We start from the raw sequence: 113,019 nt of genomic DNA, 5'->3' as shown, positions 1-113,019 counted from the left end.
CTGGCGTTCTTCCTCGGCGTATACCCACAGCCGCTGCTGACCCTGGTCCAGCATTCGGGCCTGGCAGGTTGACCGCTTAAGCTTCAGCGCAACAAACAGAACGGCACCTTCGGGTGCCGTTTTGCATTTCAGGGCCCTGCCCTCCCCTCTTCCCAGCGAAACTCGGAATCGCCCTTCCTGTCACGTCGACCCGGTCCGACATTCAGCCCACTGCCGCAGACATAGACTGTTGCCAGATCAAACGCGGCGCTCAGCGGGCCTTGACCAAAGCTGCAGCGTCATCCAGTCTATACGCAGGAAGCGTATGAAATGAATGCTCTGTTTATTGAACTACCGGCATTTGCGCGATACCGAAAGGGCTTCCTTGACGACGAATTGTTCTGCGAACTGCAGATCGAGTTGCTGCGCCACCCGCACGCGGGTGTTCTGATTCAGGGCACTGGCGGCTTGCGCAAGATGCGTTTCATCGATGAGCGACGCAACAAGGGCAAACGTGGCGGGCTGAGGGTGATTTATTACTGGTGGTCCGGAGGAGCACAGTTCTGGCTCTTCACCCTGTTCGACAAGGAGCAGATGGACGACCTGCTACCGCAGCAGCGACAACAGCTCAAACAACTGCTGGAACGTGAAATCGAGGCCAGAAGACATGACCAAACGTGACATCTTTTCCGAACTGGTTGAAGGCATCGACGCCCTCACCCAGGAACGCCAGGGCAAGATCACCCTGCGCAGCCATAAAGTGAAACTCGACAAGCTGCCCCCCATCACCGCCGCCGAGGTGATGAACATCCGCCAGCAACTCAACCTCTCGCGCTCGGTATTCGCCATGTACCTGCGCACCAACACCCGCACCCTGGAGAACTGGGAACAGGGCCGCGCCATACCCAACGCCCAGGCCACGACCTTGATACGCCTGGTGGAACGCTACCCCGATACAGTGGAGCGCCTCGCCTCGCTGGCCTGATCCGGCCCTGTTCGAAGGGCAACAAAAAACCCGCACCAGGCGGGTTTCTTGTTGCAGCGAACGCAGGCTCAGTCAGCCAGGCGCCAGGTCGTACCGCCCTTGCCGTCTTCCAGGATCACGCCCATGGCGGTGATCTGGTCGCGGATCCGATCGGACTCTGCCCAATCCTTGTTGGCACGGGCCGCCAGGCGGGCCTGGATCAGCGCCTCGACCTGTGCCGCATCGACCCGACCTTCGGCACCGGCCTGCAGGAAGTCGTCGGCCTCCAGTTGCAGCACGCCCAGCACACTGGCCAGTTCCTTCAAGCGGGCTGCCAGACCGGCCGCCGCATCGATATCGCTCTCACGCAGGCGGTTGATCTCGCGTACCATCTCGAACAGCACGGCACAGGCTTCCGGAGTACCGAAGTCGTCGTTCATCACCTGGGTGAAACGCTCGACGAAGGCTTCGCCACCGGCCGGTGCCACCTTCGGCAGGCCCTTGAGCGCATGGTAGAAACGCTCCAGCGCGCCCTTGGCGTCCTTGAGGTTGTCTTCCGAGTAGTTGATGGCGCTGCGGTAGTGGCTGGCCACCAGCAGGTAACGCACCACTTCCGGATGGTACTTGTCGAGCACGTCGCGAATGGTGAAGAAGTTGTTCAAGGACTTGGACATCTTCTCGCCATTGATGCGGATCATGCCGCAGTGCATCCAGGCGTTGGCGTAGGTTTTGCCGGTAGCCGCCTCGCTCTGGGCGATCTCGTTCTCGTGGTGCGGGAACTCCAGGTCGCTGCCGCCGCCATGAATGTCGAAGGTCTCGCCCAGGCAGCAGGTGGACATCACCGAGCACTCGATGTGCCAGCCCGGACGACCGTCACCCCAAGGCGATGGCCAGCTCGGCTCACCCGGCTTGGCGGCTTTCCACAGGACGAAGTCCAGCGGGTCCTGTTTCGACTCGTCGACTTCGATCCGCGCGCCGATGCGCAGGTCTTCGATCTTCTTGCGCGACAACTTGCCGTAGCCCATGAACTTGCCGACGCGGTAGTACACGTCGCCATTGCCCGGAGCGTAGGCGTAGCCCTTGTCGATCAGGGTCTGGATCATCGCGTGCATGCCGGGGATATGGTCGGTGGCGCGCGGTTCCATGTCCGGCTTCTTGATGTTCAGCCGCGCCTCGTCCTCGTGCATCGCCGCGATCATGCGCTCGGTCAGGGCCTCGAAGGCCTCGCCGTTCTCATTGGCACGATTGATGATCTTGTCGTCGATATCGGTGATGTTGCGCACATAGGTCAAGTCATACCCGCTGAAACGCAGCCAGCGGGTAATCAGGTCGAAGGCCACCATGCTGCGGCCGTGCCCCAGGTGGCAGTAGTCGTACACGGTCATGCCGCACACGTACATGCGCACCTTGTTGCCATCCAGCGGCTTGAAGACTTCTTTGCTCTTGGTGAGCGTGTTGTAGATCGTTAGCACGTTAGTTCCTTGACTGAATCACTGACCCCAGGAGTCGCGCAGGGTCACAGTACGGTTGAATACCGGAGCGCCTGGTTTCGAGTCCTTGATATCCGCGCAGAAGTAGCCTTCGCGCTCGAACTGGAAACGGTCTTCCGGCTGTGCGTTGCCCAGCGAGGGTTCGGCACGACAACCAGTGAGCACTTGCAGGGAGTCAGGGTTGATGTTGTCCAGGAAACTCGCGCTGTCCTCGGCCTTCTCCGGGTTCGGAGAACGGAACAGACGATCGTACAGACGCACTTCGCACTCGACGCTGGCGGCAGCCGGCACCCAGTGGATCACGCCCTTGACCTTGCGGCCTTCAGGGTTCTTGCCCAGGGTGTCCGGATCGTAGGAGCAACGCAGCTCGACGATATTGCCCTCGGCGTCCTTGATCGCTTCATCGGCACGGATCACGTAGCTGCCACGCAGGCGCACTTCGCCGTTAGGCTCCAGACGCTTGTAGCCTTTGGGCGGCTCTTCCATGAAGTCGTCACGGTCGATGTAGATTTCACGGGCGAACGGCAGCTGGCGCACGCCCAGCTCTTCTTTCTGCGGATGACGCGGCAGTTCGAGGTTCTCGACCTGGCCTTCCGGGTAGTTGGTGATCACGACTTTCAACGGACGCAGCACGCACATGGCACGCGGGGCATTCGCGTCGAGGTCCTGACGGATGCTGAATTCCAGCATGCCGTAGTCGACCACGCCGTCGGAGCGGTTGGTGCCAACCATCTCGCAGAAGTTGCGGATCGAAGCCGGGGTGTAGCCACGACGACGAAAGCCCGACAGGGTCGACATGCGCGGGTCGTCCCAGCCATTGACGTGCTTCTCCTCCACCAGTTGCTTGAGCTTGCGCTTGCTGGTGATGGTGTAGTTCAGGTTCAGGCGGCTGAACTCATACTGGCGCGGGTGCGCGGGCACCGGCAGGTGCTCAAGGAACCACTCGTACAGCGGACGGTGGCTTTCGAACTCCAGGGTGCAGATCGAGTGGGTGATACCTTCGATGGCGTCCGACTGGCCGTGGGTGAAGTCGTAGTTGGGGTAGATGCACCACTTATCACCAGTCTGATGGTGATGGGCGTGGCGAATGCGATACATGATCGGGTCGCGCAGGTTCATGTTCGGCGAGGCCATGTCGATCTTGGCCCGCAGCACGCGGGCGCCGTCCGGGAACTCGCCGGCGCGCATGCGGGCGAACCAGTCCAGGTTCTCTTCCACCGAGCGATCGCGGAACGGGCTGTTCTTGCCTGGCTCGGTGAGGCTGCCGCGGTATTCCTTGGCCTGCTCAGGGGTCAGGTCGCAGACATAGGCCTTGCCCGCCTTGATCAGTTCCACGGCCCAGTCGTGCAACTGGTCGAAGTACTGCGAGGCATAACGCACTTCGCCGGACCACTCAAAACCCAGCCACTTGACGTCGCTTTCAATGGCGTCGATGTATTCCTGATCTTCCTTGGCCGGGTTGGTGTCGTCGAAACGCAGGTGCGTGACGCCACCGAATTCCTGGGCCAGACCGAAGTTCACGCAGATCGACTTGGCGTGACCGATGTGCAGGTAACCATTGGGCTCCGGAGGGAAGCGGGTCACGATCTGTGTGTGCTTACCCGAGTCCAGGTCCGCCTGGATGATCGGGCGCAGGAAGTTGACCGGTACGGCCGGTCCAGTCTTGGAATTCGAGGTAGGGTCGACAGTGGGCTTGCTCATAGGATCCTTGAACGTACAAGTGCGTGGCCGGGTGCGGCCTGACAAATCAAAACGGATATCATAGCCGATGCTGTCAAGTGCCTGACAGAGCGCAGCTTTAAAACTGCGGCTATTAATGGCAGGCCGGTGAAAAAACAGCCTCGAAATTCGTGGCTGTCACGCTAAACTGCGCTCCTTGGCTGCAAGATGGCCAAACCGGTCCGGGCTGCCCACGCGTCCCGATACCCAGGATTTTCTTGAAAACGCTTCTCCTTATAAAGAGTACCGACCATGACCCAAGTCAAACTGACCACCAACCACGGCGAGATCGTGCTGGAACTGAACGCCGAGAAAGCCCCGTTGACCGTGGCCAACTTCGTCGAATACGTGAAAGCCGGTCACTATGAAAACACCGTTTTTCACCGCGTCATCGGTAACTTCATGATCCAGGGCGGCGGCTTCGAACCTGGCATGAAAGAAAAGAAAGACAAGCGTCCAAGCATCCAGAACGAAGCTGACAACGGCCTTTCCAACGACAAGTACACCGTTGCCATGGCCCGCACCATGGAGCCGCATTCGGCTTCCGCGCAGTTCTTCATCAACGTTGCCGACAACAGCTTCCTCAACCACAGCGGCAAGACCGTGCAGGGCTGGGGCTACGCCGTATTCGGCAAAGTGATCGCCGGCACCGAGGTGGTCGACAAGATCAAGGGCGTGGCCACCACCATGAAGTCCGGCCACCAGGACGTACCCGCAGACGACGTGATCATCGAGAAAGCCGAGATCATTGAGTGATACTGCTGATTTCAGATCTGCATCTGGAAGAGGAGCGCCCGGACATCACCCGGGCGTTTCTGGAATTACTCGGTGGGCGCGCCCGCGCCGCCGAGGCGCTGTACATCCTCGGGGACTTTTTCGAGGTATGGATCGGCGACGATGCCATGACCCCCTACCAGCTTTCCATTTGCCAGGCATTGCGCGAGCTCAGCGACAGTGGCACGCAGATCTTCCTGATGCATGGCAATCGCGACTTCATGCTCGGCAAGGCCTTCTGCAAGGCGGCCGGTGCCACCCTGCTCAAGGATCCCAGCGTCGTCGACTTCTACGGCGAGCCGGTATTGCTGATGCACGGTGACAGCCTGTGCACCCGTGACGAAGCCTACATGCGTATGCGCCGCTACCTGCGCAACCCGCTGAGCCTGTGGATTCTGCGCCACCTGCCCCTGGGCACCCGGCGCAAGCTGGCGCGCAAACTGCGCAACGAAAGCCGGGCCCAGACCCGCATGAAGGCCAACGACATTGTCGATGTGACCCCGGACCAGGTACCGCAGGTCATGCAGGAACACGGGGTGCGCACCCTGGTTCACGGCCACACCCATCGCCCGGCGATCCACAAGCTGCAGATCGGCGAACAAGCCGCCAAGCGCATTGTGCTGGGGGACTGGGACCGTCAGGGCTGGGCGCTGCAGGTGGATGAACAGGGTTTCCAACTGACGGCGTTCGATTTCGTACCGACGCAACTGGCGCTGCCCGGTTCGCCCTGAACGGACGCCCTCGCTACCGTAGGAGCCGGCTTGTCGGCGAAGGGGCCAGCAAGCCTTGCATGGCCCTTTCGGACGCCAGAGCCTGCGACGAAAGGCATCAATGCCCCGCCGCGGCTGGGCCGGCCTTGGCAGCGAACGGCGGCTTGGCCAGCCAGACCAGCAGAATCAGGCCCATGAAGCCCCAGCCCAGCAAGGTGAAATAGTCCACGGTCGAGAGCATGTATGCCTGGCTGGTCAGGACTTGATCCAGTTGCGCGTAAGCCTTGGTGCTCGCGCCTCCGAGATTGTTCAGCGCATCCCGGGTGACCGGGTCGAAGATGCTCATGCTTTCGCTCATGTAAGCGTGATGCTGGTCTGCCCGGCGAATCCAGATCCAGGTAGTCAGCGACGCCGCAAAACTGCCCCCCAGAGTCCGCAGGAAGGTCGCCAGGCCAGCGCCGTCGGCGATCTGGTGCGGTGGCAGGTCGGACATCAGGATGCTCAGGGTCGGCATGAAGAACAGCGCCACGCCGATGCCCATGAACAGTTGCACCAGAGCGATGTGCTGGAAGTCCACCTCATTGGTGAAACCGGCACGCATGAAGCAGCTCAGGCCAATGGCCAGGAATGCCAGCCCGGCCAGCAGGCGCAGGTCGAACTTGTTCGCGTACTTGCCGACAAAGGGTGACAACAGCACCGGCAGGATGCCGATCGGTGCCACCGCCAGCCCTGCCCATGTCGCGGTGTAGCCCATCTGGGTCTGCAACCATTGCGGCAGGATCAGGTTAATACCGAAGAACCCGGCGTAGCCCAGCACCAGCACTATCGTGCCAATGCGGAAGTTGCGGTGCGCGAACAGCCGCAGGTTGACCACCGGATGTTGGTCGGTCATTTCCCAGATGATGAACACCGCCAGCGCGATCACCGAAATCGCCGCACCAATGATGATGAAGTTCGACTCGAACCAGTCCAGGTCATTGCCCTTGTCGAGGATCACCTGCAACGCGCCGACGCCAATGACCAGTGAAATCAGCCCGACGTAGTCCATCGGCTGACGGCTGGTGACCACCGGGCGCTTGGACAGCTGCGAACGCACCACCATCACCGCAAAAATGCCGATCGGAACGTTGATGAAGAAAATCCACGGCCAGCTGTAACTGTCGGTGATCCAGCCACCAAGAATGGGACCAGCAATCGGCGCCACCACCGTGACCATTGCCAGCAATGCCAGAGCCATGCCGCGCCTGGCGGGTGGATAAACGGCGATCAACAGGGTTTGCGTCATCGGGTACAACGGCCCGGCCACCAGGCCTTGCAGCACACGAAAGCCGATCAGCTCAGGCATCGAGGTCGAGATGCCGCAGAGAAACGAGGCCAGCACAAACAGCATCGTCGCCCAGAGAAACAGTTTTACCTCGCCAAAGCGCCGGCTGAGCCAGCCGGTCAGCGGCAACGCAATCGCATTGCTCACGGCGAACGAGGTAATCACCCACGTGCCCTGCTCCGAACTCACACCAAGGTTGCCGGAAATGGTCGGCAACGCCACGTTGGCGATGGTGGTGTCGAGCACCTGCATGAAGGTCGCCAGCGACAGGCCGATGGTGCTGAGCAACAGGCTGGGCGGCGTGAAAGAAGCGTTATTGCTCATCGCGAATCCTTTGAAACCGGGGTGGCGCTGCGCCCCTGTGGGGCGAGCATGCTCGCACCCACAGGGTCAGTGGCGAATCAGCGTTGCGCGGTTTTGCTGACCACAGCGCTGTTGTCATGGATCAGCTGAGCGATCATCGCATCGGCTTCGGCCAACTGCCGGTCGTAGACGTTGGTGCTGAACGAGGCCTTTTGCTGCGGTTGCTGCGCCAGTACCGGGCCGCTCTGGTCATGCAGGTTCACTTCAACATTGGTCGACAGCCCAACCCGCAGTGGGTGCTTGGCCAGCTCTTCGGCATTGATGTGAATCCGCACCGGCACACGCTGCACGATCTTGATCCAGTTGCCGGTGGCGTTCTGCGCGGGCAACAGAGCAAACGCGCTGCCGGTGCCGGCGCCGAGGCTGTCGACGGTGCCACTGTATTTCACGCTGCTGCCGTAGATGTCGGACTCGATGTCCACGGGCTGGCCGATGCGCATGTCACGCAGTTGGGTTTCCTTGAAGTTGGCATCGATCCACAGTTGATCCAGCGGGATCACCGCCATCAACGCCGTACCCGGTTGCACTCGCTGGCCGAGCTGCACGGTGCGTTTGGCAACGTAACCGGTGACCGGCGCGATCAGGGTGCTGCGCGCATTGGTCAGGTAGGCCTGGCGCAGATCCGCAGCCGCCGACATCACGTCCGGGTGCGACGAGACCACGGTGTCATCGACCAGCGCACTGGTGGTTTTCAACTGCTGCTTGGCGTTGGCCAGGGCGTTTTGCGCCGAGGTCAGGTCGTCGCGGGCGTGGGACAGTTCTTCCTGGGAAATCGCGCCGCCAGCGGCAAGGTTTTTCCGGCGGTTGAAGTTGTCCTGAGCCTTCTGCACTTCAGCCTGTTGCGCGTTGACCTGGGCTTTCATGCCGTCGACATTGCTGTACAGGCCGCGAACCTGACGCACGGTACGCGCCAGTTTCGCCTGGGCACTTTGCAGACCGACTTCGGCATCGTTAGGGTCGAAGTTGATCAGCACCTGACCTTCGTGGACCAGGTCACCATCGTCGGCGCCGATGCTGACCACGGTACCGGTCACCAGCGGAGTGATTTCAACGACGTTGCCGTTGACGTAGGCGTCATCGGTACTCTCATTCCAGCGCCCGATGAATTCGTGATAAGCCCAGACACCGGCACCGGTGAGGGCTACAACGATGGCCAGCACCAGCAGCATCACTTTGCGCTTGCGCGGATTGCCGGTGTCTTGCGAGTTGTCTTGAGCTTGGGTGTTTTCGGCAGTGGCCATGACAAATACCTGAATTAGTTGTGCGGCGTGGCTGGGATGGCGTTGGCTGCGCTCAGGGTCTCGCCCTGAAAGCCCCCGCCCAGCGCTTGCATCAGTTGAATCGACAGATCGATCTGCTCGGCATTGAGGTTGGCCAACTGACGTTGGGCCTGCAGCAGTTGCTGCTCGATGCTGAGTACGTCCAGGTAGTTGCCGATGCCGGAACCGTAACGCTGGACCACGGTGTTATAGGAATCCTGAGCAATGTCGGTGGCGTGCTGTTGCGCGCCGATTTGCCGGCCGATGTCACGCAACTGGTTGATCGTGTCGCTGACATCACCCAGCGCTTTCACCAGGCTTTTGTTGTACTGCGCCACCGCCAGATCGTAATCGGCGTCACGCGAATCGAGGTTGGCGCGCAGGCGCCCGCCATCGAAGATGGGTAGCGAAATGGTCGGGGCGATGCTGAAGAAACGACTGGCCGAACCAAACATTGCGTCACCCAACAAGGATTCGGCACCGGCGGACGCCGTAAGGTTCAGGTTGGGATAGAAGCGGGTTTTCGCCGAATCGATGTCTTTGCTCGCGGCCTCTACACGCCAGCGGGCGGCGACCAGGTCCGGGCGACGGCCAAGCAGCTCTGCCGGAAGAACCGAGGGTACTGCCACGGCGCTGGCTTGCAATACTTTGGGCCGGGCGATTTCACTGCCGCGATCCGGGCCTTTGCCGAGCAGCACGGCCAGGGCGATTTTCGCACTGCTCAGACGTTTTTCGGCGTCGATCAGGCTGGCTTCGGAACTGGCTTCCAGACTCTGGGTTTGCTGGAACTGGTACTGGCTGTCGATCCCGGCGCTCAAGCGACGCTGGCTCAGATCGAGCATTTGCCTGGTGCGCTTGAGGTCGTCGCTGGCCAGGTCATAGACGATGTGCGCCTGCCCCAGATCGCTGTAGGCCCGGGCCACATCGGCGGCGAGGGTCAATTGCGCGGCCTGACGGTCGACTTCAGCAGCACGGGCCTGGCCGAGTGCGGCTTCCCAGGCATCACGCTGGCCGCCCCACAGGTCGAAGTTGTAATTGAAGCCGGCGCTGATGTTACGCACGGTGGCGTAGGCATCGCCCTGCCCCAGCGGATCCTGATCCTTGGCCAGGCGCGAACGGCTGATGCCGGCGCTGGCGTCGAGGGTCGGATAGCGTTCGGCATCGGCGGCATACGCGGCGGCGCTGGCCTGATGGGCACGGGCGGCGGCGATCTGCATGTCCGGGCTGTCGCGCAGGGCTTCGCGGATCAGACCGTCGAGCTGTGGATCGCCAAGGCTGGTCCACCAGTCGCTTTTCGGCCATGCCGCAGGCGACAGGGTCACACCGTTGAGGGATTGGCCGGCCTTCAGGCTTTTCGCGTCGAGATTTTTGCCTTGGGTATCGAGGCCGCTGTAATTGGCGCATCCGGCAAGGATCATCGCCGACAGCACCAGCGTCAGGCTGCTGCGCAAGGTTTTACTGCTCATTGTGTTCACCTAAGCGCTGGATGGTGATCGGGTCACCGGCGGCCAGCAGGATTTTCTTGAGGATGTATTCCAGGGTCTTCAACTCGTCCGGGGAGATCGCGCCAGCCAGTTCATTCATCGCGTCGGCGCCGATCTGCGGCAGCCGATCGGTCAACTGCTGGCCCTGTTCGGTCAGGGTCAGTTGCACTTGGCGGCGATCACCTTCGCTGCGTTGGCGAGCCAGGAAGCCCTTCTGCTCCAGACGATCGAGCATGCGTGTCATCGAACCGCTGTCCAGCGACAGGTGCCGGCACAGCTCGGCCGGGGTATCGACGCCGAACTGGGCCATGATGATCAACACTTTGAACTGCGCGGCAGTGATGCCGTGGGGTTCCATGTGGGTGTCGATGATCCGGTCCTTGAGCAATGCGGCGCGGCCCAGCAACAGGCCGAGATGGCAGGTTTTGAATTCGTCCGGGGTGAAATGCTTCATGTGCTCACCTAATAACTGCCTAGGCAGTGAATATATGTCGAGATGTTACTGCCTAGGCAGCGAATGTCAACGCAATAGTTAGGTTGCTTTGTAATTAGTTGACCAATGGACTGGGTCTTTATGTTGAACAGGCGAGCGTCATCGCCAACCTGCTGGCGACGGGTCGTTTCCATCCCTCTGCCTGCTGCCTGTGAATCATCGGGGTTGGCCTATTCCACGATGACTTCGACAAAGGCTATGGCTCGCACGTGCCCCCGGTATCACCCTCCTTCAGCGAATTGAAGATGGAGCGCATACAGGTGCACGACTGCAACGCCAACGAGGACTGGCGTAGGCGCCGACCTGCATTGCTCGGCTCGGTCACCCGTCGGGTCTAACGGTGATGGCGGGAAGCTTGGAGACCGCGCAAGAACTTGATCTGTTGCATAAAATCGACTGCACTCAGACTCAGGGTTTCCTGATCTTTCACGCCATGTCTTCGGATCAATTCCGGCAGTTGCTGTCCCATGACGGGCCGGCAAACGCGTACGGATTGGCAAGCGGGTGTTGATACCCGTCACTTGCCATCGAGATCACTGCGTCCAACGGCTCTCCCATCACTGCTGCCCAGGTCCTCTAATGCCACATCCCAATGCCTTTCTGGAGAAACTCGCCAGCAGTTCCTCGCGCCTGAACAAGAGCCTGCTGGTGCTCGGTGCCCTGGTGCTGCTGTTGCTGGGCATCAGCTATGTAGGGGTGACGCGCATGATCGAAGAGCGGCGCGAAACCTTGCAATTTCACTTCGCCCGGCTGATGGAGAATGTCCACGAACAGGAAGTGTTCCTGCAGGATATCGCCCGGGAAAGCGTCAAAGGCGAACGGCTGCCCAATGCCATGTTGCCGCCCTACTCACAAAAAAACCTACCCGATGAAGGGCCGAACATTTACGAGGGCCGCGGCCTGCCGTTTTCGCTGCCCTATAGCTTGAAGATCAATACGGACAGGATTGCCCCCAGCCAATACCCGAAAATCTTTGCGCTGGGTACCCATCTGGCGGCCTATTACAGCGCGTTCTGGTCGGCCTCACACTATCAGTCGCCCCAAGTCGTCCTGATCAATGGCCCCGACAATTTTGATCTGGCCGTACCCTCCGCCGGGCGTTTGCGCGGTACCGGGCAGCTACCGATGCAGATGGGCGACCTGATTGATGCGATGACCCGCTTGAACAAGCGCCTGCGCGGGCAGGACTTGCCATTGCCAGATCTGCAGGTGCACTGGGAACCCTATGTCTCTTTCAATGACGACAAGAGCGCCCCCACCCTGCTGGCTTACGTGAGTATCAACCTGGCTAAAACCGCATTGACCGTCGAGGGTGCCGATACCTGGGTGGTACTGGGCTCACTGATGAACCTGTCCCAGGTCAACAACATCGAGCGGTTGATGCAGTGGTCGATCTACGATGACTTCACCTTGATCACCCCCCGTGGCGTGGTATTGACCGGTGCTCTGAAACCCGGCCAGGTGCTGGATGAAGGGGTGAACTTCAACCGCGACGGCCTGGTATTCAAACTGAGCAGCCCCGGGGAGCAACACTGGACGGCGATCTACGTCATCAGCCTGCGCAGTTTCCTCGATTACGCGCTGTGGCCATTGCTGTGCCTGGTTGCTCTGGTGCTTGCGCTGCTCGGTTGCAGTCGGGCGGTCAATCGCTGGTACCAGGCCCGGGTCATCCTGCCCGCGCAGAGGGCGCACGCCAGCATCGCCGAAAGCGAGGCGTTCAGCCGCACGGTGATCGACACGGCGCCGACCGGCCTGTGCGTGATCCGCCGCAGAGATCACCACGTCCTGCTGGAAAACCAGCGCGCCCAGCAATGGCACGACAACGGCCAACTGATGAGCTTGCTCACGCCCCTCACGGGCCCCGGTCATGCCGATCTTGAAATCAATGGACGCCACCTGCACGTCGCCTTTGTGCCCACCCGCTATCAGGGCCAGGACGCCTGGTTATGTGCGTTGCATGACGTGACCCGGCATGTCGAAGATGCGGCGGCGCTGGAAGAGGCGCGCCAGGCCGCCGACTCGGCAAACCAGGCCAAGAGCCGTTTCCTCGCCACCATGAGCCACGAGATCCGTACTCCCTTGTACGGCGTCCTGGGAACTCTGGAGCTGCTTGGCCTGACCTCGCTCGCCCCGCGCCAGCAGGATTACCTGCACACCATCCAGCGCTCCTCCGCCACGTTGTTCCAACTGATCAGCGATGTACTGGATGTGTCGAAAATCGAAGGTGGACAGATGACCCTCGAATTTCAGGATTTCTGTCCGCTGCAACTGACCGAAGACACCGTGCGCACCTACAGTGCCTTCGCCCGATCCAAGGGCCTGCTGCTCTATGCCTGCATCGACCCGGCGCTGCCGGATCGGTTGCGCGGCGACCCGATACGGATTCGCCAGATCCTCAACAACCTGCTGAGCAACGCCATCAAGTTCACCGATAGCGGTCGCATCGTATTGCGGGCTCAACTATTGGCAAGCGACAACGATCGCGCCCATGTCCAGTGGCAGGTCAGCGATTCTGGAAGGGGGATTGCCCAGACGCAACAACAGCAACTGTTCGACCCTTTCTATCAGGTCAACGATGCCACTGAACAGGCCGGTGCCGGATTGGGGCTGGCCATTTGCAAATGGCTGTGCGAATTGATGGCGGGCCAGTTGAACGTGGTCAGCGAGCCTGGGCTCGGCAGCAGTTTCATCCTTCAACTCTCGCTGGACCACGCACTCGGTGACCTGGCCGCTTGCCCTGTGTTCGGCCCCGGCAGCGCCACCGTCTATGTACGCGCGCAGGTCACTGAACAGGCACAACACCTGATGGCCTGGCTCAAGCGTTTCGGCCTCGACTGCCGCCCACTGACGGCCGGTACACCGGTGTCATCGGCACTGCTGGTAGAGCTTTGCTCGCCGGCCAATACCGCGGCCTGGCCCGGTCCGAGGGTCGTCGCCAGGGCGGATGGCCCCAACCCTTCGCAATTGCGCGGTACCGACCGAGAAGTCGACGCCCATGATGTCCGCGCGATCGCCTGGGCGATATATCAGGTCCAGCATGGCGCCAGCACCGACAGCCAACCTTCGTCGCCGGAAAAGCCTCGGCAGTTGAATCTGCAAGTGCTGGTGGCGGAAGACAATGTAATCAACTCGGCGATCATCAAGGAGCAACTGGAAGTGCTGGGCTGCTCGGTGGTCGTCGCGGCCAATGGCGAGCTGGCCCTGGCGCAGTGGTCGCCCGGACGCTTCGACCTGCTGCTGACCGACGTCAACATGCCGGTCATGAACGGCTACCAATTGACCACGGCGTTACGACAACTGGATCAGGCCTTGCCGATTATCGGCGTCACCGCCAACGCCTTGCGCGAAGAAGGCGAGCGCTGCGCTGGCGTCGGCATGAACGCCTGGATGGTCAAGCCACTGAACCTTGCCACCCTGCGCGCGCACCTGGAAAGACATTGCAAAATCACCCTGCCGGCGACCAGCGTAGCGCCTCTAAAGCTGTCACCGGACATGCGCGAACTCTTTGTCACGACGCTGCGCCAGGACATGCAGACCACGCTGACGGCACTGGACAACGCCGATGCCCATCGCGTGGCGCAACAGCTGCATAGCATGGCCGGTGCATTGGGTGCGGTACAGCTCGAGGCACTGGCCACAACCTTCGTCGAGCTGGAGTGCCGCTTGAACGGCATGAGCGTGACCCGCACCCTGGACCTGGAAGTGCGCCAGAATCTGGCTCGATTGAAAGACCTGCTGGACACCCTTGAATAATTTCAATGCGGATGATCAGCAATGAAACCCTCAGGGTTGCCATTGCCGATGACCACCCCATCGTCCCGGTGGGGTACGAGAGCGGGTTGAGCGTGGCCAATGCTTTCGCACTGATGGCATACCTGACGCGGCAATTCCCCAACGTGCTGGTGCTGACGATAATTTCCAATCAACTGAGCCTGACGCGTCTGCAAGAGCTCGGACAAGCCGGTGCGCACCAGCGCCGAGCGCTTTACTCACCTATTGCTAAAGGAAAATAAAATAGTGCATTTATTTGTTCCGGGAGTGGGAGTTAGCGACGACTGACTTAAGAGCGCAAAGATAACAAGCATTCAAAAGATGTTCGCCACGAGAAAACTTGAGATCAACAGCAACTATAAAAATTTGAATTGCCATACATAACAAGAACCAATTCAAACTAACAGACAACTACATTCCAGCTGCAATCAACTTCTAGGAATCGTCTGATGTACCACCAAAAATTCGCGTTATATCGTGTTGTTGTTTTAAACCTAACCATTGGGAAACAACATGAAAAAGCTAACTCGCGCACTTCTCGCCCTTTCAATCATTGCCGCCACTGGCAACGCCCTGGCAGACGACCCCGTCAAGGCTGGCAGCGGCACTATCAACTTCACCGGTACCATCAACAACGATGCCTGTTCGGTCGAAGGCGCCGGAAACAACAAGACCATTTCAGTCGCCATGGGCGAAGTTTCGATCAAGGACATGGGCACCGCCACTGCACCTAAAGGCAACGGCACCCTGAGCGCCGAGAACTTCGACATGAAGATCAACTGCAACGCTGGAACCAAGGTCGCGATGATCTTCGAACCAACCAAGGGCGCAGGTTCGGGCATTGAACCCGGCACCAAGGTGCTGCGCCTGATCGATGGCCTGGGGGCTGCGAAAGGTATCGGCATTGCGCTGCTTGACTCCAATGGCGCCGTGATCGACCTCAGCTCGCCGAGCGCCGCAAAAATCGAAAACACTCTGCAAGACAGCAACGCAACCCTCAAATTCTCCGCAGCCTACGTAACCACCGTCGATCCGAAACTGGCTGTTGCCGGTCGTGGCGACGCCACCCTACCGTTCACGCTGCAATACGAATAATCCGCGCGAACATACAAGCCTGGTGCGGGGCCTTTCGGCCCTGCATCCTCATTCACTTGCGCGGTAGCCCTCATGTTTTATCGTCACTCACTGTCCTTTTGTGCAGGCCTGCTGGGCCTGTTCGCGGTCAATCAGGCCGTGGCCGGAATTTCCTTGAGCAGCACCCGTCTGATTTTCGACGGCCAGCACAAGGAGGCCGGAATCACCGTGCGTAACAGCGGTGAAGATGTGTTGATCCAGTCGTGGATCGACACCGACTCCAGCGAAACCGCAGCCGTACCCTTTGCTGTGACGCCGCCCCTGGTGCGCGTCAGCGGCGACGAACAGCAAATATTGCGGGTGATCTACGAAGGCGCGGGCATGCCGACCGACCGCGAGTCGGTGGTGTGGCTCAATGTGCAAGAGATCCCTAAAGCGGCGAAATCCGAGAACACGTTGCAACTGGCCGTGCGCCAGCGCATCAAGGTGTTCTTCCGCCCGGCAGGCCTGAAAAACAACGCCTATCTGGCACCGAGCGAACTGACCTGGCGCCTGACAGAACAAGCCGGCAAGAGCTTGTTGGTGGTGAATAACCCAGGCCGGTATCACGTGTCGATTGCAGATATCACACTTCAATCCGGCACCATCAGTGAACACCCCTTCGATTCGATGATGATTGCCCCCGGCGAACAAAAAAGCTTCCCTCTTAAACAACTTCACACCCCCAATACAGCTCGCCTTTCATTCAGCAGTATTAATGACTATGGCGCACAAGATCGTTATGGCGCGCAACTTTCCAACAGTGCTGACACCCAAGCCAGTTTAAATAAACAAACCCCATAACTTACGTGCCGCTATGACGGCTGCACTTCCACTGTATTTCTCTTCGCTCCGTTAGTTGGTATCGGAGGTGATATAGGGTTCCTGAATGTTTTTACTCAAGCGCGACGGATGGGCGCCGTTTTCGATTGCCCTGGTTTTCAGCTGCACCTGCCTTGCCGATGACGAAGAACAGTTCAATACCTCGTTCCTGCAAGGCGCAACATCTTCTGTCGATCTGCAATCACTGTTTGCCAGCAGTCGCGTGCTGCCCGGTATCTATCGGGTGGACCTGTACGGCAACGAGACGCTGGTCGGGCGCCGCGACATCGATTTTCGTCGTTCTCCCGGCACGAACAAGATCGAGGCCTGCCTGACTCTGGAGATGGTGCAGCAATTAGGGGTCGACATCGACAAACTGCAGGCCAGCGGCAAACTGGGCAGCGATGATCCCGAAACCTGCCTGGACCTGCCCGCCTTGATCGATCACGCCAGCGTGCGTTACGACGTGCCCCGCCTGCGCTTGATGGTCAGTGTCCCGCAAAGCGCCATGGCGCGTGGCCGACGTGGTTATGTCGACCCGGCCCTGTGGGACGAAGGCGTTCCCGCCGCGTTCATCAACTATCAATTGAGCAGCAGCCGCAACGGCACTCGGGGTGAAAATACCCTGTCCAACAACGTCGGCCTGCGCAACGGCATCAACCTCGGCGCCTGGCGCTTGCGTAACGAATCGAACTTCAGCAGCAGCACCGGCCGCCCCAGCACATTCAAAAGTAACCGCAGCTATCTGCAACACGACGTGACAGCCCTGAAGGGTCAGTTCAGCGCCGGGGATATCTTTTCAGATGCCGACCTGTTCGACAGCGTGCGCTATCGCGGCCTGAAACTGGCGTCCGACGACGGCATGCGTGCCGACAGCGAGCGCGGTTATGCGCCAATCATTCGCGGCATTGCGCAGTCCAGCGCCACCGTGGAGATCCGCCAGGACAGCTACCTTCTCTACACCGCCAACGTGCCGCCGGGGCCATTCGAGATCAGCGATATCTACCCCAGCGGCTCCAACGGCGACCTGGAAGTGACGATTATCGAAGCCGATGGCCGCCGCCGGGTGACGGTGCAGGCATTTTCCAGCCTGCCGATCATGGTCCGTGAGGGCCAGTTGAAGTACAGCGTCTCGGCCGGCCAGTACAACAGCAACAGCGATGACCAGAAGTCACCGCAATTTGTCAGCAGCACCCTGGCGTACGGCATCAGCAGTAACTTGTCCGGGATCATCGGGGTGCAGGCCTCGGAAAACTTCAAGGCGCTGTCCGTCGGAGCTGGCCGCAATACAACTATCGGTGCCGTCTCACTGGACTTGACCCACTCCATGAGCAGCACTTTCGGCGCAACCATCACCGGCAACAGCCTGCGCGCCCTGTATGCGAAGACGTTCACCGGCACCGACACCAACTTTACCCTCGCCGCCTATCGCTACTCGACCGAGGGCTATCGCACCCTCACCGAGCACGTCGAGGAACTGAGCAACGACGGTCACAAGCGTATCGGCAACTCGAAAACCCGTACCGACCTGACCGTCAACCAGAGCCTGGGCCGAAACCAGCGATACGGCAGCATCTACATCAACGCCAGCGACCAGCGTTACTGGGGACGCGGTGGTTCGCAAAGCCTGTCGGCGGGTTACAGCAACTATTGGGGCGATGTGAGCTACAACCTCGGCGCCACCTACTCCAAGGATGTCGGCAACTACGGGCCGGCGAACAATGACACGCTGGTGAACCTGTCCGTATCGTTCCCGCTGGGCTCCAAGCCTCGTGCACCCCGCGCCTTCGTCTCGGCCAGCACGCAGAAGTCCGGCGATACCACGCAAATGGGCATCAACGGCTATCTGTCGCAAGACAGCGACACCTATTACTCGGTGCAAGCCGGCAACAGCAGCACTGGCGGCAGCTCCGGCTCGGTCAACCTCAGCACCCGCACCTCGGTAATGGATATCAGTGCCGGCTACAGCCAGGGGCGCGGCTACAACTCGCAAAACCTTAACCTGTCAGGCTCGATCGTCGGCCATGCCGGCGGGATCAACCTGGGACAGACCGTGGGCGAAACGTTCGCGCTGGCGCAGGTCGAAGGCGTGGAAGGGGTGAAAATCGGCAGCTTCTCCGGAGCCAGGACCGGCAGCAACGGCTTCGCCGTGGTCCCCAATGCGCAGCCCTATCGCGTGAACTGGATCAACCTCGACACTCGAGACCTGGGCGCCGATATCGAGATCGACAGTGCGACCCGGCAAGTGGTGCCACGTCGTGGTGCCGTGGTGCTGGCGCGTTACACCAGCAAGACCGGACGGCGAGTGCAGTTTGCGCTGTTCGACGCTCGACACCAGCCGATTCCGTTTGGCGCGTCGCTCGAGGACAGCACCGGCAAACAGCTGGCGATTTCTGACCCTGGTGGCAAGGCCCTGGCGCTGGTTGAAGCCGACGCCGGTACCCTGACCATCAACTGGCAGGGCCAGCGCTGTGAAGCGCCTTATGCGTTGCCCGAACGCAACGCCGCGCTGAACTACGAGCGGGCGACACTGGTGTGCCGCCCCTGACTCCTCAGAAATCGCGCTTGTAAAAGATATCCAGGGAGCTGGCGAAACCGCTTGCTGCTTCCAGATAGACCTTCTTGCTCAGCTTGTAACGCAGAGCGATGGTACTGGCCGGCTCAAAGACCCCGACGCCATAGCGCAGGCTGAGCCTTTCGGAAATGGCGCCGCTGGCCACCACGCTGGTGTTGTTGCCGCTGCCCTGGGTATCGAGTTGGAAGTCCTGAATGCCCAGGTTCTTGGCAATGCCGCCGGTCAGTTCCGAGCTGCCCATCAGCCCCAGCCCGAGAGCCGCCTGGGCCAGCATGTTGTTGTCTTCACCGGTGGACGTCAGCGGGCGCCCCAGAACCAGATAGGACAGCGCCTGTTCCTGGCTCATGGCCGGCTCCGAGAAGATCTGCGTCGCCGGTTGCTCGGCGCTGCCACTCAGGCGGATGCCGGCAATCACGTCGTCAGTCTGGCGCACGGCCTCGATGTCCAGGTAAGGCTGGTCGATGGGGCCGGCAAACAGCAGCCGCGCACGACGCACGGTCAAGCGCTGGCCGTAGGCCCGATAGCGGCCGTCGTTGAGCCACAGCTCACCGCGGGTATCCATGTTGTCACCAATGTGCACGTGCCCCTGCAGGTTGGCAGTCAGGCCGAAACCGCTGAAGGCCAGCTTGTCCTGGCCCACCTCCACATCGATATTCATGGCCATGGCCATGGCCTTTTTGCCGTCGTCGGTCTGCTGGCCGACGATCACCGTGTCGTCGGAGACCTTGACTGTCGAGGGCGGCAATTCGCGCACGGTGATCTGGCCCTTGGGGATCAGCACCTTGCCGGCAATCGCCAGCTTTTCCTCCTGCAGCGAGATCTTCAGGTCCGGCGCCACCTCCAGCGCTGCATAGGGCTCCACCGTCACCGGCAGTTGGGTGCCCTTGAGGCTCAGGTCCACCAATAGCGCCCGGCCCCAAGCGATGTTGCCATTGAGGCTGCCCTGCCCGGCCTTGCCGCTTTTCCAGCCGCCGTTGAGCTGCACGCTCTCGCCAGCGATCTGCGCGCTCAGTTGCAGGTCTTCAAGGCTGATGGGCAACTCGGAGCCGGACACCTCGCCCCCGGACAACTGCACGTTGCCGTTGACCTGAGGCGCCAGCAGGCCGCCAGACAAACGACCGCTGCCATTGAGGCTGCCGCTGAGCTTTTCCACCATGGGCACGAACGGCCGCGCCACGGACAGATCCAGGCCACTGAGGCGGAAATCACCGGACAGCGGTTTGCTTTTCGGCAACGGATTGATCTGCGCCTGGAGCATCAGCTCACCCAGTTTGCCGCCGTCGAACTGCAACTGCGTGTCGATGCGCCGCGGGGTGAGGCGGGTATTGAGCTTCAACGCCTGATAGGGGAAATCCAGCCACTGGTCCTTTTCCTTGACCCGCAGGGTGCCACCGCTGGCGTCCAGCATGATCTGGCCCTGGGGCCCGCTGGCCGGCAAGTCCAGCTGCACATCGGCATTGAGCATGCCCTTCCAGGCGAAATCCTTGGGCAGCCACTGCGCCAGGCTGTCTAGGGGGAAACGCTTGAGGTGATAACGCAGTTTCGGGTCCGGCATCAGCCGCTGGTCTTCACCGCACAGGCTGGCATCGCCGCTGGCCCAGCAGTGGGCACCGAAGTTCAGCGTGCCGTTGGCCAGCCGCTCAAGCCGGGCCGGATTTTGCAGCTTCCAATCCTGGCCGCCAGTCTGTACATCACCGCTGGCCAGGCGCCCGCGCCAGTTGCCCTGGTCCAGGACGCCATCCAGGCCCAGGGCCAGTTTCAACAGCGGTCCTTGCAGGTCCAGTTGCAGTTTCTGTTTCTTGATGTCGCCCTGGCCGGCCAGGGTCAGGGTCCCCAACTGCGTGTCGCCCAGTTGAATCCCGCTGCCCTTGAGGTCCACCTGGGCCTTTTGCGCACCATCCAGAGTGGCGTCCAACTTGAGGTTCTGCAGGCGGTTTTCGGCAAAGGCCAGTTGCTGCCCGGCCAGGTCCAGCTTGCCCTGTGGCGCCTTGAGGGTGCCGGCCAGGTCCAGCCGACCGTTGAGCTGCCCACGCAACTCGGGCCAGAGCTGACCCAGGCGCGGCATCTTGATCTCCAGCTGGCCGGCGATCTTCTGTTGCAGGCTGCCGGAGCCGTTGATCCGGTTGTCTCCCAGGCGGATGTCCAGCGCGCCCAGGGTCCATTGCTCGCCCGCTCCGTCGGCCTTGGCCTGGAGAACCGCCGGCTGTCCGCGCAAGCGTCCCTTGAGGTCGAGGTTGGCATTGAGCTTGAGTTGCTGGTTCTTCATTTCGCCTTGGCTGCGCAGGGGGCCGGCCAGGGTTCCGGGCAGCTCCGCCACCCAGTACGCGGGGTTGATGGCCGACAGATCCAGGGCGGTATCCCAGGCAATGCCGTCGGCGAACTGCAGGTTCAGGTGGCCCTCGGCCTTGCCCTGGCCCGCCGCCAGCTTGAACTGCGGCAGATAGATTTTCGTCAGGTCGCCGCTGAACGGGCTGCTCAGGCTGAACGCGCCTGCCGGGCCGTCCAGGTCGCCCTTGAAGTTGCCCAGGTAGTTACCGTCACGGTAAGCCACTTCGGCATCAAAACTGCGGACCCGCACCGCCGGCTCGTCAATCAGCGGATACAGGCGGTGCCAGGGGAAGTCCAGCCAGGCCAGCTTGGCCTCGGCGGCGAAACCTTCGCTCCAGTCCAGTTGCCCACTGAGCTTGAGGTGTTGCTTGTCGTTGGCGCTCAGGTCCAGGGCGGCAATCTGTGCGCCCTTGGCGTCGACCTTGCCTTGCAGCAACAGGGCCACCGGGCCCTGCTCCGCCGGCAGGCTGGCCTTGCCGGCGAGCTGGTAGCCGCTTTTCAGGTCGCCCTGGCCAGTCAGCTCCAGCTGATCCAGTTGCAGGGTGTCCGGCAGATCGGCGCTGGCCTTGAACCCATCGGCAGTGATGCGCACCTGGGCCGGCAGGTTCTCCACCAGGGGCTGCACCTGGCCGCTCAATTGCCCTTGCAGGTAGCCACTGCTGTCGGCATTGAGCCGCAGAGTCTTGAGCAGGTCGCCTTCAACCTTCAACGCCAGGGACCAGGGGCCACCGCCGGGAGCGGGCAAGCCGAGGTTGCCCTGGGCGGTCAGGGGCCAGTCGCCACTGGGTTGCAGCAGCCCGGAAAGGTCCAGACTCAGTTCATCGCGCTTTAGGTGCAAAGAGTCGATCTGCAGGCCTTGGGCAGTCCAGTGCGCCGCCAGTTGCAGAGTCTTGAGTTCTTCACTGCCATTGAACAGCAGGCTGCCCACACGCACTTGCCCCAACTCGATGGCCAACGGCAGCTTCAATTCCGGCAGGCTGATGGGCTCCGAACTGGTTTCGGTTTCGCCGCTCGGAGGGAACAGCAGGCTGACCTGATCGGCTTCCAACTGCTCGATGCACAGGGTCATGCGCAGCAGGCAGCCGGGCGACCAGGTGAACTGCACGGCGTTGAGCTCGACCCGGTTGCCCTCCTGTTGCCAGAGCAAATGATCGGCGCTCCAGTGCCCGCCAAGGCGGCCCTCGAAATTGTCCAGGGTCAGCCCCGGCACTCGCGCCAGGGCCCAGCGGCTGCCAGCCTGGGTTCCGAGTACGCTGGCCACGGCCAGAATGATCAGGATCACCAGCGCAACAATCGCCAGCAGCGTTATCTTCAAACCACGCTTCAAAGCTCTGGCCCCATGGAAAAGTGCAAGCGGATGCCGCCGTCGTCATTCATCGCGTGGGCCAGGTCGACCCGGATCGGTCCCACTGGCGAAACCCAGCGTACGCCGACGCCCACCCCGGTCTTGAGGTTAGGCAGCTCCAGCTTGTTGAAAGAGTTGCCCTGGTCGACAAAGGTCGCGATCCGCCATTTCTCGGCGATCGAATACTGGTACTCGACGCTACCGGCCACCATGTAGCGGCCGCCAATGCGATCACCTTCGGAGTTTTCCGGTGACAGGGTCTGATAGTCGTAGCCCCGAACGCTCTGGTCGCCACCGGCAAAGAAGCGCAAGGATGGCGGAATCGACTTGTAGCCATTGGTGGCACTGCCACCGAACTGCACTCGCCCGAGAAAGCGGTGGTTGTCCCAGACCGTGGTCAGTCCCTTCAGCAGCACCGTGCCATACAGCAGGTTGGTGTCGGAACCGACCCCTTCCTTGGCCAGCTTGGTGTCGAACTGAATGCGATAGCCGTTATGCGGGTCGATGCGATTGTCGCTGCGCAGGTAGGAATACGTCAGGCCAGGCATCAGCAGATTACTCAGGCCCGAGTCGTCCCCGAGGCGATATTCCTCTCGCTGATACTTCAGCGACAGCACCCGCTGCCAGCCGCTGGGCAACTTGCTGTGCCACTCGGGACCGATGGTGAGCAACTTACTCAGGGTATCGGTGCCGGCAATCTCTTCATTCTGGTAACCACCGGCGAACCGCAGCTTGTCGGTCAGAGGCGGGTCCAGGGGAATGTCGTACCACAGGCCGACGTTCTGCCGCGGAGCAGAAACTTCTGCCTCCCAGCCGTAACTGTGGCCCTGGGGGTTGACCCAGTGCCGGGTCCAGTTGGCCTTGACCCGCGGCCCCACGTCGGTGGAATAGCCGAGGCCGAGGCCCATGGTCCGGGGCTTGCGGGTTTCCAGCTGGACCGCCACCGGAATCACCTCGTGCTCGGCGGCAGTAGGCGCGGCGTCCACCCGCACGCCCTCGAAGTAGCCGCTCGACTGCAGGGCCTGGTTGAGTTCGGCAATCAGTTCGGAGTCGTAGGGCGCACCGGCCTTGAACGGCACCATGCGCCGCAACAGGTCTTCATCGAACAGGGAGTCACCGCTAAAGCTGACCTTGCCCAGCGCGTAGCGCGGGCCGCTGTCATAGACCAGGTCGATGTCCGCGACACCTGCCTGGGGGTCCACCGACAGTTTCTGCTGGGTAAAGCGCCCGCTGAAAAAGCCATAGCGCGAAGCCTGGTTCTGGATCAGGCGCTTGGCGTCTTCGTAATGGCCATGATTGAGCACGGCACCAGGCTTGAGCTGGTCGCCGTCGGGAAGGCGAAACGACTTGAGGGAGGCCGCCGGGCCTTCGACCCGGACTGTCACGTTGCGCAGGTGCACCGGTTCGCCGGGGTCGATCCGCAACGTCAGGCGCGGTTTGTCACCGCCACGCACCTCACTCTGGATATGCGGTTGGTAGTAGCCCAGGGCCTGGGCGGCTTTCTTCGCCTGCTCCTCGGCGCCCCGGCTGAACCGCAGCAAGGCTTCTTCATCGCGATCGCCGACACTGCCAATGTAACCCTCCACATTGGCCTTCAACTCGTCATTGGCGGGCTTGACCCTGACATCCAATTCGCTCTGCGCCAGCGCCGCACAGCTTGTGAACAACAGCAAAAAGCCGCTGGTAAATCTTCCTGGAAACTTCATAGGCGCGGATGCTATCACGAGCTTGGGAGGGCGATAGAGCGCTCAGGTGCACGGAAAGTTCTATATCAGGCTGTTGCTCTTTGTAAGTGCTGCGGGTTGGGGTGAAAAAATACATGCTCACGCACCGGCCCCACCGCAATCTCACCGACCTCTTCATAGCCCTGACGCTTGTAGAACTCCAGGTAACGCGGATTGCCGGTGTCCAGCACCACACCCTGGGAATGTTCGTCCACGGCGCACCAGTTGTGCACCGCCGCCAGCAATTGCTCACCGAAATGCTGGCCCTGAAACTGCGGATGTACCCCCAGCAGCGGCAGCACATGCACCGCATCATTGGGCAGGCAGGCCTGCACCGCCTGGTGATACTCCAGATAGCGCTGGGTGCAGCGAAACCCGGTGCTGAGCACCATGCGCAGGCGCCATGCCCAACTTTCGGTGATGCCCAGGCGCCGTTGCGGCGGCGCGATCAGGGCGATACCGATCAGCCGGTCATTGACCAGCAGGCCGATGGCCGGCAGGTCCTGAAGAAAATGCTGCTTCACCAATTCGCGCACTGTGGCTCGTACCCGCTGTTCGTAGCCGGGGCGATCGGCTTCGAAAATGAAGCCGAAGGTCGGCTCATGGCGGTAGGCCTGGTACAGCAGCGACCGCGCTTCGCGGGAATAGCCGCTGTCGAGCTGGTGAATATCGGCGATGACATTGGAGGAATCAGGCATGACGGTCACTCTCCCCTGGACCCGGCTCAAATGGCCGCGTTCTTGTTAGTACGAGCCCTGCGCGCCGCTGATCGTTCCCGCGCCCCTGGGACATTAGCAGCGCATCCGCCACGCCGCCACGCTGGCCGGCCCGGGCGTTGTCAGCTAGCATCGCTGTTTTGCCAGGACCGCCGACCATGAAAATCGTCTCGTTCAATATCAACGGGCTACGTGCCCGCCCCCATCAGCTGGCGGCGCTGATCGACAAACACCAGCCGGACGTGATCGGCCTGCAGGAAACCAAGGTCGCCGACGAACAGTTCCCCCTTGCCGACATCCAGGCCCTGGGCTACCACGTGCATTACCACGGCCAGAAAGGCCATTACGGCGTAGCCCTGCTCTCGCGCCAGGCACCATTGGCCCTGCATAAAGGCTTTGAAGGTGACGACGAGGGCGCCCAGCGGCGCTTTATCTGGGGCACCTTCGCCGATGCCAACGGCACCCCGGTGACCATCATGAACGGCTACTTCCCCCAGGGCGAAAGCCGCGACCATCCCACCAAATTCCCGGCCAAAGAGCGCTTCTACCAGGATCTGCAGCACCTGCTGGAAAGCCGTTTCAGCAATGACCAGCCCCTGGTGGTGATGGGCGATGTGAACATTTCCCCGGAAGATTGCGACATTGGCATCGGCGCCGAGAACGCCAAGCGCTGGCTGAAGACCGGCAAGTGCAGCTTCCTGCCGGAAGAGCGCGAGTGGATGGCCCGCCTGAAGAACTGGGGCCTGGTGGACAGCTTTCGTCACCTGAACCCCGAGGTGAACGACCGCTTCAGCTGGTTCGACTACCGCAGCCGCGGCTTCGAGGATGAACCCAAACGCGGCCTGCGCATCGACCTGATCATGGCTTCCCAGGGGTTGTTGCCACGGGTCAAGGACGCTGGGGTCGACTATGAACTGCGGGGCATGGAAAAACCTTCGGACCATGCGCCGATCTGGCTCGAACTGGGCTGATCGACAGGCACAAAAAAGCCCATCTGCCGATGGGCTTTTTTTTGCGGTTACAGCTGTATGTGCTCGACCCGCTCCGTGGTACCGGCACTGGCGATAGCGCTGATGGCGCTCTCGAGGGTGGCTTCCGAATCGTACAAGTGGCTGACCAGAATCACTTCCTTACCGGACTTGAGCTTGAAAAAAGGTTTGCCGCCCGACGAAATTTTCTTGACGTAGCGTTCCGGGGAAGCGCAGTGTGCGCGGAACAGGCCGAGAGCCGCCTCGGCACTGTCCCGGCAAGGGTAGCGGTCGCTTTGAAGCATGGTCTGCGCCTCCTTTGTCTTCAGCAAGAATCTGCATGCACCACTGCCATACTGCTTCAGCTCGAACCAGGCACTCATTTGTAACTCCTTTGCATACTACGAAATAGCAGCTCAACACTGCCGAGGCATCCGCGGGGGATGACGCGTTGGCAGTCGCCCCAATCCCCGCCAGACAAAGTTGCCCACTCTACGCGCCGTTCCGAGGCTGGTCTTTAGGACAAATCTCAAAAAATCTAGAGAAAACAGCTATTTATGATGTAGGACTTTCGCCATTTCTCTGCAAACAGCCCCGTCCGTCACATCCCTGTCACCTCCCTGACTTAATGTCCCCAGCACTTACCTCCTCCCTCTATATAGAAGGCCAGTGCCGCCATGCCCCGCGCTTCCACCGTCAGCGAACGAGATATCTGGTGCCGGACCATCAGCCTGTTTCTGATCGGTTTCGTTTGCTACGCCCTGCCCTGGTCGGTATTCGCCGCCCTGCCCTCAGCCCCGGACAATGCGCCCGTCCTGCGCATCCAAGGCTCCAATACCATCGGCGCCCGGCTCGGGCCGGCCCTGGTCAGGGGCCTGATGGAAGAACAGGGCCTGCGCGATATCAGGATCACCGCCAATGCCAAAGACAATGAACAACAGGTGGTGGGGCAAACCGCCCAGGGCCGAGCGGTGCGGGTGGAAGTGGCCGCCCACGGTTCGAGTACCGGCTTTGCCGCTCTGAAAACCGCCCGGGCCGACCTGGCCGCCGCTTCACGGCCTATCAAGGACAGCGAGCTGGTGGACCTTGAAAGTCTGGGGGACCTGAAAAGCCCCAGCGCCGAACAGGTGATCGCCATCGACGGGCTGGCAATCATCCTGCATCCGCACAACCCGCTGAACCAACTGGACACCGAGCAACTGGCCCGGCTGTTCAGCGGCGAAGCCAGGACCTGGGAAGAACTGGGTGGCATTGGCGGCGCGGTACATCTCTACGCCCGGGATGACCAGTCCGGCACCTACGACACCTTCAAGGAACTGGTACTCAGCCGTCGCGGCAAGGCCCTGGGCCCCGGCGCAAAACGTTTTGAATCCAGCGAGCAGTTGTCCGACGCAGTCAGCCATGACCCCCAGGGCATAGGCTTCATCGGCCTGCCCTATGTACGCCAGGCCAAGGCGGTGGCCATTGTCGACGGCGACTCACAGCCGATGCTGCCGCTCAACAGCCTGATCGCCACCGAGGATTACCCGCTGTCACGGCGCCTGTATCTGTACCTGCCGCCCAATGGGCAGAACCCCTGGGCCGATGCCCTGGTGAGATTTGCCCAGGGCAGCAAGGGCCAGGCCATCGTCGCCGCCAACGGCTTTATCGCCCAGACCGTGCAGGCCATGCGTGTCGCTCCCAGCCCGCAGATGCCGGAGGCTTATCAGGCGCTCACCCGCCAGGCGCAGCGCCTGACGGTCAACTTTCGTTTTGAGGAGGGCAGCGCCAGCCTGGACAACAAGGCCCGCCAGGACCTCAATCGGGTACTGGATTACCTGCGCCAGCACGGCAAGATGAACCGCCAGGTAACCCTGGCCGGCTTCGGTGACGCCAAGAACGATCCGGCCCGCGCGGCCCTGCTGTCCAAGCTGCGGGCCATGGCGGTACGCCGGGAACTGGTGAAGAGCGGCGTGGTGTTTCGCGAGATTCGCGGCTTTGGCGGCGAGCTGCCGGTAGCGGCCAACAGTGCCGACGAAGGGCGGATCAAGAACCGCCGCGTGGAGGTCTGGGTGTACTGAACTCACAGCGGCCGGCCTTGCGACAGGCCGGCCGCATCGCCCTCAATGCCCGCTGCGCATCAGCTCCTTGGGTACATACTTGCCGATTTCATACTTGCCGATCGCCGCGCGGTGCACCTCATCCGGGCCGTCGGCCAGGCGCAAGGTGCGCTGCATCGCATACATATAGGCCAGCGGGAAGTCGTTGGAGACCCCGGCCCCGCCGTGAATCTGGATCGCCCGGTCGATCACCCGCAGGGCCACGTTCGGCGCCACGACCTTGATCTGGGCAATCTCGCTCTTGGCCACCTTGTTGCCCACGGTGTCCATCATGTACGCGGCCTTCAGCGTCAGCAGCCGGGCCATGTCGATCTCCATCCGCGAATCGGCGATCTTGTCGATGTTGCCCCCCAGGCGCGCCAGCGGCTTGCCAAAGGCAGTGCGGTTCACCGAACGCTTGCACATCAGTTCCAGCGCCCGCTCCGCCATGCCGATGGAACGCATGCAGTGGTGGATCCGGCCCGGGCCAAGGCGGCCCTGGGCAATCTCGAAACCACGGCCCTCACCCAGCAGCACGTTCTCGTAGGGCACCCGGACGTTGTCGAACAGCACTTCGGCGTGGCCATGGGGTGCGTCGTCGTAGCCGAACACCGGCAACGGGCGAACAATCTTCACCCCGGGGGTATCCACCGGCACCAGGATCATCGAGTGCTGTTGATGGCGCGGCGCATCCGGGTTGCTCAGGCCCATGAAGATCAGGATCTTGCAGCGTGGGTCGCAGGCGCCCGAGGTCCACCATTTCTTGCCGTTGATCAGCCACTGGTCGCCGTCGCGTACCGCACGGGCCGCCATGTTGGTGGCATCGGAGGACGCCACGTCCGGCTCGGTCATGGCGAACGCGGAGCGGATCTCGCCACGCAGCAATGGCTCCAGCCAGCGCTGTTTCTGCTCTTCGTTGGCGTAGCGCACCAGCACTTCCATGTTTCCGGTATCCGGTGCCGAGCAGTTGAAGGGTTCCGGGCCCAACAACGACCGCCCCATGATTTCCGCCAGCGGCGCGTACTCAAGGTTGGTCAGGCCTGCCCCCAACTCCGACTCAGGCAGAAACAAATTCCATAGCCCGGCCTCCTTGGCCTTGAGTTTCAGCTCTTCCATGATGGCGGTCGGCTGCCAGCGATCGCCTTCGGCAACCTGACGCTCGAAGACCGCTTCAGCCGGATAAACATAGGCATCCATGAACGCGGTGACACGCTCACGCAGTTCCTGAACCTTGGGGGAATAGGCGAATTCCATGGGCAGCTCTACCTTTGTGACGATCGGGTGTTGGAGGACTGAAATCGATGCTAGATCAGCTACGAAAATTTACCTAGCCTATTCTCGGCATGTATTAACATTCATCACCGATATATGATCGGCTGATCCGACAGGCTTCCGAGCCCTCCCACAGGCCCTAACAATAAGAGTGCAGCGCAATGAATCTGAGCAAGGTCGATCTCAACCTCTTCATCGTTTTCGATGCGATCTACACCGAAGCCAACCTGACCCGCGCAGGGCAGATCGTCGGCATCACCCAACCGGCGGTATCCAACGCCCTGGCACGCCTGCGCGAGACCTTCAACGACCCGCTCTTCGTGCGTACCGCCCAGGGCATGGTGCCCACGCCCATGGCGCAGAACATCATCGGGCCGGTGCGCAATGCCCTGTCGCTGCTGCGGGTTTCGGTCCAGGAAAGTCGCATTTTCAACCCCCTGCAAGCGGTCAAGACCTACCGCATCAGCATGACCGACCTCACTGAAGCGGTGATCCTGCCACCGCTGTTCCAGCGCCTGCGGCGCCTGGCGCCGACGGTGATCATCGAAAGTTTTCTCTCCAAGCGCCGGGAAACCACCAAGGAGCTGGCAGCCGGGCGCCTGGACTTTGCCGTCGACGCACCGCTCAATACCGACCCCCAGGTGCGTCACGTCAAGCTGATGGAAGACCGCTATGTGTGCGCCATGCGCAAGGGGCACCCGCTGGCGGGCAAGGAAAAATTCAGCCTGGACGATTACCTGTCCCTGACCCACATCCATATCTCCAGCCGCCGCAGCGGCCTCGGGCATGTCGACCTGGCCCTGGGCAAGATGGGTATCCAGCGCAAGATCGCCCTGCGCTCCCAGCATTACCTGATGGCTTCCCAGGTGCTGCAGCAGACCGACATGGTGATGACCGTACCGGAGCGCTTTGCCCGTCGCCATGAACTGCACGCGTTCAACCTGCCAGTCAATGATGTCCCGCCGGTGGAAACCCACCTGTACTGGCACGAGAGCACCGACCAGGATCCGGCCAACCGCTGGATGCGCGAGCAGATGATCGAACTCTGCCAGCAGGTCACGGCCTACGAAAAGAAGCTCGACCAGCAGACCGCCTGAGCCCTTTCGCCGGCAAGCCCTCACTGCAGGAGCCGGCTTGCCGGCGAACGGGATCGGCTCGGACTGCTTGACGTATACGTCAACCTGCCTTTAGCTTAGCGCCAAGCCCCCTCTTGAGCGCCTCCATGAGCAGCCAGACCTACAGCATTTCCGACCTCGCCCGCGAGCTCGACATCACCACCCGGGCCATCCGCTTCTATGAAGAGCAGGGCCTGCTGGCTCCCGAACGCCGTGGCCAGGAGCGCATCTATTCGCCCCGGGACAAGGTCAGCCTGAAACTTATCCTGCGGGGCAAGCGCATCGGCTTTTCCCTGGCCGAGTGCCGCGAACTGATCGAGCTCTACGACCCGAGCAGCGGCAACCTGAAGCAGCTGCACAGCATGCTGGCGAAAATCGCCGAGCGTCGCGAACAGCTCGAACAGCAATTGCTCGACATCGAACAGATGAAGCTGGAACTGGACACCGCCGAAGAGCGCTGCACCCAGGCGCTGGAACAGACCATCCTGAACCAGAAAAGCACCGCCCGATAATCATCGGCACACCTGCGCCCGGGCGCCGGTATCCGCCACTCCCTATAAGAAGGTGAACCTCTATGTCACTCCCCAGCCATGTACGCCTGATCGAAGTCGGCCCCCGCGACGGCCTGCAGAACGAAGCCCAGCCCATCAGCGTCGAAGACAAGGTGCAATTGGTGGATGCCCTCACCGCCGCCGGCCTGGGCTACATAGAAGTCGGCAGTTTCGTGTCTCCCAAATGGGTGCCGCAGATGGCCGGTTCAGCCGAGGTCTTCGCCCGTATCCAGCGCAAGCCCGGGGTTGTCTATGGCGCACTGGCGCCCAACCTGCGGGGTTTCGAAGATGCCCTGGCGGCTGGGGTCAAGGAAGTGGCGGTGTTCGCCGCGGCCTCGCAAGCCTTCTCCCAGCGCAACATCAACTGCTCCATCAGCGAAAGCCTGGAACGCTTCGTGCCGATCATGGACGCCGCCAAGCAGCACGGCATCAGCGTGCGCGGTTACGTGTCGTGCGTGCTGGGCTGCCCTTATGAAGGTGAAGTGGCCCCGGAACAGGTGGCCATGGTCGCCCGCGAGCTGCATGACATGGGCTGTTACGAGGTCTCTCTGGGCGACACCATCGGTACCGGCACCGCCGGTGCCACCCGGCGCATGTTCGAGGTGGTGGGCGCCCAGGTACCACGGGAAAAACTCGCCGGGCACTTCCACGACACCTACGGACAGGCCCTGGCCAATGTCTACGCCAGCCTGCTGGAAGGCATCGCGGTGTTCGACAGCTCCATCGCCGGCCTCGGCGGCTGCCCCTATGCCAAGGGCGCCAGCGGAAACGTCGCCACCGAAGACGTGCTCTACCTGCTCGATGGCCTGGGCATCCATACCGGTATCGACATGGACCGCCTGATCGACGCCGGCCGGCAGATCTGCAACGTGCTGGGGCGCCCCTCCGGCTCCCGCGTGGCCAAGGCGCGTAACGCCAGCTGAGGCATTGTGCGGCCGGGTGTTACCGGCCACTCCGATCTGGGGCGGGAACGAGTAACACGGAAACAGTTTGTCGAATTTGTTGCGGTACAGATTGTCCTACAAAATTATCAAGTCATTGATTTTAAAGGACTTTAAAAAGTTGGCACGGCTTCTGCTATCTCTATGGCATAACAAGAATAAAAAGCAGCAAACCTAATAAAAATAAGACGTAACGACTCTGAGATAACAAAAACAACACGGCAGAGACGCAGCTAACAGATTTTTTTGGAGAGGATGCACTGTGCAGGAGGGCTTGCAAGAGCCACCCGCAACCGGTCAGAGAACAATAAAACTACCCTGAGGTAGCTCCCGAACTGGTTGGATCGCCCTGGCGACACATTGAATCAGCGCTCAAAAAAATACGTTTGCTCTTGATCCCGGATGGGGATCGCCAAAAACAGCAGTAAAGGGCAACGGTTGCCAAAAACAACAATAGACCGCCCCTCAATAATAAAAAAAGAGCACGCAACGACAAAATTAAAGGGGAGCTTCGGCTCCCCTTTGTGCTTTCTGCGATCCCTCTTTGCTGCCCATAAAGCGTGCACCGGCGCCGATGCACGCTCCATCCGGGTTCACCCCTTGTTCATGCGCTCACGCAGCTCCTCGATGCTGATTTCGCGCATGCGGAACTTCTGGATCTTACCGGTCACGGTCATGGGAAACTCTTCAACGAACTTAAAGTAACGCGGCGTCTTGAAGTGCGCGATACGCTCCTTGCACCAGGTCTGCAGCTCCAGCTCATTGGCCGAATGGCCGGGGTGGAACTTGATCCAGGCGACGATCTCCTCGCCGTACCTGTCGCAGGGGATGCCGATTACCTGCACATCGGCCACCGCAGGATGGGTGAAGAAGAACTCTTCCAGCTCTCGCGGATAAATGTTCTCGCCACCGCGAATGATCATGTCCTTGTTGCGCCCGGCAATGCACACATAACCCTGCTGGTTCATGGTGGCCAGGTCACCGGTGTGCATCCAGCCGGCCTGATCGATGGACTCGCGGGTGCCCTCAGGGTTGTTCCAGTAACCGAGCATGACGCTGTAGCCCCGGGTGCAGAGCTCACCGATGGTGCCGCGAGGCACCACATTGCCGGCCTCGTCGATGATCTTGCTCTCCAGGTGCGGCTGGGTCCTGCCCACGGTGGTCACCCGCAGTTCCAGGTCGTCGTCCGGCCCGGTCTGCAGCGACACCGGGCTGGTTTCGGTCATGCCGTAGGCGATCTGCACTTCGCTCATGTGCATTTCGCTGATCACCCGGCGCATCACCTCGATCGGGCAGGTGGCCCCGGCCATGATCCCGGTCCGCAGGCTCGACAGGTCGAACTCGCTGCGTCGGGGCTGATCGAGCACAGCGATAAACATCGTGGGTACGCCGTACAGGCCGGTGGCGCGCTCTTCGGCCACCGCAATCAAGGTCAGCAGCGGGTCAAAGGCGTCATTGGGATAGATCATGGTGGTGCCGTGGGTGATGCACCCCAGGTTGCCCATGACCATGCCGAAGCAGTGGTACAGCGGCACCGGGATCACCAGCCGGTCAGCAGCAGTCAGGCCCAGGCTCTCCCCCACCATGTAACCGTTGTTGAGGATGTTGTAGTGGCTCAGTGTCGCGCCCTTGGGGAAACCGGTGGTGCCGGAGGTGTACTGGATATTCACCGGCTGGTCGAAATCCAGGCTGTCCTGGCGCGCCTGCAACTGCTCGGCCGTGGCCCCCGCCCCCAGCGCCGATAGCTGCGACCAGGGCAGGAAACCCGACGGCGGCTGCGCATCCAGGCTGATCACCCCGCGCAGCTCGGGTAACCGCTCGCTGTGCAATTGGCCGATGGACTGTTCCGCCAGCTCGGGCACCAGGCCCTGGAGCATGCCGTGGTAATCGGACGTCTTGAAGGCTCCAGCGCAGATCAGCCACTGGCAGCCGGACTGCCTGAGCACATACTCCAGCTCGGAACTGCGGTAGGCCGGATTGATGTTCACCAGAATCACGCCGATCTTGGCGCTGGCGAACTGGGCGATGCACCACTGGGCGCAGTTGGGGGCCCAGATCCCCAGGCGATCGCCGGTCTTGAGCCCCAGGGCCAGCAGCGCCCGGGCATGCAGGTCGACCGCCTCGCGCAGTTGCTGCCAGGTGTAGCGCAGCTGCTGGTGGCGCACCACCAGAGCCTCGCCCTGGGGATAGGCGGCGACGGTGTTATCGAAAGCCTGGCCGATGGTCAACGCCAGCAGCGGCTGGTCTTGCGTACCACGGGTGTAACTGCGATCCGGCTGGAAACCCGAGTGTTCCATGACGACCCCTATTGTCTTTATTAGTGGGTGTGCAGGAGCCAGGCGAAAGGTGCAAAACAGCCTGGCTCCAATCGAAAGCCTCGCTACTCTGGCGCAAGTTGACGTTTACGTAAAGGGCGATTGACAGCCATCGGTCGCAGGTTTACGTTAACGTAAAGGTGAGAGCCAGGCCGCGCCGCTCTCGACATCCTATTCCCTCAATAAAAACAAGTTTGAAGGTGCCCCGCCATGAGTTACCCGACCCTGAACTTCGCCCTCGGTGAAACCATCGACATGCTGCGCCAACAGGTCCAGGCCTTCGTCAAGGCGGAGCTGGCACCCCGGGCAGCGCAGATCGATGTCGACAACCTGTTCCCCGCCGACATGTGGCGCAAATTCGGCGACATGGGCCTCTTGGGCATCACCGTAGCGGAAGAATACGGTGGCGCTGGCCTGGGTTACCTGGCGCATGTGGTCGCCATGGAAGAGATCAGCCGCGGCTCAGCCTCGGTGGCGCTGTCCTACGGCGCGCACTCCAACCTCTGCGTGAACCAGATCAACCGCAACGGCAACCACGAACAGAAGAGCAAATACCTGCCCAAGCTGATCAGCGGCGAACACATCGGCGCCCTTGCCATGAGCGAACCCAATGCCGGCTCCGACGTGGTGTCGATGAAGCTGCGGGCCGACAAACGCGGCGACCATTTCGTGCTCAACGGCAGCAAGACCTGGATCACCAACGGCCCCGACGCCAACACCTATGTGATCTACGCCAAGACCGACCTGGAGAAAGGCCCCCACGGCATCACCGCGTTCATCGTCGAGCGCGACTGGAAAGGCTTCAGCCGCAGCAACAAGTTCGACAAGCTGGGCATGCGCGGCTCCAACACCTGCGAGCTGTTCTTCGATGACGTGGAAGTGCCGGAGGAAAACATCCTCGGCGTGCTCAATGGTGGCGTCAAAGTGCTGATGAGCGGCCTCGACTACGAGCGCGTGGTGCTCTCCGGCGGCCCCACCGGGATCATGCAGGCCTGCATGGACCTGGTGGTGCCCTACATCCACGACCGCAAGCAGTTCGGCCAGAGCATCGGCGAATTCCAGCTGATCCAGGGCAAGATCGCCGACATGTACACCCAGCTCAACGCCAGCCGCGCCTACCTGTATGCGGTGGCCCAAGCCTGCGAGCGCGGCGAAACCACCCGCAAGGATGCCGCCGGAGTGATCCTCTACAGCGCCGAGCGCGCGACCCAGATGGCCCTCGACGCAATCCAGATCCTCGGCGGCAACGGCTACATCAATGAATTCCCCGCCGGCCGCCTGCTGCGCGACGCCAAGCTCTACGAGATCGGCGCCGGCACCAGCGAGATCCGCCGCATGCTGATCGGTCGCGAACTGTTCAACGAAACCCGCTAACGGAGCTGTCCATGGCTATCTTGCATACCCAGCTCAACCCGCGCTCGGCGGAGTTCGTGGCCAACAGCGAGGCGATGCTGGCCCAGGTCGACGCCTTGCACAGCCTGCTCGCCCAGGTCCAGCAAGGCGGCGGCGCCAAGGCCCAGGAGCGCCACACTTCGCGAGGCAAGCTGCTGCCCCGCGAGCGCATCAACCGCCTGCTCGACCCCGGCTCGCCGTTCCTGGAAATCAGCGCCCTGGCCGCCTATGAGGTCTACGGCGAAGACGTACCCGCCGCTGGAGTGATTGCCGGTATCGGCCGGGTGGAAGGTGTCGAATGCATGATCGTGGCCAACGACGCCACGGTGAAAGGCGGTTCCTATTACCCGCTGACTGTGAAAAAGCACCTGCGGGCGCAGACCATCGCCCAGCAGAACCGCCTGCCGTGCATCTACCTGGTGGACTCCGGCGGCGCCAACCTGCCGCGCCAGGATGAAGTGTTCCCGGACCGCGAGCACTTCGGGCGGATCTTCTTCAACCAGGCCAACATGAGCGCCCAGGGCATCCCGCAGATCGCCGTGGTGATGGGCTCCTGCACCGCCGGTGGTGCCTATGTTCCGGCCATGGCCGACGAAGCCATCATGGTCCGTGAACAAGCCACTATCTTTCTCGCCGGCCCACCCCTGGTGAAAGCCGCTACCGGCGAAGTGGTAAGTGCCGAGGACCTGGGCGGCGCCGATGTGCATTGCAAGATTTCCGGGGTCGCCGACCACTATGCCGAGAGCGACGAACACGCCCTGGCCCTGGCCCGACGCAGCGTGGCCAACCTCAACTGGCATAAACAGGGCCAATTGCAACAACGCACGCCGATCGCTCCGCTGTATGCCCGCGATGAACTCTATGGCGTGGTCCCGGCCGATCCCAAGCAGCCGTTCGATGTACGTGAAGTCATCGCCCGGCTGGTGGACGGTTCGGTATTCGATGAGTTCAAGGCCCTGTTCGGCACCACCCTGGTCTGCGGCTTCGCCCACCTGCACGGCTACCCGGTGGCCATCCTCGCCAACAACGGAATCCTCTTCGCCGAAGCCGCGCAAAAAGGCGCGCACTTCATCGAACTGGCCTGCCAGCGCGGGATTCCGCTGCTGTTCCTGCAGAACATCACCGGTTTCATGGTGGGGCAGAAATATGAGGCTGGCGGCATCGCCAAGCACGGCGCCAAGCTGGTGACCGCAGTGGCCTGCGCCCAGGTACCGAAGTTCACGGTGATCATCGGCGGCAGTTTCGGTGCCGGCAACTACGGCATGTGCGGCCGGGCCTATGACCCGCGCTTCCTGTGGATGTGGCCCAACGCGCGCATCGGCGTGATGGGGGCCGAGCAGGCCGCCGGAGTCCTGGTGCAGGTCAAGCGCGAACAGGCCGAGCGCGGCGGGCAAAGCTTCGACGCCGCCCAGGAAGCCCAGATCAAACAGCCGATCCTCGACCAGTACGAGCATCAGGGGCACCCCTACTACTCCAGCGCGCGGCTCTGGGATGACGGCGTCATCGACCCGGCGCAAACCCGCGACGTACTGGCCCTGGCCCTGTCTGCGGCCCTCAACGCCCCCATCGAACAGAGCCGCTTCGGCGTGTTCCGCATGTAATCCTGCGCGAGAAGAACATGAGCGACTTCAATACCCTGGAACTGCTGCGTGACCCTCGAGGCTTCGCCACCCTGTGGCTCAGCCGCGAAGACAAGAACAACGCCTTCAACGCCGAAATGATCCGTGAACTGATCCTCGCCCTGGATCAGGTGCAGGGCGACCCGAGCCTGCGCTTCCTGCTGCTGCGCGGGCGCGGCCGGCATTTCAGCGCCGGCGCCGACCTGGCCTGGATGCAGCAATCGGCCGAGCTCGACTACCACACCAACCTCGACGACGCCCGGGAACTGGCGGAGCTGATGTACAACCTGGCCAAGCTGAAGATCCCGACCCTGGCGGTGGTGCAAGGCGCGGCCTTTGGCGGGGCCCTGGGCCTGATCAGTTGCTGCGACATGGCCATTGGCAGTGACGAGGCGCAGTTCTGCCTCTCCGAAGTGCGCATCGGCCTGGCACCAGCGGTCATCAGCCCGTTCGTGGTCCAAGCCATCGGCGAACGCGCTGCCCGCCGCTATGCCCTCACCGCCGAACGCTTTGGCGGCCAGCGGGCGCGGGAAATCGGTCTCCTGGCAGAAAGCTATCCCGCCGTAGAGCTGGATCAACAGGTCCAGCAGTGGGTCGACAATCTGCTGCTCAACAGTCCCCAGGCGATGCGCGCCAGCAAGGACCTGCTGCGGGAAGTGGGCAACGGCGCGTTGACCACCGCCCTGCGTCGCTATTGCGAAAACGCCATCGCCCGCATCCGGGTCAGCGCCGAAGGCCAGGAAGGCCTGCGGGCATTCCTGGAAAAACGCCCGCCCAGCTGGCAGTCCGAGACCACGTCCAAGGAGTTCCGTTGATGAGCGCCCCTGTTCTAGACACCCTGCTGGTGGCCAACCGCGGCGAGATCGCCTGCCGGGTGATGCGCACCGCCAAGGCCCTGGGCCTGACCACCGTGGCCGTGCACAGCGCTACCGACCGCGACGCCCGGCACAGCCGTGAAGCGGATATCCGCGTGGACCTGGGCGGCAGCAAGGCTGCCGACAGCTACCTGCAGATCGACAAGCTGATTGCCGCCGCCCGGGCCAGCGGCGCCCAGGCCATCCATCCCGGGTATGGGTTTCTCTCGGAGAACGCCGGTTTTGCCCGAGCCATCGAAGCCGCCGGGCTGATTTTCCTCGGCCCGCCTGCCGCGGCCATCGACGCCATGGGCAGCAAGTCGGCAGCCAAGGCGCTGATGGAAACCGCCGGGGTGCCCCTGGTTCCGGGTTACCACGGTGAAGCCCAGGACCTGGAAACCTTCCGCAATGCCGCCGAACGCATCGGCTACCCGGTGCTGCTCAAGGCCACCGCGGGCGGTGGCGGCAAGGGTATGAAAGTCGTCGAGGACGTCAGCCAACTGGCCGAAGCCCTGGCCTCGGCCCAGCGCGAAGCCCAGTCGTCCTTCGGCGATTCGCGGATGCTGGTGGAAAAGTACCTGCTCAAGCCACGGCACGTGGAGATCCAGGTGTTTGCCGACCAGCACGGCAACTGCCTGTACCTCAACGAACGCGACTGTTCGATCCAGCGCCGCCACCAGAAAGTGGTCGAGGAAGCTCCGGCCCCGGGCCTCAGCCCCGAACTGCGCAAGGCCATGGGCGAAGCCGCGGTGCGCGCGGCCCAGGCCATTGGCTACGTGGGTGCCGGCACCGTGGAGTTTCTCCTGGATGCCCGTGGCGAATTCTTCTTCATGGAGATGAACACCCGATTGCAGGTGGAACACCCGGTCACCGAGGCCATCACCGGCCTGGACCTGGTGGCCTGGCAGATCCGCGTGGCCCGCGGCGAAACCCTGCCCATCAGCCAGGAGCAGGTGCCGCTACGCGGGCATGCGATCGAAGTACGGCTGTATGCCGAAGACCCGGCCAACGACTTTCTTCCGGCCACCGGGCGCCTGGAGCTGTACCGCGAATCGGTTGCAGGCCCCGGTCGGCGGGTGGACAGCGGTGTCGAGGAAGGCGACAGCGTTTCGCCCTTCTACGACCCGATGCTGGGCAAGCTCATTGCCTGGGGCGAAGACCGCGAGCAGGCGCGCCTGCGGTTGCTGAGCATGCTCGACGAGTTCGTCATCGGTGGCCTGAAGACCAACCTGGCGTTTCTGCGGCGCATCATTGCCCACCCGGCCTTTGCCGAAGCGCAGCTGGATACCGGCTTTATCCCTCGCTATCAGGAGCAGTTGCTGCCAGCCGCAGGCGAGCTGAGTGCAGACTTCTGGCAAGCGGCCGCCCACGCCTTCAGCCAGAGCCAGCCGCCACGCACACGAAGCGATGATCCCGACTCGCCATGGTCCGCCATCAACGGCTGGCGCAACGGCCTGCCAGCGCAAACCAGCCTGCACCTGAGCTGCGCCGGCCAGGATCAGGCCATCAGCCTTGGCGCTCGCACTGCGGCCTTTGAGCTGCAGGGCGAGCACCTATGGACAGAGCAACAGGGACTGCGCCGCGAGCACCGGGCCATCCGTCGCGACGACACCCTGTACCTGAACTGGCAGGGCGACACACATGCCGTCAGCGCCTATGACCCGATTGCCGCGGCCGAAGCCAGCCATAGCCAGCAAGGCGGGCTGACTGCGCCGATGAATGGCAGCATCGTTCGGATATTGGTCAGCCCGGGTCAAAGCGTCGAGGCCGGTGCACAACTGGTGGTGCTGGAAGCCATGAAGATGGAACACAGCATTCGTGCACCCCAGGCCGGGGTCATCAAGGCGCTGTATTGCCAGGAAGGCGAAATGGTCAGCGAAGGCAGTGCACTGGTGGAGTTGGAATAACTCCCAAGTAAGAAAGCCCCTTCCTGTTTGCAGGAAGGGGCTTCTAGGGAAAGTTAAAACTTCGCAGTAGCTTGTACGACTACACCAATAATCCGGCACTTGTCGCTGTAGAGCATCTTCGGATAAGTAGGATTGAGCGGAACCAGGTAACGCAAACCACCCTCTTGCACCAACTTGCGGAAGATCGCCTCGTCACTACCAGGACACTGTACAACCACCAACTTCCCGGGTTCGGCGCCAATCGCCGGGTCCACCAGGATCAGCATGTCCTGGCTGATGCTCAGACCGCTGGGAGCGATCATCGCGTCGCCGACCACCACCAGCCAGAATGCCGCGCCCCGGGCCTGATAGTCGGAAAGCTCGTAGCGCTCCGGCACGTAGGCAGGCTGCCCGTCTTCGCGAACCTCGCCGGCCACCCGCCAATCGCTCACCGGGTAACGGAAGTACGGGTTGTACTTGTTGAGGAGCGCAGGCCCGTCTGCCAGGGGCTCGCCATCGTCTCCTAGCAAGGGTTTCTCGCGGACCACCAGGGCGACTTCGAGAAAGCCCATGCCGATCTCTTCCAGCACCCGGTTCATGTCTTCGATCTTCGGTTGGCGGCGCTTGCTCAACCAGTGACCGATACCCCCTTGAGACATGCCCAGGCGCTCGGCGAGCTTTTCCTGTGTGACCTTGCGGCCTTTCATGTTGGCTTTGACCAACTCGATCCATTTGTCCATAGGCCGAACAATACGTTGTGTATTTCCAGCCTCAACACACAACTTGTAGTATTTGAAATCCCGTCACAATTACAATGTGTATTAACATCGCCCTACCCCTCTTTCCTTTCTCAGACAGGGCAGAACACTTCATGAACACAAGCAGCAAGGACGTGCCGGAACTCGATACAGAGACCACATTAAGCTCACTCAAGGACAGCCAGGCTGCCCGACGCGCAATGGACTATTACTTGAAGCCGGCCATTACCGAGTCAGACAAGGAAGAGAAGTTCTTCGAAATCAGGCGCAGCCTAAGCAGCGAGGAAGCCATGATCCACGCCTCCGACCTGCTGCGCTGTGCAGCGGCCACCGCCTACGATGCAGCGGACAATCTGCGGGGAGCCAATCGCGACCTGGCGTTTTCAGTGGTGCACATGATCGATCTGGCCAAGGCCCTGGTGGACAAATCACTGGAAAGCCAGCGCGTTGAGTCGAACTGAAGCCCTGCGCAGGGCTGGACGTGAAGCCAGCGACGGGAAAAAACGGAAGTGGAAAAATATTTTCCGGAAGGCGGGGAAAAACATTTGACTTGCAAATGATAATGATTATTATTGCAAGCAACTGGTCGCGAGATCAGTCGATAGCCCAAAGGACCTTAGGTCGGACCTTTGGATTATCTCCTCATCAGGCTAATCACGGTTTTTGACCCGGCTTTTTGCCGGGTCTTTTTTTTTGCCAGTTTTTCTGGCTTGGCTTCAGGCTAATGAAGACTGTAGGTGCCGCAAAAAATAATGGCGGCGATGATAGCAAAAGAATGTCCTTTTGCAAGCAAACGCCCGTCGTAAAAGCCCTGCAAATCAAAAAGTAGCGCTTGAGAATCAATCGCATAGCCACTAAGCTTCGTCTGCGTCAAGGACGACGCCCCCCTTCTTTTACCCCCCCTTCTGTGTAGAGTAGCGCTCATAACAATCCTGATAAGGAATCGATTATGACCGTGGGCAATCACACTTCTTTTGATATTTGCGCTGATTTCGACAGTGGCAACATCGACGTACTGGATATCAGCAACCCGTTGCAGGCACTGCTGGCCATCCGCCCGGATACCCGCAGCCCGCACTTCCAGTGGTTTCATTTCAAGGTCAGCGGCCTGCATGTCGGCCAGGAACACTGGTTTCGCCTGACCAACGCCAGCCAGTCCTCCTACAACAAAGCCTGGACCGGCTACCAGGCAGTGGCCTCCTACGACCATGTGAACTGGTTTCGCGTACCGACGATCTTCGAAGGCGACGCCTTGCGCTTCAACCTGGAAGCCACCCAGACCCATGCCTGGTTCGCCTACTTCGAACCCTACAGCCGTGGCCGCCACGACTGGCTGATCGACCAGGCCCTGACCAAGGCCGGCACCGAGTTGCTGGCCGTGGGTAAAAGCGTCGAAGGCCGGGACATCCAGTTGCTGCGCAAAGGCAGCGGCGCGCCAGGCCAACGCAAGATCTGGATCATCGCCCAGCAGCATCCCGGTGAGCACATGGCCGAATGGTTCATGGAGGGCGTGATCGAGCGCCTGTTCCGTCACGATGATGCGGAGCTCAACGCGCTACTGGCCAAGGCCGACCTGTACCTGGTGCCGAACATGAACCCCGACGGCGCATTCCACGGCCACTTGCGCACCAACGCCCAGGGCCAGGACCTGAACCGTGCCTGGCAGACCGCCAGCCAGGAACTCAGCCCGGAAGTGCTGTTCGTCCAGCAGCAGATGGAACAATACGGCGTCGACCTGTTTCTCGATGTGCACGGCGATGAAGAGATTCCCCACGTGTTCACCGCCGGCTGCGAAGGCAACCCGGGCTATACCCCGCGACTGGAGAAGCTCGAGGAGCATTTCCGCAGCCACCTGAAACGCCAGACCCGGGACTTCCAGACCACCCACGGCTACACCCGGGACAAACCCGGCCAGGCCAACATGGCCCTGGCCTGCAATGCCGTCGGGGAAAAGTACGACTGCCTGGCCCTGACCCTGGAAATGCCCTTCAAGGACCACGATGACAACCCCAACCCGCTCACCGGCTGGTCGGGCAAACGCTCCATGCAACTGGGCAAGGATGTGCTGAGCACCCTGGCCGACCTGGTGGATCACCTGCGCTGAACCCGACTGAGGGCTGCGCCCCCCGTTGCGCAGCCCTCAGTCACCCTCCCCGACCGGCACCCGCCGGCAATCCTCCGGCCCCAGCAAGCGCCCGTCCGCCGAGCGCAGTTCCAGCGCGCGCAACGGCTGCCCGGTCTGCCGGTCGACCATCCGTGAATGCGCTTCCCCTTCCTGGTAGAAAAACGCTTCGCCCCATTGGCGCAAGCCGATGATCAGGGGAAACAGCCCCCTGCCCTTTTCCGTCAGCACGTACTCCTGGTAGGCACTGCCATCGGACGCCGGGACAACCTCGAACACCCCATGTTCCACCAGGGTCCGCAGGCGTGTGGCCAGGATGTTCTTGGCCATGCCGAGGTTGCGCTGGAACTCGCCAAAACGGCGGATTCCGTCAAAGGCATCCCGCACGATCAGCAGGGACCACCAGTCGCCAATGGCGTCCAGTGAGCGGGCAACCGGGCACTCGGCATCTTGCAGGCTGGTGCGCTTGACCATGTTGGGCATTCTCCGATCAGGCCAAAGGAAAGTGGTTGCAATATAAAACCATGATCTTTACCGTACAACTGGTTTCATTATGAAACCAAAAACCGGAGCCCAACATGTCAGCCAATTCTTCCCCTCACGCCTCGCCTGCTCTTTCCACCAAAGTGGTGCTGCTGTTCGCCATCGCCTGCGGTCTGGCGGTGGGTAACGTCTACTACGCCCAGCCACTGCTGGATGCCATGGCTCATACCTTCGACCTGGCGCCGGCCACCGTGGGCATCGTCATCACCCTGACCCAGGTCGGCTATGGCCTGGGCCTGCTGTTGCTGGTGCCCCTGGGGGACCTGTACAACCGGCGACGGCTGATCGTGACCCAGACCCTGCTCTCGGTGCTGGCCCTGCTCACCGTGGCCCTGGCCCCGAGCAGCGCCTGGCTGCTGCCGGGCATGGCCTGCATCGGCCTGCTGGCGGTGGTAACCCAGGTACTGGTGGCCTACGCCGCCAACCTGGCCCCGGCAGCGCAACGCGGCCGAACCGTGGGCATGGTCACCAGCGGCGTGGTGGTAGGCATCCTGCTGGCCCGTACCGTGGCCGGGACCATGGCCGACCTGGCGGGCTGGCGTTCGGTCTATCTGTTGTCCGCCGGGCTGACCCTGCTGGTGGCCCTGGCCCTGTGGAAAACCCTGCCTACCCGCGAGCAACCCAAGGCCACCCAGGGTTACGGGCAATTGCTCGGTTCGCTGCTGCAACTGTTCAGGGAGGAAAAGGTGCTGCGGGACCGGGCGGTGCTGGCGATGCTGATCTTCGCCGCCGGCACCGTGCTGTGGACGCCATTGGTGTTGCCATTGAGTGCCCCGCCACTGTCCTTGTCCCACACCGAGATCGGCCTGTTCGGCCTCGCCGGCGCGGCAGGCGCCCTGGGCGCGGCACGGGCCGGGCACCTGGCCGACCGCGGCCTGGCGCAGTGGACCAGCGGCCTGGCACTGGGCCTGATGCTGCTGTCCTGGCTGCCCATTGCCTTCACTCAATCGTCCCTCTGGGCCCTGCTGTTCGGGGTAATCAGCTTCGACCTGGGCCTGCAGGCCGTGCACGTCACCAGCCAGAGCCTGATCTACAGCGTGCGCCCCGAGGCGCAGAGCCGACTGGCCGCCGGCTACATGCTGTTCTATTCCCTGGGCAGCGCCGCAGGTTCCATCGCCGCCACCGCCACCTACGCCTGGGCCGGCTGGACCGGGGTCTGCCTGCTGGGGGCCGGGATCAACGGCGTGGCGCTGATCTACTGGCTATGGAGCCTGGCCCCGGGCAAAGCCGCGGCCAGGGTGCGTTGCGCCACTTGAGCCCGGCGCCGCCGGGTTCAATCAACCGCGGCCGCGCAGCATGCTCTGCAGCACGCCATCGCGACGCACCCAACCATGGAACAGCGCCGCGGCCAGATGCAGCAGCACGGTGAAAAACAGCAGGTACGCCAGATAACCATGGGCCTTGCGCAACACCGCAAACAGCTGGGCATTGGCCGGCAGGATCGCCGGCAGTTGCAGCGAACTGCCGAGCATCACCGGGTCACCGGCCGCCGAGATCATGCCCCAGCCCAGCAGCGGCAGGCTCAGCATCAAGGTGTACAGCAGCACATGGGAGGCCTTGGCCGCCAGCACCTGCCAGCCCGGCAGGTCTGCCGGCAACGGCGGTTGTCGGGTGTAGAAACGCACCCATAGGCGCACCAGCACCAACAGCAAGATGGCGATCCCCAGGGGCTTGTGCAGGTGGATCAGCCATTCATGACGCGCGGAAACCGAGGCCACCATGCCGGCGCCGATGAACAGCATGGCGATGATCAGCAACGCCATCAGCCAGTGCAGCAGGCGCGCCAGGGGAGCGAAATGTCGAGGTTGGCTATTCATGGACGTGGCTCCTGGGCGCCGGGCAATTGGCTGACTTCGCTGGTGCGACGCAGGTAGGAACTGGCGTAGGCCGCAGAGCGCGCTGCCAGCAGGGGGTCGTCGGACGCCTGGATGCCGCTGGGCAGGATCAGCGGGTCGTAATTGATGTCCCGACACTCGCCGCTGTTCTGCGCCTGGGTGCTTTGCAGCACCAGGGTCCCGGCGTTGATTACCGGCCGCTGCGCCGGCCAGGCCTTGCTGGCGTCATCCGTGGGGTCACCGGGCGCCGCCAGGGTGATCTGCAAGCGCCAGCGCAGCGGCCCTTGGGCCAGGCGCCGAGCCAGGTCCTGCTCCAGGTAGTCGGCGCCTTGCGGGGCACTGCCTGCATCAGGCCCATCACGGGTCTCGGGCACTACCCCCCAGCGCACTGCCTGGCGCTTACCGCTGCCATCCACCAGATAGAAGGCATTGATCCCGTTGTAGCTTTCACTGGCATAGCTGGCCGAAGGTTTGGCGCCCTTGACCCATTGCAGGAACGGCGCCGCCTCGGGATGGCTGGCGAAGAATGCCGGCACTTTGCTCGGGTCCGGCTTGCCCGTGGCCGGATCAGGGGAGCCGGCCTGTTGCAACTGATAGAAGGCTTCGGGAGTGCCCACCGGGAACACCGGCATGCTGTTCATCCCGGTCCGCCACTGCTGGCCGTTGGCCTGGAGGAAACGCAGCGCCAGGCTGCGGATCGGCACGCTGCTGTCCGGCGCATAGGGGTTGCCACTGGGCAGGGCAAAGCGCCCCACCACCGGCGTGCGTGCCTCATTGAACACCTGCGCCGTGGAGTAGGCCCGGGCCTCGCCGCTGCTTTCGAAGTAGCCGATGACGCACACCCCCTTGGCGTGGTTGCGGCGATACCCCGGGTGCACGCCATTGTTGGTTTCCAGCACATCCACCAGGGCCTTGGGGGTCAGGCGACCGGGATCGAGGCTGCCATGCACATAGGCCAGAACCCCCGCAGCGACGGCAACCACCAGGGCGATTGCCCCCAGGCGCAGGGTCAGGCTGACGGGCCCCAGGGGTGGGCGGTCGGGCTTTGATGAAGGATCAACCATGGGACATCTCCAATACGCGAAGCCATGAGGGCAAGGACCTGTCAGACGCAGCTCGCCCAGGGTTATTCCATGACCGGTATTTATTTTTCTGCGGCTGGAATAACCTGCTGTGCGGCGCGTCTTCCTAGCCTCAAGCCTAGTGACTGGCCCAGCATCCGCAGGATTTCATGAACGATCTCGACCAACAGCTACGCCCGCTGATTCCAAGGCTGCGCCGCTTTGCCCTGTCCCTGACGCGCCAACCCAGCAGCGCCGACGATCTGGTGCAGGCCTGCCTGGAACGCGCCCTCGCCGGATGGACCGGGAAACGCCCCGAAGGCGACCTGCGGGCCTGGCTGTTCGCCATCCTCTACCGGCAGTTCCTCGATGCCCACCGGCGTTCCCGACGCTACGCGCGGATGCTGGAGTTCTTCACCGGCCGTGACGACAGCCAGCCCTCGGTGGAGCGCACGGTGATGGCGCAATCGACCCTGGAAGCCTTCGACCGCCTGAATGCCGAACAGCGCGCCCTGCTGCTCTGGGTGTCGGTGGAAGGCTTGAGCTACAAGGAGATCGCCGAGATTCTCCAGGTGCCCACCGGCACCGTGATGTCGCGCCTGTCCCGGGCCCGCCAGGCCCTGCGCCAACTCAGCGACGGCGAAATCAGCAGCCCTTCTCTACGGATACTCAAATGATCAGCCTGCCCCCCAGCGACAGCGACTTGCATGCTTATGTCGACCACCAACTCAGTGAGCAGGACCGCCGGTTGCTGGAACACTACCTGGCCAGCCACCCGCAGGTGGCGGCCCGGGTCCAGGCCTGGCAGCAGGACGCCCAGCACCTGCGGGCGGCCCTGGGTGGTGCACTGCTGCAACCGGCCAACCCGGCGCTGGACCCGGTGCAGATCCGCGCGCGCCTGAAGCAACGTAGCCTGCGCCGCCTGGCCAGTGCCGCGGTGCTCCTGGTGGCGGTGGGCGTGGGCGGCCTGAGCGGCTGGCAGGCGCGGGAACTGACCCTGGCCAGCAGCAGCGTGCTGCCCATGACCGACGCCCTGCAGGCCTATCGTCTGTTTGCCGAGCAGGGCATGCTCCCCGCGGACTTCAAGGTACAGGGCAATCAGAGCATCCAGGCCTGGCTGGACCGCTACTTCACCCAGGCCAGCCCATTGCCGGATCTGCGGGGGGCCGGGTTCAGGGCCGTCAGCGGGCGCCTGCTGAGCACCGAGCAAGGCCCGGCGGCCATGGTGCTGTACAAGGATCGCGAGGGGCGCAAGGTCAGCTTCTACATCCGCCCGCCAGGGCCACAGAACAAGCTGCTGCCCCCGGGCAGCCGCCGCGAGGGCCCGTTGCAGGCGCAGTACTGGTCCGGCCAGGGCTACAACTACGCCATGGTCGGCCCGGCGGAAATTCCCCTATAGCCCTCAGAAGCCCACGTCCAGCACCACGTTGTCGATATAGGTGCCGGCCGGCGGGGTGCTCTGGTCGGTGTAGATCCTGGCGTTGTAGTTGAAGATCTGGCTGCCGGTGCCCAGGCCGTTGCCGGGGTTCACCTCGGCATCGGTGCTGGAGCGCCGGGCACTGCCGACACTGCCCCAGCGGGTGCTGCCGGCACTCTTGAAGATGTCGTAGGCCAGGTAGTTGCTGCCGGAAATCATCTGCCTGCGCCCCCCCGCACTCACCGGGTGCTGGCCGTCGCTCAGGCCCACGGTGTAGGCACTGCCCTTGGTGCAGGCCAGGTTGATGGTCTGCCCGGTCACCGTCGCGAAGGCGCTGATCACCGGCGCGCTACCGAAACTGATGTTCGGCGCAGTGATCACGCAATCGTTGGACACCGTCATGTTCACGGTCAGGCTCTGGGTACCGCTGCCTACATCCCGGCCCAGACAGATCCCCAGGGCGCCGATTCCGGAGCAATAGTTCCAGCTCCAGAGAATACTCAGGTTCTCGGTATAGACCCCCGCCGCCACGTTGCTGCCGGTGAGGGTACCCAGGTAGATGGGCACCGTCTTGGCCACGGTCGGGCTGCCCAGCAGGCCCAGCAGGTCGATGATGGAATTGCGGGCGAAGTCGAACTGCACCCCGCGGGTGATCGGATAGCTGGTGCTGTTGTTGGCGTACAGGGTGTAGCTGATGACGTCGCCGGTAGGTCCCACCATGCCGCTGGTGGTGGAAGTGATGGTGGCGTAGAAATGATCGTTGCTGGCCAGAATGCTCAGCAGCGAGCCGGTACAGCTCAGCCCGGCATTGGTGGTGGAGGCCGGCTGCGAGGTGGTGCGCACCAGGATCGAGCTGACGGTACCGAAGCCTGCCGGCGCGGTCGGGACCGTCGTGCACAGTGCCTGGGCCGTGCACGACAGCACGCTCGCCAGCAGCCCCAGTATTGCCTGTCGCCATCCCTTGCCCGCATTCACACGCCACGCTCCTTGATCCGGTGATACCGCCGTTACTGACAGACCAGCGGGCCGATCAACGGCACCTGCTGCTGTTGCATGTCGATGTCGAACTGCGCCCGGCAGGTCTTGCCGTCGGCCAGTTCCACGTGCAGGGTGTTTTGGGCCGCGAGGTTTTCCAGATAGACCAGCCCATCCCAGCCGACCACCGTCCGCGCCCCGCTCTGCTCATGGGTGACGTTGCTACCCAGGGGCAGCTCGCGCTGCTGGGCGTCCACCAGCACCACGCTGGCGGCAATGATCCGGGTCAGCGGAAACTCCAGCAGGTAGCCGCTGCCACGCCGCACCGCCACCCGCTGCTCGACATTCGGGCTCTGCACGTTGGCCGGCAGGTTCAGCGGATCGATCTCGTACTTGCCGCGGTAATAGGCGCTGCTCCAGGGCACCAGCAGATGGCCGTTCTTGTCGGTCTGGCCCACCAGCTGGTTTTCATAGCGCACCGGGATGTCCTTGTAGCCGTCGGTACTGACCACCACGAAGGCGTCGTCGATCTGGTTGGCGGCGAACACCTGGCGGTCCATCCACACCAGTGAACCGCTGGCATCGGCCCAGCGGGTTTCGGCATCGCTGGTGCCATAGACCCCGGCCTGCAGGCGCACCGACTGCAGGCGCCAGGTTACGTCGGCCTGGCGATAGTCGGCGCCACTGCCGGTGGCGTAGCCAAGGTTGTAGCCAACCCCGCCTTCGATCGGCACCGAGCGGCTGAAGTTGACCCGCTGGCGGCTTTCCCCGGTCTTGCTGCGCTCGTTGCTCAGGCTCAGGCTGCCGTGCAGGTCGAAGGGGATCACCAGTTGTGCCTGCATGGCCCAGTGGCTGTCGCCGATCTCGCGGTTGGCCGACAGGTAGAAGCTGCTGCTGTGCCACAGCGGCTTGCTCCAGGTCAGGTTCAACAGCCGGGTACGGGTCGAGTCGGCGGCGCGCACGTCGAAATAACCGGCGCCCAGGCTGCCGAATCGCTCCAGGTTGAGGCTCAGGGTCAGTTGCTCGCTACGCTGGCTGAGGCTGGTGTAGGGGCTGTCGACCACCGTCAGGTCGGCGTACTGATCACGCCGCTGCACCCGCTGGTAGGCGACGCTGTAGCGCTGGCTGCTGTACTGATAGCCAAGGCTCAACTGCTGGCCGCCGTCGCCGTCGAAACGGCTCTGGCTGATGGCGGTATTGATCACCCCGAACTGCCCCAGCCGCAGGTTGCCGCCGACCCCGCCCAGGGTCAGGGAGTCCGAGGCTTCGGCATGGCCTTCCAGGGTCAGGCTATCGCTCAGGCCGTAGCGCAGGCTGCCGGAAGTCACCCCCGGGCCATAGCCGAAGTCGCGCAGGGTGTAGTCCCGGCGCAAGGTGCCCGCGGCCACCGAGAAGTCCGTCAGGCCCTTTTGCAGCAAGGTGCTGGTGACGTAGAACGGCACCGTGGTGGACACCTGCCGGCCAAGGGCATCGGTGGTGACCACCACCGCTTCGCCGGCGCCGTTGATGAAGGGAATGTTGGTCAGGGTGTAAGGGCCGGGCTGCAGGTCGGCGCTGCTGGATTTGTAGCCGTTGATGAACAGGTCCACCGAGGACGGCACCGCTGCTTCCCCGGCGAACTGCGGCAAGGGATAGGTCACCAGGTCCGGACGCACCGAGAAATCCCGGGACAGTTGCACCCCGCCCAGGCGCACCGAGTTGCTCCAGGGCAAGGCGCCACTGATCAGGTCACCGGCCTCGTAGGTCAGCAGGCGTTCATCGTCGGAAAAACGCCAGGTGGTGTCATAGCGTCGGTAACCGTTGTTCAGGGAGCTGTTCCCAACCCCCGACAGGGTCTGGCGGTACTGCCCGGTGTTGGACAGCGTGCCCCAGGAGTCGAACAGCCGCACCTCGTTCCAGGCCGCCAGGTAGGTGCCGCCGTCATCGGTGTCGTTGAGGTACAGGTCGTAGTTGAGCAACCCGCCGAAGCTGCTCAGGGCCGGGGTCCGTGGGTAGGCCTGGCGGCTGCCGATGAATTGCTCCGGCAACCAGTCGGGCGGCACGTCCAGCAGCAGCCGCTGGCCCTGGCTGTCGTAGTCGCTGTGCAGGCCCGGCAGGCTGTCCAGGTCGACCTCGGCGCCCAGCCCCTCGGGCAGCTTGATCCCGGTTTCACGCAGGGTCTGCGCCGGCAGAAACAGCCGGCCGGAGCGCTGCTCCACCGCCACCACCTTCCCTGTGTTCATCTGATTGATCACCAGTTCCAGAAACAGCTGTGCATCGGCCATCGACTCCAGGCTGCTGGGCGGCGGCGGCAGTTCGCCCGCCGGCACCCCTGCGGCCAGCATCAGGCTACACAGGCCGGTCACCAGCCCTTGCCACCTGCGAAAACGCCGAGCCGGGTCCTGGCTCATTGCGGGCTCAAGTCCATCTATGGACATCTCCATCCCGGGGCGGATGCGCCACCGCGCTCACATCCGTCCGTACCTCTCCCCACCGGCCGTCCGACTGGCGGCCGCGTTGCGCCCGAGGCTCAGTGCGTAGGCGCCAGGTCCTGTACCTGCGGTGCTCCATTGACCCGCAGTTGCAGGGTCGACTCGGCCGCCAGGGTTTCCGGCACCGGCCAGCGCATCACCGCCCCGGGCAACACATAGCCCAGCAGCCCAGGCGCCACGGGCCGGGCCTGCCCGCCCTGCTTGAAGGCCACATCGGTCAGGCGGGCGTGCACCGCGCCCTGGTTGCGCAGCTCGAAAAACGTCTTGCCGTCCACTGCCACCTTGCGCCAGCTCAGGTCCGGCACGCCGGCCCCCTTGGGATCGCGTGGACGGGAGGTGTCTTCCTTGCTCCACAGCCCGGCGCCATAGGCGAACAAAGGCACCGAGTAGCGCATCTGGAAGCGGATCGCTGCCGCACTCTTGGCATCCCCTTCCGGGGTGATGGGCTTGGCCGAGGGAATCTCGTCGATGATGATCCGGTACGCCAGCTCCTGCCCCGGTGGCACCTCGCGGGTGCGGGTCAGGCGTACCAGTTGCTTCTGCCCCGGCTCGATCTTCGCCACCGGCGGGCTGCCGATGACATCGCGCTGGTTCTGGTACTGGTCGGCAAAGCCGCTCTGGCTCCAGGCAAACACCCGGATCTGCAGGTTGGCGGTCTCGGTACCGCGGTTCTCCAGCCACAGCGCGCTGGCCTGCTGATCGGCCTCCAGTACCGGGTCGATCGGCCAGATCAGCACCGAACTGGCGGCCTGGACCCTGGGTACAACTGCCAACAGCCCCGCCAGGATCAGATAACCGGTCCCCCGCATGCCCTGCAAAGGTAAATGCATACTGCTACTCCTTGTCCGCCTGCCGGCTGGTTATGAATGCGCCCCATCACCACGACAGCTGCACCTGCAGCACATCGCTGTACGTCCCCCCAGGCTGATTGCCCGGCAACTGCACCTGCCCGTAGATCGGCAGGCTGATGTTATTGGCATCGCTGTAGGCCACGGCCACGCTCTGGCCTATCCCCAGGCTCTGGCTGTAGCCCGCATCGCGAAACAACTGATAGGCCACCCGCGCACTGCCGCTATTGAGCTGCATGTGCCGGCCGCTGCTGTTGTACTGGCCTCCGTCCACCGTCATGTTCAGGGTCACCCCCGGCGTGCACTGCAACTGCACGCCCCCGGTGAGCGCCACTCTGACCGTGCTGGTGGACAGCGCCGACTGGCTGCCGAAGGCCAGGCTGCCGTAGTTGCTGACGCCCCCCACCACCAGGCACCCGGCGGTGATGGTGGCGCTGACCTGGAAGCTCTGGCTGGTGGCCGCAGCGATCCACCCCGGCCAGGCACTCGCGCAGGCCAGGAGCAGCAGCGCACAAGCGTGGCTGGCCATGGCATCAGAAGGTCAGTTGCACGGACACCGTATCGGTGTAGGTGCCGGCCGGTAGCCCCGCCTTGCCCACCGCCTGGCCATAGAGGTTCACGGTTTGCGCCACCCCGGTGCTTGGCGCCAGGTTGATCACGCCGTTGATCGCGACGATCTGCGAATGCCCGGAGTCGGTGTACAGGTCATAGGGCACATAGTTGGCCACCCCGTCGAACAGGGCCCGGGTGCCACCGGTGGACTTGCCGTCATTGGCGCCGCCCTGGATGGTCAGGGTCGGCGTGGTGCCGGTGGAGCAGAGGATCGACAGCGCGCCGCCACCGCCGCCCAGCACCTGGCCGGTGGCCGTGGTGAACAGGCTGTTGGTGGTGCCGAAGTTCAGGGCACCGAAGTTCAGCCCGGTGCTGCCGCCGACGCCGTTGACCTGGCAACTGCTGGTGAGGATCAGGGTCGAGCTGATCTGCCCGGTGACCGTGGTGGCGGCATTGGCCGTTGAAGCCATGACCAGCCCCAACAGAGGCCAGCCGATTCTGGATACAAGCGCGTGCATGATGTGTGTCCTCTCATGGTTTACCAATCCAGCGTGATGGTCAGGGTGTCGGTGTAGAGCCCTGCCGGAACCGCGCGGGTATTCGCGACCACAGAGCCGAACACCGGGATGGGAATCCGTCTGCCGCTGCTCACTGCGAAATTGCGCTGCTGGCCGATGCTGTAGCTGTCGCTACCGGATGCATCGACGAACAATCGATAGGGAATGGTCTGGCGGCCATTGCTCAAGCGCCGGGTCGTGCCGTCGCCGTTGAGGCCGCCATTGATGGTCACGGTGAAGCCGGTGACCGAGGAGTTGCAGGCCACCTGCAGCTGGCCCTCGGCGCTGTTGGTGAGGCTGGCCTTGATCGGCGCGCCCCAGGTCGGGCCCTGCTGGCCGAAGTTGAGCATGCCCGGGTCGCCGATCGGGCTGGCAGACGGATCGCCGCCGCTGCTGACCTGGCAGGCAGCGGTAATCACCAGGCGTGCCTGGATCTGCCCGCTGATTGCCGCCTGGGCGTCGTCCGCCAACAGGCACAACGAACCCAGGGCGACAATCGTCCAGGTCCTGCCTTTCATTGCAGCCATCCCAGTTCCATCAGGACTCCCACATGGGCCGTTCACCATGAACCGCCCTCCCTGCTCTGCCCCGTTACTGGTGGCAGCATTCATGCCCCGGCCCTACCAGGTCAGGGTCACTTTCAATACATCGGAATAACCGCCGGCCCGAGGGATCTCGGCCAAAGGTTCGATACGCCCGTACAAGGGCAGGTCCACCGTGCCGGAATCCGGCACCCGGCCACTGACCGGTACATTCACCGGCAGCGGAATCCGCCGGGCCGGGTCCTGGTAGAGGCGATAAGGAATGGGTTTGCCGGCCTGGGTGTTGCTGGCCAGGTAGCGCACTTCGCCGACACCACCGTGCAGGCCGCCGTCGATGCGCATCTGATAGGGGGTATCGGGGTTGCATTCCAGGCGCGGCTGGCGGCTGCCCGGCAGTGCCGCCGACAAGGGCCCGGCCGGGTCGTCCAGGCGTGCGGTGCTGCCGAAGTCCAGGGTACCTAGCTGTTCGATCCCCGCTTCGCGCTGCTGGCCGACCAACTGGCAGCCACGCAGCACATCGACCCGGACCTGCACCTGCAAGTCCGCGGCCCCTGCTGTCGCGCTGAGCAATGCGCTCATCACTGCCACACCCTTATATCCATTCAAGGCCTCAATCCTTATGAGGAGCATTCGCTGAAGTCAGGTTAGCAACCCGCGGGGAAACCGCCAGTTAGCGTATTAATTGCTCACGGCATGAGCGTTGCGCCGGCACGGCTGCAGCCATGCCTTTTCGAGATGACTGGCCGGGGCATTTTCTATTGGTTAAATTGGCGCGCCGCTCTTAAGGTGAGCGGCCTGGAACCATCGGGGTAATCAACATTGGCCGCTTTACCGCCAAAACCTGCACAGACTCGATCTCCCTGGCGTCGCCTGTTCGCCAGGCCCGCCCGCCGCCCGAGCGCCGCTGGCGCGCTGATCCATGACTACTTTCGCCATAAGGCCCTGGACCTGGGCTACACCCTGAGCCATGGCCAGTTGCAGGTGATCGAGCGCATGGGGCAACTGGCCGACGCCCTGGAGCAGGCCACCCCGCAGGCGCCGAGCCTGTACCTGTATGGCGCCGTGGGGCGGGGCAAGAGCTGGCTGCTGGACGGTTTCTTCCGCGCCCTGCCCATCGCCGAGAAACAGCGCCTGCATTTCCATGACTTCTTCGCCCAACTGCACCAGGGCATGTTTCGCCACCAGCAGCAGGCCGATGCCCTGGAAACCACCCTGGACGAGCTGCTCCGCCAGTGCCGGGTACTGTGTTTCGATGAGTTCCATGTCCACGACATCGGCGACGCCATGCTCATCACCCGGCTGTTCAAGGCCCTGTTCAAGCGCGGCATCGTGCTGCTGGTGACCTCCAACTACGCCCCCGAAGGCCTGCTGCCCAACCCGCTGTACCATGCCCGCTTCAAACCGGTGATCGAACTGATCAACGCGCGCATGCAGGTCATGGAAGTCGGCGGTGCCGAGGATTACCGGACCCACGCGCAAACCCACGAACAACAGGCCTTTACCCGGGGGCAGTATCTCTGGCCCGGCACCGCGGCCCAGCGCCAGGCGCTCAAGCTGCCCGAACGCCATGCCCCGGCAACGCTGCTGCAGGTCGGCAGCCGCCAGCTGACCACCCGCCAGCGCCAGCAGCGCAGCATCCGCTTCGAATTCAACGACCTGTGCCAGCAGCCCACGGCAGTCATGGACTACCTGGAACTGAGCCGCCAGTTCGACACCTGGATCATCGATGAACTGCCGCCACTGGCTGAGTGCTCGATCGCCGCCCAGCAGCGCTTCATCAATCTGATCGACGTGCTCTACGACCAGGACAAGCGCCTGCTGCTGATCGGCCAGCGCCCGCTGGCCGAAAGCCTGGGCGGCCACGCCATCGACCTGGCCCGCACCCGCAGCCGCCTCGGGCAATTGCAGGAAATCGGCCCCGAGCACCCGCTTGAGCAGGTAGCCACATGAGTTCGATCAGCTTTTGCGAGCTGGTGTGCCTGCACCTGCAAGATTCAACCCTCCAGCACTCCCGGCTATTTGGCCTGGAGAGTTTCTCGGCAGCCGAACTGGCGGCCAAAGGCTATGAGCGGGTCGGCGAGCCCCAGGACTTTCACCAGTATGAAAAAAGCTGCACGACGCGCTACCACCAGCGAACCCTGGAGGTGCTGTTCAAGTGCTACTTCCTTGACCGGCAACGGGTCGGCAGTGGCTTCAACCTGGCCCCCGGGGCCCGCCTGACGTCGGTGCTCAAGTACAGGAAACGCCTTGCGGCCCAACAAAACCTGCCCCCTTCGCAGTTGGCGTTCCATTTCTCGGACGACAAGCAGGAAGGCGCGGTGATTCTGGATGACCGGCACGTCATGCGTTTCAACCAATGGAGCCGCCAGGGCGCCTACCTGCTTGCAACCCTGGAGAGCGACTTCGACCTGGAAAGCCCGCTGGGCAGAGCCGCCACCGGATCGGTAAAAAATACCCTGGAGCACCACAGCCTGGAGTCGATGCTGGCTGAGGCCGGGAACTCCAGGCAACCCGCGGCATTTCGCCGGCTGGCTGGAGCACTGCAAGATGCAAGCATTTGACCGCAAAGAGATTTACCGACTGGCAGAGGCGCTCTTGCGCGCCATTGAGCATGCCCAGCCGAAGGCATTGGCGGCAGTTGGCGTGAGCCCGGCCATTTATGCAGAAATCCTCGAAGAGCTGGACAGCTCGGGAGAACAGGCCGGCGACCTGGCCCTTGCGCCCTATGATCGGGCATTCCAGCCGGATCGCAGCGGCCGGGTCGCCCTGGACCTTTACCCACTGGACACCGAGCCATCAGCCATGAGAGTGGCCTGCCAGCTGTGGTCCAAAGGCCGCAAGACCGACCTGACCCTGATTGCCGACTACGTTCAGGGAGCGGGCGCGTTGGCCTTCAGGCTGCTGGAAACCCAATAGCATTCATCCCATGGCCGCTCAGGCAGCAGAAACCGCCGAACTGCTTTATTCTGCCCGCCTTTTTCTTCTTTCGAGTGTTGACGCTGTTCATGGATACCCTTGCCCAACTGCGGGCTGGCCAACTGGCCGGCATCAAGCGCCTGGACCTGTCCTGCGGGCTGACCGAGTTCCCCCGGGAAATCTTCGATCTGGCCGACTCCCTGGAGATCCTCAACCTCAGTGGCAACGCCCTGAGCAGCCTGCCCGAGGACCTGCACCGACTCACTCGCCTGCGCATCCTGTTCTGCTCGGACAACCGGTTCAGTGAAGTACCGGCCTGCCTCGGCCAATGCCTGCAACTGAGCATGATCGGCTTCAAGGCCAACCGCATCGAGCGGGTGCCGGCCGCCGCCCTGCCACCGCAGCTGCGCTGGCTGATCCTCACCGATAACCGCATCGCTGAGCTGCCGGAAGAACTGGGCCAGCGCCCGCTGCTGCAAAAACTCATGCTCGCCGGCAACCGCCTGACCCGCCTGCCCGAAAGCCTGGGCCAGTGCCACCGCCTGGAACTGCTGCGGATTGCCGCCAACCGCCTGACCGAGCTGCCGCCCTTCCTCCTGGCCCTGCCGCGCCTGACCTGGCTGGCCTATGCCGGCAACCCGCTGGAGTCGGAAGCCGATGCCACGGCCCTGGAATCCACACCGACCATCCCCTGGAGCGAACTGACCCTGGAACAGCGCCTGGGCGAAGGCGCCTCGGGGGTAATTCACCAGGCGCAGTGGCAGCCAGCCGGGCAACCGCCGCGGGCGGTGGCGGTCAAGCTGTACAAGGGCGAGATGACCAGCGACGGCTCGCCGCTGCATGAAATGAACGCCTGCATCAGCGCCGGGCTGCACCCGAACCTGATCCGCGTCGAAGGCCGCATCCTCGACCACCCCCAGGGCCAGAACGGCCTGGTGATGCAACTAATCGACAAAAGTTTTGCCAACCTTGCAGCGCTGCCCAGCCTGGACTCCTGCTCCCGGGACATCTACCCGGACGACACCCGCTTCAACGCCGACGTAACCCTGGGCATCGCCCTGGGCATCGCCTCGGTGGGCGCCCACCTGCACGCCCAGGGCATTACCCATGGCGACCTCTATGGCCACAACACCTTGTGGAACGCCCAGGGCGACTGCCTGCTGGGTGATTTTGGCGCAGCGTCCTTCCATGCCCAGGACGACACCGTGCAAAGCCGGGCGCTGCAACGCCTGGAAGTGCGGGCCTTCGGTATCTTGCTGGAGGAATTGCTGGAGCGCGGGGATGGCTCGCTGAGCCTGGGGCAACAGCAGAAACTGGCGGCGCTGGTGCAGCGCTGCTGCCAGCCGGAGGTACTGGCGCGACCGGGCTTTACCCAGGTCTGCGAGGAATTGGCGGGGCTTTAAAACAGCTTCGCCGGCCAGTCGGCTCCTACAGAGGAATGCAGGAGCCGGCTGGCCGGCGAATCGCCTTAGCCTGCCAGGCCGACGAACATGTCCTGCACGTCGTCATGGTTGTCCAGGCCTTCGAGGAACGCCTCGACTTCAGCCATCTGCTCATCGCTCAGGCCGCTGACCGGGTTCTTCGGCTGGTAGCCAAGCTTGGCCGAAAGCACGGTGAAACCTTGCTCGGGCAGGGCTTTCTGTACCGCGTCCAGGTCCGCAGGCTCGGTCAGGAACAGGGTCGCGCCCTCTTCGCCCGGCTCGAAGTCCTGGGCACCGGCCTCGATGGCGGCCAGTTCCGGATCGGCGTCCGGGCTGTCCGGCGAGGCCTCGATCATGCCCACGTGGTTGAAATCCCAGGACACCGAACCCGAAGCGCCCAGTTGGCCCTTGCGGAACGCCACGCGGATTTCCGCCACGGTACGGTTGATGTTGTCGGTCACGCATTCAACGATCAGGGGTACCTGGTGCGGGGCAAAACCTTCGTAGGTCACGCGGTGGTACTGCACGGTCTCGCCCAGCTGGCCCGAGCCTTTCTTGATGGCACGCTCCAGGGTCTCGCGGGGCATCGAAGCCTTTTTCGCCTGTTCCACCACCAGCCGCAGGTGGGCGTTGGTGGCGGTGTCAGCGCCGTTACGCGCGGCGATGGTGATCTCTTTGACCAGCTTGCCGAAAATCTTGCCCTTGGCATTGGCTGCCGCTTCTTTGTGTTTAACCTTCCACTGTGCGCCCATTACTCACTCTCTTGATCTATGGCGTCGAGTTGGATTTGGCCGACGCGATGGGCAAGTTTATACGTCCTCAAGGCCCTGATCGACCAAAAAGTCAGTGGCTGGCAGGCTTCAGCCCTTGTCGGCCTTGCCGGCCGCCGCAGCGAAACGCGCCAGGCGCACATCCAGGTGCCGCGGCCGGCGCCCGTGGTCCTCGGCCCGTTCCTTGCGGCGGATGGCGTTGCGCACCACCAGCGAACCCAGGTAGCGGATCGGCTCCGGCGGGAAGTAGCCCAGGGGGCCATTGACCAGCGGCGAGCGAGTCCAGGGGTTGTCCAGCCCCTGCACCAGGGAGGCGAGGATCTGCCCGCCCATATGGCAGGGGCCGACGCCGCTGCCGGAATACCCGAAACCGTAGAACACATTGCCCGCGCGGCTCATCTGGCCGAAGAACGGCAAGCCGGTCACCGAGCGATCCGACGGGCCATTCCAGGTGGCCGCCACCGGCACGTCGGCAAAGGCCGGGAAGAACTGCCCCAGGCTGCGCTTGAGCAAGCCGGCGTAGGGCGACGGCTGGTCGAACACCGGCAGCATCCGCCCGCCGTAGGCGAAGGTGTTGCCGCCCTTGCCGAGCATGATCCGACCGTCCGGGGTGTTGTGGTAGTAGTGCACGAAGATCCGCGAATCCAGCACCGTCACGCCGCTGGTCAGGCCGATCTGCTGCAGCAGTTGGGGCCGCGGCTCGGTGATCAGCATGTCGCTGGAAACAATCGCCACGCTGCGTTCGAATTGCGGGAAGGCCCGGGCCATCCAGGCATTCATCGCCAGTACCACGCGCTCGGCGCGGATCTGCCCCAGGGGCGTGCGCAACAGCGCCGGGCGCCCCTCCTCCAGCCCGGTCATGGCGGTGTTCTCGTGAATCCTCACGCCCAGTTGCAGGGCCACCCGGCGCAGCCCGCGCACCAGCAGGCCCGGCTGTACGCTGGCCGCCGCCGGCGAATACCAGCCCTCCAGATGCTGGCTGGAACCGGCCATGCGCTGCACGTCGGCCAGGGGTCGCTTGTCGAAGGAGTTGATGCCGCGGCGCTCCAGCGCAGCGATCACGCCATCGGTGGAGCCGACCTGGGCCGGGTTGGTGGCCGTGTACAAAGTGCCGTCGAGGCGGTACTGGGCATCCACCCCGTAACGCTCGCAGAAGGCGCCGATGGCATAGATGCTCTGCTCGGATTCCTTGACCAGGCGCACGGCCTCCTCGACACCGAACAGCCGCTCCAGGGTGAAGTACTTGGCCGACCAGGACAGCGCGCAGCCGCCGTTGCGCCCACTGGCACCGGCGCCGCAGATATCCGCCTCGATCAGCAGCACGTCCAGCCCGGGGTTCTGCTCCTTGAGCATGATGGCGGTCCACAGCCCGGTGTAGCCGCCGCCGACAATCGCCACCTGGCAGGTGGTATCGCCCGACAGTGGCGGGCACGCCGGTGAGGGTTGCTGTTGCAGGGCCTGTTCCAGCCAGAAAGGTCGCATGGTGAGTCTCCAGGTAAAAAACGGCGAGTGGGTTCGCTGGCAAGCCTGCTCCTACAAGCCTTCGTAGAAGCCGGTTTGCCGGCGAAGAGGCCCGAAAGTCAGGTACGCAGTGGTTTGATCAGCAAAGGTCCATTGGGAACGAGTGCGCGCACCGGCTCGAGCCCTTGGGGCCGGCTGTTCCAGTACGGCACCAGCACCAGGGCCGAGACCAGGGCGCAGGCGGCAAACACGATGAACACCGTGACCGTGTCGAAGTAACCCGGCAGCAGGCCACCCAGCACCGCGCCCACCGAGCCGCAGCCATTGACGAAACCGGCCGCGGTGGCCCCGGCCTTGGCCGAGCCGAAGTCGATGGCTGCAGCGCCACAGATCATCGAGTCCGGCCCGTACAGGGTCAGGCCCATGAAAAACAGCAGGGCCATCACCAGCACGACGCTGCCGGTATGCAGAGCGCCCATGAACAGCGCCAGGGACAGGGTCAGCGCCAGCAGGCTGATGACACAGGCCGGCATGCGCCGGGCGCCGAACAGCTTGTCCGAGGCCAGGCCGATCATCACCGGCCCCAGCAACCCGGCCAGCTCGAAGCTGGTGGGCACGATCGCCGCCCCCACCTTGCCCACCGAGGGCATCTGTTCGTAGACGATCACCGGCCCCCACAGCAGGATCGCGTAGCGCGCCGGCTTGAGCAGGAAGTACGACAGCCCGAGGATCAGCACCGTGCGGTTGCGCAGGATCTCGCGCAGCGGTTCCCAGACGCTCATGCGCCGTTCGGCGGCGTCTTCTTCGGCGCTCTGCGGGGGCAATGGCTCCACGGCCGGCAGGCCCACGTCCTCCGGGGTATTGCGCTGGAAGATGAAGAACAGCACCGCGGTCAGGCCCACCACCACCGCACTGGAAATGAACGCCGCGTGCCAGGTGCCGATCAGCGTATAGGCCCACCAGCCGGCAAAGGGCGAGGCCACCAGGCCGCCGAAGGCGTAGCAGGAACTCCACAGCCCCAGCACCCTGCCGCGCTGCCCGGCGGGAAAGAAACTGCCGATGTTCTTGCACAGCCCCGACCAGCCCGTGGACTGCGCCAGCCCCTGGACCAGCATGCAGGTGGCGAACACCGGCAAGGTGGCGAAGCTGCCCATCACCAGCGCCGCAGCGGCGGAAATCAGCAAGCCGCCCAGCACCACCACCCGCGGGCCGAAGCGGTCGGCGAAGATGCCCCAGGTGAACTGCCCCACGGCGTAGGCCGCCAGGTAGATGGCGTCGAGGTTGGCCATGGCCATCTTGTCGAGGGTGAAGTCGGGATCGTCGGCGATCCCAAGCTTGGCGACGGAAAAGGCTTTGCGGGTGAAGTAGAACGCCGCGTAGGCGATCCAGGTGATGGCGAAAATCTGCACGCGCCAACGTTTGATGGTGCCGATCTGCTTGTTCATTGTGGTTCTGACCTCAGGGTGAGTGTGCCGGCAGGATGCGAAGCAAACGCCTGTGTTTTTTATTCTTGAGCACTGCAGCAGGGCCCTCGCGGCGGGCGCTGCTGGTCAGATGAGTCCTGTTGCCGGCCCGTTTCGGGGACCGAAGCTGCACGCACAGGCCTCAGGGCCCGGTGCCGGTCGACCGACCGGTCACTGGGCTTGCAGGGATGGAAGCAATTACTGACTAATAAATGAAATCGATTTATCGTATTTCAAATATAAGCTCAGCTTGTAAGAGGTTTGGCCCATGTCGGTTTCCCACGCCCAATTGAAAGCCTTCCACGCCGTGGCGGTGCACGGCAGCTTCACCCGGGCGGCCGAACGCCTGTACCTGACGCAGCCGGCGATTTCCGACCAGGTGCGCAAGCTCGAAGAGCGCTTCGGGGTGCTGTTGTTTCATCGCAACAAGCGCTCGGTGCGCCTGACCGACCTGGGCGAGCGCCTGCTGGCCATCACCCAGCGCCTGTTCGTGGTGGAAGCCGAAGCCAAGGAGCTGCTGCAGGAGTCCCGGGCCTTGCAGACCGGCAGCCTGGTACTGGCGGTGGATGCCCCGGTGCATGTGCTGCCGCAGATCGCTCGGTTCTGCGAACTGTACCCCGGGATCAATGTGAAGATCGAAACCGGCAACACCGATGAATCGCTGCTGCGCCTGTTCAATTACCAGGCCGACCTGGCTCTGCTGGGGCGGGCCGTGGACGACGAGCGCCTGCTGTCTCTGACCCTGCGCAACGACCCGATGGTGGCGTTCGTCTCCCGTCACCACCCCTGGGCCGGCCGCCAGTCCATCTGCCTCGCCGACCTGGACGACACGCCCCTGGTGCTGCGGGAGGTCGGCTCGGTAACCCGCCAGACCCTGGAAGAGGAAATGAACCGCGCCGGCCTGCGCATCCGCCCGACCATCCAGGTGGAAGGTCGCGAAGCCGCGCGCGAAGCGGTGGTGGTGGGCATTGGCGTGGGGGTGGTCTCGGCGGCGGAGTTCGGCGCCGACGCCCGGGTCTGCGCCCTGCCGATCGTCGACTGCCAGCGACGCCTGACCGAAACCCTGGTGTGCCTGCGCGAACAGAGTTCGCGACGGATCGTCGCCACCTTCCTCGACCTGGTACGCGAAAGCCTGGCCTCCCCCACCGCCCTGTAGGAACCGGCTCGCCGGCGAAGGTGATCTCCAGGCACCACTACCGTAGGAGCCGGCTTGCCGGCGAAAGCGATCCCCCAGACACCGCTACCGCAGGAGCCTGGCTTGCCGGCGAAGGCGATCTTTCGGGCCTCTACGCCGGCAAGCCAGCTCCTACAAGAGTGGAGGTGGGCTCAGGCTGGAGCCAGGGCGAAAAACGCCTGGATCAGGCGCAGGTCCCGGCGCCGCTCCACGCAGCCGATCATGTGCCGGTTGACCAGCCCCGCACCGCGGATCGGCACCGTGCGCACCCGCGGGTCGTGGCCAACCTCCACCGAACTGACAATGCCCACCCCCAGGTGCGCCGCCACCGCCTCGGTCACCGCTTCGCGGCTGTCCAGCTCCAGCAGCACCCGGGGCTGGACCTGGGCCAACCCACAGGCCTCATCGAACGTCCGGCGGGTGATCGAACCCGGTTCGCGCAGCACCATAATCACCTGGTCCAACTGCTCGATGGCGACGCCCTCGGCCAGTTCCAGCCAAGGGTGCCCATCGGGCACCAAGGCACAGATCCGCGACTCGCCCAGGCTTTGCAGGTGCAGGCCCTTGCGCGGCTCGACCTCGGTCAGCACCGCCACGTCGGCATGCTCGGACAACAGCGCCGCCAGGGTTTCCTGGGCATTGCCCAGGCGCAGGTTGACCGTCACCCCCGGGTAGCGCGCCCGCAGGCTGGCCAGCATCGGCATGACCAGATGGGGGCCATCCGCTGCCACTTCCAGGCGCCCGGTGAGCAATTGCCGGTTGGCCTCGAGCATGGCCTGGGCCTCTTCCGCCAGGCCGAACATGGCCCGGGTAATGGCCGCCAGCTTGATGCCCTCTTCGGTCAGTTCCACCCGGCGCGCAGTGCGCCGCAGCAAGGTGATCTGGTAATGCTCTTCCAGGGCCTTGATATGCCCGGTGACCGCCGGCTGGCTGATGAACAGCCGCCCGGCGGCCCGGGTAAAGCTGCCTTCCCGGGCCACGGCGTCGAATGCGCGGAGTTGAAACAGGTTCATAGCTATCGGCCTCACTGATGGCTGGCATAACAACAAACAATTTGATTGATGACAAGGCAAACTGCAATTTAGTCCCCGTAGCGTCATCCCCACCTTTTCGAGGACACAGCATGAGCATCGCCGAGCCAATCCTGCTTACCCCCGGCCCCCTGACCACCTCCGCCCGCACCCGCCAGGCAATGCTGGTGGACTGGGGTTCGTGGGATGACCGCTTCAACCAGTTGACCGCCAGCCTGTGCCAACAGCTGCTGGCCATCATCCAGGGCGCCGACAGCCATCACTGCGTGCCCCTGCAAGGCAGTGGCACCTTCGCCGTGGAAGCGGCCATCGGCACCCTGGTGCCCCGCGACGGCAAGGTCCTGGTGCTGATCAACGGTGCCTACGGCAAGCGCCTGGCGAAGATCTGCGAAGTGCTCGGCCGGGATTTCAGCACCTTCGAAACCGCCGAGGACCAGCCCACCACGGCCGCGGATGTCGAGCGCCTGCTCCAGGCCGACAGCAGCATCAGCCACGTGGCGCTGATCCACTGCGAAACCAGCACCGGCATCCTCAACCCGCTGCCGGAAATCGCCCAGGTGGTGGCCAGCCATGGCAAGCGCCTGATCATCGACGCCATGAGTTCCTTCGGCGCGCTACCCATCGATGCCCGGGAGATCCCCTTCGATGCGCTGATCGCCGCCTCCGGCAAATGCCTGGAAGGCGTGCCCGGCATGGGCTTTGTCTTCGCTGCCAAGGCCTCCCTGGCCAAGGCCGGCGGCAATGCCCATTCCCTGGCCATGGACCTGCACGACCAGCACAGCTACATGGCCAAGACCGGCCAGTGGCGCTTCACCCCGCCGACCCACGTGGTCGCCGCGCTGCACGAAGCCCTGCTGCAATACGCCGAGGAAGGTGGCCTGCCGGCGCGCCACGCCCGCTACGCCGACAACTGCCAGACACTGCTCGATGGCATGGGCGAGTTGGGCCTGCGCAGTTTTCTGCCGGAAGCGATCCAGGCACCGATCATCGTCACCTTCCACGCCCCGAAAGATCCCCGCTACCAGTTCAAGGATTTCTACGAGCGGGTCAAGGCCAAGGGTTTCATCCTCTACCCGGGCAAGCTGACCCAGGTCGAAACCTTCCGCGTGGGCTGCATCGGCCATGTCGACCGCCGCGGCATGCAGGCTGCCGTCGCCGCCATCGCCGAAGTGCTGCAAGAGATGGAAGTCCTCGATATCTGACTCCCCACCGAGCCTGTAGGAGCGAGCTTGCTCGCGAATCAGGCGACGCGATACCGAACCTTTTTTCGCGAGCAAGCTCGCTCCTACACAGGCATCGAAACCATGAACTACAGCAACCCTTCTCAGCTGCAAGCGGCAATCCTCGACTGGGCCGGCACCGTGGTCGACTTCGGCTCCTTTGCCCCGACCCAGATCTTTGTCGAAGCCTTCGCCGAGTTCGATGTGCAGGTGTCCATCGAAGAGGCCCGCGGCCCCATGGGCATGGGCAAGTGGGACCACATCCGCACCCTGTGCGACCTGCCGGAGGTGGCCGAGCGCTATCGCAAGGTCTTCGGCCGCACCCCGACTGACGCCGATGTGACCGCCATCTACGAACGCTTCATGCCGTTGCAGATCGAGAAGATCGCCGAGCACTCGGCGCTGATCCCCGGCGCCCTGGAGGTGATCGCCAAGCTGCGTGAACAGGGGATCAAGATCGGCTCCTGCTCCGGCTACCCCAAGCAGGTGATGGACAAGGTGGTAGCCCTGGCCGCCACCAACGGCTACACCGCCGACCACGTGGTGGCCACCGACGAAGTGCCCAACGGCCGCCCATGGCCAGCCCAGGCCCTGGCCAACGTGATCGCCCTGGGCATCGACGACGTGGCCGCCTGCGTGAAGATCGACGACACCGTACCGGGCATTCTCGAAGGCCGCCGCGCCGGCATGTGGACCGTGGCGCTGACCTGCTCGGGCAATGCCCTGGGCCTGACCTACGAAGGCTACCGGGCCCTGGCCAGCGACACCCTGGCCAGCGAGCGCAAGCGCATCCACAAGCTGTTCGAGGCTTCGCGCCCGCACTACCTGATCGACACCATCGCCGACCTGCCCCAGGTGATCGCCGACATCAACCAGCGCCTGGCCCGGGGGGAAATGCCCCAGGGCAACTGATTCAGGCACGGGGCAACATTAAAAAACGGCGGTGCCTTCGGGGCCGCCGTTTTTTCATACCCGCCCACCGCCCCGGCGCTGCACAGGGGGGCGATAAAAGCCGCTACAGCTCCAGGCAGACCGGCATAAAGCGGATTACAGTTAAAGCACTCCGTCGCTCAAGAACGGAGGCTTCAGACCTGATGACCGAGGATGTCCCGTATGCCCTGGAAAAACACTGAGTCTCGCTACAGCACCATGACGATCGCCCTGCACTGGTTGATGCTGGTGCTACTGGCCGTGGTTTACGCCTGTATCGAATTTCGCGGCATCTTCCCCAAAGGCAGCGGTGGTCGCACGCTGATTGTCGAAGCCCACTTCATGCTCGGCCTGACAGTGTTTGCGCTGGTCTGGCTGCGCCTGTTCGCTCGTGCCCAGGGCGTAGCGCCGAAGATCCTGCCCACCCCGCCCCACTGGCAACGGCTGCTGTCGACCCTGATGCACTGGGCGCTGTACCTGTTCATGATCGCCATGCCGATCCTCGGCTGGCTGACCACCAGCGCCAAGGGCCATCAGGTGATGTTCTACGGCCTCGACCTGCCGCTGCTGCTGGCCGAGAACAAGCCACTGGCCAAGCAGCTCCAGGGCTGGCACGAACTGCTGGGTACGGTCGGCTACTGGCTGATCGGGCTGCACGCCCTGGCCGGGCTCTATCACCACTACGTGATGCGCGACAACACTCTGCAACGCATGTGGCGCAAGCGCGGTCAGGCCTGAGCCAACAGCCCGCGACGGCCCTGCAGGCCGCCGGTATGCACAAAGATCAACTGGCAACCCGGGGCGAAACGCCCGGCCTGGACCTGTTCCTGCAAAGCCAGCAGGGCCTTGCCGGTGTACAAGGGTTCAAGCGGTAGAGCGCATTGTTGTTCTGTGAGCCGGATAAACCCGCTTAACACTTCATCGACCTTGGCAAAACCGCCGCGGCTGCTGTCCAGCAGCTGATAACCGCCGCAGCCCTGCCCGGCCTCTTGCAAGATCCCCTCGACCTGCTGCGCCACTCCGTGATCCTCGGGAACCGCCAGGGCGCCGTAGACCGGATGCGCTCCGGCCTCCGCCAGCACCAGCCCGGCCAGGGTAGTGCCCGTGCCGGCGGCCAGCCACCAGCCGTGGTAGTCGCTCCAGCCCAGGCTCGGCAACTGCCGCCGCACCTGATCGCGCAGGGTCATGCAGCCCGCTGCGCCGGCCAGGCCACCGCCGCCTTCAGGCACCGGGTACAACTCCGGATACCGGGCCTGCCAGGGCGTCCAGAAACCCGCCTCGTGGCGCGCGCGATAACCGCCATAGCCCAGCCAGTGCAGGCGCATGCCGAAGGCTTGCAGGTCGAGCACCGTCGGTGTGTCCTGTGGATGGCCACGCAACAGACCCACGGTGGGAAAGGCAAAACGCCGGCCAGCAGCGGCCAGCGCATGCAGATGATTGGAATGGGCGCCCCCCAGGCTGATGATGCCGTGGGCACCGGCGGTACGTGCCGCCGCCAGGTGTTCGGTCAGCTTGAACCACTTGTTGCCGCTGATCAGCGGGTCGATCAGGTCCAGGCGCAGCACCGCCACCTCGACCCCGGCCCGCGACAGCCAGTCCAGCTCCAGCCGTTGCAGTGGGGCGTGGGGTAACCAGTCGAAGGAGTCGGGGAAGGACATCGGCAGCGGGGGTCGGGAAAGAAGCTGCGCAGTCTATCAGCTCCAGGCCCAGGCTCATCCTTGTAGCCGCTGCCGCAGGCTGCGAGCGGGTTCGCAGAACCCGCAAGACAGGCAACCGCGCTCGCTGGTTGCAGCGCGATTGCCCGCTGGGCGAGTCCTGCGGCCTCGTGCCCAGCCTACGGCAGCGGCTACAGGACGGCAGGCCGTTACAGCTCGGCCGCCAGACGCGAACCCTGGTTGATGGCGCGCTTGGCGTCCAGTTCGGCGGCCACATCGGCACCACCGATCAGGTGCACGTTCTGCCCTGCCGCCACCAGGCCGTCCTGCAGTTCACGCAGCGGATCCTGGCCGGCACAGATGACGATGTTGTCCACCGGCAGCACCTGGGGTTCGCCGGCCTCACCGATACGGATATGCAAGCCGGCATCGTCGATCTTCAGGTACTCGACGCTGTTGAGCATCTGCACCTGCTTGTTCTTCAGACCGGTGCGATGGATCCAGCCGGTGGTCTTGCCCAGGCCGTCGCCGACCTTGGTCTTCTTGCGCTGCAAGAGGAACACCTGCCGTGCTGGTGCATGGGGCTCGGGCTTGATCCCGGCCACACCGCCACGGGCCTGGAGCTGGGTGTCGATGCCCCATTCCTTCCAGAACGCCTGGCGATCCTGGCTGGTGGCCACACCCTGGTGCACGAGGAATTCGGAAACATCGAAGCCGATGCCGCCGGCACCGATCACCGCCACGCTCTTGCCCACCGGCTTGCGCTCCAGCAGCACGTCCAGGTAACTGAGGACCTTGGCGTGCTCCACTCCGGGAATCGCCGGCACGCGAGGGGCAATGCCGGTGGCCAGGATGATTTCGTCAAAGCTGCCGGCCACCAGTTGCTGCACATCGACGCGGGTGTTGAGGCACAGCTCGACATGGCTGGTCTGCAACTTGCGCTTGAAGTAGCGCAGGGTCTCGAAGAACTCTTCCTTGCCCGGCACTCGCTTGGCGATATTGAACTGGCCGCCGATCTCGCTGGCGGAATCGAACAGGGTCACCTGATGCCCACGCTCGGCGGCCACGGTAGCGGCGGACAGGCCCGCCGGGCCGGCACCGACCACGGCGATCTTCTTGATCTGCTTGACCGGCAGGTAGTTCAGCTCGGTCTCGTGGCAGGCGCGCGGGTTGACCAGGCAACTGGTGAGCTTGCCGCCGAACGTGTGGTCCAGGCACGCCTGGTTGCAGCCGATGCAGGTATTGATTTCGTCAGCGCGGCCTTCGGCGGCCTTGTTGACGAAGTCCGGGTCGGCCAGGAATGGCCGCGCCATGGAGACCATGTCGGCATCGCCCTCGGCGAGGATCTGCTCGGCGACTTCCGGGGTGTTGATGCGGTTGGTGGTGATCAGCGGAATGCTCACCGAACCCCGCAGCTTGGCCGTCACCTTGCTGAATGCGGCACGCGGCACCTTGGTGGCGATGGTGGGGATCCGCGCTTCGTGCCAGCCGATCCCGGTGTTGATCAGGGTGGCGCCGGCCTGCTCGATGGCCTGGGCCAGTTGCACGATCTCTTCCCAGGTGCTGCCGCCTTCCACCAGGTCGAGCATCGACAGGCGGAAGATGATGATGAAGTTCGGGCCCACCGCCTCACGTACCCGACGGACGATTTCCACCGGCAGGCGCATGCGGTTTTCATAGCTGCCGCCCCAACGATCGGTGCGGTGGTTGGTGTGGGCGGCCAGGAACTGGTTAATGAAATAACCTTCCGAGCCCATGATCTCGACACCGTCGTACTCGGCCTTCTGGGCCAGGGTCGAGCAGGTGACGAAATCGCGGATCTGCTTCTCGATGCCTTCCTCGTCCAGCTCCTTGGGCTTGAACGGGTTGATCGGTGCCTGGATGGCGCTGGGAGCCACCTGCTTGGGGCTGTAGGCATAACGCCCGGCATGAAGGATCTGCATGCAGATCTTGCCGCCGGCCTCGTGCACCGCACGGGTCACGATCTGGTGCTTGAGTGCCTCTTCTTCGGTGGTCAGCTTGGCGGCGCCGGAATACACCCCGCCCTCATCGTTGGGGCCGATGCCGCCGGTGACCATCAGGCCCACGCCGCCCCGGGCACGCTCGGCAAAGTACGCCGCCATGCGCTCGAAGCCGCCGGGCTTTTCTTCCAGACCGGTGTGCATCGACCCCATCAGGGTGCGGTTGCGCAGGGTGGTGAAACCCAGGTCGAGGGGGGCCAGCAAATGCGGGTAAGGTGCTCCAGCCATGGTGTCACTCCAGATCGGGCAATCACGGAAAAATGCGGAAGCTCTGCGGCTTCCATCAGTAGTGCTGCACAGACTAAGAGCAGAACATCGGGCACTCAATGACCGTAACTGACAACTTAATGATCAGAACGTACACCCATTTTCCATCCCCCCTTCCTCTTAAAGTGCCGCGTAGGCCAGCGCGGCCAGTTGCTGCGGGCGGGGATCGATCATGGTGTGCCGGCCCGAGGTGGTGGTGACAAAGCCGAAGCTCACCTCGCGCTCGGGGTCGGCAAAACTGATCGGGCCGCCCAGGCCGATATGACCGAAAGTCTCGGGCCCCATGCCGAGGGAGGCAGCCGGATCAGCCGGTTGCTCCATCATGCAGCCCAGGCCATAGCGCATGGGGCGTCGCCAGATGCGATCCATGTCATTGCTGTGCTCGCGGGTGAACTCACTCAACAGGTCGGGCCCGATCAGGCGGCCCCCCAGCAATGCGCTGTAAAAGCCGGCCAGGCCATGGGCGGTGCTGTGGCCGTTGACCCCCGGCTGCCGATAGGCCCACCAGCGGGGGTCGCAGGTGCGCCGGGGCACCATGCCCGGGTTGGTAAAGGCCAGGGTCGCGACATGCTCCGGCTCGGCAATGATCACCTTGCGCAGGTCCTCCGAGTAGTAGTCGCCCACCCGCCCCTCGGCGGCATCGAAATGCGCGATACGCTCAAAATCCTGTTCCTCGACCCCCAGGTAAACCTCCAGGTCATGGGGCCGGGTGATCCGCTCGTGGATGAAGGTGCAAGGCTCTCGACCGTCGACCCGGCGAATCAATTCACCGATGACCCAGCCAAAGATAGTGGTGGCATACCCCAACCCGGTTCCTGGCTGCCACCACAATGGCTCGGCAGCCAGGATCTCAACCATGTGCTCCCAGTCATACATCATGGCGTTGTGATTGGGCCCGCGCAGCGCCGGTATGCCGGAGGTGTGGGTCATGACCTGGCGCACGGTGACCCGCCCCTTGCCGCCCTGGGCAAACTCGGGCCAGTAGCGGGCCACCGGCGCGTCGAGCTCCAGCTTGCCCTCCTCCACCAGCATCAGGGCAGCCACTGCGGCCAAGGGCTTGATGGTGCAGAAGGTATTGGCCAGGGTGCCGTGGTGCCACGGCTTGTTGCCCTCCAGGTCCGCCACGCCGGCCCACAGGTCGACCACGGTCTGGCCGCCGACCTGCACACAGAGCCCGGCACCGCGCTCCTGGGGATCATCGAACATTGCCTCGAAGGCGTGCAGCACGGCTTCGAAACCCTTCGCACATGTTCCTTGCGCTTCCATTCTCAAAACTCCCATCCATCGTCATGCCGCCCTGGCGAGAGTCGGCCAGGGTCAGCATGAGTTAAAAACCGAAACCAAGAGGCCGGTTGCATTCGTCAATGGCAATGCAAACCTGTGATAACAAGAACAATAAAGGTGAAAAAGACCTTCAGCCTCTGGACTGAAAGTGGACCGTATCCAACTTGAAACGATTTGCGCGCTTGTAGGTACCGAAGTCATTGAAACGAACTCCGGCCTTCGCCATGACTTCATGGGCATAGGACGCCGTCATCTGTCGAAGATAAAAAGGATCTTTCACGACAAAATGATGAATACTGTGAGTACTGCCAAAGTTGAAACAGAACAACTGGAACGGCCACAGCAGCCAATGGTTCATTACTTGGGTTTGTTGTAGAGCATTGCGTGGCGCAACATCACCGTAATAATGCATATTGGAACTGATGAAATACAGGCAGAATTGTCGAATCATATTCGGCGCAACAACAATGACCACTGCACAATCAATCACGTTCATCACTTGCAGCACTAACGGCGAACTTGGTGGCGGCACTCCTGCCAGGCCGCCCAGCCAGGTAGACAAGTGATAACCCAGGAACACATACCAGCTGCCCCAGTACAGGAGCCCGAAGGGGGTATTGAGGCGAATGATCCTGGCCAGCAGTTTCATTTTCTGCCGCCAGCCCGGCGCGCAGACCGCATTCACAAAGCCGAACAGGAAGCCATCCATCAGCTTCAGCAGCCTGAGAATGCCCCAGGGGTTGCCGCTGGTGGTGATCCAGGCCTCGACATCGGTGGCGGTTCCGGATTCCTTGTGATGATGAAAGTGCAGGCCGCGCCTGAGCCAGGGGCTGGGCATTCCCGGGCGCGTCAGCCAGCACAGCAGCATCATGAAGTTATGGGCCAGAGGCTGTTTCCGGAAATACAGACGGTGAATCAGGTCATGTTCAAGTTCATGAATGATCGAGGTCGACAGCGCGTTTACCAAGATGCACAACCACGCGGGCATGATGCCCTTCACATACAACACACCAGTCACCACCATAACTGTCACCGAAACAGCCATGGCACTTGCACCCAGGGCGTTCTGATAGTTCAGGACAGGATAGCGTCTGCGTAGTTCGTTACCATGCTCGGTAATTTGGCGGGTGACTTCTTCGATCTTTTGCTGGTCAGTTACGGAGCGACCGCAATCAAGTTCCTTTTCTATGGAGTTCATCACTTCATCCTTTGAAGAAAATGAGTGGAGGCGAACTTCAATAGAAAGACATACTTCGATAGCAAAACAACCAATTGGGCCGAAACGGCGGCTACAACTGATAAGTGGCCCCTTGGACCGCTGGTTTTTTTAACAACTGTTATGAATGACCCAGCAGTCCACTTTGGAACTGTTAGTTCGCCACTACTGAACCTCTTCGGATAAGTCCCGAAGAACTTTCAAGATTGCTTCATTGTCGAACAACCCATCAACGTGCAAAACCTCAAACTTTGACGAAAGTAGGGGCAACTGCACTAAACCTGACGCGCTCGACGCAGGACCGCAGCACCCTGCCAGCCCTCTCCCCCCTGAGGCGACATCGCAGGCGCAGCCCAGGGAAAAGCCCGAAACGCCACGGAAAAAGACCCATTTCATGCAAAAAACCGCTCTAACACACTGTTTTCCTGTACCTTTGGCCCAAATATCCGAGAAATGTCACGATCCAGCACACGGCCGCTGACTGTTTTCCCATGCGCAAACTTCTCTACATCACCCTCACCCTGGCCCTGCTTGCCGCCATCACCAGCTACGCCATCTGGACTCGTGATCGTCCAGGTGCGCACTACCTGTCGGACCTGCGTATCCAGCTCGCGGTGGACCAGGGTGTGCCTGCCGACCACGGCAACCTGCTGGCAATCCAGCCCGAGCTGTTCCCCACCGACTACCAGAGCATCGAGCGCCTGCATCGCAAGCTTGCGGCCTACATGCAGCAAGCCCGTGACAAGGGCCTGGTCAATGACAAAACCATCGTCGTGCTGCCCGAGCATGTCGGCACCTGGCTGATGGTCAGTGGTGAAAAGAATGAGCTGTATCAGGCCACCTCTCTGAAAGAGGCAATGAACTGGCTGGCGGTGAGCAACCCGCTGCCGTTTCTCAAGGCGCTGATCAGCGCCAGGGGTGACAGCCGCCTGGACGATGCGTACCTGCGCATGAAGGCCAAGAGGATGGCTCGGGACTATCAGTCGCTGTTCGGCGGCCTGGCCAAGGAGTTTCATGTGACCCTGGTGGCCGGCAGCATCATTCTTCCAGAACCCAGTGTCAGCCAGGGCAACCTGCAGATCGGCAGCGGCGCCCTGTACAACAGCAGCCTGGTGTTTGGCAGCGATGGCCTGCCCATGGGCCAGCCCCAGCGGCAGATCTACCCGACCTACGCCGAAAGCGGCTACGTGAAGGGCGATGCCGACAAAGCGCTGGAGGTTATCGACACCCCGGCCGGGCGCCTCGGTGTGCTGATCGGCAGCGACAGCTGGTACCCCGACAACTACCGCAAGCTCAATGACCAGCACGCCCAACTGGTGGCGGTCCCGGCCTTTGTCATGGGCCGTGATGGCTGGGACAAACCCTGGCGCGGATACAAGAGCATCGCCACCCCCAGCGAAGTCAGCCTCAAGCCCGAGGAAGTCAGCGAGGGGGAGGCCTGGCATCGCCTGACACTGACTGCGCGTGCACCCAGCAGCCTGGCCAGCGCCGGGGTCAGCGTGTTCCTGCGCGGCCAGTTCTGGGACCAACGCAGCAGTGGCCAGAGTTTCATCAACAGCAACGGCCAGACCTTTGCCGACGACGGCAACCGCGGCGCCCGCCTGCTGAACATCTGGTTGTAGGCCAATGAAAACCCCACCGATGCGCCTGGGCGACTTGTCGGTGGGCTTCGTCCATAGCCTGGTGGACGCGGTCCTCAGCTACGGGCAGGACCCCACCCCCCTGCTGGAACAGTACGCCCTGGACGCCGCGCGCCTGGGCGAAGCCGGAGCGCGGCTGTCAATCCCGCGCTACATGCGCCTGGGCCACGGGGCGATCCAGCTGACCGGAGACCCGGCCCTGGGCTTGCGCATGGGCCGCCTGAGCCGGCTGAGCCAGGCCGGCCTGGCCGGAGTGACCGCAGCCCAGGCCCCCACCGTGCGCGAAGCCGCCCGCTGCCTGACCCGCTTCGAAGCTCTGTATGGCTCCAACTATCGCGGCCAGTCGAGCTTTCACGAGGATGCCAGCGGCGCCTGGTTGTGCTTCTACTCCATCAGCCCGTACAACGCCTACAACCGCTTCGTGGTGGACTCGATCATCTCCGGCTGGCTGCATCAGTTGTCCAGCGTCGCCGACCAGGCGATCCACGCCGAACAGATCGATATCGAATTCCAGCGCCCGGACTACCACGAGGCCTATGCGGTACTCGGCCCCACGCCTATCCAGTTCGGCGCCGAACAGAACCAGCTGCGCCTGAGCCAGGCCAGCCTGGGCCTGCGCAACCCGCAGCATTGCCCGAGCACCTGGCGGCATCTGGTGCAGTTGTGCGAGAGAGAACTGGAACAACTGACCCGCACCCGCAGCCTGCGCGAACGCATCATTCAGATGCTGGGGCCGTTGCTCAATGGCGGCCGCGAGCCGGACCTGGAAGAAGTGGCGATGCGCCTGAAGCTGCCGACCTGGACCCTGCGGCGCAAGCTGGCGGAAGAAGGGACGCAGTTCCGGGCGATTCTCAATGACACCCGCCGCGACCTGGCCATGACCTACATTCGCGATACTGAACTGGCGTTCGGGGAGATTGCCTATCTGCTGGGCTTTGCCTCAGCCGAGGCGTTTCAACGGGCCTTCAAGCGCTGGAATGGCCAGACCCCCGGGGATTTTCGCCGCAGCCACCGACAATTCGGCTAGAGAAACGGTAAAAAAAACGCCACCGGCGTTACAGCTCGGTGGCGTCTTCTGCAGGTTCCAGAGGATCCAGCTCGAAAGCCTGATACTCCAGCAGTTCCTCTTGGTATTCGTCCATGGCGGACTCCTTTTTCCGTTGTTGAAAGACCTTGTTCAATAGCCCTGTGCCTAATGACCACCGGGATCAGCATAAAGTGCCGGGATGACAGAAAAAATACTACCCCCCAGGTCAGGATTTCTATCATTAAAACGTAACAGGCCGTGAGGAATTTAACCTTCGAACACAGATGCAATTGCAACGATTGCAATTGCAATCATATTTACCAATCCGTTAGGGTAGCCGCTCTCCCCCCTTGCGGACGGCGCCGAGCATGAACCCATCCTCACTTTTCCCCACTCGCCACAAGGCCCTCGCGCAACAGGCGGCCCAGGCCTGCCTGGACCTGCTCAGGAGCGCCCGCCCCCCTGGCGGTTCACCACTCAACACCGTGCTGGAGATGGCCAATACCCTGGAGCTGGACCGGCGCACCGCACGCCAGTCCTTTGTGGTGCGCAGCCACAGCGCACCACAAAGGAGTACCCGGATCAGCGCCTGGCCATTGTGGTTCTCCACCGACAGCGCGGAAAAACCCCTGCTCTATCTGCACCGCTGCAGTTCTTCGGCGCAGTTGTGCGCGGTCAGCGCCGAGACCGCGGCGCGGGGCATCCTGTGCAACGACAGTGAGACCCAAACCTCCCCATGGCCCAAGGGTGCCGACCCGTCACTGGCGTTGTGGCTGGCCCACAACCCGCACTGCCTGCCATTCGACCCGGCCACTGGCGCAGAGGCCGAGGCGATTGTCCTGGAGGCCCTGCAACGCCTGTATATCGAAGGCCAGCCAGGCTTCTACTACCTGGCCCTGCATGACCATGAGCTGCAACTGGAACTGACGCCCGAGCAACGGCAAGCCGCATTGCAGGGCATGTACAAAGTGACGGACACCACTGCCCACCCAGCGGCGGGGCGCGTGCGCCTGCTGGGCGCCGGCCGGGCGTTTGCTCAGGTCAGGGCCGCGGCGGATCTGCTGCAGCGTGATTGGAAGGTGGCCAGCCAGCTCTGGAGTTGCCCCAGCTACACCCGCCTGGCGAGGGAAGCGGCTGCGGCGCAGCATTGGAATCGCCTGCATCCTGGGCAGGAGAAGCGCGGCTCACACCTGCAGCGCTGCCTGGCGGATGACTCGGCGCCCGTGATTGCAGTGACTGGCTACGGCCAGGCGGTGGCCGAACAGCTACGCCCTCACCTCAAGGCCGAGCTGGTGGCCCTGGGCACCGACTCCTTCGATGCCGCCCGCGACCCGCGACGCGGCCGCTGCCCCGAGGCACGCTGGATCGCCGTGCTGGCACTCAAGAGCCTGGCAGACGCTGGGCAATTGCCCATGCAATGCGTGGAACAGGCCATGGCAACCTATGGCCTGCCCTGACGGTGCTAGGCTCAGCCCCTGGAGCCAGTGTCGCCACCGTTGGCCGCCGCCCGGGCCAGGGTCGCGGTGCGCTCCAGGGCATCGGCAAAGGCGTGTTTCTGCTCGCTGTCCAGTTGCGAGAGAAACAGCTCGGCCACTGTCGCCTCGTAGATTTTCCACATCTTCTTGCGCAGCTTTCGCCCTTCGTCGGTGATGCTGACAAAGGCCGCGCGACCATCGCCCTCACAGCGCGAGCGCTGCACCAGGCCGTCTTTTTCCAGGCGGTCCACCAGGCGTGTGAGGTTGTAGCGCTCGATGGCCAGCACATCGGCCAATTCGTGCATGCGCCGGGTACCTTCGGCGCCGCTTTCCAGGCCCCAGAGGGCGTCGTACCAGGCATACGCCGGCAAGCCGGCCTGGGCCAGGCGGCGCTCGATTTCGCGAATCACCGTCCGGTGAGCCCTGACAAAACGGAACCAGACATCGGGCTCTTTTGAAGACATGCCACACCATCCGAAGGTTTGAAGAAGGGTTGCAATAGTAGCGCATGCCGGGATAGATTCGGCCATGTAGTTGCAATTGCAATTACTTTTCCCGGCGCCGAATACCCTCCGATTCCACAAGAATCCGCGCGCTGGAACCCCGCCCAACACGGAGCCAGGTATGACCCAGAACAACAGTGCAACCCTCGATAACGATCCCCAGGAAACCCGCGAGTGGCTCGACTCTCTGGAGTCGGTGCTGACGGTGGAAGGTCGCCCGCGGGCCCATTACCTGATCGACCAGTTGCTGGATTTCGACGTGGCACGCCACGGCGACTTCCATGGCCGGGTGACCACGCCCTACATCAACACCATTGCCCCCGATCGGCAGCTGCCCTACCCCGGCGACCTGGAGACCGAGCGCAAGCTCAACGCGATGATCCGCTGGAACGCCATGGCCATGGTGCTGCGCGCCGGCAAGCATTCGGGCGTGGGCGGCCACATCGCCACCTATGCTTCGGCAGCCGTGCTCTACGACGTGGGTTTCGATCATTTCTTCCGCGGCCGCAGCGACAGCTTCGACGGTGACATGGTGTACATCCAGGGCCACTCCTCCCCAGGCATCTACGGCCGCGCCTACCTGGAAGGCCGGATCAGCGCCGCCCAGCTCGACAACTTCCGCCGCGAGGCCGACGGCCAGGGCATTTCCTCCTATCCGCACCCCAGGCTGATGCCGGACTTCTGGCAGTTCCCCACTGTATCCATGGGCCTGGGGCCGATCACCGCGGCCTATCAGGCGCGTTTCATGCGCTACCTGGAGCTGCGCGGGCTCAAGCAGCACCAGGGGCGCAAGGTCTGGGCCTTCCTCGGCGACGGCGAAATGGACCAGCCCGAATCCCTGGCGGCGATTTCCCTGGCCGGGCGGGAGAAACTCGACAACCTGATCTTCGTCGTCAACTGCAACCTGCAACGCCTCGATGGCCCGGTACGGGGCAACGCCAAGGTCATCCAGGAGTTCGAAAGCCTGTACCGCGCCGCCGGCTGGAACGTGATCAAGGTGATCTGGGGCAGCGGCTGGGACGCGCTGCTGGAGAAGGACCGCAGCGGCCTGCTGCGCCAGCGCATGATGGAGTGCGTGGATGGCGACTATCAGAACTACAAGTCGCAGAACGGCGCCTATGTGCGCGAGCATTTCTTCGGCAAGTACCCGCAATTGCTGGAGCTGGTGGCCGATCTCTCGGACGAGCAGATCTGGAAGCTCTCCCGGGGCGGCCACGACCCGCTCAAGGTCTACAACGCCTATGCCGCCGCAGTACGCCACAGCGGCCGGCCCACGGTGATCCTGGCGAAAACCGTCAAGGGCTTCGGCATGGGCGAGGCCGGCGAAGGCCAGAACATCAACCACCAGTTGAAGAAGATGGGGGCCGAGGCAGTGAAGGCCTTCCGTGATCGCTTCGAACTGCCGGTCAGCGATGAGCAACTGGCTGAAATGCCCTACCTCAAGCCCACGGCGGACAGCACGGAAGGCCGTTACTTCGCAGCCTGTCGCAGCCGCCTGGGGGGCTATGTGCCGGCTCGCTACAACGACTGCGCACCGCTGCAGATCCCGGCCCTGGAAGCCTTCGCCACCCAGCTCAAGGACACCGGCGACCGGGCGATCTCCACCACCATGGCCTTCGTGCGCATCCTCGGCACCCTGCTCAAGGACCCGCAGATCGGCAAGCGGGTGGTGCCGATCGTGCCTGACGAGTCGCGCACCTTCGGCATGGAAAGCCTGTTCCGCCAGATCGGCATCCACTCGGCGGTGGGCCAGCTCTATACCCCACAGGATGCCGGGCAACTGAGCTACTACAAGGAGAGCAAGGACGGCCAGATCATGCAGGAGGGCCTGAACGAATCCGGGGCGATTTCCTCATGGATCGCCGCCAGTACCTCCTACAGCAACCACCAGGTCATGACCCTGCCCTTCTACATCTTCTATTCGATGTTCGGCTTCCAAAGGATCGGTGACCTGGCCTGGGCCGCCGGCGATGCGCGGGCCCGGGGCTTCCTGCTGGGCGCCACGTCCGGGCGCACCACGCTGATGGGCGAAGGCCTGCAGCACGACGACGGCCACAGCCATATCCTCGCCTCGGTGATCCCCTGCTGCATCTCCTACGACCCGACCTTCGCCTATGAACTGGCGGTGATCATCCATGAAGGCATGCAGCGCATGTATGTGCAGCAGGAGGATGTGTATTACTACATCACCCTGCTCAACGAAAACTACCCGCAACCGGCCATGCCCGAAGGTGCTCGCGAAGGCATTCTCAAGGGCTTGTACCGCTTCAGCTCAAGCACCGCCCAGGGCGCCAAAGCCCCGCGGGTGCAACTGATGGGCAGCGGCTCGATCCTGCGCGAGGTGATCGCCGCCGGGCAGCTGCTGGAGAAAGACTTCGGGGTGCAGAGCGACATCTGGAGTGCCACCAGCCTCACCGAACTGCGCCGCCAGGGCCTGGCGGCGGAGCGCTGGAACCTGCTGCATCCGCAGCAGCCTCGGCGAGCGGCCTATGTCGAGCAATGCCTGGAAGGCCATCAAGGCCCGCTGGTGGTGGCCACCGACTACATGAAACTGTTCGCCGACCAGATCCGCCCCTTCGTCGAGGGTCGGCGCTTCGTCGCCCTGGGCACCGACGGCTTCGGCCAGTCCGATACCCGGGAAAACCTGCGGCAGTTGTTCGAGGTGGACCGGCATTTCATCGCCCTGGCGGCGTTGAAAGCCCTGGCCGATGACGGGGAGATACCCTACAGCCAGGTCGGCGAAGCCTTGAGCCGCTATCGGATCGACGCTGAAAAAGTCGACCCGAGCTCGGTCTAGGAGCCTTAGTGCCCGCTGCTCGGCAGGGCCGGAATCGGCTCGCTGGGCGGCGGCAGGTTGCTGGCCGGTGGCGGTGTGACGGTTTGCGTGGCGGGCGCTGGCTCGCTGCTGGCTGCCGGCACTATCGGCGCCGCCTCGGCCGGAGGAGCCAGGGGTTGCGAGACCGCAGGCTCAGGCTCGGTGGCGGGTGCCGGCGCGGCCACAGGGGCAGGCTCGACCACTGGCTGCGCCTTGGGCTCGGGCTTGGCTGGCGCCTCGGGCTTGTTCTCGGGAACCCCGAGATCGGCCTTGGGTTTCTCTTCAATATGCGCCGCCTTCTTCGCTTCCTGGGGCAGGAACAACTCCACCAGGGCGAAATAGCGGTCATAGAACTTGGCCGAGGACACGGTTTCGCTGGCCACCTTGACCATCGAATCATCGGTAGAGCCGATCGGCATCGACACCGAGCCCAGGACGCCCACGCCGAGGCTGGCCGAGTTGTTCACCTTCTTCAGCGCATAGCGGTCCTGCAGGGCGTTGGCGAACATCGTCGAACGCTGGTCGCCGCTGCCGTCCTGGGCACAAACCACGTTGAAGCTGATTTCCAGGTGGGTCTCGCCGGTCTGCTGGAAGCTCTTGTGGCCGCTGACCAGCTTCGGATCGTTGCTGGTGATGATGTAGCCCTGGCTGAGCAGGGCACGCCGCGCGGCCTCACAGGAGGCGGCATCGCTCACCGGGTAATTGCGCGAAAACGTGCCGGAATCATCGAAGCTTTCGTGCTCGTAGATGGCGGTCTTGTGCGACGAACAGCCGGCCACCGCAGACAGCAGCAACACCCCGGCCGTGGCGCGCAGATGAAATGATTTAAACATCGAGAATCCTGAGGAAAACGCTCCGGCGCGTATTGTGCAACAGATCAGCGTCCCGCAGCGCGGGTAATTGGTGCCTTAAATTTCTCATCAGTTTACTGACCACTGTTTGCCGGAAAAAGTCGCTCGCTCAAGTGCTCGATCAACACCCGCAGCTTGGCCGCTGCATGTCGGCTCGAGGGCCACAACACCCAGAAGGCACCGTTGTGCTCCAGGTATGGGTCGAGCACGGTTTGCAACTCGCCACGGCGCACCGCGGCCTGGACCATGAAGTCCGGCAGGCAGGCAATGCCCAGCCCGCTGCGCGCCGCGTGCTCCACCGCCTCGATGGAGCTGCTGGTCAGGCGAGTGGGCAGCACCGGCTCCGGCGCATCCGCTTGAACCTTGAAGGGCCAGGCCTCGAGCTTGCCGGTGTGGTGAAAGGTATGCCGCAGGCAGGAGTGACTGCGCAATTCCTGCGGGGTCTGCGGCACGCCGCGCTGCTGGAAATAGCCGGGGCTGCCCACCAGCACCATGCGAAAGCGCCCCAGCTGCCGGGCCAGCAACCGCGAGTCCTTGGGGTTGCCGGTGCGCACTACCAGGTCAAAACCCTCTTCCACCACATCCACCATGCGATCGGAGAGGTCGATATCCAGCTCGATCTGCGGATAGCGTTGCATGAACTCGGCCAGTACCGGCATCAACAACCCATGGACCTGCGGCGCGCTGACCCGCAGCTTGCCCACCGGCGCGCTGGAAGAGTCACATAGCTGGAACTCCGCCGCCTCGACTTCGGCGGCGATCCTGCGGCAGCGTTCGAGGAATCCGGCGCCTTCGGCGGTGAGGCTGATGCTGCGGGTGGTGCGATGAAACAGACGAGTCTCCAGGCGCTCCTCCAGACGGGCGATACTTTTGCCAACCGCCGAGGAAGAGACTCCCAGAAGGCGCCCCGCTTCGGTGAAGCTGCGGGTTTCCGCCACCTGCATAAACACCGGGATACTGCCGAGCCAGTCCATCGCGCCGCTCCGAAATTAAGGACACCTGTGTCCGATAAGTTCGGAACCTTAGCCTATTTTTCCGCCATGAACAGCGCCCTACCCTAGGCCCCTTACTTCCAAACCCACCCATCGGGGCCTTTCCATGAGCAATTGCGTCAATGCCTGCGAACCCTTGCAAGTACCTGCCACAACCCACGAACGCCTGCCTGTCGGCGGCCTGTTGGCCCTGGCCACTGCCGGGTTCATCACCCTGATGACCGAAACCCTGCCCGCCGGCCTGCTACCGCAGATGAGTGCCGACCTGGGCGTGTCTGCAGCGCTGATCGGCCAACTGGTGACCGTCTACGCCCTGGGCTCACTGCTGGCGGCCATTCCGCTGATCCTCCTCACCCAGGGCTGGCGGCGCCGGCCCCTGCTGCTGATCGCCATCGGCGGTTTCGCCGTGGTCAACAGCATCACGGCCCTCTCCACCGAATACAGCCTGATCCTGGTGGCGCGCTTCTTTGCCGGAGTCTTCGCCGGCTTGCTCTGGGCCCTAGTGGCAGGTTATGCCAGCCGCATGGTGGCGCCACACTTGCAGGGCCGGGCGATTACCCTGGCCATGCTCGGCGCGCCGCTGGCGCTGTCGGTGGGCATGCCCGCCGGGACCTGGCTGGGCGCCCTGCTGGGCTGGCGCATGAGTTTCGCCGTGATGACTCTGCTGACCCTGGGCCTGATCGGCTGGGTACTGGTGCAAGTGCCGGATTTCCCCGGGCTGCGGGCGCAGAAGCGCCTGTCGCTGAGTCGTGTCCTGACCCTGCCGGGGATCCGGCCGGTGCTGTTCGTGACCTTCGCCTATGTGCTGGGCCACAACATTCTCTACACCTACATCGCGCCATTTCTTGAGCCGGCCGGGCTTGGCGGGGAAATCGAGCGGGTGTTGCTGGTGTTCGGCCTGGCCGCCTTGCTGAGCATCTGGCTGGTGGGCCTGCTGATCGACCGCTGGCTGCGTGAGCTGGTACTGGCCAGCTGTCTGCTGTTTATCGGCTCGACCCTGCTGCTGGGCCTGCTCGGCGACCGGCCACTGGCAATCTATGGGGCAATCGCTATCTGGGGGCTGTCCTTTGGCGGCATGGCCACCTTGCTGCAGACTGCGCTGGCCAAGGCCGCCGGCGAGCACGCCGATACCGCGCAGTCGATGCTGGTGACCCTGTGGAACCTGGCAATCGCCGGTGGCGGCCTGGGCGGCGCGTTGCTGCTACAGGGGCCGGGCGTGGCCACCTTCCCCTGGGTGATTGCCGCCCTGTTGCTGGTGACCCTGCTGGTGGCGGTGAACGCCCGGCGCCAAGGCTTCCCTGCCCGGGCTTGAAATCCGGCTCCCGGCTCGGGTGGCCGGGGCTCCAGCACCAGGGCTCGTGAAAGAATGCCTAGCCTTGCGAAGCAGGGTTCGCCGGCAAGGCGCCCTCTACCCTCGCCCCTGCACTGGCGCGGGCTTTACGGCTGCGTACCAGCGGCCAGAACAACTCTTGCGTCCAGCTCACGGGTGCCAAGTGTTCGATGCCATAGGCAACGGGCCGACGCCGAGTGATCTTCGCCGTACCAAACAGCACATCCCAGAGGAACAGCAGGTTGCCGAAGTTGCCCTTGTAATGGGTCACGCCATCCTCGGCGCTCAGGCCGTGGTGCGCCGAATGGGTGGACGGCGTAGAAAAAATCCGCTCCAGCAACCACATCAGCGGCCGCAGAAAACCGATGCGGTACAGCTTGTCATCCCAGGCCACACTGCTGTGAGCGGCGAAGATCACCGTCATCTTGAGAATCAGGTAACCGTAGTAGACCGGCGCCAGCCCCAGATAAATCAGCACTCCCGAGAACCAGATGCTGGGCATCAGCAGGTAATAGAAGCTGTTGTTGCGGTAGACGATGCGAATGCTCATGTAGGGCGCCGAATGGTGCGCGCGATGCAACGCGTACAGCGCCGGTACGCGGTGGGTCAAGCGGTGCCACCAGTACTGGGTCATGTCATCGAAGACCAGGAACAGCAGCAGGCCGAGTACCCAGGGGATCTGTACCAGTGCTCCCTTTGCTTCGGGCAGCGATAGCTGCATGAGCGCGCCGCTGGCCCACATCACCAGGGGAAAGGTCACACCGAGCAACAGGCTTGAGCCCACCGCCTCGATCAACACATCACGGCGCTGGCCGCGGCGTTGGCGAAAGGCCGAACAGGCGATTTCCAGGAGGATGAAAAACACAAAGATCGCCGAAACGATCAGCAGCGGGTTGTTGGTCAGCAGGTCGTGGTTCATGGCATTCTCGCTCTTATCCTTGTGGGCAACGCCCCACCATTAGAGATCAGCAAGGCAGCCCGCTCTATGCGCGAACTGGACAGAATTCCGCGAGATCCGGCCAAGGGCATGGCCCCGCGTTTCCATCGCGGGCGCCTGGGTGAAGTCCTGCAACGCTTTCTCGATGACCAGAACACCGGCCCCCAGCAGGACTACAACCTGCTGCAGCTGGAGCAGCTGTGGCGCGCCGCGGCAGCGCTGGAGCCGGCCATCGGCCTCAAGCTGTTCGAACGCTTCACCCCCCAGGACTGGCACGTGATCGCCCACGCCAGCCTGTACTGTCCGGATGTCGCCGCGTCCATGGCGTTCTGGGTGCGCTACGCGCCCTTGGGTTCGGATACCGACCGGGTACAGCTGGTGGCGGATACCCGGGGGGCCGGTGTCGAGGTTGATATCGACACATCGGCGCAACTCGGCCGCTACCTGATCGAGCACTATGGCGTCATGTCCATCACTCAGTTGCGCCGTGGCACCGGCCTTGCAGTGCAGCCGGTACTGGCCTGCTTCAGCCATCCGCGCCCGGCCTATCACGCGCAGTACCATCACTGGTTCGGCGAGCGGATCGAATTCGATTGCCCGGCCAACCGCTTCTACTTCGACCCGCAAACCCTGCAACTGCCGCTGCAAACCCGCCACGCCGGCATGCTGGAACTGCTGAGCGAGGAGCTGGATCGACGGGTGGCCCTGCACCGGCGACAGAGCGGTTGGGCCGCCAAGGTGGCAGCGGCTTGTCGCCAGGCCCTGGCCGCCGGCCACTCACCAACCCTGGAAAGCCTTTGCGCGCAACTGCATCAAACCCCGCGAACGCTGCGGCGACGCCTGGACGAACAGGGGTTGAGCTTTCGCGAATTGCTCGACCAGACCCGCGCCGAGCTGGAAATGCATCTGCAACTGCAAGGCGAATCCCGGGCCCAGATTGCCCTGCAGTTGGGCTACAACGATCAGGCGGCGTACCTGCATGCACGCAAACGCTGGAAGAACGCCCTTGGCTGAGGTTTTTTCCAGCCGAAAAAAAGACCCCGGCATTGCGGCCGGGGTCTTTTCAACACTGTGGGTCAGGCATCAGTAACGCTTGATGTCCGCCTGGTTTTCCAGCTGCTTGCGGTAGGCGGCAAAGTCTTGCTGCCCTACCCGTGAGGCCAGGAAGCGACGGTATTGAGCCTTCTCTTCCTCGGTCGGAGCAGCGGCTTCGTTGACACCATTGAGCTGCAGCACCAACAGGTTGCCATTAGGCAGGGTCACGTTGGTGAAGGTCGGTTTGTCCTTGGACTCAGGCTTGGTCATGCGGAACAGCGCCTGCAGCACGGTCGGATCGATCCCTTCCTGGCCACGGGTCACGGCGTGCGCGACTTTCCAGTCCTGGCCATCCACCGGCTTGTTCAGCGCGGTCTTGCCGTCGCGCAGGCTGGCGATCAGCTCTTCAGCCTTGGTCTTGGCCGCGGCACTGGCGTGCTCTTTGGCCAATTGCGTGCGAATGGCACTGGCAACGCTTTCCAGTGGCAGTTGCTCAGGTTTGCGGTGCTCCTTGGCACGCAGCACTACCACGGTTTCCGGGTCCAGTTCGATGGCGGTGCTATTGGCACCCTCATCGAGGACTTCGGTGCTGAACGCCGCTTGTATCACCGCGCGGTTGGCTGCGATGCCGTCACCACCTTCACGGCCGAATGGCGCGGAAGTGTGGACAGTCAGCTTCAGGTCCTGGGCCGGTTGTGCCAGATCGGACGCTTCGAACGACGAGTCTTCCAGTTGCTTGGTGGCCTCGACGAAACGCTGCTCGACCTGCTGGGTCTTCAGATCCCGGGTCAGCTTGCCCTTGAGGCTGGCGAAGCTCGGCACTTCCGGCGCTTCGACACCCAGCAGCTTGATCAGGTGGAAACCGAAGCCGGTACGTACCGGCGCCGATACCTGGTCCTTGTTCAAGGCGTACAGGGCTTTCTCGAAGGTTGGGTCATAGACGCCAGGACCTGCGAAACCCAGGTCGCCGCCGTTGCTGGCCGAACCCGGGTCCTGGGAGAACTCCTTGGCCAGTGCCTCGAAGCTTTCGCCCTTGGCCAGACGTGCCTGGATCTCTTCGATCTTGGCCTTGGCCTGGGCCTCATTCACCTTGTCATTGACTTCGATGAGGATGTGCGCGGCGCGGCGTTGCTCGGACAGGTTGGCAATTTCCTTCTGATACAACGCTTGCAGGTCCTCGTCCTTGACGCTGACCTGATCGAAGAAGGCGGCCTTCTTCAATTCGATGTAATCAATCACCACCTGGTCCGGAGTCATGAACTCCTTGGCGTGCTGGTCGTAGTACGCCTTGACCTCATCGTCGGTCAGCTTTACCGCTGCCGGGTCGGCCTTGATGGTCAGGGAAGCGAAGTCACGGGTCTGCTTTTCCAGACGGGCGAATGCCAGCACCTGGGCGTCGGTGACAAAACCGCTGCCTGCCAGACCGGCGCGTACCTGGCCGATCAGCATTTCCTGAGTCAGCATCTGGCGAAATTGCAGGCGGGTGTAACCCAGTTGACGGATCACCTGGTCGAAACGCTCGGGGCTGAACTTGCCATCAACCTGGAATTCCGGCGTTTGCAGAATGACCTGGTCCAGCGCACCCTCGGAGAACGCGAACTTGGAATCCTGCGCACCTTGCAGCAACAGCTTGCGGTCGATCAGCCCTTTGAGAGCAGCTTCGCGCAGCATCTTCTCGTCCAGCAGGGAGGCATCGAAGTCTTTGCCCAGCTGCTGCATCAACTGACGACGTTGCATGTCGACGGCCTGGCTCAACTCGTTCTGAGTGATTTCCTCACCGTTGACCTTGGCCGCGTCCTGATTGTGGGTAGTGGCCTTGAAAATGGCATCGAATCCCGTCAACGCCAACAGCGCGACGATAACCCCGATGATGGTTTTGGCAATCCAGCCTTGTGAATTGTCCCTGATATTCTGCAGCATGCGTCCCCCAGAAACGGTTGTACTTCAATTTGAGCAACCGTGGAGCGTGGGTAGAGTCCGGATAGAAGAAAGGCGCATCCGAGGATGCGCCTTCTCGTAACTGGCGGAGCGGACGAAGGTTAAACCCGCGACCCTCGGCGTGAACCGGTGGTAGACCGGCTGACTAGCGCCCCGCTGCCAGATCAGGCATGACCCCGACCCGGATGGGCAAAGACCCTGAAGAAACTTAGTTAACGGCTTCTTTCAGTGCTTTACCGGCTTTGAAACCTGGCTTTTTAGCAGCAGCGATTTCCAGAGTCTTACCGGTCTGTGGGTTACGACCGATACGCGCTGGACGATCAGTTACGGAGAAAGTACCGAAACCAACCAGCACCACAGAGTCACCGGCCTTCAGAGCGCCAGTAACGGATTCGATTACTGCGTCCAGCGCACGGCCAGCAGCAGCTTTCGGGAGATCAGCAGATGCAGCGATAGCATCAATCAGTTCCGACTTGTTCACTCTAAGTCCCCTTATATATCTATGAGTATGATTCTAAGTTTTTTGGTGAAAGCAAAAACGAGTGCTGAATGGCCTACAGACACTTAAGAGCCGCTTTATAACAAGGGCTCTAAAAAGCTGTCAAGGAAGCCCCCCAGGCTAATGCGTACTAATGCGTGCTAATTCTTTCCTTAGAGTCAGACTCGCGTTTTTCGTCCTTTGCGACTATCTCGGGAGCCACATCCGGCAAGGGCTCCGGCGCGTATTGCAGCGCAATTTGCAGGACTTCGTCAATCCATTTAACCGGTTTAATCTGCAGATCCTGCTTGATATTGTCAGGAATTTCTTTCAAATCGCGAACATTCTCTTCCGGAATGATCACTGTCTTGATTCCACCCCGATGAGCGGCGAGTAATTTCTCTTTCAACCCGCCGATAGCCAATACCTGACCACGTAGAGTGATCTCGCCCGTCATTGCCACATCAGCCCGCACCGGAATGCCGGTCAGCGCCGAAACCAGCGCCGTGCACATGCCTACACCCGCGCTGGGGCCGTCTTTCGGGGTCGCCCCTTCTGGCATGTGGATATGGGTGTCGCGCTTCTCGTGGAAGTCCAGGGGAATGCCCAGGCTCTTGGCCCGGCTGCGCACCACGGTCAGTGCCGCAGTGATCGACTCGACCATCACATCGCCCAGGGAGCCGGTCTTGATCAACTGGCCCTTGCCCGGAACCACAGCGGCTTCGATGGTCAGCAGTTCACCGCCCACTTGAGTCCACGCCAACCCGGTCACCTGACCGATCTGGTCTTGCTGCTCGGCCAGGCCGTAGCGGAATTTGCGCACGCCGAGGAAGTGCTCCAGCAGGTCGGAAGTGACCTTTACCGAGAAGCGCTTTTCCATCGCATGCTCTTTCACCGCCTTGCGGCAAACCTTGGCAATCTGCCGCTCCAGGCCGCGTACACCAGCCTCGCGGGTGTAGTAGCGAATGATGTCGCGGATCGCATCCGGCTCGAATTCCAGCTCGCCCTTTTTCAGGCCGTTGGCCTGGATCTGCTTGGGCGAGAGGTACTTGACCGCGATGTTGATCTTCTCGTCCTCGGTGTAGCCAGGCAGACGAATCACCTCCATCCGGTCCAGCAAGGCCGGCGGAATATTCATCGAGTTGGAGGTGCAGAGGAACATCACATCGGACAAGTCGTAATCGACTTCCAGGTAGTGATCGTTGAAATTATGGTTCTGCTCAGGGTCCAGCACCTCGAGCAATGCCGAGGCCGGATCACCGCGCATATCGCTGCCCATCTTGTCGATTTCGTCGAGCAAGAACAGTGGGTTGCGCACCCCCACTTTTGTCATCTTTTGAATCAATCTTCCTGGCATCGAACCGATATAAGTCCGACGATGACCACGAATCTCCGCCTCGTCACGCACGCCACCCAGGGCCATGCGTACGAACTTGCGGTTGGTAGCGTTGGCAATCGACTCCGCCAGGGAGGTCTTACCCACCCCAGGAGGTCCCACCAGGCACAGTACCGGGCCACGAATCTTTTTCACCCGTTTCTGTACGGCGAGGTATTCGAGAATCCGTTCCTTAACCTCTTCCAGGCCATAGTGGTCGGCATCGAGAATATCTTCGGCACGTGCCAGATCGAGACGAACCTTGCTCTGTGCCTTCCACGGCACCTGAACCAGCCAGTCGATATAAGAGCGAACCACAGTCGCCTCGGCAGACATCGGTGACATCTGCTTGAGCTTGTTCAGTTCGGCCTGGGCCTTGGTCATCGCGTCTTTTGGCAGGCCTGCGGCATCGATACGCTTTTTCAGCTCCTCGATTTCGTTGTGCCCTTCGTCGCCATCACCCAGTTCTTTCTGAATGGCCTTCATCTGCTCATTCAGGTAGTACTCGCGCTGGCTGCGCTCCATTTGCTTCTTGACGCGACCACGGATGCGCTTTTCCACTTGCAGCAGATCGATCTCGGCGTCCAGCAATGCCAGGACATGCTCGACCCGAGCGGACAGATCGATGATCTCGAGGATTTCCTGCTTCTGCTCGATCTTCAACGCCATGTGCGCAGCCATGGTATCCACCAGGCGGCTTGGCTCATCGATGCTATTGAGGGACGACAGCACCTCGGCAGGGACTTTCTTGCCCAATTGCACGTACTGTTCGAACTGGGACAGCAGACTGCGAACAAACACTTCCGACTCACGGTCAGGAGCATCGACTTCGTCAATCAGGGAGACTTCGGCACGGCAATGGCCATCAACTTCGCTGAAGCGCTCAACAGCACCACGCTGTTCGCCTTCAACCAATACCTTGACGGTGCCATCAGGCAATTTGAGCAACTGCAAGACAGTCGCAATGGTACCTACGCGATAGAGTGCATCTTCACCGGGATCGTCATCAGCAGGGTTTCTCTGCGCCAGCAAGAGAATCTGCTTGTCGCCCGTCATCGCTGCCTCGAGGGCTTCGATCGACTTCTCGCGCCCCACGAACAGCGGGATAACCATGTGCGGATAAACCACAACATCACGCAATGGCAGGAGAGGCAATTCGATGGTTGTCTTCATGATTTCGCCTCTACGGCGGCCGTAAGGCCGTAAACAGATGGAAGTAAGCTTGAAACCAAGATGGGGGCTGCCTGGAAAAAAAACAAGCTCAAAGACAGCACTTTAAGGCGCTAAAAACAAAGGGGCCCGAAGGCCCCTTCTTTCATTCCAACAGCGCGACGCTTACGCGTCTGGCGCCGCCTTGGCCGTCGGCTCACTGTTCTCATAGATGTACAGTGGCTGGGACTTGCCTTCAATGACGCTTTCGTCGATCACTACTTTACTCACCTCGGACTGCGAGGGGATTTCATACATAGTGTCGAGCAGAACACCTTCAAGAATGGAGCGCAGGCCACGAGCACCAGTCTTGCGTTCAAGGGCTCGCTTGGCGACGGACTTCAAGGCATCGGTACGGAACTCCAGGTCAACACCTTCCATCTCGAACAACTTGGCGTACTGCTTGGTCAAGGCGTTCTTCGGTTCGGTGAGGATCTGAATCAATGCCGCTTCGTCCAACTCGTCCAAAGTAGCCAGAACTGGCAGACGACCGACGAACTCCGGGATCAGACCGAACTTGACCAGATCGTCAGGTTCGACTTCACGCAGGGATTCACCGACTTTCTTACCTTCTTCCTTGCTGCGAACTTCTGCGTTGAAACCGATGCCGCCCTTGGTGGAACGGTTTTGAATAACCTTTTCCAGACCGGAGAACGCACCACCACAGATGAACAGGATGTTACGGGTATCGACCTGCAGGAACTCCTGCTGCGGATGCTTGCGACCACCTTGCGGCGGAACAGAGGCAACCGTGCCTTCAATCAACTTCAACAGGGCTTGCTGAACGCCTTCGCCGGAAACGTCCCGGGTAATCGAAGGGTTGTCAGACTTGCGGGAAATCTTGTCGATCTCATCGATGTAGACAATGCCCATCTGAGCCTTCTCTACGTCGTAGTCGCACTTCTGCAGCAACTTCTGAATGATGTTCTCGACGTCTTCCCCCACATAACCGGCTTCGGTCAGGGTAGTGGCATCGGCGATGGTGAAAGGTACATTCAACAGGCGAGCCAGGGTTTCGGCCAACAGCGTCTTACCCGAACCTGTAGGGCCGATCAGCAAGATGTTGCTCTTGCCAAGCTCGACGTCGTCACTCTTCTTGTCACGCTGGTTCAGACGCTTGTAGTGGTTGTACACCGCTACTGCTAGAACCTTTTTTGCACGCTCCTGACCAATCACGTACTGATCAAGGATGCCGCTGATTTCTTTAGGCGAAGGCAATTTATGCGCGCTGCTCTCGGCCTGTGCTTCCTGCACCTCCTCACGGATGATGTCATTGCACAGGTCGACGCACTCGTCGCAGATAAAGACCGAGGGGCCGGCAATCAATTTGCGCACTTCATGCTGGCTTTTGCCACAGAAGGAGCAATAAAGCAGTTTGCCGTTGTCCTCGCCGTTGCGGGTGTCAGTCATTCGTTCAATCCAAATCCGATAGGCTTGCAACACAAGATGAAGGCTATTGCGGGCTTTTTCAAGCCCGCCACTGATCGGAACAACCGACCATGCCTATTTTGAGCTGCTTATTTTAAGCGGGGCGCTGGTTGATGACTTCGTCGATCAACCCGTACTCACGCGCAGCTTCGGCACTCATGAAGTTATCGCGATTGGTATCGCGCTCGATTTCTTCCAGGGTGCGCCCGCTATGCTTGGCCATCAGCGTGTTGAGACGCTCACGGATGAAGAGGATTTCCTTGGCATGGATTTCAATATCCGACGCCTGGCCCTGGAAACCGCCCAGTGGCTGGTGAATCATCACTCGGGAGTTTGGCAGACAGAAACGCTTGCCTGGAGCACCGGCTGTCAGCAAGAACGCGCCCATGCTGCATGCCTGGCCAATACAAGTGGTTGAAACGTTTGGCTTGATGAACTGCATGGTGTCGTAGATCGACATGCCAGCTGTCACCGAACCGCCCGGGGAGTTGATATAGAGATGGATGTCCTTGTCCGGGTTTTCCGCTTCAAGGAACAGCAGTTGCGCACAGATCAGGTTGGCCATGTAGTCCTCTACAGGGCCCACCAGAAAGATCACCCGCTCCTTGAGGAGGCGCGAGTAGATGTCGTAGGCGCGCTCGCCACGAGCGGACTGCTCGACAACCATCGGGACCAGGCCGCCTGCGGCCTGGATATCAGAGTTCTGCTGAATATACGAATTACGGAACATGCTCTGCAGTCACTCCCAAATAGTCACGTCTTGAATACGCATAAGCCAGCGCGAAGGCTGGCTTATGGTGTGTGCTTCGAACGAGAAGAAAATCAGTCGGCTTGAGGTGCTTCTACCGGCTTGACCGCTTCTTCGTAGGAGACCGATTTGTCGGTCACGCTAGCTTTCTGCAGAACAGTATCCACAACTTGTTCTTCCAGCACAACCGAACGAACTTCGTTCAATTGCTGCTCGTTCTTGTAGTACCAGGACACGACCTGCTCAGGCTCCTGATAAGCCGAAGCCATTTCCTGGATCAGCTCGCGAACGCGGTCTTCATCAGGCTTCAGATCGAACTGCTTAACAACCTCGGCAACGATCAAACCCAGTACCACGCGACGCTTGGCCTGCTCTTCGAACAGCTCGGCTGGCAGTTGATCCGGCTTGATATTGCCACCGAATTGCTGGACAGCTTGAACGCGCAGACGGTTAACTTCGTTGTCCAGCAGCGCCTTCGGCACTTCGATCGGGTTGGAGGCCAGCAGACCGTCCATGACCTGATTCTTCACTTTGGACTTGATGGCCTGACGCAGTTCGCGCTCCATGTTCTTGCGAACTTCGGCGCGGAAGCCTTCCAGACCTGCTTCCTTGATACCGAACTGAGCGAAGAACTCCTCGGTCAGCTCTGGCAGCTTAGGCTCGGAAACGCTGTTGACAGTCACAGTGAACTCGGCGGCCTTGTTGGCCAGATCCAGGTTCTGATAGTTCTCAGGGAAGGTCAGATTCAGGACGCGCTCTTCACCCGCCTTGGCGCCTACCAGGCCTTCTTCGAAGCCAGGAATCATGCGACCCGAGCCCAGCACCAGCTGGGTACCCTTGGCCGAACCACCGGCGAAGACTTCACCGTCGACCTTGCCAACGAAATCGATGTTCAGTTGATCGTCGTTCTGCGCAGCACGATCGGCCACTTCAAAACGCACGTTCTGCTTGCGCAGGATTTCCAGCATGTTATCCAGGTCGGCATCAGCCACATCAGCGCTCAGGCGCTCAACGGCGATGTTTTCGAAGCCGGCAACAGTGAACTCTGGGAACACTTCAAAAGTGGCAACGTACTCCAGGTCCTTGCCCTTCTCCAGCACTTTAGGCTCGACCGAAGGAGCGCCGGCAGGGTTCAGTTTCTGCTCGACAACGGCTTCATAGAAGGAAGCCTGGATCACATCACCTACTGCTTCTTGACGCGCATCAGCCTCATAACGCTGACGGATCACGCTCATTGGAACCTTGCCAGGACGGAAGCCTGGAATCTTGGCCTTTTGGGCAGTCTGCTGCAGACGCTTGTTGACCTGGCTCTCGATGCGCTCAGCCGGCACGGTGATGCTCATGCGGCGCTCAAGAGCAGAAGTATTTTCAACAGAAACTTGCATGGATATTCCTCGTTGCACAGACGTTAGCCGGCCGTTTTCCGACCCCAGAATCAAGGGCATGCATTCTAGAGGGTCAAACTCAAGAAGTCACCCTACTGAAAACGGGTAAAAAACCGCCGGCAATGTGAAGGCGGGGACAAAGGATTGAGCCTCGCCATGAGAGCAAATATTGCGAACCAAACCAGGGCCTCTACTTCAACCCTTCTATATATAGAAGGAGTCGTTCAGCACACCCCTGAAAAACGCCAGCCAATAGCTGAAACCCGGAACCTTCAACGACCAAAGGACAACATTCTGCCACTCAACCGGCTCATCGGATGCAGCCACTTAGAGGTATCGAATCCAGAAACGAAAACGGCGCAGCCCTTTTCAGGTGCTGCGCCGTTATCTGCTATTAACTAGCTACTTTATTGGTGCGGACGAAGAGACTCGAACTCTTACACCTTGCGGCGCTGGAACCTAAATCCAGTGTGTCTACCAATTCCACCACGTCCGCGTAACAAGCTTTTAAAGCAAAGGCGCCAGACTATTAATCTGGCGCCTTCTTCGAATATGGGGTGGACGATGGGGATCGAACCCACGACAACAGGAGTCACAATCCTGTGCTCTACCAACTGAGCTACGCCCACCATATTGCGTTACTTGTGCCAAAGCTGCCTAATGGCGCACCCGGCAGGACTCGAACCTGCGACCATCCGCTTAGAAGGCGGATGCTCTATCCAGCTGAGCTACGGGCGCCTTATTAATCTGTATTCTTTAACGATTACAAACTAATTGCTTTCAGTCGTTACGAGTTAAACATCAACTCTGCCCGACCTTCTTAACCAGTGCTAGGCTGTGCCCGACAAGTGCGACGAATGTTATAGACGGTCCGTTAGGTCGTCAACTCTTTTTTGAAAAAAATTCATTTAATTAAAGGGCTTAGGGGAATTTGCAGACCAAGCGCCTTTGCCCTCACGTTCCGACATGCGAGAATGCGTTCTCTTTTTCTCACCCTCTCGATGGTTAATCACGCGTCATGACTGCACAACTAATCGACGGCAAGGCGATCGCCGCTAGCCTGCGCCAGCAGATCGCCAAACGCGTCGCCGAGCGTCGCCAGCAAGGCCTGCGTACTCCAGGCCTCGCGGTGATTCTGGTCGGCAGCGACCCGGCCTCTCAAGTTTATGTCTCGCACAAGCGTAAAGACTGCGAAGAGGTCGGCTTCCTTTCCCAAGCCTATGACTTGCCCGCCAACACCACTCAAGAGGACCTGGCCGGCTTGATCGACCGCCTCAACGATGACCCGAACATCGATGGCGTCCTGCTGCAGTTGCCGCTTCCCGAGCACCTGGACGCTTCTCTATTACTGGAGCGTATTCGCCCGGACAAAGACGTGGACGGTTTCCATCCTTATAACGTCGGTCGCCTGGCCCAACGCATTCCACTGCTGCGCCCTTGCACCCCCAAGGGCATCATGACCCTTCTGGAAAGCACCGGTGCCGATCTGTACGGCATGGATGCAGTGGTTGTCGGCGCTTCCAATATCGTTGGTCGCCCGATGGCCATGGAGTTGCTGCTGGCCGGTTGCACCGTGACCGTGACCCACCGCTTCACCAAGGATCTGGCTGGTCATGTCGGCCGTGCCGACCTGGTAGTCGTAGCCGCCGGCAAGCCAGGCCTGGTCAAGGGCGAGTGGATCAAGGAAGGCGCAATCGTCATCGACGTTGGCATCAATCGCCAGGACGACGGCAAGCTGGTGGGTGATGTGGTGTATGAAACCGCCCTGCCCCGCGCCGGCTGGATCACTCCAGTACCTGGTGGCGTCGGCCCCATGACCCGCGCCTGCCTGCTGGAAAACACGCTGTACGCCGCTGAATCGCTGCACAGCTGAGTTTGCTGCCCCGCAACAGAAAACCCGCCAATGGCGGGTTTTTTTATTCTGAAATTAAAGGCCGCCAGGGGTCTTTATCACCCCTGACTCTTAGCCCACGCCCATTGCTGCGCAAAGCCCTACCGTTCAGGAAAAAAACGTGTTTTTTCTTTATTTTTAAGGGCTTTCGGCTGACCGTGGAAGAACAATCGACAGTTCTTCAGCCATACTCATAAAATGTAACGTTTTTCCCAGAAAGCCCGTTACCCAACGGCATATCCATTCTTTATCGAGTCCGCCCGCGTGAAAATTCGTCTCTCCATTCTCAGCTTGTTGTTTGCTGTGTCCGGCACACTGATCGCGCACAGCGTCGACGCCAGCGAAACCACCGCGGCGCCAAGAGACACTTCACAATTGCATATCGCGTCCGGCAGCGCCCTGCTGCTGGATCTGCAGACCAACAAAGTCATCTATTCCAGCAACCCGGACGTGATAGTCCCCATCGCCTCGGTGACCAAGCTGATGACCGCCATGGTGGTCCTGGACGCCAAGCTGCCCCTGGACGAATACATCTCCATGAACATCAGCGATACCCCGGAAATGAAAGGGGTGTTCTCCCGGGTCAAGCTCAACAGTGAGCTGAGCCGCCGGGACACCCTGCTGATCGCCCTGATGTCTTCGGAAAACCGTGCTGCCGCCAGCCTGGCCCATCACTATCCGGGCGGCTACGCGGCGTTCATCGCAGCAATGAACGCCAAGGCCAAGTCCCTGGGCATGACCCACACCCGCTACGTGGAACCTACAGGCCTGTCGATCCACAACGTTTCCACTGCCCGTGACCTGAGCAAGTTGCTGGTGGCTTCGCGCAAGTACCCGCTGCTCAGCGAACTGAGTACCACCAAGGAAAAGACCGTAGCCTTTCGCAAGCCCAACTACACCCTGGGCTTCCGTAATACCGACCATCTGGTGAACAAGGAGAAATGGGACATCAAGATCACCAAGACCGGCTTTACCAACCAGGCCGGCCACTGCCTGGTGCTGGTCACCAGCATGGGTAATCGCCCGGTAGCGCTGGTGATTCTCGATGCCTTCGGCAAATACACCCACTTCGCCGATGCCAGCCGCATCCGCAATTGGGTCGAAACCGGTAAGAGCGGCTCGGTACCGGACGTCGCCCTGCGCTACAAAGCGGACAAGAACCTGAAGAACCGTCAGGTCGCCGCTCCCCAGGCCTCACACTGATACCCGGCAAAAAACAACGGCGCCCTCAGGCGCCGTTGTTGTCTGTAGCACACTCAATGACTGTCGAGTGCCTTGCTCGCCCGGGCTGCCGCCTGCTCCTGGCCGGCCTGGGCCAATTCATTGACGGCTTTCAACCAACGCTGGCGATCCACCTTGGCCGGCAACTGGTTGGGGGCCTGGATCAATACCGCAAAGCTGCCGGCACTCTTCCAGGATGACTCGAACTCGCTGAAGCTCATCAGTTGCCGACGGCTTTTCGCCCCACGCAACAGCACTGTCTGCTTGTCGCGGTTGTAGCCGGCCAGCACGGCATAGCGCGGCTCAGCCCAGAATGTCGAACCCTCGGTAAAGCGCACCAGCACCGGGTAACCCGCCGCCACCTGCGTCAGCAACGCCGACAATTGGTTATCCAGGGGATAGACGACCATGCCGTATTCACGCGCCAGGTTCTGCATGTTCTGCTGCAACTGCGCCTCGGCACCCGGCAGATGCAATGGCTTGTCCAGCAGACCGGGCGTGATCACCACGCCCTGCTGCGACAGCATGCTGGCCAGTGCACCTGGGCCGCTCTGGTACATCTGGCCACGGAAAGACGGCACACTGTTGAGCTCGACACGTTCCGGCAGGCGCTGGATGTCAGGCTGCACGCTACCGGCACAACCGGCCAGGGCCAAGACACAGGCGCTGGCCAGCAGCGCCACTCGAAACCGAGGAAATACCCGCACCATCTTTGCTCTCTATTCAGACACCGGGCGACCCGCCTCCGGCTGGGGCCCTGATAATAGGGCGCCCGCAGGCAAGGGTATAGCGCTAGGCGCCAGTTAATTGAAAACCATAGAGCGAAGTGTTCGAAGACTCTCGACTATTGGTCAATAGCTTGAAACACACAGGCTACTAGACTGTCGATTGTTAAGAGTGTGTGCCCCGCACGGGGCATAAAGGAGGCACTTATGAGCCTGACAACGACCATCCTGATGCTGATCCTCGGCTGGCTGGCGGTAGCCGCCGCTATGCTCTGGGGCGTGCTGCGCATCACCCGCCGCCACCATCATCAGCCCCGGCAAGCAGCCACCGCCATCAAGGCTGGAAAGAGCGCCCGACGTCCTGCCGCTGCCCACTGATCAAGGTTTCCCCTACCCCTGAAACAAAGCGGCCGCCTGACTCCAAGGAGTACAGGCGGCCGCCAGTCATGGCTGCGGATCAAGCGTCGCTATGGGCCGCCTGACGCTTCTGCCGGGCCCGGCGGGCCAGCATGTTGAGACTCTCAATGGCCGCCGAGAAGGCCATCGCCGCATACACATAGCCCTTGGGCACATGGGCGCCGAAACCTTCGGCGATCAGGGTCATGCCGATCATGATCAAGAAGCCCAGGGCCAGCATCACCACGGTCGGGTTGTCATTGATGAACTTGGCCAGCGGTTCGGCCGCCAGCAGCATCACCAGCACCGACACCACCACGGCAATGATCATGATCGGCAAATGCTCGGTCATGCCGACTGCAGTAATGATGCTGTCGATGGAGAACACCATGTCCAGCAACAGGATCTGACCGATCGCTGCCGCAAAGCCGATAGCCACGCCCGGAGTCTCGTTCTTGGCCTGCTCAGGTTCAGGGTCCATGCTGTGGTGGATTTCCGTGGTGGCTTTCCACACCAGGAACAGGCCACCGGCAATCAGGATCATGTCCTTCCAGGAGAAACTCTGCCCCATCACTTCAATCACCGGCTCAGTGAGCTGGACGATGAACGCAATGGTACTGAGCAGCGCCAGGCGCAGGATCAAGGCCATGCCGATACCGATGCGCCGTGCCTTGGCCCGGTGCTTTTGCGGCAACTTGTTGGTGAGGATGGAGATAAAGATCAGGTTATCGATGCCAAGCACGATCTCCATCACCACCAGGGTGGCCAGGGCGACCCAGGCGGTGGGGCTTGCAGCGAGCTGTAAAAGGTAATCCATGGGTCAATCCTGACTCGGTTGTATGAAAGATCAGATTTCCTGGGAAGCAGGCGCTGGTTTCTTCTCGCTGTCGTCCTCTGGCTTTTCCTTGCCGGTCACGCTCTGTGTCGCATCGCTGAGCGCCTGTTCTGCCGCTTTGTGGGTATCGTCGATGGCCTGCTTGGCCGACTCCGCCGCCTTGCCCAGCATCTGCTGCGCGCTTTTTTCCGCCTGGTCACAACCCGCCAGGGTCAGCATAGACAGGGCCAGCAGCGACGCTGCGCCCAAGGTTTTGAAAGACATACCGTATTCCTCGATAGAACGGACGGGACCAAGTAGGGCCCCGGCGATAGCGAGGCATTCTAAGGAGAGTGATACTTCAGGAAAATTCGTTTTTTTAGCAGTTATACTTCGCTTTTTACGAACTGAATGTGCCCATGCTCAACTACCGCCAGCTGCATTATTTCTGGGTTGTGGCCAAGACCGGCAGCATCGTCCGCGCCTGCGACCAGTTGAACCTGACCCCGCAAACCATCAGCGGCCAGATCAGCCTGCTGGAACAGACTTACGGCATCGAATTGTTTCGCCGGGTTGGCCGCCAGTTGGAGCTGACCGAAGCCGGACGCCAGGCCCTGCCCTACGCCGAGCAGATGTTCCAGCTCGGGGGCGAGCTGGAAGCCATGCTCCGCGCCCGCCCCGACGAACAGCAGATCCAGTTCCGGGTCGGCGTGGCGGATGTGGTGCCCAAGTCCATCGTCTATCGCCTGATCGCCCCCACCATGGAGCTCAGCGAGCCGATCCGCCTGACCTGTCGCGAAGACAAGCTCGAACGCCTGCTGGCGGACCTGGCCATCCAGCGCCTGGACCTGGTGATTTCCGACAGCCCGATGCCCTCGCACCTGGACATCAAGGGCTACAGCCAGAAGCTCGGGGAATGCGGTATCAGTTTCTTCGCCACCGAGGAGCTGGCGCGACGGCACGGCGCCGACTTCCCCCGGGGCCTGCACGGCGCGCCACTGCTGATTCCCGGGCAGGAAACCGTGGTCCGCAGCCGCCTGCTGCGCTGGTTCGCCGAGCAACAGTTGCAGCCACGGATCATCGGTGAATTCGACGACAGCGCCCTGATGCAGGCCTTTGGCCAATCCGGCAGTGGAATCTTTATCGCCCCCAGCGTGATTGCCGACGAGGTCATGCAACAGTACGGAGTGCAACTGATTGGCCAGACCGATGCCGTGGCCGAGTCGTTCTACGCCATTTCCGTGGAGCGCAAGGTCAAGCACCCCGGCATCGTGGCCATTACCGAAGGGGCGCGACGGGAATTGTTCACGCCCCTCAATCTCTGATCAGGAAGCGCAGGCACTCGGCGCTTTGAGCTTCATCAGCAGCAGCGCCAGGGCGATCGACAGCAGAATGAAACCCGAGGCCGCGAACCCCAGGCTGTCCAGGCCCAGGGTATCGATCACCCGGCCGCCGACCATTGCTCCCAGGCCAATGCCCAGGTTGGCCCCGGCAATGTTCAACGAAGCGGCGAAGGCCGGCGCCTGGGGAGCCGCCTTGATCAAGCGCACATGGCTCACCAGGAACATCGCCGCCTGGGTCACGCCCCAGATGGCCATGGCCGCTGCCAGCCCCAGGGTCGAATGAATGCTCGGCACCAGGGCTACCATGCCGCCGATCATCAGCGCGCAGAACACCATGGAGGCGATCAGCGGGTGACGGTCCACCGCCCGGCCGCCCAGGGAATTGCCGATCAGGCCCACCGCGCCAAAGCCCATCAGGCACCAGCCCACCAATGCACCGTCGAACCCGGCCAGGCGCTCGAGTATGTCCGCCAGGTAGGTGTAGGCAGTGAACATGCCGCTAAATACCAGGATCGACAGCAGCACATGCCCTTGCATCAGCGGGCTGCGCAGGATGCGAAACTGCGCCCGCAGGCTCACCTGCTCGTTGTGCTGGCGGGTTTGCGGCAGGTAGATAAACAGCAACAGGGCCTTGGCGAACGCCACCACCGCCAGGATACCGAAGGCGCTGCGCCAGCCGAACGCATCGGCAATCAGGGTGCCCACGGGAATCCCGAACACCGTGGCGCAAACAATGCCGAAGCCGATCTTGGCAATCGCCCGCCCGGCGTAGTCCGGGCCGACGATGTCCACCGCCGTCTCGCTGGCCAGGGCCCAGAACACCGGCAACCCCAGGGCCGGTACCAGCCGCGCCAGGGACATCACCCAGATGTTCGGCGCCAGCGCCGCCAGGGTATTGGCCAGGCCGAACATCACCAGCACGCTGATAAACAGCTTCTTGCGGGGAAAACGCGCGAAGTAGGCGGTCAGAAATGGCCCGAAGGCAGCCACGGTAAAGGCGAACAGGGTCACCAGCAGCCCGGCCTGGGACACGCTGACCTGCAGGTCGCGGGCAATCGACGGCAACAGGCCGACGATGATGAACTCCGTGGTCAGCACGGTAAAACCGGCGGCCGACAGCAGCAGGATGGGCAACAGCATGCAGAACTCCAGAAACAGCGACAGCAGCGACAGCCCGAAGGGCCCGCTGACTGGATAGAAAAAGGGGATGGCGAATCTTAACAGAGTGCGCCCGGCTCCGGGCAACCACCGCGTGCACGGCTCTGCAAGGGGCAAGTGGCAGATCGTCACATCGACGCGGTAACCCCGGCCTGCTGTGATAAAGTCCGCCCCCTGCTGAAAACAGGCCCTGTCGAGTTCGTCTACCCTTCAAACGTCTCGATCGCCCGTCGCCTTTTCAGACTGCGTCTGTGCCTGGCGGTTCAACCACCGGCGCTGGCGACCGGCAGGCTCCGCACATTAAAAAAAACAGAGATACCGCTATGAGCGCTTCACCCCCTTCCTTTCTGCATTCCCTCAAACGCCTGAGCCTGGTCACGCAGATCGTTATCGGCCTGATCGCCGGTATCGCCCTGGCACTGCTGGCACCAGAGGTGGCGAAATCCACCACCTTTATCGGCAAGGTATTCGTCTCGGCGCTCAAGGCCGTGGCGCCGATCCTGGTGTTCGTGCTGGTGATGGCCTCCATCGCCAACCACAAGCACGGCCAGGAAACCCATATCCGGCCGATCCTGGTGCTCTACCTGCTGGGCACCTTCGCCGCCGCCGTGGTGGCGGTGATCGCCAGCAGCCTGTTTCCTTCCGCCCTGGTGCTGTCCACCCACGACGTGGCCATCAGCGCGCCCGGCGGGATCACCGAGGTGCTGCAAAGCCTGCTGCTGAGCGTGGTGGACAACCCGGTCAGCGCCCTGATGAACGCCAACTTCATCGGCATCCTGGCTTGGGCCATTGGCATGGGCGTGGCCATCCGCCATGCCGGCGAGACCACCCGCACCGTGCTCGATGACCTGTCCAACGGGGTGACCGTCATCGTGCGCGTGGTGATCCGCTTCGCGCCCCTGGGGATCTTCGGCCTGGTGGCCTCGACCCTGGCCACCTCGGGCTTCAACGCCCTGCTCGGCTACCTGCACCTGCTGGCGGTCCTGATCGGCTGCATGCTGTTCGTGGCCCTGGTGATGAACCCGCTGATCGTGTTCTGGAAGATCCGCCGCAACCCCTTCCCGCTGGTGCTGACCTGCCTGCGCGAAAGTGGCATCACCGCCTTCTTCACCCGCAGCTCTGCGGCCAACATTCCAGTCAACCTGGAACTGAGCAAGCGCCTGGGCCTGCATGAAGACACTTACTCGGTGTCGATCCCGCTGGGCGCCACCATCAACATGGCCGGCGCGGCGATCACCATCACCGTGCTGACCCTGGCCGCCGTGCACACCCTGGGCATTGCCGTCGACCTGCCTACCGCGGTGCTGCTCAGCGTGGTCGCGGCCATCTGCGCCTGCGGTGCTTCCGGCGTGGCCGGCGGTTCGCTGCTGCTGATTCCCCTGGCCTGCAGCCTGTTCGGCATTCCCAGCGAAATCGCCATGCAGGTGGTGGCCGTAGGCTTCATCATCGGCGTGCTGCAGGACTCGGCGGAAACCGCGCTGAATTCCTCCACCGACGTACTCTTCACCGCCGCCGCGTGCCTGGCCCAGGAAGACAAGGCGCAAGCCGCCTGATCCAACGGCCACAAAAAAGCCCGGCCAGGGTCAACCTGGCCGGGCTTTTTTATCGCCTGGGGTTTAGAACGCGCCCATGTAGTCGCGCTTGCCCACTTCCACACCGTTGTGACGCAGGATTGCGTAGGTAGTAGTGACGTGGAAGAAGAACTGCGGCAGGCCGTAGGTCAGCAGGTAGGACTGGCCACTGAAGCGCTTCTCCTTCGGGGTGCCCGGACGGGTCACGATCTCGATGCCTTCCTTGCCATCGATCTGCGCCGGCTGGATGCCGTCGATAAAGGCCAGGACCTTGGCGATCAGCGCCTGCAGGTCGGCGAAGGTGGTTTCAGTGTCGTCGTACTTGGGCAGCTCGACTTCGGCCAGGCGCGCCGATACGCCCTTGGCGAAGTCCACGGCGATCTGCACCTGGCGCACCAGCGGGAACATGTCCGGGTACAGGCGCGCCTGCAGCAGGGCGTTGGGCTCGATGTTCTTCGCCGTGGCGTGGGCTTCGGCCTTGTGCAGCACGTCGCTCAAGGCATTGAGCATTTGCTTGAAGACAGGAACGGAAGCGGCGTACAGGGAAATAGTCATGACAGTCTCGACAGGGAATGGCGGGAATACAGCGAGCAGCGATTATAGCCACAGCACGCCAGCACGGGGCCTTTATCCGCAGCGCTCCTGGCGATACACACTGGGGGCCACGCCGAACCAGCGCTTGAAGCTCTGGGAGAAACTCGACAGGTCACTGAAGCCAAGCCTTTCGGCAACCTGGGACAGGCTCAGCCGCGGATTGCCCAGCAACTCCAGGGCCCGGGCGCCTCGATGCCCAGCCAGTTCCTGCCGATAGCAGGTGCCCTCCTCCTGCAAGCGTCGCTTCAGGGTCCGCACGCTGGTGCACAGCAGCCGGGCCATGGCCGGCAAGTCCGGTACGCTTGCCGCCGGCAGGGCATCCAGGTGCTGGCGGACCAGCGCGGCAACCCCCTGATGGGCCTGTCGCCGCTCCAGCAACTGCGCGCACATCTGCTCGCACATGGCCACCGTGAGCGGGTTGGCCTGGGGCAAGGGCCGGTGCAGGAAACGCCGGTCGAAGGCCAGGGTATTGGCGTCGGCCCGATAGTCGGCGGGCACCCCGAGAATCTGCGCCGGCTCGTCGCCTTCCAGCTCAAGGCTGACACTGCGACCGAAACGCAGCAGGCGAAAATCCGCACCGACGATTTCCTGCATCAGCGTCGCGGCGGCGGCCATGTCCCGCTGTAACAGGAACTGCGCCAACAAGGGGTCCGCCACCCGAGGCTCGGCAAAGGTCAGCACCCCGAGCCCCGGCTCCAACCGGTAGCCGATCTCGGCAAAGGCGTAGGTCAGCGGCAGGAACCGCAAGGCCAGGGCCAGGGCATCCGCCGGGGTGGCGCTGCTGATCAGGCCGTAGCCGAACAGGCCATAGGTGGAGAAGTGATAACGCGCCCCCACTGCATACCCCAGGCCCCGGGGCTGGCCGAGCAGCGCCAGCAGGTTACTGGCCAGGCGCAACTCCTGGGCCGCCGACAGCAGGCTGTTGGGGTTTTGCAACTGCTCCCGGGACAGCCCGCAACCGGCCAGCAACCGCGCTGGCGCCAAGCCCTTTTCGCAGCCGAAACCGAGCAGCAGCAAGGCGCTGGAAGGTCCCCGGGTGAACGACTGAGTGCTCATGGGCGCGGCTCGTGAAGAAAGGTGTTGGCCCAAATACTAAAGCACTTGTCCCGTTACAGCATGGGGTCCACGGTTTATTCCCCGCATGCTTCACTGATCGGGGCTGCACCGCAGAAACAAGGAAGTGGCCCCGGGAGCATCAACCCTGCGCCGCACAACAATAACAACGAGGTCGTCATGCGCGAATTCGCACCTGCTACACACCCCGCCCCCGACTCGGCCACACCGCTGGAGGCCATCATCATCGGCAGCGGCTTTGGCGGCCTGGGCATGGCCATCGCCCTGCGCAAGGCGGGCGTGCACCGTTTCGTCATTCTTGAAAAAGGCCAGGACGTGGGCGGCGTCTGGCGCGACAACAGCTATCCCGGCGCTGCCTGCGACGTGCCCTCGCACCTGTATTCGTTTTCCTTCGAACCCAACCCGCACTGGTCCCGAGTGTTCGCGCCCCAGGCAGAAATCCATGGTTACCTGCAACATTGTGCCGGCGTCTATGAGCTCAAACCCCATATCCGCTTCGGCGCCGAGGTGCGCCATGCCGAATTCGATACCGCCAATGCCTGCTGGCATGTCACCTGCGCCGATGGCCAGCGCCATGCCGCCCGCCTGCTGATCAGCGCCACCGGCCAGTTGAGCCGCCCGGCCCTGCCCGACCTGCCGGGCATGGCCAGCTTCCGCGGCCGGGTCTTCCACTCCGCCCACTGGGATCATGACTATCCCCTGGCGGGCAAGCGGGTGGCGGTGATCGGCACCGGCGCCTCGGCCATCCAGTTCGTCCCGGAGGTTGCCAGGCAGGTGGCCGAACTGAAGGTCTTCCAACGCTCACCGGCCTACATCATGCCCAAGGCCGACCGCCCCTACAGTGCCGAGGAAAAGCAGCGCTTCCTGCGCCAGCCCTGGAAGATGAAGCTGGTGCGTGCGGCCCACTACCTGCACTTCGAATCCCGGGCTTTGGGCTTCACGCGCCTGCAGGGCCTGACCAAGTGGGTGGTCGGTGGCCCGTTCAAGAAGCTGCTGCACACCTCGGTCGCCAGCCCCGAACTGCGCCGCCAGATGACCCCGGACTACCCCATCGGCTGCAAGCGCATCCTGCTGTCCAACGACTACCTCAAGACCTTCGACCAGCCCCATGTGCACCTGCTGACCCGAGGCATCCGGCAGATCACAGAGCACGGCATCGAAACCCTGGACGGCGAGGAACACGCCGTGGACGCGATCATCTATGGCACCGGTTTCGCCGCCACCGAGTTCCTCTCGCCCATGCGCATCACCGGACGCGACGGGCTCGACCTGAACCAGGCCTGGCAAGGTGGCGCGGCGGCCTACCTGGGCATCAGCGTGCCGGGTTTTCCCAACTTCTTCATGCTCTACGGGCCCAACACCAACCTGGGCCACAACTCCATCATCCATATGCTGGAAAGCCAGATTTCCCACGTCATGCAGGCCCGCCAGGCCCTGCTGGACAGCGGCGCCAGCCATGTGGAAGTGGACGAACAGCGCCACCAGCGCTTTCAACTGGGCATCCAGCGCCGCCTGGCCACTTCGGTGTGGAGCGGCTGCAAGAGCTGGTATGTCGACGAACGGGGGCACAACAGCACCAACTGGCCAGGCTTCACCTGGTCCTACCGCTGGCTGGCGCGCTATGCCGGGCTGGCGGCCTATCGCCTGTCCAGCCCGCTGGACACCCAATCCCCAGCCTGCGACGGGCAACGCATAGCCGCCCCCCGGGACTGGTTGGAGCGGGCCAACGCAGCCTTCCTGCGGGTTTTCCTGCGGGTTAGTTTCAGGGCCTTGATCGGCCCGCCCCGGGCCCTGGCCAGCCAGCGCAAGATAGTCGACCGGTTGTCATGGCTGATGCCCGGCTGCCTGGGCGTGAACCGCCGGAGCATGCAGTTGGACGGGCTCTCGTTGCAGATTGTCGAACCCGGAACCAGGGCGCCCAAGGGGGTGATTCTCTACCTGCACGGTGGCGCCTTCTGCCTGGGCAGCCCGCGCTCTCACTACAGCGTCACCAGCCGCCTGGCCAGGGACAGCGGCTGCGCGGTGTGGGTGCCGGACTACCGGCTGGCCCCGGAACACCCCTACCCCGCCGCGCTGGAGGATTGCCTGGCCTGTTACGACGCGATCCGCGCCCAGCTCTGCCCGGCGGACAAGCTGCTGATTGCCGGCGACTCCGCCGGCGGCGCCCTGGTGCTGGCCCTGGCCCTGGCCCTGAAGGAGCGTGGTGACGGGATTGCCGCCGGGCTGATGCTGCTGTCGCCGGTCACCGATCCGGACCTGGGCGGCGCCAGCATGCAATCGCGCCAGAAGGCCGACCCGATGATCCGCCGCGACTGGCTGGAGCAAGCCCTCAAGGCCTACGCAGCGCCCGTTCAAGCACTGAGCCACCGCCCCCTGGAAGCAGACCTGCGCGGCTTGCCACCGATGCTGATCCAGGTGGGCGACCAGGAACTGCTGCTGTCCGACTCCACGCGCCTGGCCGAGCGTGCCAGGCAGTCCGGGGTGGCTTGCCAGTTGGAAATCCACCAGGGCCGCTGGCACGTGTTCCAGTTGCAGGCGTTCTACCTGCGCTCGGCGAGAAACGCCCTGCTGGGCCTCGCCCGGTTTGCCCGCCAATGCCTGGAGACAGCGGGCCAAACCCCGCAGGCAACCGACTCACCCCGTACGACACAGCCTGCAACAGATCCGCAACCCAGCTGAACCGGCTGCCCTCGCCCAAAGCATGGTGGCGGGGGCGCCCCGGTCAACCGGCGCTGGCGCGGGCCGCGCCAAGTTCTGATGGCAAGATCCGGGTTCTGGAGGTAAAACAGAGCCCCTCGAAAGTGGCCGACCCGGCCACGCAGAAAACCCGGACGCTGTTCCAGCGCCCGGTGGCGTTTTTTTCACGATCCATCCATCAGTGACCAAGGGACCAGCACTTATGAGCAGCGAGCACGACACACCCGGTGAAGCACTGCGCTTGAGCAGTACCGATATCCGCATCCTGGGTTCGTTGATCGAAAAGCAGGCCACCAGCCCGGAAACCTATCCCCTGACCCTCAACGCCCTGGTGATTGCCTGCAATCAGAAAACCAGCCGCGAACCGGTGATGAACCTGACCCAGGGCCAGGTCGGGCAAAGCCTGCGTGCCCTCGAAGCCCGGGGCTTCACCCGCCTGGTGATGGGCAGCCGCGCCGACCGCTGGGAACAGCGCCTGGACAAGGCCCTGGAACTGGTGCCGGCGCAACTGATCCTGTGCGGCCTGATGTTCCTGCGTGGCCCGCAGACGGTCAACGAACTGCTGACCCGTAGCGGGCGCATGCATGATTTCGAAGACAGCGAGCAGGTCCTGCACCAGCTCGAACGCCTGATTGCCCGGGGCCTGGCCCTGCACATTCCGCGGCAGGCCGGCCAGCGCGAAGACCGTTATACCCACGCCCTGGGTGACCCGGCGGACATCGAGGCAATCCTCGCCGCCCGCAGCAACCCGGTTGAGCGCAGCGCCGGCGGCGCGGTTTCAGTGGAACGCATCGAAGAACTGGAAGCGCGGATCGCTGCCCTGGAAGAGCGCCTGGCCCAACTCGAAGGCTGAACCCCGGAGCCGCTGCCGCAGGCTGCGATCGACCTCGAAGGGGGCTTCAGGGCCCTGCTGGCCCTGCGGGCCTTGTCGCGGCCTGCGGCAGCGGTGACAGGGCTTCGGGCTCAGGGGCGGGCGAAGGCCACGGCCTTCTGGAACTGCTCTTCGCTTGGGCGCACCCCGGTATAAAGCACGAACTGCTCCAGCGCCTGGATGGCAATCACTTCCAGCCCGGTGATGACCTGCTTGCCCTCGGCCCGGGCCCGCAGGATCAACGGCGTCTCCGGCGGCACCGCCACTACATCGAACACCGTCTGCGCCGCCTTTATCGCCTCGGCGTCGAACGCCAGCTGCTGCGTCTCTGGCCCGCCGCTCATGCCGATCGGGGTGACGTTGATCAGCATCTGCGGCCGCAGGCTGCCCAACTCGGCCTGCCACTCATAACCCAGGGAGCTGGCCAGGGCGCGCCCGGCCACTTCGTTGCGGGCCACGATCACCCCGTTGGCATAACCACCATCACGCAAGGCACTGGCCACGGCCTTGGCCATGCCGCCGCTGCCGCGCAGGGCAAAGCTCGACTCTCGAGGCACCCCGTGGCCCGCCAACAATTGCGCCACGGCGATGTAGTCGGTGTTGTAGGCCTTGAGATGGCCGTTGGTGTTGACGATGGTATTGATCGAGGCAATGGCCCGGGCCGAGGCATCCAGCTCATCCACCAGGGCGATGCAGTCTTCCTTGAACGGCATGGACACCCCGCAACCGCGGATGCCCAGCGCCCGGATCCCGGCTACGGCGCCGGGCAGGTCCTGGCTGCTGAAGGCCTTGTAGTAGAAATTGAGACCCAACTGCTCATACAGGTGGTTGTGAAAACGCAGGCCGAAATTCCCCGGGCGCCCGGACAAGGACATGCACAACTGAGTGTCTTTGTTGGGGTTCATTTGCATATCGGTTTCCTCGCTCGGCACTTTCAGATGGACGGGATTGGTCTGGCGCGCCGCTTGGCCTGATCATATCGGCGCGTGTTCACCGGCCTTCGCCACCGCCCAGGGATGACGGTAAAGAGACCGGTACAGACCTTACACAATATTTACTCAGTGGCTGTGCAGATTTCGCAGGAACCGCTGTCTTAGAAGTATCCCCGCGTCAGTTCTTGAGTCTGGTGCAGACCATAAACGCTGGGGTTGAACCGAGGAATGACCATGATCTCCAAAATCCCCAAGATAGCCTTGCTCATTGGTGCACTCGCTGTCGCAGGCCAGGCTTCAGCCCACGGTGGTGGTGGCTGGGTCGGGCCCGCCGCCTTGGGTGCTGTTGTCGGCGCTGCCGTAGTGGGTTCGGTGATCGCCAACCAGGATCGCCCGGTCTATGTGCAGCAAGCGCCGGTGTATGTCCAACCGCAGCCGGTCTATGCCGCACCGCCACCACCGGTCTACTACCAGCCGGCACCGGTCTATGTGCAGCAACCGGTCTACTACCGCCCGGCACCGGTGTACTACGGGCCACCTCGCGGTTACTACGGCCACCCGCATTACTACTACGGCCCGGGTCCCGGCCGCTGGTAAGCGCAAGCAGAATCAAACAACAGGCCCCGCCCCCAAAGCGGGGCTTGTTGCATTTTGCCACTATCCGAATGTCTGAATAATTCTCAAGCATGTCGTGACTGGAACAGTATTTGCGTTTAAATCCGGCAATAGTGTACTGATCCCACGGCTGCGGTGAGCGACATGCGACTGTCATGTTTGTGTCATTCAAGGACGACAAGATCGACACAGTCCGCTCGCCACAGGCCCATAACAACAAGGACGAATCCATGCCCACGCAAAACCCGCACCGCGTCGCCGGCCTCTGCACCTCCAGCCGGGTGTACGACGCCCTGACCGAACTCAAGCACCTGGAAGGCCACCGCAGCGCCAAGTTCCTCTCGCTGCTGGCCCAGAACCTGGTGCGCAAGGGCCTGCTCAACGAGCAGGAAGTGCTGCACATGCTCGACCAGGTGGTGGACTGAACTGCCGGCTGCGGTAGCACCGGCATCAATGTCCACTATCAGATTGGGTGATTTTTCGTAGCACTTGGGGCTTTGTAAGGTAACCCCCTCAGATCGAGGAGGTTGTCATGCCCAAGATTCAGATCATGTCCGTCATTGGCAGCGCGGTCCCCGCATCGCTCAGGGAACTGGGGTTGCTGGCTTGCTGGTACCTGGTGCGCGACGGCGAGATGGTCAGCGGCCCGCTGACCTCCCTGCCCGCCGCCCAGACCCTGTCCCGGCAACTGGCGCTGTGCATCGTCCAGCCCTAGGGCAACTGCACCCGGGGCCGGGTCTCGACGAACAGGGCCCAGCTGGACATGAACAGCGCGGCAATCAGGGGCCCGATGACAAAGCCGTTGAGGCCGAAGATCGCCAGCCCTCCCAGGGTCGAGATCAGGATCAGGTAGTCCGGCATCTTGGTGTCCTTGCCCACCAGGATCGGCCGCAGCAGGTTATCCACCAGGCCGATCACGAACACCCCGAACAGCCCCAGCACCACCCCTTGCCAGATCGCTCCGCTGATCAGGAAGTAGGCCGCCACCGGCCCCCAGACAATCCCCGCCCCCACGGCCGGCAACAGTGACAGGAACGCCATCAGCACCGCCCAGAGCAAGGCGCTGGGAATGTCGAGGAACCAGAAGATCAAGCCCCCCAGGGCGCCCTGGGTCACCGCCACCAGCACATTGCCCTTGACCGTGGCCCGCACCACTCGGTTGAACTTCAATTGCAGGCGGCGCTTCTGGTATTCCGCCAGGGGCACGGCGGTGCGGATCTTGCGCACCAGCTCCGGGCCGTCGCGCAGAAAGAAGAACAGCAGGTAGAGCATGATGAAGAAGCTCACCACGAACTCGAAGGTGCCCTGGCCGAAGCTGAAAGCCTGGGTCGCCAGGTACTGGCTGCCCTGCATCGCGCTCTTGACCACCTTCTCCTGCAGCCCCTTGAGTTCGCCCAGGCCGAAGCGGTCCAGCAGGTGCTGGAAGTACGGCGGCAGGCTGTGCTTGAACTGAGCCAGGTAGGCGGCGATATCCAGCTGGCCGCTTTCGATTTTCTTGTACAGCTCGGCCCCCTCCTGCACCAGCAGCACGCTGGTGATGATCACCGGCAGAATCGCGATCACCAGGCAGATCAACAGGGTGCACAGGGACGTCAAGTTGCGCTGCCAGCCGAAGCGGGCCTGCAGCCGGCGCTGCAAGGGGGCGAAGACAATGCCCAGGATCACTGCCCAGAACAGCGCACCGTAGAACGGCAGCAGAATCCAGATAAAGGCCAGGGTCACCAGTGCCAGCAACAGCAGCAGGCTTTTGTTTTGCAGGTTGGTTTGGTTCATCTACAGGTCCAGGTCTGTCACGCGGAAAATCAGCGTCCTGAGGCTTAGTCCCCGGCCGCGGCGCCGAGTGCCGTTTTTTCTGCTGTCGGCATAGATCCAGATCAATGAATACCCTAGCGCACTGGCTTACCCTCGCGACCTTTTGCGACCGACAGCCCCATGACGCTCCTCGCCAAACCCGAACTCCTGGCCCCCGCCGGCACCCTGAAGAACATGCGCTACGCCTTCGCCTATGGCGCCGACGCGGTGTACGCCGGCCAGCCGCGCTACAGCCTGCGGGTACGCAACAACGAATTCGACCATGCCAACCTGGCCCTCGGCATCCGCGAGGCCCAGGCCCAGGGCAAGCGCTTCTACGTGGTGGTCAACATCGCCCCACACAATGCCAAGCTCAAGACCTTCCTCAAGGACCTGGCGCCGGTGATCGAGATGGCCCCGGATGCGCTGATCATGTCCGACCCGGGGCTGATCATGCTGGTACGCCGGCACTTCCCGCAGATGCCGATCCACCTCTCGGTGCAGGCCAACACGGTGAACTGGGCCAGCGTCGAGTTCTGGCAACAGCAGGGCCTGACCCGGATCATCCTGTCCCGGGAACTGTCCCTGGAGGAGATCGAGGAAATCCGCCAGCAGGTGCCGGGCATGGAGCTGGAAGTCTTCGTCCACGGGGCGCTGTGCATGGCCTACTCCGGGCGTTGCCTGCTGTCGGGCTACATGAACAAGCGCGATGCCAACCAGGGCACCTGCACCAATGCCTGCCGCTGGAAATACAGCGCCCAGGCGGCCACCGAGAACGCCGTGGGCGACATCGTGCAAAGCTACCAGCCGGAGCCGACCCTGGGCCTGGGCGCCCCCACCGACCAGGTGTTCCTGCTGCAGGAAGCCAATCGCCCGAGCGAGCTGATGCCGGCCTTCGAGGACGAGCACGGCACCTACATCATGAACGCCAAGGACCTGCGGGCGGTGCAGCACGTGGAGCGCCTGACCCGCATGGGCGTGCACTCGCTGAAGATCGAGGGGCGCACCAAGTCGCACTTCTATTGCGCACGCACCACCCAGGTCTATCGCCGGGCCATCGACGATGCCGCCGCTGGCCGCGAGTTCGACCGCCAGTTGATGAGCGATCTGGAGTCCCTGGCCCAGCGCGGCTACACCGAGGGTTTCCTGCGCCGGCATGTGCATGACGAGTATCAGAACTACCAGAACGGCAGCTCGGTGTCGGAGCGCCAGCAGTTCGTCGGTGAATTGACCGGCGAACGCCGCGACCGCCTGGCCGAAGTGAAGGTGAAAAACCGTTTCGCCCTGGGCGATCACATGGAACTGATGACCCCTCGGGGCAACTTCCACTTCGACCTGCACCAGTTGCAGAACGCCAAGGGCGAAGCCATCGAAGTGGCGCCAGGTGACGGCCATACGGTGTACCTGCCGATCCCTGATCAGGTGGACCTGCGCTTTGGCCTGCTGATGCGCGATATCAGCGCCTGAGCCGTGCAGGTGACACCCTGATGTAGCTGCTGACGGGGGCTGTGGGACCTTCTGGTAGGCTGCCTAAAGGCCGCCACGCAAGGCCCTTCGGGCCTTTTCGCAGCCTCGCAGGCTCGGCAGCGGCTACACCAGCCCCGGCGCCCCTCAGATACGGAATTGCCCCACCAGCCGCCCCAGGCGCTGGCCCAGGTCCGCCAGGCTGCGGGAAGTCTGGGCGCCGCGCTGGGTTTCATCAGCCA

101 protein-coding genes and 3 tRNA genes (2 of these 104 running past the window's edge) are annotated in these 113,019 nt (G+C 62.4%); 49 read left to right on the top strand and 55 right to left on the bottom strand.

Going from position 1 to position 113,019, the window contains the following annotated elements:
* The 3 genes from nuoN to AC1RL5_RS29440 all read left to right on the top strand — a co-directional run.
* On the top strand, positions 1–72 hold the 3' portion of the coding sequence (gene nuoN / locus AC1RL5_RS29450; protein ID WP_011062196.1) for an NADH-quinone oxidoreductase subunit NuoN. Its footprint begins 1,392 nt before the window's first position; only the last 72 of its 1,464 coding nucleotides appear in the window; the start codon falls outside the window, past its left edge; its stop codon occupies positions 70–72.
* Positions 73–309: 237 nt separating this feature from the next.
* Positions 310–660, top strand: coding sequence for a toxin (locus tag AC1RL5_RS29445; protein ID WP_072452730.1), 351 nt, complete (start codon positions 310–312; stop codon positions 658–660).
* On the top strand, positions 647–964 hold the full coding sequence (locus AC1RL5_RS29440; RefSeq protein WP_053152691.1) for a helix-turn-helix domain-containing protein: 318 nt from the start codon (positions 647–649) through the stop codon (positions 962–964). The genes AC1RL5_RS29445 and AC1RL5_RS29440 overlap by 14 nt, the downstream gene beginning before the upstream one ends.
* A 68-nt stretch (positions 965–1,032) precedes the next feature.
* Here the strand turns inward: AC1RL5_RS29440 and cysS are convergent, their stop codons facing one another.
* Together cysS and AC1RL5_RS29430 are read right to left on the bottom strand one after the other, a co-directional pair.
* Complete coding sequence (cysS, locus tag AC1RL5_RS29435) at positions 1,033–2,415, bottom strand: cysteine--tRNA ligase (protein ID WP_072452728.1); 1,383 nt, start codon at positions 2,413–2,415, stop codon at positions 1,033–1,035.
* Positions 2,416–2,433: 18 nt separating this feature from the next.
* Positions 2,434–4,134: a glutamine--tRNA ligase/YqeY domain fusion protein gene (locus tag AC1RL5_RS29430; protein WP_072452726.1), complete on the bottom strand. Its 1,701-nt coding sequence runs from the start codon at positions 4,132–4,134 to the stop codon at positions 2,434–2,436.
* Positions 4,135–4,404: 270 nt separating this feature from the next.
* On the opposite strand from AC1RL5_RS29430, the gene AC1RL5_RS29425 reads away from it, so the two are divergent.
* Both AC1RL5_RS29425 and AC1RL5_RS29420 read left to right on the top strand, forming a co-directional pair.
* A complete protein-coding gene (locus tag AC1RL5_RS29425; protein ID WP_011062201.1) occupies positions 4,405–4,908 on the top strand; it encodes a peptidylprolyl isomerase in 504 nt (167 codons plus the stop codon).
* Entirely contained in the window at positions 4,905–5,657 is a 753-nt protein-coding gene (locus AC1RL5_RS29420) for a UDP-2,3-diacylglucosamine diphosphatase (protein ID WP_053152695.1), read from the top strand. Before AC1RL5_RS29425 ends, AC1RL5_RS29420 begins: the two co-directional genes overlap by 4 nt.
* 97 nt (positions 5,658–5,754) lie before the next feature.
* Here the strand turns inward: AC1RL5_RS29420 and AC1RL5_RS29415 are convergent, their stop codons facing one another.
* From AC1RL5_RS29415 to AC1RL5_RS29400, 4 genes are all read right to left on the bottom strand, one after another.
* Positions 5,755–7,284 (bottom strand): DHA2 family efflux MFS transporter permease subunit, encoded by a 1,530-nt coding sequence (locus AC1RL5_RS29415; RefSeq protein ID WP_072452724.1) that lies wholly within the window; start codon positions 7,282–7,284, stop codon positions 5,755–5,757.
* A gap of 77 nt (positions 7,285–7,361) precedes the next feature.
* Positions 7,362–8,564: an HlyD family secretion protein gene (locus AC1RL5_RS29410; protein WP_011062204.1), complete on the bottom strand. Its 1,203-nt coding sequence runs from the start codon at positions 8,562–8,564 to the stop codon at positions 7,362–7,364.
* A 14-nt stretch (positions 8,565–8,578) separates the two neighbouring features.
* The gene (locus tag AC1RL5_RS29405; protein ID WP_053159455.1) at positions 8,579–10,048 is read right to left on the bottom strand and encodes an efflux transporter outer membrane subunit; all 1,470 of its coding nucleotides are present in this window, start codon (positions 10,046–10,048) and stop codon (positions 8,579–8,581) included.
* The gene (locus AC1RL5_RS29400; protein WP_011062206.1) at positions 10,038–10,520 is read right to left on the bottom strand and encodes a MarR family winged helix-turn-helix transcriptional regulator; all 483 of its coding nucleotides are present in this window, start codon (positions 10,518–10,520) and stop codon (positions 10,038–10,040) included. The genes AC1RL5_RS29405 and AC1RL5_RS29400 overlap by 11 nt, the downstream gene beginning before the upstream one ends.
* A gap of 618 nt (positions 10,521–11,138) precedes the next feature.
* On the opposite strand from AC1RL5_RS29400, the gene AC1RL5_RS29395 reads away from it, so the two are divergent.
* The 5 genes from AC1RL5_RS29395 to AC1RL5_RS29375 all read left to right on the top strand — a co-directional run bounded on the left by AC1RL5_RS29395 (position 11,139) and on the right by AC1RL5_RS29375 (position 18,813).
* A complete protein-coding gene (locus AC1RL5_RS29395) occupies positions 11,139–14,312 on the top strand; it encodes a hybrid sensor histidine kinase/response regulator (RefSeq protein WP_492590004.1) in 3,174 nt (1,057 codons plus the stop codon).
* A 5-nt stretch (positions 14,313–14,317) separates the two neighbouring features.
* A complete protein-coding gene (locus AC1RL5_RS29390; RefSeq protein WP_072452720.1) occupies positions 14,318–14,572 on the top strand; it encodes a hypothetical protein in 255 nt (84 codons plus the stop codon).
* Between the two features lie 271 nt (positions 14,573–14,843).
* Positions 14,844–15,425: a fimbrial protein gene (locus tag AC1RL5_RS29385; RefSeq protein ID WP_072452718.1), complete on the top strand. Its 582-nt coding sequence runs from the start codon at positions 14,844–14,846 to the stop codon at positions 15,423–15,425.
* A 72-nt stretch (positions 15,426–15,497) separates the two neighbouring features.
* On the top strand, positions 15,498–16,247 hold the full coding sequence (locus AC1RL5_RS29380) for a fimbrial biogenesis chaperone (RefSeq protein WP_093409324.1): 750 nt from the start codon (positions 15,498–15,500) through the stop codon (positions 16,245–16,247).
* Between the two features lie 85 nt (positions 16,248–16,332).
* Complete coding sequence (locus AC1RL5_RS29375; RefSeq protein WP_072452714.1) at positions 16,333–18,813, top strand: fimbria/pilus outer membrane usher protein; 2,481 nt, start codon at positions 16,333–16,335, stop codon at positions 18,811–18,813.
* Positions 18,814–18,817: 4 nt separating this feature from the next.
* On the opposite strand, the gene AC1RL5_RS29370 is transcribed toward AC1RL5_RS29375, so the two are convergent.
* From AC1RL5_RS29370 to AC1RL5_RS29360, 3 genes are all read right to left on the bottom strand, one after another.
* On the bottom strand, positions 18,818–22,495 hold the full coding sequence (locus AC1RL5_RS29370; protein ID WP_072452712.1) for a translocation/assembly module TamB domain-containing protein: 3,678 nt from the start codon (positions 22,493–22,495) through the stop codon (positions 18,818–18,820).
* The gene (locus tag AC1RL5_RS29365) at positions 22,492–24,219 is read right to left on the bottom strand and encodes an autotransporter assembly complex protein TamA (protein ID WP_015636311.1); all 1,728 of its coding nucleotides are present in this window, start codon (positions 24,217–24,219) and stop codon (positions 22,492–22,494) included. The genes AC1RL5_RS29370 and AC1RL5_RS29365 overlap by 4 nt, the downstream gene beginning before the upstream one ends.
* A gap of 65 nt (positions 24,220–24,284) precedes the next feature.
* Positions 24,285–24,935 carry a GNAT family N-acetyltransferase gene (locus AC1RL5_RS29360; RefSeq protein WP_072452710.1) on the bottom strand — a complete coding sequence of 217 codons (651 nt, stop codon included), beginning with the start codon at positions 24,933–24,935 and terminating at the stop codon, positions 24,285–24,287.
* A 176-nt stretch (positions 24,936–25,111) separates the two neighbouring features.
* On the opposite strand from AC1RL5_RS29360, the gene xthA reads away from it, so the two are divergent.
* Entirely contained in the window at positions 25,112–25,924 is an 813-nt protein-coding gene (xthA, locus tag AC1RL5_RS29355) for an exodeoxyribonuclease III (RefSeq protein ID WP_492590002.1), read from the top strand.
* A gap of 47 nt (positions 25,925–25,971) precedes the next feature.
* Here xthA and AC1RL5_RS29350 read toward each other — a convergent pair whose 3' ends face one another.
* Positions 25,972–26,304: a DUF1508 domain-containing protein gene (locus tag AC1RL5_RS29350; protein ID WP_011062216.1), complete on the bottom strand. Its 333-nt coding sequence runs from the start codon at positions 26,302–26,304 to the stop codon at positions 25,972–25,974.
* 294 nt (positions 26,305–26,598) lie between these two features.
* Here AC1RL5_RS29350 and AC1RL5_RS29345 point away from each other — a divergent pair, with 294 nt between their 5' ends.
* Entirely contained in the window at positions 26,599–27,981 is a 1,383-nt protein-coding gene (locus AC1RL5_RS29345; RefSeq protein ID WP_492590000.1) for a substrate-binding domain-containing protein, read from the top strand.
* A gap of 42 nt (positions 27,982–28,023) precedes the next feature.
* Here the strand turns inward: AC1RL5_RS29345 and AC1RL5_RS29340 are convergent, their stop codons facing one another.
* A complete protein-coding gene (locus AC1RL5_RS29340; RefSeq protein ID WP_011062218.1) occupies positions 28,024–29,253 on the bottom strand; it encodes an acyl-CoA dehydrogenase in 1,230 nt (409 codons plus the stop codon).
* Between the two features lie 179 nt (positions 29,254–29,432).
* On the opposite strand from AC1RL5_RS29340, the gene AC1RL5_RS29335 reads away from it, so the two are divergent.
* The 3 genes from AC1RL5_RS29335 to AC1RL5_RS29325 all read left to right on the top strand — a co-directional run bounded on the left by AC1RL5_RS29335 (position 29,433) and on the right by AC1RL5_RS29325 (position 31,860).
* Positions 29,433–30,368, top strand: a complete 936-nt coding sequence (locus AC1RL5_RS29335) for a LysR family transcriptional regulator (protein ID WP_072452706.1) — start codon at positions 29,433–29,435, stop codon at positions 30,366–30,368.
* A 125-nt stretch (positions 30,369–30,493) separates the two neighbouring features.
* Complete coding sequence (locus AC1RL5_RS29330) at positions 30,494–30,898, top strand: MerR family transcriptional regulator (RefSeq protein ID WP_011062220.1); 405 nt, start codon at positions 30,494–30,496, stop codon at positions 30,896–30,898.
* Between the two features lie 62 nt (positions 30,899–30,960).
* Positions 30,961–31,860 (top strand): hydroxymethylglutaryl-CoA lyase, encoded by a 900-nt coding sequence (locus AC1RL5_RS29325; protein WP_041119081.1) that lies wholly within the window; start codon positions 30,961–30,963, stop codon positions 31,858–31,860.
* A gap of 383 nt (positions 31,861–32,243) precedes the next feature.
* Here AC1RL5_RS29325 and AC1RL5_RS29320 read toward each other — a convergent pair whose 3' ends face one another.
* Both AC1RL5_RS29320 and AC1RL5_RS29315 read right to left on the bottom strand, forming a co-directional pair.
* Positions 32,244–32,465: a hypothetical protein gene (locus AC1RL5_RS29320; RefSeq protein ID WP_125062762.1), complete on the bottom strand. Its 222-nt coding sequence runs from the start codon at positions 32,463–32,465 to the stop codon at positions 32,244–32,246.
* A 6-nt stretch (positions 32,466–32,471) separates the two neighbouring features.
* Complete coding sequence (locus AC1RL5_RS29315; protein WP_492589998.1) at positions 32,472–34,175, bottom strand: AMP-binding protein; 1,704 nt, start codon at positions 34,173–34,175, stop codon at positions 32,472–32,474.
* Between the two features lie 228 nt (positions 34,176–34,403).
* Here AC1RL5_RS29315 and AC1RL5_RS29310 point away from each other — a divergent pair, with 228 nt between their 5' ends.
* From AC1RL5_RS29310 to AC1RL5_RS29295, 4 genes are read left to right on the top strand one after another with little or no spacing between them, the layout of a single operon-like run.
* Positions 34,404–35,567, top strand: coding sequence for an isovaleryl-CoA dehydrogenase (locus AC1RL5_RS29310; protein ID WP_015636316.1), 1,164 nt, complete (start codon positions 34,404–34,406; stop codon positions 35,565–35,567).
* Positions 35,568–35,578: 11 nt separating this feature from the next.
* A complete protein-coding gene (locus AC1RL5_RS29305) occupies positions 35,579–37,186 on the top strand; it encodes a carboxyl transferase domain-containing protein (RefSeq protein WP_015636317.1) in 1,608 nt (535 codons plus the stop codon).
* 17 nt (positions 37,187–37,203) lie between these two features.
* Positions 37,204–38,019 carry a gamma-carboxygeranoyl-CoA hydratase gene (locus AC1RL5_RS29300; protein WP_492589996.1) on the top strand — a complete coding sequence of 272 codons (816 nt, stop codon included), beginning with the start codon at positions 37,204–37,206 and terminating at the stop codon, positions 38,017–38,019.
* The gene (locus tag AC1RL5_RS29295; RefSeq protein WP_072452698.1) at positions 38,019–39,965 is read left to right on the top strand and encodes an acetyl/propionyl/methylcrotonyl-CoA carboxylase subunit alpha; all 1,947 of its coding nucleotides are present in this window, start codon (positions 38,019–38,021) and stop codon (positions 39,963–39,965) included. Before AC1RL5_RS29300 ends, AC1RL5_RS29295 begins: the two co-directional genes overlap by 1 nt.
* Before the next feature lie 53 nt (positions 39,966–40,018).
* On the opposite strand, the gene AC1RL5_RS29290 is transcribed toward AC1RL5_RS29295, so the two are convergent.
* Complete coding sequence (locus tag AC1RL5_RS29290) at positions 40,019–40,684, bottom strand: LexA family protein (RefSeq protein WP_011062227.1); 666 nt, start codon at positions 40,682–40,684, stop codon at positions 40,019–40,021.
* A gap of 131 nt (positions 40,685–40,815) precedes the next feature.
* On the opposite strand from AC1RL5_RS29290, the gene AC1RL5_RS29285 reads away from it, so the two are divergent.
* Together AC1RL5_RS29285 and AC1RL5_RS29280 are read left to right on the top strand one after the other, a co-directional pair.
* Positions 40,816–41,163, top strand: coding sequence for a DUF6124 family protein (locus AC1RL5_RS29285; RefSeq protein WP_015636319.1), 348 nt, complete (start codon positions 40,816–40,818; stop codon positions 41,161–41,163).
* A gap of 488 nt (positions 41,164–41,651) precedes the next feature.
* Positions 41,652–42,806 (top strand): M14 family metallopeptidase, encoded by a 1,155-nt coding sequence (locus AC1RL5_RS29280; RefSeq protein WP_011062229.1) that lies wholly within the window; start codon positions 41,652–41,654, stop codon positions 42,804–42,806.
* A 36-nt stretch (positions 42,807–42,842) separates the two neighbouring features.
* Here AC1RL5_RS29280 and AC1RL5_RS29275 read toward each other — a convergent pair whose 3' ends face one another.
* Positions 42,843–43,298, bottom strand: a complete 456-nt coding sequence (locus tag AC1RL5_RS29275) for a winged helix-turn-helix transcriptional regulator (RefSeq protein WP_011062230.1) — start codon at positions 43,296–43,298, stop codon at positions 42,843–42,845.
* A 104-nt stretch (positions 43,299–43,402) separates the two neighbouring features.
* Here AC1RL5_RS29275 and AC1RL5_RS29270 point away from each other — a divergent pair, with 104 nt between their 5' ends.
* A complete protein-coding gene (locus AC1RL5_RS29270; protein ID WP_207240019.1) occupies positions 43,403–44,623 on the top strand; it encodes an MFS transporter in 1,221 nt (406 codons plus the stop codon).
* Between the two features lie 21 nt (positions 44,624–44,644).
* Here AC1RL5_RS29270 and AC1RL5_RS29265 read toward each other — a convergent pair whose 3' ends face one another.
* Both AC1RL5_RS29265 and AC1RL5_RS29260 read right to left on the bottom strand, forming a co-directional pair.
* Entirely contained in the window at positions 44,645–45,184 is a 540-nt protein-coding gene (locus tag AC1RL5_RS29265) for a cytochrome b (RefSeq protein WP_093409354.1), read from the bottom strand.
* Positions 45,181–46,266 (bottom strand): catalase family peroxidase, encoded by a 1,086-nt coding sequence (locus AC1RL5_RS29260; protein WP_072452692.1) that lies wholly within the window; start codon positions 46,264–46,266, stop codon positions 45,181–45,183. Before AC1RL5_RS29260 ends, AC1RL5_RS29265 begins: the two co-directional genes overlap by 4 nt.
* A 167-nt stretch (positions 46,267–46,433) precedes the next feature.
* Between AC1RL5_RS29260 and AC1RL5_RS29255 the strand changes: the two genes are divergently transcribed.
* Entirely contained in the window at positions 46,434–46,940 is a 507-nt protein-coding gene (locus AC1RL5_RS29255) for an RNA polymerase sigma factor (RefSeq protein WP_053152719.1), read from the top strand.
* Positions 46,937–47,662 carry an anti-sigma factor family protein gene (locus AC1RL5_RS29250; RefSeq protein WP_492589994.1) on the top strand — a complete coding sequence of 242 codons (726 nt, stop codon included), beginning with the start codon at positions 46,937–46,939 and terminating at the stop codon, positions 47,660–47,662. The genes AC1RL5_RS29255 and AC1RL5_RS29250 overlap by 4 nt, the downstream gene beginning before the upstream one ends.
* Positions 47,663–47,665: 3 nt before the next feature.
* Here AC1RL5_RS29250 and AC1RL5_RS29245 read toward each other — a convergent pair whose 3' ends face one another.
* The 7 genes from AC1RL5_RS29245 to AC1RL5_RS29215 form a co-directional block, all read right to left on the bottom strand.
* Complete coding sequence (locus tag AC1RL5_RS29245; protein WP_011062236.1) at positions 47,666–48,655, bottom strand: Csu type fimbrial protein; 990 nt, start codon at positions 48,653–48,655, stop codon at positions 47,666–47,668.
* Between the two features lie 32 nt (positions 48,656–48,687).
* Positions 48,688–51,045, bottom strand: coding sequence for a fimbria/pilus outer membrane usher protein (locus AC1RL5_RS29240; protein ID WP_492589992.1), 2,358 nt, complete (start codon positions 51,043–51,045; stop codon positions 48,688–48,690).
* 119 nt (positions 51,046–51,164) lie between these two features.
* Positions 51,165–51,956 carry a fimbrial biogenesis chaperone gene (locus tag AC1RL5_RS29235; RefSeq protein ID WP_015636325.1) on the bottom strand — a complete coding sequence of 264 codons (792 nt, stop codon included), beginning with the start codon at positions 51,954–51,956 and terminating at the stop codon, positions 51,165–51,167.
* A gap of 46 nt (positions 51,957–52,002) precedes the next feature.
* A complete protein-coding gene (locus tag AC1RL5_RS29230) occupies positions 52,003–52,503 on the bottom strand; it encodes a Csu type fimbrial protein (RefSeq protein WP_015636326.1) in 501 nt (166 codons plus the stop codon).
* A 4-nt stretch (positions 52,504–52,507) separates the two neighbouring features.
* Positions 52,508–53,044: a Csu type fimbrial protein gene (locus AC1RL5_RS29225; protein WP_015636327.1), complete on the bottom strand. Its 537-nt coding sequence runs from the start codon at positions 53,042–53,044 to the stop codon at positions 52,508–52,510.
* A 20-nt stretch (positions 53,045–53,064) separates the two neighbouring features.
* Positions 53,065–53,601 (bottom strand): Csu type fimbrial protein, encoded by a 537-nt coding sequence (locus AC1RL5_RS29220; RefSeq protein WP_492590074.1) that lies wholly within the window; start codon positions 53,599–53,601, stop codon positions 53,065–53,067.
* 102 nt (positions 53,602–53,703) lie between these two features.
* Complete coding sequence (locus tag AC1RL5_RS29215; protein ID WP_029978055.1) at positions 53,704–54,204, bottom strand: Csu type fimbrial protein; 501 nt, start codon at positions 54,202–54,204, stop codon at positions 53,704–53,706.
* Between the two features lie 240 nt (positions 54,205–54,444).
* On the opposite strand from AC1RL5_RS29215, the gene zapE reads away from it, so the two are divergent.
* The 4 genes from zapE (at position 54,445) to AC1RL5_RS29195 (ending at position 57,944) form a co-directional block, all read left to right on the top strand.
* Positions 54,445–55,575 (top strand): cell division protein ZapE, encoded by a 1,131-nt coding sequence (gene zapE / locus AC1RL5_RS29210; protein ID WP_093409383.1) that lies wholly within the window; start codon positions 54,445–54,447, stop codon positions 55,573–55,575.
* Positions 55,572–56,186 carry a hypothetical protein gene (locus AC1RL5_RS29205; RefSeq protein ID WP_047337314.1) on the top strand — a complete coding sequence of 205 codons (615 nt, stop codon included), beginning with the start codon at positions 55,572–55,574 and terminating at the stop codon, positions 56,184–56,186. The genes zapE and AC1RL5_RS29205 overlap by 4 nt, the downstream gene beginning before the upstream one ends.
* Complete coding sequence (locus AC1RL5_RS29200) at positions 56,173–56,541, top strand: hypothetical protein (RefSeq protein ID WP_072452686.1); 369 nt, start codon at positions 56,173–56,175, stop codon at positions 56,539–56,541. Before AC1RL5_RS29205 ends, AC1RL5_RS29200 begins: the two co-directional genes overlap by 14 nt.
* An 89-nt stretch (positions 56,542–56,630) precedes the next feature.
* Entirely contained in the window at positions 56,631–57,944 is a 1,314-nt protein-coding gene (locus AC1RL5_RS29195; RefSeq protein ID WP_093409388.1) for a leucine-rich repeat-containing protein kinase family protein, read from the top strand.
* 65 nt (positions 57,945–58,009) lie between these two features.
* On the opposite strand, the gene AC1RL5_RS29190 is transcribed toward AC1RL5_RS29195, so the two are convergent.
* The 3 genes from AC1RL5_RS29190 to AC1RL5_RS29180 form a co-directional block, all read right to left on the bottom strand.
* Positions 58,010–58,714: a YebC/PmpR family DNA-binding transcriptional regulator gene (locus AC1RL5_RS29190; RefSeq protein WP_011062247.1), complete on the bottom strand. Its 705-nt coding sequence runs from the start codon at positions 58,712–58,714 to the stop codon at positions 58,010–58,012.
* Positions 58,715–58,822: 108 nt separating this feature from the next.
* Positions 58,823–60,214, bottom strand: coding sequence for an FAD-dependent oxidoreductase (locus tag AC1RL5_RS29185; protein WP_011062248.1), 1,392 nt, complete (start codon positions 60,212–60,214; stop codon positions 58,823–58,825).
* Positions 60,215–60,312: 98 nt separating this feature from the next.
* Positions 60,313–61,638: an MFS transporter gene (locus AC1RL5_RS29180; RefSeq protein ID WP_019095130.1), complete on the bottom strand. Its 1,326-nt coding sequence runs from the start codon at positions 61,636–61,638 to the stop codon at positions 60,313–60,315.
* Between the two features lie 286 nt (positions 61,639–61,924).
* On the opposite strand from AC1RL5_RS29180, the gene AC1RL5_RS29175 reads away from it, so the two are divergent.
* The gene (locus tag AC1RL5_RS29175; protein ID WP_011062250.1) at positions 61,925–62,812 is read left to right on the top strand and encodes a LysR substrate-binding domain-containing protein; all 888 of its coding nucleotides are present in this window, start codon (positions 61,925–61,927) and stop codon (positions 62,810–62,812) included.
* Positions 62,813–62,982: 170 nt separating this feature from the next.
* Here AC1RL5_RS29175 and AC1RL5_RS29170 read toward each other — a convergent pair whose 3' ends face one another.
* Entirely contained in the window at positions 62,983–63,843 is an 861-nt protein-coding gene (locus AC1RL5_RS29170; RefSeq protein WP_011062251.1) for a LysR substrate-binding domain-containing protein, read from the bottom strand.
* Between the two features lie 110 nt (positions 63,844–63,953).
* Here AC1RL5_RS29170 and AC1RL5_RS29165 point away from each other — a divergent pair, with 110 nt between their 5' ends.
* The 3 genes from AC1RL5_RS29165 (at position 63,954) to AC1RL5_RS29155 (ending at position 66,749) form a co-directional block, all read left to right on the top strand.
* The gene (locus AC1RL5_RS29165; protein ID WP_207240015.1) at positions 63,954–65,063 is read left to right on the top strand and encodes a 2-aminoethylphosphonate--pyruvate transaminase; all 1,110 of its coding nucleotides are present in this window, start codon (positions 63,954–63,956) and stop codon (positions 65,061–65,063) included.
* A gap of 102 nt (positions 65,064–65,165) precedes the next feature.
* Positions 65,166–65,993 (top strand): phosphonoacetaldehyde hydrolase, encoded by an 828-nt coding sequence (gene phnX / locus AC1RL5_RS29160; protein WP_047287945.1) that lies wholly within the window; start codon positions 65,166–65,168, stop codon positions 65,991–65,993.
* Between the two features lie 201 nt (positions 65,994–66,194).
* A complete protein-coding gene (locus AC1RL5_RS29155) occupies positions 66,195–66,749 on the top strand; it encodes a cytochrome b (protein WP_011062254.1) in 555 nt (184 codons plus the stop codon).
* Here AC1RL5_RS29155 and AC1RL5_RS29150 read toward each other — a convergent pair.
* From AC1RL5_RS29150 to AC1RL5_RS29135, 4 genes are all read right to left on the bottom strand, one after another.
* Entirely contained in the window at positions 66,740–67,669 is a 930-nt protein-coding gene (locus AC1RL5_RS29150) for a 1-aminocyclopropane-1-carboxylate deaminase/D-cysteine desulfhydrase (RefSeq protein WP_103407207.1), read from the bottom strand. The genes AC1RL5_RS29155 and AC1RL5_RS29150 overlap by 10 nt on opposite strands.
* A 206-nt stretch (positions 67,670–67,875) precedes the next feature.
* Positions 67,876–69,915: an NADPH-dependent 2,4-dienoyl-CoA reductase gene (locus tag AC1RL5_RS29145; protein ID WP_093409397.1), complete on the bottom strand. Its 2,040-nt coding sequence runs from the start codon at positions 69,913–69,915 to the stop codon at positions 67,876–67,878.
* 159 nt (positions 69,916–70,074) lie between these two features.
* Entirely contained in the window at positions 70,075–71,220 is a 1,146-nt protein-coding gene (locus AC1RL5_RS29140) for an EstA family serine hydrolase (RefSeq protein WP_011062257.1), read from the bottom strand.
* Positions 71,221–71,368: 148 nt separating this feature from the next.
* On the bottom strand, positions 71,369–72,436 hold the full coding sequence (locus AC1RL5_RS29135) for a fatty acid desaturase (protein ID WP_093409402.1): 1,068 nt from the start codon (positions 72,434–72,436) through the stop codon (positions 71,369–71,371).
* A 509-nt stretch (positions 72,437–72,945) separates the two neighbouring features.
* Between AC1RL5_RS29135 and AC1RL5_RS29130 the strand changes: the two genes are divergently transcribed.
* Together AC1RL5_RS29130 and AC1RL5_RS29125 are read left to right on the top strand one after the other, a co-directional pair.
* Positions 72,946–74,076 (top strand): carbon-nitrogen hydrolase family protein, encoded by a 1,131-nt coding sequence (locus tag AC1RL5_RS29130; RefSeq protein ID WP_015636340.1) that lies wholly within the window; start codon positions 72,946–72,948, stop codon positions 74,074–74,076.
* 4 nt (positions 74,077–74,080) lie between these two features.
* Positions 74,081–75,121: an AraC family transcriptional regulator gene (locus AC1RL5_RS29125; RefSeq protein WP_145714215.1), complete on the top strand. Its 1,041-nt coding sequence runs from the start codon at positions 74,081–74,083 to the stop codon at positions 75,119–75,121.
* 28 nt (positions 75,122–75,149) lie between these two features.
* Here the strand turns inward: AC1RL5_RS29125 and AC1RL5_RS29120 are convergent, their stop codons facing one another.
* Positions 75,150–75,275 carry a hypothetical protein gene (locus tag AC1RL5_RS29120; protein ID WP_011062261.1) on the bottom strand — a complete coding sequence of 42 codons (126 nt, stop codon included), beginning with the start codon at positions 75,273–75,275 and terminating at the stop codon, positions 75,150–75,152.
* A gap of 214 nt (positions 75,276–75,489) precedes the next feature.
* Here AC1RL5_RS29120 and AC1RL5_RS29115 point away from each other — a divergent pair, with 214 nt between their 5' ends.
* Entirely contained in the window at positions 75,490–76,578 is a 1,089-nt protein-coding gene (locus AC1RL5_RS29115) for a transketolase-like TK C-terminal-containing protein (protein ID WP_072452671.1), read from the top strand.
* Between the two features lie 11 nt (positions 76,579–76,589).
* Here the strand turns inward: AC1RL5_RS29115 and AC1RL5_RS29110 are convergent, their stop codons facing one another.
* Positions 76,590–77,060 carry a MarR family winged helix-turn-helix transcriptional regulator gene (locus tag AC1RL5_RS29110; protein WP_053152753.1) on the bottom strand — a complete coding sequence of 157 codons (471 nt, stop codon included), beginning with the start codon at positions 77,058–77,060 and terminating at the stop codon, positions 76,590–76,592.
* A 160-nt stretch (positions 77,061–77,220) separates the two neighbouring features.
* Here AC1RL5_RS29110 and aceE point away from each other — a divergent pair, with 160 nt between their 5' ends.
* The gene (aceE, locus tag AC1RL5_RS29105) at positions 77,221–79,896 is read left to right on the top strand and encodes a pyruvate dehydrogenase (acetyl-transferring), homodimeric type (protein ID WP_065363210.1); all 2,676 of its coding nucleotides are present in this window, start codon (positions 77,221–77,223) and stop codon (positions 79,894–79,896) included.
* 5 nt (positions 79,897–79,901) lie between these two features.
* Here the strand turns inward: aceE and AC1RL5_RS29100 are convergent, their stop codons facing one another.
* Together AC1RL5_RS29100 and AC1RL5_RS29095 are read right to left on the bottom strand one after the other, a co-directional pair.
* Positions 79,902–80,747 carry a DUF2242 domain-containing protein gene (locus AC1RL5_RS29100; RefSeq protein WP_011062265.1) on the bottom strand — a complete coding sequence of 282 codons (846 nt, stop codon included), beginning with the start codon at positions 80,745–80,747 and terminating at the stop codon, positions 79,902–79,904.
* 92 nt (positions 80,748–80,839) lie between these two features.
* Positions 80,840–81,739 carry a LysR family transcriptional regulator gene (locus AC1RL5_RS29095; RefSeq protein ID WP_011062266.1) on the bottom strand — a complete coding sequence of 300 codons (900 nt, stop codon included), beginning with the start codon at positions 81,737–81,739 and terminating at the stop codon, positions 80,840–80,842.
* Positions 81,740–81,863: 124 nt separating this feature from the next.
* On the opposite strand from AC1RL5_RS29095, the gene AC1RL5_RS29090 reads away from it, so the two are divergent.
* The gene (locus AC1RL5_RS29090; RefSeq protein WP_093409417.1) at positions 81,864–83,069 is read left to right on the top strand and encodes an MFS transporter; all 1,206 of its coding nucleotides are present in this window, start codon (positions 81,864–81,866) and stop codon (positions 83,067–83,069) included.
* Between the two features lie 58 nt (positions 83,070–83,127).
* On the opposite strand, the gene AC1RL5_RS29085 is transcribed toward AC1RL5_RS29090, so the two are convergent.
* A complete protein-coding gene (locus tag AC1RL5_RS29085; RefSeq protein WP_492589989.1) occupies positions 83,128–84,006 on the bottom strand; it encodes a sterol desaturase family protein in 879 nt (292 codons plus the stop codon).
* A 66-nt stretch (positions 84,007–84,072) separates the two neighbouring features.
* Here AC1RL5_RS29085 and AC1RL5_RS29080 point away from each other — a divergent pair, with 66 nt between their 5' ends.
* Positions 84,073–85,038, top strand: coding sequence for an AraC family transcriptional regulator ligand-binding domain-containing protein (locus AC1RL5_RS29080; protein ID WP_093409426.1), 966 nt, complete (start codon positions 84,073–84,075; stop codon positions 85,036–85,038).
* Positions 85,039–85,107: 69 nt separating this feature from the next.
* Here AC1RL5_RS29080 and AC1RL5_RS29075 read toward each other — a convergent pair whose 3' ends face one another.
* The 9 genes from AC1RL5_RS29075 to AC1RL5_RS29035 form a co-directional block, all read right to left on the bottom strand.
* Entirely contained in the window at positions 85,108–86,979 is a 1,872-nt protein-coding gene (locus AC1RL5_RS29075; RefSeq protein WP_072452661.1) for a SurA N-terminal domain-containing protein, read from the bottom strand.
* Between the two features lie 226 nt (positions 86,980–87,205).
* Positions 87,206–87,478, bottom strand: coding sequence for an HU family DNA-binding protein (locus AC1RL5_RS29070; RefSeq protein ID WP_011062271.1), 273 nt, complete (start codon positions 87,476–87,478; stop codon positions 87,206–87,208).
* Positions 87,479–87,626: 148 nt separating this feature from the next.
* Positions 87,627–90,023 (bottom strand): endopeptidase La, encoded by a 2,397-nt coding sequence (gene lon, locus AC1RL5_RS29065; RefSeq protein ID WP_011062272.1) that lies wholly within the window; start codon positions 90,021–90,023, stop codon positions 87,627–87,629.
* A gap of 162 nt (positions 90,024–90,185) precedes the next feature.
* Complete coding sequence (gene clpX, locus AC1RL5_RS29060) at positions 90,186–91,469, bottom strand: ATP-dependent Clp protease ATP-binding subunit ClpX (RefSeq protein WP_011062273.1); 1,284 nt, start codon at positions 91,467–91,469, stop codon at positions 90,186–90,188.
* A gap of 112 nt (positions 91,470–91,581) precedes the next feature.
* Positions 91,582–92,217 carry an ATP-dependent Clp endopeptidase proteolytic subunit ClpP gene (gene clpP, locus AC1RL5_RS29055; RefSeq protein ID WP_011062274.1) on the bottom strand — a complete coding sequence of 212 codons (636 nt, stop codon included), beginning with the start codon at positions 92,215–92,217 and terminating at the stop codon, positions 91,582–91,584.
* Positions 92,218–92,309: 92 nt separating this feature from the next.
* On the bottom strand, positions 92,310–93,620 hold the full coding sequence (gene tig / locus AC1RL5_RS29050) for a trigger factor (protein ID WP_011062275.1): 1,311 nt from the start codon (positions 93,618–93,620) through the stop codon (positions 92,310–92,312).
* 411 nt (positions 93,621–94,031) lie between these two features.
* Positions 94,032–94,116 (bottom strand) — tRNA-Leu (locus tag AC1RL5_RS29045).
* A 57-nt stretch (positions 94,117–94,173) separates the two neighbouring features.
* A tRNA-His gene (locus tag AC1RL5_RS29040) sits at positions 94,174–94,249 on the bottom strand.
* Between the two features lie 32 nt (positions 94,250–94,281).
* A tRNA-Arg gene (locus AC1RL5_RS29035) sits at positions 94,282–94,358 on the bottom strand.
* Positions 94,359–94,638: 280 nt separating this feature from the next.
* On the opposite strand from AC1RL5_RS29035, the gene folD reads away from it, so the two are divergent.
* Together folD and pbpG are read left to right on the top strand one after the other, a co-directional pair.
* Complete coding sequence (gene folD / locus AC1RL5_RS29030; protein WP_011062276.1) at positions 94,639–95,493, top strand: bifunctional methylenetetrahydrofolate dehydrogenase/methenyltetrahydrofolate cyclohydrolase FolD; 855 nt, start codon at positions 94,639–94,641, stop codon at positions 95,491–95,493.
* Between the two features lie 282 nt (positions 95,494–95,775).
* Positions 95,776–96,714, top strand: a complete 939-nt coding sequence (pbpG, locus tag AC1RL5_RS29025; RefSeq protein WP_011062277.1) for a D-alanyl-D-alanine endopeptidase — start codon at positions 95,776–95,778, stop codon at positions 96,712–96,714.
* Positions 96,715–96,767: 53 nt separating this feature from the next.
* Here pbpG and AC1RL5_RS29020 read toward each other — a convergent pair whose 3' ends face one another.
* Complete coding sequence (locus AC1RL5_RS29020; protein WP_011062278.1) at positions 96,768–97,442, bottom strand: peptidase C39 family protein; 675 nt, start codon at positions 97,440–97,442, stop codon at positions 96,768–96,770.
* A gap of 222 nt (positions 97,443–97,664) precedes the next feature.
* Between AC1RL5_RS29020 and AC1RL5_RS29015 the strand changes: the two genes are divergently transcribed.
* The gene (locus tag AC1RL5_RS29015; protein ID WP_176876783.1) at positions 97,665–97,835 is read left to right on the top strand and encodes a hypothetical protein; all 171 of its coding nucleotides are present in this window, start codon (positions 97,665–97,667) and stop codon (positions 97,833–97,835) included.
* Positions 97,836–97,914: 79 nt separating this feature from the next.
* Here the strand turns inward: AC1RL5_RS29015 and AC1RL5_RS29010 are convergent, their stop codons facing one another.
* Positions 97,915–98,670 carry a TerC family protein gene (locus AC1RL5_RS29010; protein ID WP_011062280.1) on the bottom strand — a complete coding sequence of 252 codons (756 nt, stop codon included), beginning with the start codon at positions 98,668–98,670 and terminating at the stop codon, positions 97,915–97,917.
* Positions 98,671–98,700: 30 nt separating this feature from the next.
* Complete coding sequence (locus AC1RL5_RS29005; RefSeq protein WP_011062281.1) at positions 98,701–98,952, bottom strand: hypothetical protein; 252 nt, start codon at positions 98,950–98,952, stop codon at positions 98,701–98,703.
* A gap of 134 nt (positions 98,953–99,086) precedes the next feature.
* Between AC1RL5_RS29005 and nhaR the strand changes: the two genes are divergently transcribed.
* Complete coding sequence (gene nhaR, locus AC1RL5_RS29000) at positions 99,087–99,992, top strand: transcriptional activator NhaR (RefSeq protein WP_019092849.1); 906 nt, start codon at positions 99,087–99,089, stop codon at positions 99,990–99,992.
* Here nhaR and AC1RL5_RS28995 read toward each other — a convergent pair whose 3' ends face one another.
* Positions 99,993–101,150 carry an MFS transporter gene (locus AC1RL5_RS28995; protein WP_123577720.1) on the bottom strand — a complete coding sequence of 386 codons (1,158 nt, stop codon included), beginning with the start codon at positions 101,148–101,150 and terminating at the stop codon, positions 99,993–99,995.
* 341 nt (positions 101,151–101,491) lie between these two features.
* Here AC1RL5_RS28995 and sstT point away from each other — a divergent pair, with 341 nt between their 5' ends.
* Positions 101,492–102,721: a serine/threonine transporter SstT gene (gene sstT / locus AC1RL5_RS28990; RefSeq protein WP_123577721.1), complete on the top strand. Its 1,230-nt coding sequence runs from the start codon at positions 101,492–101,494 to the stop codon at positions 102,719–102,721.
* 63 nt (positions 102,722–102,784) lie between these two features.
* On the opposite strand, the gene AC1RL5_RS28985 is transcribed toward sstT, so the two are convergent.
* Together AC1RL5_RS28985 and AC1RL5_RS28980 are read right to left on the bottom strand one after the other, a co-directional pair.
* On the bottom strand, positions 102,785–103,294 hold the full coding sequence (locus tag AC1RL5_RS28985) for a DUF1993 domain-containing protein (RefSeq protein WP_011062285.1): 510 nt from the start codon (positions 103,292–103,294) through the stop codon (positions 102,785–102,787).
* A 72-nt stretch (positions 103,295–103,366) separates the two neighbouring features.
* On the bottom strand, positions 103,367–104,389 hold the full coding sequence (locus AC1RL5_RS28980; protein WP_123577722.1) for an AraC family transcriptional regulator: 1,023 nt from the start codon (positions 104,387–104,389) through the stop codon (positions 103,367–103,369).
* Between the two features lie 177 nt (positions 104,390–104,566).
* Between AC1RL5_RS28980 and AC1RL5_RS28975 the strand changes: the two genes are divergently transcribed.
* A complete protein-coding gene (locus AC1RL5_RS28975) occupies positions 104,567–107,086 on the top strand; it encodes a flavin-containing monooxygenase (protein WP_145714200.1) in 2,520 nt (839 codons plus the stop codon).
* Positions 107,087–107,306: 220 nt separating this feature from the next.
* The gene (locus AC1RL5_RS28970) at positions 107,307–107,957 is read left to right on the top strand and encodes a YceH family protein (protein ID WP_011062288.1); all 651 of its coding nucleotides are present in this window, start codon (positions 107,307–107,309) and stop codon (positions 107,955–107,957) included.
* 110 nt (positions 107,958–108,067) lie between these two features.
* Here the strand turns inward: AC1RL5_RS28970 and AC1RL5_RS28965 are convergent, their stop codons facing one another.
* Positions 108,068–108,886 carry a shikimate 5-dehydrogenase gene (locus AC1RL5_RS28965; protein ID WP_145714198.1) on the bottom strand — a complete coding sequence of 273 codons (819 nt, stop codon included), beginning with the start codon at positions 108,884–108,886 and terminating at the stop codon, positions 108,068–108,070.
* Positions 108,887–109,135: 249 nt separating this feature from the next.
* Between AC1RL5_RS28965 and AC1RL5_RS28960 the strand changes: the two genes are divergently transcribed.
* From AC1RL5_RS28960 to AC1RL5_RS28950, 3 genes are all read left to right on the top strand, one after another.
* Positions 109,136–109,504, top strand: coding sequence for a hypothetical protein (locus AC1RL5_RS28960; RefSeq protein ID WP_015636359.1), 369 nt, complete (start codon positions 109,136–109,138; stop codon positions 109,502–109,504).
* A 248-nt stretch (positions 109,505–109,752) separates the two neighbouring features.
* Positions 109,753–109,947, top strand: a complete 195-nt coding sequence (locus tag AC1RL5_RS28955; protein WP_011062291.1) for a hypothetical protein — start codon at positions 109,753–109,755, stop codon at positions 109,945–109,947.
* A 107-nt stretch (positions 109,948–110,054) separates the two neighbouring features.
* Positions 110,055–110,237, top strand: a complete 183-nt coding sequence (locus tag AC1RL5_RS28950) for a hypothetical protein (protein WP_072452650.1) — start codon at positions 110,055–110,057, stop codon at positions 110,235–110,237.
* Here the strand turns inward: AC1RL5_RS28950 and AC1RL5_RS28945 are convergent.
* Entirely contained in the window at positions 110,234–111,295 is a 1,062-nt protein-coding gene (locus AC1RL5_RS28945; RefSeq protein ID WP_011062293.1) for an AI-2E family transporter, read from the bottom strand. The two genes, AC1RL5_RS28950 and AC1RL5_RS28945, sit on opposite strands and share 4 nt — an antisense overlap.
* Before the next feature lie 159 nt (positions 111,296–111,454).
* Between AC1RL5_RS28945 and trhP the strand changes: the two genes are divergently transcribed.
* Positions 111,455–112,780, top strand: coding sequence for a prephenate-dependent tRNA uridine(34) hydroxylase TrhP (gene trhP, locus AC1RL5_RS28940; protein ID WP_072452648.1), 1,326 nt, complete (start codon positions 111,455–111,457; stop codon positions 112,778–112,780).
* Positions 112,781–112,924: 144 nt separating this feature from the next.
* Here trhP and ctpM read toward each other — a convergent pair whose 3' ends face one another.
* A protein-coding gene (ctpM, locus tag AC1RL5_RS28935; protein WP_011062295.1) for a methyl-accepting chemotaxis protein CtpM crosses the window boundary here: on the bottom strand, positions 112,925–113,019 show its 3' portion. The gene runs 1,585 nt beyond the window's last position; the window shows 95 of its 1,680 coding nt (coding positions 1,586–1,680); its start codon lies beyond the right edge, outside the window — the gene reads right to left on this strand; its stop codon occupies positions 112,925–112,927.

The organism is Pseudomonas sp. GW822-FHT06D10, assembly GCF_058799535.1.
The sequence above is the reverse complement of the archived record's forward strand: the minus strand, read 5'-3'. Positions and strand labels throughout refer to the sequence as shown.

Excerpts from the sequence above, each read along its gene's own strand:
- AC1RL5_RS29410 (WP_011062204.1), bottom strand. The coding sequence starts at position 8,564 with ATGGCCACTGCCGAAAACACCCAAGCTCAAGACAACTCGCAAGACACC.
- AC1RL5_RS29255 (WP_053152719.1), top strand. The coding sequence starts at position 46,434 with ATGAACGATCTCGACCAACAGCTACGCCCGCTGATTCCAAGGCTGCGC.
- AC1RL5_RS29405 (WP_053159455.1), bottom strand. The coding sequence starts at position 10,048 with ATGAGCAGTAAAACCTTGCGCAGCAGCCTGACGCTGGTGCTGTCGGCG.
- AC1RL5_RS29020 (WP_011062278.1), bottom strand. The coding sequence starts at position 97,442 with ATGGTGCGGGTATTTCCTCGGTTTCGAGTGGCGCTGCTGGCCAGCGCC.
- AC1RL5_RS29005 (WP_011062281.1), bottom strand. The coding sequence starts at position 98,952 with ATGTCTTTCAAAACCTTGGGCGCAGCGTCGCTGCTGGCCCTGTCTATG.
- AC1RL5_RS29100 (WP_011062265.1), bottom strand. The coding sequence starts at position 80,747 with ATGTTTAAATCATTTCATCTGCGCGCCACGGCCGGGGTGTTGCTGCTG.
- AC1RL5_RS28950 (WP_072452650.1), top strand. The coding sequence starts at position 110,055 with ATGCCCAAGATTCAGATCATGTCCGTCATTGGCAGCGCGGTCCCCGCA.
- AC1RL5_RS29295 (WP_072452698.1), top strand. The coding sequence starts at position 38,019 with ATGAGCGCCCCTGTTCTAGACACCCTGCTGGTGGCCAACCGCGGCGAG.
- AC1RL5_RS29010 (WP_011062280.1), bottom strand. The coding sequence starts at position 98,670 with ATGGATTACCTTTTACAGCTCGCTGCAAGCCCCACCGCCTGGGTCGCC.
- AC1RL5_RS29015 (WP_176876783.1), top strand. The coding sequence starts at position 97,665 with ATGAGCCTGACAACGACCATCCTGATGCTGATCCTCGGCTGGCTGGCG.
- AC1RL5_RS29135 (WP_093409402.1), bottom strand. The coding sequence starts at position 72,436 with ATGAACTCCATAGAAAAGGAACTTGATTGCGGTCGCTCCGTAACTGAC.
- AC1RL5_RS29385 (WP_072452718.1), top strand. The coding sequence starts at position 14,844 with ATGAAAAAGCTAACTCGCGCACTTCTCGCCCTTTCAATCATTGCCGCC.
- nhaR (WP_019092849.1), top strand. The coding sequence starts at position 99,087 with ATGCTCAACTACCGCCAGCTGCATTATTTCTGGGTTGTGGCCAAGACC.
- AC1RL5_RS28955 (WP_011062291.1), top strand. The coding sequence starts at position 109,753 with ATGCCCACGCAAAACCCGCACCGCGTCGCCGGCCTCTGCACCTCCAGC.
- AC1RL5_RS29110 (WP_053152753.1), bottom strand. The coding sequence starts at position 77,060 with ATGTCTTCAAAAGAGCCCGATGTCTGGTTCCGTTTTGTCAGGGCTCAC.
- AC1RL5_RS29200 (WP_072452686.1), top strand. The coding sequence starts at position 56,173 with ATGCAAGCATTTGACCGCAAAGAGATTTACCGACTGGCAGAGGCGCTC.
- AC1RL5_RS29115 (WP_072452671.1), top strand. The coding sequence starts at position 75,490 with ATGAACCCATCCTCACTTTTCCCCACTCGCCACAAGGCCCTCGCGCAA.
- AC1RL5_RS29430 (WP_072452726.1), bottom strand. The coding sequence starts at position 4,134 with ATGAGCAAGCCCACTGTCGACCCTACCTCGAATTCCAAGACTGGACCG.
- lon (WP_011062272.1), bottom strand. The coding sequence starts at position 90,023 with ATGAAGACAACCATCGAATTGCCTCTCCTGCCATTGCGTGATGTTGTG.
- AC1RL5_RS29415 (WP_072452724.1), bottom strand. The coding sequence starts at position 7,284 with ATGAGCAATAACGCTTCTTTCACGCCGCCCAGCCTGTTGCTCAGCACC.
- AC1RL5_RS28995 (WP_123577720.1), bottom strand. The coding sequence starts at position 101,150 with ATGCTGTTGCCCATCCTGCTGCTGTCGGCCGCCGGTTTTACCGTGCTG.
- AC1RL5_RS29140 (WP_011062257.1), bottom strand. The coding sequence starts at position 71,220 with ATGGAAGCGCAAGGAACATGTGCGAAGGGTTTCGAAGCCGTGCTGCAC.
- AC1RL5_RS29075 (WP_072452661.1), bottom strand. The coding sequence starts at position 86,979 with ATGCTGCAGAATATCAGGGACAATTCACAAGGCTGGATTGCCAAAACC.
- clpX (WP_011062273.1), bottom strand. The coding sequence starts at position 91,469 with ATGACTGACACCCGCAACGGCGAGGACAACGGCAAACTGCTTTATTGC.
- AC1RL5_RS29150 (WP_103407207.1), bottom strand. The coding sequence starts at position 67,669 with ATGTCCTTCCCCGACTCCTTCGACTGGTTACCCCACGCCCCACTGCAA.
- AC1RL5_RS29320 (WP_125062762.1), bottom strand. The coding sequence starts at position 32,465 with ATGGAGCGTGCATCGGCGCCGGTGCACGCTTTATGGGCAGCAAAGAGG.
- AC1RL5_RS28970 (WP_011062288.1), top strand. The coding sequence starts at position 107,307 with ATGAGCAGCGAGCACGACACACCCGGTGAAGCACTGCGCTTGAGCAGT.
- AC1RL5_RS29395 (WP_492590004.1), top strand. The coding sequence starts at position 11,139 with ATGCCACATCCCAATGCCTTTCTGGAGAAACTCGCCAGCAGTTCCTCG.
- AC1RL5_RS29155 (WP_011062254.1), top strand. The coding sequence starts at position 66,195 with ATGCCCTGGAAAAACACTGAGTCTCGCTACAGCACCATGACGATCGCC.
- AC1RL5_RS29220 (WP_492590074.1), bottom strand. The coding sequence starts at position 53,601 with ATGAAAGGCAGGACCTGGACGATTGTCGCCCTGGGTTCGTTGTGCCTG.
- sstT (WP_123577721.1), top strand. The coding sequence starts at position 101,492 with ATGAGCGCTTCACCCCCTTCCTTTCTGCATTCCCTCAAACGCCTGAGC.
- AC1RL5_RS29300 (WP_492589996.1), top strand. The coding sequence starts at position 37,204 with ATGAGCGACTTCAATACCCTGGAACTGCTGCGTGACCCTCGAGGCTTC.
- AC1RL5_RS28945 (WP_011062293.1), bottom strand. The coding sequence starts at position 111,295 with ATGAACCAAACCAACCTGCAAAACAAAAGCCTGCTGCTGTTGCTGGCA.
- AC1RL5_RS29225 (WP_015636327.1), bottom strand. The coding sequence starts at position 53,044 with ATGCACGCGCTTGTATCCAGAATCGGCTGGCCTCTGTTGGGGCTGGTC.
- AC1RL5_RS29365 (WP_015636311.1), bottom strand. The coding sequence starts at position 24,219 with ATGAAGTTTCCAGGAAGATTTACCAGCGGCTTTTTGCTGTTGTTCACA.
- AC1RL5_RS29085 (WP_492589989.1), bottom strand. The coding sequence starts at position 84,006 with ATGAACCACGACCTGCTGACCAACAACCCGCTGCTGATCGTTTCGGCG.
- AC1RL5_RS29265 (WP_093409354.1), bottom strand. The coding sequence starts at position 45,184 with ATGAATAGCCAACCTCGACATTTCGCTCCCCTGGCGCGCCTGCTGCAC.
- AC1RL5_RS29180 (WP_019095130.1), bottom strand. The coding sequence starts at position 61,638 with ATGAACAAGCAGATCGGCACCATCAAACGTTGGCGCGTGCAGATTTTC.
- AC1RL5_RS29190 (WP_011062247.1), bottom strand. The coding sequence starts at position 58,714 with ATGGGCGCACAGTGGAAGGTTAAACACAAAGAAGCGGCAGCCAATGCC.
- AC1RL5_RS29290 (WP_011062227.1), bottom strand. The coding sequence starts at position 40,684 with ATGGACAAATGGATCGAGTTGGTCAAAGCCAACATGAAAGGCCGCAAG.
- AC1RL5_RS29090 (WP_093409417.1), top strand. The coding sequence starts at position 81,864 with ATGAGCAATTGCGTCAATGCCTGCGAACCCTTGCAAGTACCTGCCACA.
- AC1RL5_RS28965 (WP_145714198.1), bottom strand. The coding sequence starts at position 108,886 with ATGCAAATGAACCCCAACAAAGACACTCAGTTGTGCATGTCCTTGTCC.
- AC1RL5_RS29195 (WP_093409388.1), top strand. The coding sequence starts at position 56,631 with ATGGATACCCTTGCCCAACTGCGGGCTGGCCAACTGGCCGGCATCAAG.
- phnX (WP_047287945.1), top strand. The coding sequence starts at position 65,166 with ATGAACTACAGCAACCCTTCTCAGCTGCAAGCGGCAATCCTCGACTGG.
- AC1RL5_RS29165 (WP_207240015.1), top strand. The coding sequence starts at position 63,954 with ATGAGCATCGCCGAGCCAATCCTGCTTACCCCCGGCCCCCTGACCACC.
- AC1RL5_RS29275 (WP_011062230.1), bottom strand. The coding sequence starts at position 43,298 with ATGGTCAAGCGCACCAGCCTGCAAGATGCCGAGTGCCCGGTTGCCCGC.
- AC1RL5_RS29335 (WP_072452706.1), top strand. The coding sequence starts at position 29,433 with ATGAATCTGAGCAAGGTCGATCTCAACCTCTTCATCGTTTTCGATGCG.
- AC1RL5_RS29445 (WP_072452730.1), top strand. The coding sequence starts at position 310 with ATGAATGCTCTGTTTATTGAACTACCGGCATTTGCGCGATACCGAAAG.
- AC1RL5_RS29250 (WP_492589994.1), top strand. The coding sequence starts at position 46,937 with ATGATCAGCCTGCCCCCCAGCGACAGCGACTTGCATGCTTATGTCGAC.
- AC1RL5_RS29380 (WP_093409324.1), top strand. The coding sequence starts at position 15,498 with ATGTTTTATCGTCACTCACTGTCCTTTTGTGCAGGCCTGCTGGGCCTG.
- AC1RL5_RS29285 (WP_015636319.1), top strand. The coding sequence starts at position 40,816 with ATGAACACAAGCAGCAAGGACGTGCCGGAACTCGATACAGAGACCACA.
- AC1RL5_RS29305 (WP_015636317.1), top strand. The coding sequence starts at position 35,579 with ATGGCTATCTTGCATACCCAGCTCAACCCGCGCTCGGCGGAGTTCGTG.
- AC1RL5_RS29350 (WP_011062216.1), bottom strand. The coding sequence starts at position 26,304 with ATGAGTGCCTGGTTCGAGCTGAAGCAGTATGGCAGTGGTGCATGCAGA.
- AC1RL5_RS29170 (WP_011062251.1), bottom strand. The coding sequence starts at position 63,843 with ATGAACCTGTTTCAACTCCGCGCATTCGACGCCGTGGCCCGGGAAGGC.
- AC1RL5_RS29270 (WP_207240019.1), top strand. The coding sequence starts at position 43,403 with ATGTCAGCCAATTCTTCCCCTCACGCCTCGCCTGCTCTTTCCACCAAA.
- AC1RL5_RS29240 (WP_492589992.1), bottom strand. The coding sequence starts at position 51,045 with ATGAGCCAGGACCCGGCTCGGCGTTTTCGCAGGTGGCAAGGGCTGGTG.
- AC1RL5_RS29360 (WP_072452710.1), bottom strand. The coding sequence starts at position 24,935 with ATGCCTGATTCCTCCAATGTCATCGCCGATATTCACCAGCTCGACAGC.
- aceE (WP_065363210.1), top strand. The coding sequence starts at position 77,221 with ATGACCCAGAACAACAGTGCAACCCTCGATAACGATCCCCAGGAAACC.
- AC1RL5_RS29215 (WP_029978055.1), bottom strand. The coding sequence starts at position 54,204 with ATGAGCGCATTGCTCAGCGCGACAGCAGGGGCCGCGGACTTGCAGGTG.
- folD (WP_011062276.1), top strand. The coding sequence starts at position 94,639 with ATGACTGCACAACTAATCGACGGCAAGGCGATCGCCGCTAGCCTGCGC.
- AC1RL5_RS29345 (WP_492590000.1), top strand. The coding sequence starts at position 26,599 with ATGCCCCGCGCTTCCACCGTCAGCGAACGAGATATCTGGTGCCGGACC.
- AC1RL5_RS29125 (WP_145714215.1), top strand. The coding sequence starts at position 74,081 with ATGAAAACCCCACCGATGCGCCTGGGCGACTTGTCGGTGGGCTTCGTC.
- AC1RL5_RS29400 (WP_011062206.1), bottom strand. The coding sequence starts at position 10,520 with ATGAAGCATTTCACCCCGGACGAATTCAAAACCTGCCATCTCGGCCTG.
- AC1RL5_RS29145 (WP_093409397.1), bottom strand. The coding sequence starts at position 69,915 with ATGGCTGGAGCACCTTACCCGCATTTGCTGGCCCCCCTCGACCTGGGT.
- clpP (WP_011062274.1), bottom strand. The coding sequence starts at position 92,217 with ATGTTCCGTAATTCGTATATTCAGCAGAACTCTGATATCCAGGCCGCA.
- xthA (WP_492590002.1), top strand. The coding sequence starts at position 25,112 with ATGAAAATCGTCTCGTTCAATATCAACGGGCTACGTGCCCGCCCCCAT.
- AC1RL5_RS28960 (WP_015636359.1), top strand. The coding sequence starts at position 109,136 with ATGACCATGATCTCCAAAATCCCCAAGATAGCCTTGCTCATTGGTGCA.
- trhP (WP_072452648.1), top strand. The coding sequence starts at position 111,455 with ATGACGCTCCTCGCCAAACCCGAACTCCTGGCCCCCGCCGGCACCCTG.
- AC1RL5_RS29310 (WP_015636316.1), top strand. The coding sequence starts at position 34,404 with ATGAGTTACCCGACCCTGAACTTCGCCCTCGGTGAAACCATCGACATG.
- AC1RL5_RS29440 (WP_053152691.1), top strand. The coding sequence starts at position 647 with ATGACCAAACGTGACATCTTTTCCGAACTGGTTGAAGGCATCGACGCC.
- AC1RL5_RS29130 (WP_015636340.1), top strand. The coding sequence starts at position 72,946 with ATGCGCAAACTTCTCTACATCACCCTCACCCTGGCCCTGCTTGCCGCC.
- AC1RL5_RS28975 (WP_145714200.1), top strand. The coding sequence starts at position 104,567 with ATGCGCGAATTCGCACCTGCTACACACCCCGCCCCCGACTCGGCCACA.
- AC1RL5_RS29095 (WP_011062266.1), bottom strand. The coding sequence starts at position 81,739 with ATGGACTGGCTCGGCAGTATCCCGGTGTTTATGCAGGTGGCGGAAACC.
- AC1RL5_RS29235 (WP_015636325.1), bottom strand. The coding sequence starts at position 51,956 with ATGCATTTACCTTTGCAGGGCATGCGGGGGACCGGTTATCTGATCCTG.
- tig (WP_011062275.1), bottom strand. The coding sequence starts at position 93,620 with ATGCAAGTTTCTGTTGAAAATACTTCTGCTCTTGAGCGCCGCATGAGC.
- AC1RL5_RS28980 (WP_123577722.1), bottom strand. The coding sequence starts at position 104,389 with ATGAGCACTCAGTCGTTCACCCGGGGACCTTCCAGCGCCTTGCTGCTG.
- AC1RL5_RS29185 (WP_011062248.1), bottom strand. The coding sequence starts at position 60,214 with ATGCGACCTTTCTGGCTGGAACAGGCCCTGCAACAGCAACCCTCACCG.
- AC1RL5_RS29330 (WP_011062220.1), top strand. The coding sequence starts at position 30,494 with ATGAGCAGCCAGACCTACAGCATTTCCGACCTCGCCCGCGAGCTCGAC.
- AC1RL5_RS29315 (WP_492589998.1), bottom strand. The coding sequence starts at position 34,175 with ATGGAACACTCGGGTTTCCAGCCGGATCGCAGTTACACCCGTGGTACG.
- AC1RL5_RS29260 (WP_072452692.1), bottom strand. The coding sequence starts at position 46,266 with ATGGTTGATCCTTCATCAAAGCCCGACCGCCCACCCCTGGGGCCCGTC.
- AC1RL5_RS29080 (WP_093409426.1), top strand. The coding sequence starts at position 84,073 with ATGCGCGAACTGGACAGAATTCCGCGAGATCCGGCCAAGGGCATGGCC.
- AC1RL5_RS29280 (WP_011062229.1), top strand. The coding sequence starts at position 41,652 with ATGACCGTGGGCAATCACACTTCTTTTGATATTTGCGCTGATTTCGAC.
- AC1RL5_RS29390 (WP_072452720.1), top strand. The coding sequence starts at position 14,318 with ATGCGGATGATCAGCAATGAAACCCTCAGGGTTGCCATTGCCGATGAC.
- AC1RL5_RS29205 (WP_047337314.1), top strand. The coding sequence starts at position 55,572 with ATGAGTTCGATCAGCTTTTGCGAGCTGGTGTGCCTGCACCTGCAAGAT.
- AC1RL5_RS29230 (WP_015636326.1), bottom strand. The coding sequence starts at position 52,503 with ATGGCCAGCCACGCTTGTGCGCTGCTGCTCCTGGCCTGCGCGAGTGCC.
- AC1RL5_RS29325 (WP_041119081.1), top strand. The coding sequence starts at position 30,961 with ATGTCACTCCCCAGCCATGTACGCCTGATCGAAGTCGGCCCCCGCGAC.
- AC1RL5_RS29340 (WP_011062218.1), bottom strand. The coding sequence starts at position 29,253 with ATGGAATTCGCCTATTCCCCCAAGGTTCAGGAACTGCGTGAGCGTGTC.
- AC1RL5_RS29425 (WP_011062201.1), top strand. The coding sequence starts at position 4,405 with ATGACCCAAGTCAAACTGACCACCAACCACGGCGAGATCGTGCTGGAA.
- AC1RL5_RS29375 (WP_072452714.1), top strand. The coding sequence starts at position 16,333 with ATGTTTTTACTCAAGCGCGACGGATGGGCGCCGTTTTCGATTGCCCTG.
- AC1RL5_RS29175 (WP_011062250.1), top strand. The coding sequence starts at position 61,925 with ATGTCGGTTTCCCACGCCCAATTGAAAGCCTTCCACGCCGTGGCGGTG.
- AC1RL5_RS28985 (WP_011062285.1), bottom strand. The coding sequence starts at position 103,294 with ATGACTATTTCCCTGTACGCCGCTTCCGTTCCTGTCTTCAAGCAAATG.